General features: G+C 70.8%; 122 protein-coding genes and 7 tRNA genes. 55 read left to right on the plus strand and 74 right to left on the minus strand.

Annotated features, from left to right (window positions below; all coding sequences use genetic code 11):
* Positions 1–1,927 precede the first annotated feature (1,927 nt).
* From OG764_RS37690 to OG764_RS37705, 4 genes are all read left to right on the plus strand, one after another.
* Positions 1,928–2,620 (plus strand): hypothetical protein, encoded by a 693-nt coding sequence (locus OG764_RS37690; protein WP_328973308.1) that lies wholly within the window; start codon positions 1,928–1,930, stop codon positions 2,618–2,620.
* 137 nt (positions 2,621–2,757) lie between these two features.
* On the plus strand, positions 2,758–3,342 hold the full coding sequence (locus OG764_RS37695) for a hypothetical protein (protein ID WP_328973309.1): 585 nt from the start codon (positions 2,758–2,760) through the stop codon (positions 3,340–3,342).
* Positions 3,343–3,508: 166 nt separating this feature from the next.
* Complete coding sequence (locus OG764_RS37700) at positions 3,509–3,754, plus strand: hypothetical protein (RefSeq protein ID WP_328973310.1); 246 nt, start codon at positions 3,509–3,511, stop codon at positions 3,752–3,754.
* 286 nt (positions 3,755–4,040) lie between these two features.
* Positions 4,041–4,313 (plus strand): hypothetical protein, encoded by a 273-nt coding sequence (locus OG764_RS37705; RefSeq protein WP_328973311.1) that lies wholly within the window; start codon positions 4,041–4,043, stop codon positions 4,311–4,313.
* Positions 4,314–4,450: 137 nt separating this feature from the next.
* Here OG764_RS37705 and OG764_RS37710 read toward each other — a convergent pair whose 3' ends face one another.
* Positions 4,451–5,851 (minus strand): hypothetical protein, encoded by a 1,401-nt coding sequence (locus tag OG764_RS37710; RefSeq protein ID WP_328973312.1) that lies wholly within the window; start codon positions 5,849–5,851, stop codon positions 4,451–4,453.
* Positions 5,852–7,150: 1,299 nt separating this feature from the next.
* On the opposite strand from OG764_RS37710, the gene OG764_RS37715 reads away from it, so the two are divergent.
* The 3 genes from OG764_RS37715 to OG764_RS37725 all read left to right on the plus strand — a co-directional run bounded on the left by OG764_RS37715 (position 7,151) and on the right by OG764_RS37725 (position 9,934).
* A complete protein-coding gene (locus OG764_RS37715; protein WP_328973313.1) occupies positions 7,151–7,678 on the plus strand; it encodes a hypothetical protein in 528 nt (175 codons plus the stop codon).
* A gap of 12 nt (positions 7,679–7,690) precedes the next feature.
* Positions 7,691–9,118: a hypothetical protein gene (locus OG764_RS37720; protein ID WP_328973314.1), complete on the plus strand. Its 1,428-nt coding sequence runs from the start codon at positions 7,691–7,693 to the stop codon at positions 9,116–9,118.
* Between the two features lie 252 nt (positions 9,119–9,370).
* Entirely contained in the window at positions 9,371–9,934 is a 564-nt protein-coding gene (locus tag OG764_RS37725) for a hypothetical protein (RefSeq protein WP_328973315.1), read from the plus strand.
* Positions 9,935–10,429: 495 nt separating this feature from the next.
* On the opposite strand, the gene OG764_RS41870 is transcribed toward OG764_RS37725, so the two are convergent.
* From OG764_RS41870 to OG764_RS37765, 9 genes are all read right to left on the minus strand, one after another.
* Positions 10,430–11,194: a GntR family transcriptional regulator gene (locus tag OG764_RS41870; RefSeq protein ID WP_443056275.1), complete on the minus strand. Its 765-nt coding sequence runs from the start codon at positions 11,192–11,194 to the stop codon at positions 10,430–10,432.
* A 130-nt stretch (positions 11,195–11,324) separates the two neighbouring features.
* Positions 11,325–11,678 carry a hypothetical protein gene (locus tag OG764_RS37730; RefSeq protein ID WP_328973316.1) on the minus strand — a complete coding sequence of 118 codons (354 nt, stop codon included), beginning with the start codon at positions 11,676–11,678 and terminating at the stop codon, positions 11,325–11,327.
* A 53-nt stretch (positions 11,679–11,731) separates the two neighbouring features.
* Positions 11,732–12,097, minus strand: coding sequence for a hypothetical protein (locus OG764_RS37735; protein ID WP_328973317.1), 366 nt, complete (start codon positions 12,095–12,097; stop codon positions 11,732–11,734).
* Positions 12,098–12,164: 67 nt separating this feature from the next.
* Positions 12,165–12,509 carry a hypothetical protein gene (locus tag OG764_RS37740; RefSeq protein ID WP_328973318.1) on the minus strand — a complete coding sequence of 115 codons (345 nt, stop codon included), beginning with the start codon at positions 12,507–12,509 and terminating at the stop codon, positions 12,165–12,167.
* A gap of 35 nt (positions 12,510–12,544) precedes the next feature.
* Positions 12,545–12,615, minus strand: a tRNA-Glu gene (locus OG764_RS37745).
* 55 nt (positions 12,616–12,670) lie between these two features.
* Positions 12,671–13,090, minus strand: a complete 420-nt coding sequence (locus OG764_RS37750) for a hypothetical protein (RefSeq protein WP_328973319.1) — start codon at positions 13,088–13,090, stop codon at positions 12,671–12,673.
* Positions 13,091–13,378: 288 nt separating this feature from the next.
* Positions 13,379–13,449, minus strand: a tRNA-Asp gene (locus OG764_RS37755).
* A gap of 18 nt (positions 13,450–13,467) precedes the next feature.
* Positions 13,468–13,543 (minus strand) — tRNA-Glu (locus OG764_RS37760).
* Between the two features lie 610 nt (positions 13,544–14,153).
* On the minus strand, positions 14,154–14,483 hold the full coding sequence (locus tag OG764_RS37765) for a hypothetical protein (protein WP_328973320.1): 330 nt from the start codon (positions 14,481–14,483) through the stop codon (positions 14,154–14,156).
* 421 nt (positions 14,484–14,904) lie between these two features.
* Between OG764_RS37765 and OG764_RS37770 the strand changes: the two genes are divergently transcribed.
* Complete coding sequence (locus OG764_RS37770) at positions 14,905–15,609, plus strand: hypothetical protein (RefSeq protein ID WP_328973321.1); 705 nt, start codon at positions 14,905–14,907, stop codon at positions 15,607–15,609.
* Between the two features lie 239 nt (positions 15,610–15,848).
* Here OG764_RS37770 and OG764_RS37775 read toward each other — a convergent pair whose 3' ends face one another.
* A complete protein-coding gene (locus tag OG764_RS37775; RefSeq protein ID WP_328973322.1) occupies positions 15,849–16,553 on the minus strand; it encodes a SpoIIE family protein phosphatase in 705 nt (234 codons plus the stop codon).
* A gap of 397 nt (positions 16,554–16,950) precedes the next feature.
* The gene (locus OG764_RS37780) at positions 16,951–17,130 is read right to left on the minus strand and encodes a hypothetical protein (RefSeq protein WP_328973323.1); all 180 of its coding nucleotides are present in this window, start codon (positions 17,128–17,130) and stop codon (positions 16,951–16,953) included.
* A 392-nt stretch (positions 17,131–17,522) separates the two neighbouring features.
* On the opposite strand from OG764_RS37780, the gene OG764_RS37785 reads away from it, so the two are divergent.
* From OG764_RS37785 to OG764_RS37830, 10 genes are all read left to right on the plus strand, one after another.
* Positions 17,523–17,596 (plus strand) — tRNA-Ala (locus tag OG764_RS37785).
* A 172-nt stretch (positions 17,597–17,768) separates the two neighbouring features.
* Entirely contained in the window at positions 17,769–18,422 is a 654-nt protein-coding gene (locus OG764_RS37790; RefSeq protein WP_328973324.1) for a hypothetical protein, read from the plus strand.
* Positions 18,422–18,628: a hypothetical protein gene (locus OG764_RS37795; protein ID WP_328973325.1), complete on the plus strand. Its 207-nt coding sequence runs from the start codon at positions 18,422–18,424 to the stop codon at positions 18,626–18,628. The genes OG764_RS37790 and OG764_RS37795 overlap by 1 nt, the downstream gene beginning before the upstream one ends.
* 85 nt (positions 18,629–18,713) lie before the next feature.
* Positions 18,714–19,049, plus strand: coding sequence for a hypothetical protein (locus OG764_RS37800; RefSeq protein ID WP_328973326.1), 336 nt, complete (start codon positions 18,714–18,716; stop codon positions 19,047–19,049).
* 590 nt (positions 19,050–19,639) lie between these two features.
* Positions 19,640–19,708 (plus strand) — tRNA-Glu (locus OG764_RS37805).
* 22 nt (positions 19,709–19,730) lie between these two features.
* Positions 19,731–19,802 (plus strand) — tRNA-Arg (locus tag OG764_RS37810).
* Positions 19,803–19,880: 78 nt separating this feature from the next.
* Positions 19,881–19,951 (plus strand) — tRNA-Trp (locus OG764_RS37815).
* 157 nt (positions 19,952–20,108) lie between these two features.
* Entirely contained in the window at positions 20,109–20,690 is a 582-nt protein-coding gene (locus OG764_RS37820; RefSeq protein ID WP_328973327.1) for a hypothetical protein, read from the plus strand.
* The gene (locus OG764_RS37825; protein ID WP_328973328.1) at positions 20,687–20,917 is read left to right on the plus strand and encodes a hypothetical protein; all 231 of its coding nucleotides are present in this window, start codon (positions 20,687–20,689) and stop codon (positions 20,915–20,917) included. The genes OG764_RS37820 and OG764_RS37825 overlap by 4 nt, the downstream gene beginning before the upstream one ends.
* A gap of 122 nt (positions 20,918–21,039) precedes the next feature.
* Positions 21,040–22,305 (plus strand): hypothetical protein, encoded by a 1,266-nt coding sequence (locus tag OG764_RS37830; protein ID WP_328973329.1) that lies wholly within the window; start codon positions 21,040–21,042, stop codon positions 22,303–22,305.
* Positions 22,306–22,407: 102 nt separating this feature from the next.
* Here the strand turns inward: OG764_RS37830 and OG764_RS37835 are convergent, their stop codons facing one another.
* The 3 genes from OG764_RS37835 to OG764_RS37845 form a co-directional block, all read right to left on the minus strand.
* A complete protein-coding gene (locus tag OG764_RS37835) occupies positions 22,408–23,418 on the minus strand; it encodes a hypothetical protein (RefSeq protein ID WP_328973330.1) in 1,011 nt (336 codons plus the stop codon).
* A gap of 445 nt (positions 23,419–23,863) precedes the next feature.
* Entirely contained in the window at positions 23,864–24,793 is a 930-nt protein-coding gene (locus OG764_RS37840) for a hypothetical protein (RefSeq protein WP_328973331.1), read from the minus strand.
* Positions 24,794–24,860: 67 nt separating this feature from the next.
* Positions 24,861–25,259, minus strand: coding sequence for a hypothetical protein (locus OG764_RS37845; RefSeq protein ID WP_328973332.1), 399 nt, complete (start codon positions 25,257–25,259; stop codon positions 24,861–24,863).
* Positions 25,260–25,410: 151 nt separating this feature from the next.
* Between OG764_RS37845 and OG764_RS37850 the strand changes: the two genes are divergently transcribed.
* The 4 genes from OG764_RS37850 (at position 25,411) to OG764_RS37865 (ending at position 27,701) form a co-directional block, all read left to right on the plus strand.
* Positions 25,411–25,737: a hypothetical protein gene (locus tag OG764_RS37850; protein ID WP_328973333.1), complete on the plus strand. Its 327-nt coding sequence runs from the start codon at positions 25,411–25,413 to the stop codon at positions 25,735–25,737.
* Between the two features lie 39 nt (positions 25,738–25,776).
* Positions 25,777–26,346: a hypothetical protein gene (locus OG764_RS37855; protein ID WP_328973334.1), complete on the plus strand. Its 570-nt coding sequence runs from the start codon at positions 25,777–25,779 to the stop codon at positions 26,344–26,346.
* Positions 26,343–26,582: a hypothetical protein gene (locus OG764_RS37860; protein WP_328973335.1), complete on the plus strand. Its 240-nt coding sequence runs from the start codon at positions 26,343–26,345 to the stop codon at positions 26,580–26,582. Before OG764_RS37855 ends, OG764_RS37860 begins: the two co-directional genes overlap by 4 nt.
* Positions 26,583–26,978: 396 nt before the next feature.
* Entirely contained in the window at positions 26,979–27,701 is a 723-nt protein-coding gene (locus tag OG764_RS37865; protein WP_328973336.1) for a hypothetical protein, read from the plus strand.
* A 126-nt stretch (positions 27,702–27,827) separates the two neighbouring features.
* On the opposite strand, the gene OG764_RS37870 is transcribed toward OG764_RS37865, so the two are convergent.
* Positions 27,828–28,208 carry a hypothetical protein gene (locus tag OG764_RS37870; protein WP_328973337.1) on the minus strand — a complete coding sequence of 127 codons (381 nt, stop codon included), beginning with the start codon at positions 28,206–28,208 and terminating at the stop codon, positions 27,828–27,830.
* Positions 28,205–28,408, minus strand: a complete 204-nt coding sequence (locus tag OG764_RS37875; protein ID WP_328973338.1) for a hypothetical protein — start codon at positions 28,406–28,408, stop codon at positions 28,205–28,207. Before OG764_RS37875 ends, OG764_RS37870 begins: the two co-directional genes overlap by 4 nt.
* Before the next feature lie 352 nt (positions 28,409–28,760).
* Here OG764_RS37875 and OG764_RS37880 point away from each other — a divergent pair, with 352 nt between their 5' ends.
* Both OG764_RS37880 and OG764_RS37885 read left to right on the plus strand, forming a co-directional pair.
* Positions 28,761–29,372: a DUF262 domain-containing protein gene (locus OG764_RS37880; RefSeq protein WP_328973339.1), complete on the plus strand. Its 612-nt coding sequence runs from the start codon at positions 28,761–28,763 to the stop codon at positions 29,370–29,372.
* Positions 29,369–29,908, plus strand: a complete 540-nt coding sequence (locus OG764_RS37885) for a DUF6248 family natural product biosynthesis protein (RefSeq protein WP_328973340.1) — start codon at positions 29,369–29,371, stop codon at positions 29,906–29,908. The genes OG764_RS37880 and OG764_RS37885 overlap by 4 nt, the downstream gene beginning before the upstream one ends.
* A 52-nt stretch (positions 29,909–29,960) precedes the next feature.
* Here OG764_RS37885 and OG764_RS37890 read toward each other — a convergent pair whose 3' ends face one another.
* On the minus strand, positions 29,961–30,596 hold the full coding sequence (locus tag OG764_RS37890; protein ID WP_328973341.1) for a hypothetical protein: 636 nt from the start codon (positions 30,594–30,596) through the stop codon (positions 29,961–29,963).
* Positions 30,597–30,780: 184 nt separating this feature from the next.
* Positions 30,781–31,977, minus strand: a complete 1,197-nt coding sequence (locus OG764_RS37895; RefSeq protein ID WP_328973342.1) for a methyltransferase domain-containing protein — start codon at positions 31,975–31,977, stop codon at positions 30,781–30,783.
* 384 nt (positions 31,978–32,361) lie between these two features.
* Between OG764_RS37895 and OG764_RS37900 the strand changes: the two genes are divergently transcribed.
* Entirely contained in the window at positions 32,362–33,018 is a 657-nt protein-coding gene (locus OG764_RS37900) for a hypothetical protein (protein WP_328973343.1), read from the plus strand.
* Positions 33,019–33,062: 44 nt separating this feature from the next.
* On the opposite strand, the gene OG764_RS37905 is transcribed toward OG764_RS37900, so the two are convergent.
* Entirely contained in the window at positions 33,063–33,605 is a 543-nt protein-coding gene (locus OG764_RS37905; RefSeq protein ID WP_328973344.1) for a hypothetical protein, read from the minus strand.
* Positions 33,606–33,808: 203 nt separating this feature from the next.
* Between OG764_RS37905 and OG764_RS37910 the strand changes: the two genes are divergently transcribed.
* Positions 33,809–34,522 (plus strand): WhiB family transcriptional regulator, encoded by a 714-nt coding sequence (locus OG764_RS37910; protein ID WP_328973345.1) that lies wholly within the window; start codon positions 33,809–33,811, stop codon positions 34,520–34,522.
* Between the two features lie 100 nt (positions 34,523–34,622).
* Here the strand turns inward: OG764_RS37910 and OG764_RS37915 are convergent, their stop codons facing one another.
* From OG764_RS37915 to OG764_RS37930, 4 genes are all read right to left on the minus strand, one after another.
* A complete protein-coding gene (locus OG764_RS37915) occupies positions 34,623–35,051 on the minus strand; it encodes a hypothetical protein (RefSeq protein ID WP_328973346.1) in 429 nt (142 codons plus the stop codon).
* Positions 35,052–35,114: 63 nt separating this feature from the next.
* Positions 35,115–35,327, minus strand: coding sequence for a hypothetical protein (locus OG764_RS37920; protein WP_328973347.1), 213 nt, complete (start codon positions 35,325–35,327; stop codon positions 35,115–35,117).
* A gap of 75 nt (positions 35,328–35,402) precedes the next feature.
* On the minus strand, positions 35,403–36,008 hold the full coding sequence (locus tag OG764_RS37925; RefSeq protein ID WP_328973348.1) for a hypothetical protein: 606 nt from the start codon (positions 36,006–36,008) through the stop codon (positions 35,403–35,405).
* Positions 36,005–36,169, minus strand: coding sequence for a hypothetical protein (locus tag OG764_RS37930; protein ID WP_328973349.1), 165 nt, complete (start codon positions 36,167–36,169; stop codon positions 36,005–36,007). The genes OG764_RS37925 and OG764_RS37930 overlap by 4 nt, the downstream gene beginning before the upstream one ends.
* Positions 36,170–36,382: 213 nt before the next feature.
* Here OG764_RS37930 and OG764_RS37935 point away from each other — a divergent pair, with 213 nt between their 5' ends.
* From OG764_RS37935 to OG764_RS37960, 6 genes are all read left to right on the plus strand, one after another.
* Positions 36,383–37,144, plus strand: a complete 762-nt coding sequence (locus tag OG764_RS37935; protein ID WP_443056278.1) for an RNA ligase family protein — start codon at positions 36,383–36,385, stop codon at positions 37,142–37,144.
* A gap of 143 nt (positions 37,145–37,287) precedes the next feature.
* Positions 37,288–37,677 (plus strand): hypothetical protein, encoded by a 390-nt coding sequence (locus OG764_RS37940; RefSeq protein WP_328973350.1) that lies wholly within the window; start codon positions 37,288–37,290, stop codon positions 37,675–37,677.
* A gap of 179 nt (positions 37,678–37,856) precedes the next feature.
* Positions 37,857–38,333 carry a hypothetical protein gene (locus OG764_RS37945; RefSeq protein ID WP_328973351.1) on the plus strand — a complete coding sequence of 159 codons (477 nt, stop codon included), beginning with the start codon at positions 37,857–37,859 and terminating at the stop codon, positions 38,331–38,333.
* Positions 38,334–38,479: 146 nt separating this feature from the next.
* A complete protein-coding gene (locus tag OG764_RS37950) occupies positions 38,480–39,295 on the plus strand; it encodes a DNA methylase (protein WP_328973352.1) in 816 nt (271 codons plus the stop codon).
* Positions 39,292–39,732 (plus strand): hypothetical protein, encoded by a 441-nt coding sequence (locus tag OG764_RS37955; protein WP_328973353.1) that lies wholly within the window; start codon positions 39,292–39,294, stop codon positions 39,730–39,732. Before OG764_RS37950 ends, OG764_RS37955 begins: the two co-directional genes overlap by 4 nt.
* A 43-nt stretch (positions 39,733–39,775) precedes the next feature.
* Positions 39,776–40,213 (plus strand): hypothetical protein, encoded by a 438-nt coding sequence (locus OG764_RS37960; RefSeq protein ID WP_328973354.1) that lies wholly within the window; start codon positions 39,776–39,778, stop codon positions 40,211–40,213.
* 133 nt (positions 40,214–40,346) lie between these two features.
* Here the strand turns inward: OG764_RS37960 and OG764_RS37965 are convergent, their stop codons facing one another.
* The 3 genes from OG764_RS37965 to OG764_RS37975 form a co-directional block, all read right to left on the minus strand.
* Complete coding sequence (locus OG764_RS37965; protein ID WP_328973355.1) at positions 40,347–40,517, minus strand: hypothetical protein; 171 nt, start codon at positions 40,515–40,517, stop codon at positions 40,347–40,349.
* A gap of 95 nt (positions 40,518–40,612) precedes the next feature.
* Entirely contained in the window at positions 40,613–41,179 is a 567-nt protein-coding gene (locus OG764_RS37970; protein ID WP_328973356.1) for a hypothetical protein, read from the minus strand.
* 14 nt (positions 41,180–41,193) lie between these two features.
* Positions 41,194–41,508, minus strand: coding sequence for a helix-turn-helix domain-containing protein (locus OG764_RS37975; RefSeq protein ID WP_328973357.1), 315 nt, complete (start codon positions 41,506–41,508; stop codon positions 41,194–41,196).
* A 332-nt stretch (positions 41,509–41,840) separates the two neighbouring features.
* On the opposite strand from OG764_RS37975, the gene OG764_RS37980 reads away from it, so the two are divergent.
* The 7 genes from OG764_RS37980 (at position 41,841) to OG764_RS38010 (ending at position 49,248) form a co-directional block, all read left to right on the plus strand.
* On the plus strand, positions 41,841–42,239 hold the full coding sequence (locus OG764_RS37980) for a WGR domain-containing protein (protein WP_328973358.1): 399 nt from the start codon (positions 41,841–41,843) through the stop codon (positions 42,237–42,239).
* Positions 42,240–42,282: 43 nt separating this feature from the next.
* A complete protein-coding gene (locus OG764_RS37985) occupies positions 42,283–43,251 on the plus strand; it encodes an AAA family ATPase (RefSeq protein ID WP_328973359.1) in 969 nt (322 codons plus the stop codon).
* A complete protein-coding gene (locus OG764_RS37990; RefSeq protein ID WP_328973360.1) occupies positions 43,248–45,041 on the plus strand; it encodes a VWA domain-containing protein in 1,794 nt (597 codons plus the stop codon). Before OG764_RS37985 ends, OG764_RS37990 begins: the two co-directional genes overlap by 4 nt.
* A gap of 91 nt (positions 45,042–45,132) precedes the next feature.
* Positions 45,133–45,765: a hypothetical protein gene (locus tag OG764_RS37995; RefSeq protein WP_328973361.1), complete on the plus strand. Its 633-nt coding sequence runs from the start codon at positions 45,133–45,135 to the stop codon at positions 45,763–45,765.
* A 133-nt stretch (positions 45,766–45,898) separates the two neighbouring features.
* Positions 45,899–48,340: an RNB domain-containing ribonuclease gene (locus OG764_RS38000; protein ID WP_328973362.1), complete on the plus strand. Its 2,442-nt coding sequence runs from the start codon at positions 45,899–45,901 to the stop codon at positions 48,338–48,340.
* Between the two features lie 219 nt (positions 48,341–48,559).
* Positions 48,560–48,868 carry a hypothetical protein gene (locus tag OG764_RS38005; protein ID WP_328973363.1) on the plus strand — a complete coding sequence of 103 codons (309 nt, stop codon included), beginning with the start codon at positions 48,560–48,562 and terminating at the stop codon, positions 48,866–48,868.
* A 128-nt stretch (positions 48,869–48,996) separates the two neighbouring features.
* Positions 48,997–49,248 (plus strand): hypothetical protein, encoded by a 252-nt coding sequence (locus OG764_RS38010; RefSeq protein ID WP_328973364.1) that lies wholly within the window; start codon positions 48,997–48,999, stop codon positions 49,246–49,248.
* A gap of 97 nt (positions 49,249–49,345) precedes the next feature.
* Here OG764_RS38010 and OG764_RS38015 read toward each other — a convergent pair whose 3' ends face one another.
* On the minus strand, positions 49,346–51,958 hold the full coding sequence (locus OG764_RS38015; RefSeq protein WP_328973365.1) for an MXAN_6230/SCO0854 family RING domain-containing protein: 2,613 nt from the start codon (positions 51,956–51,958) through the stop codon (positions 49,346–49,348).
* Between the two features lie 609 nt (positions 51,959–52,567).
* On the opposite strand from OG764_RS38015, the gene OG764_RS38020 reads away from it, so the two are divergent.
* The 3 genes from OG764_RS38020 (at position 52,568) to OG764_RS38030 (ending at position 54,342) form a co-directional block, all read left to right on the plus strand.
* On the plus strand, positions 52,568–53,014 hold the full coding sequence (locus tag OG764_RS38020) for a hypothetical protein (protein WP_328973366.1): 447 nt from the start codon (positions 52,568–52,570) through the stop codon (positions 53,012–53,014).
* Positions 53,015–53,056: 42 nt separating this feature from the next.
* Complete coding sequence (locus OG764_RS38025; protein ID WP_328973367.1) at positions 53,057–53,377, plus strand: hypothetical protein; 321 nt, start codon at positions 53,057–53,059, stop codon at positions 53,375–53,377.
* 350 nt (positions 53,378–53,727) lie between these two features.
* Complete coding sequence (locus tag OG764_RS38030) at positions 53,728–54,342, plus strand: hypothetical protein (RefSeq protein WP_328973368.1); 615 nt, start codon at positions 53,728–53,730, stop codon at positions 54,340–54,342.
* A 116-nt stretch (positions 54,343–54,458) separates the two neighbouring features.
* Here OG764_RS38030 and OG764_RS38035 read toward each other — a convergent pair whose 3' ends face one another.
* From OG764_RS38035 to OG764_RS38055, 5 genes are all read right to left on the minus strand, one after another.
* Entirely contained in the window at positions 54,459–54,854 is a 396-nt protein-coding gene (locus OG764_RS38035; protein WP_328973369.1) for a hypothetical protein, read from the minus strand.
* A gap of 76 nt (positions 54,855–54,930) precedes the next feature.
* A complete protein-coding gene (locus OG764_RS38040) occupies positions 54,931–55,533 on the minus strand; it encodes a hypothetical protein (protein WP_328973370.1) in 603 nt (200 codons plus the stop codon).
* Between the two features lie 10 nt (positions 55,534–55,543).
* Positions 55,544–57,670 (minus strand): hypothetical protein, encoded by a 2,127-nt coding sequence (locus OG764_RS38045; protein ID WP_328973371.1) that lies wholly within the window; start codon positions 57,668–57,670, stop codon positions 55,544–55,546.
* A gap of 37 nt (positions 57,671–57,707) precedes the next feature.
* Positions 57,708–58,481, minus strand: coding sequence for a hypothetical protein (locus OG764_RS38050; protein ID WP_328973372.1), 774 nt, complete (start codon positions 58,479–58,481; stop codon positions 57,708–57,710).
* A 176-nt stretch (positions 58,482–58,657) separates the two neighbouring features.
* Positions 58,658–58,936, minus strand: coding sequence for an HU family DNA-binding protein (locus tag OG764_RS38055; RefSeq protein WP_328973373.1), 279 nt, complete (start codon positions 58,934–58,936; stop codon positions 58,658–58,660).
* Positions 58,937–59,246: 310 nt separating this feature from the next.
* Here OG764_RS38055 and OG764_RS38060 point away from each other — a divergent pair, with 310 nt between their 5' ends.
* From OG764_RS38060 to OG764_RS38085, 6 genes are all read left to right on the plus strand, one after another.
* Positions 59,247–59,735, plus strand: coding sequence for a hypothetical protein (locus OG764_RS38060; protein ID WP_328973374.1), 489 nt, complete (start codon positions 59,247–59,249; stop codon positions 59,733–59,735).
* Between the two features lie 35 nt (positions 59,736–59,770).
* Entirely contained in the window at positions 59,771–60,331 is a 561-nt protein-coding gene (locus tag OG764_RS38065; protein ID WP_328973375.1) for a hypothetical protein, read from the plus strand.
* 367 nt (positions 60,332–60,698) lie between these two features.
* On the plus strand, positions 60,699–61,154 hold the full coding sequence (locus OG764_RS38070) for a hypothetical protein (protein WP_328973376.1): 456 nt from the start codon (positions 60,699–60,701) through the stop codon (positions 61,152–61,154).
* A 68-nt stretch (positions 61,155–61,222) separates the two neighbouring features.
* Entirely contained in the window at positions 61,223–61,429 is a 207-nt protein-coding gene (locus OG764_RS38075; protein WP_328973377.1) for a hypothetical protein, read from the plus strand.
* Positions 61,430–61,582: 153 nt separating this feature from the next.
* Positions 61,583–62,074 (plus strand): hypothetical protein, encoded by a 492-nt coding sequence (locus tag OG764_RS38080; protein WP_328973378.1) that lies wholly within the window; start codon positions 61,583–61,585, stop codon positions 62,072–62,074.
* 71 nt (positions 62,075–62,145) lie between these two features.
* Positions 62,146–62,625, plus strand: coding sequence for a hypothetical protein (locus tag OG764_RS38085; RefSeq protein WP_328973379.1), 480 nt, complete (start codon positions 62,146–62,148; stop codon positions 62,623–62,625).
* Positions 62,626–62,899: 274 nt separating this feature from the next.
* On the opposite strand, the gene OG764_RS38090 is transcribed toward OG764_RS38085, so the two are convergent.
* The 6 genes from OG764_RS38090 to OG764_RS38115 form a co-directional block, all read right to left on the minus strand.
* Positions 62,900–63,649 (minus strand): nuclease-related domain-containing protein, encoded by a 750-nt coding sequence (locus OG764_RS38090; RefSeq protein WP_328973380.1) that lies wholly within the window; start codon positions 63,647–63,649, stop codon positions 62,900–62,902.
* Between the two features lie 214 nt (positions 63,650–63,863).
* The gene (locus OG764_RS38095; RefSeq protein WP_328973381.1) at positions 63,864–65,378 is read right to left on the minus strand and encodes a TniQ family protein; all 1,515 of its coding nucleotides are present in this window, start codon (positions 65,376–65,378) and stop codon (positions 63,864–63,866) included.
* Positions 65,379–65,631: 253 nt separating this feature from the next.
* Positions 65,632–66,579 (minus strand): Mom family adenine methylcarbamoylation protein, encoded by a 948-nt coding sequence (locus tag OG764_RS38100; protein ID WP_328973382.1) that lies wholly within the window; start codon positions 66,577–66,579, stop codon positions 65,632–65,634.
* A complete protein-coding gene (locus OG764_RS38105; protein WP_328973383.1) occupies positions 66,576–66,797 on the minus strand; it encodes a hypothetical protein in 222 nt (73 codons plus the stop codon). The genes OG764_RS38100 and OG764_RS38105 overlap by 4 nt, the downstream gene beginning before the upstream one ends.
* A 60-nt stretch (positions 66,798–66,857) precedes the next feature.
* Positions 66,858–67,388 carry a hypothetical protein gene (locus tag OG764_RS38110; RefSeq protein ID WP_328973384.1) on the minus strand — a complete coding sequence of 177 codons (531 nt, stop codon included), beginning with the start codon at positions 67,386–67,388 and terminating at the stop codon, positions 66,858–66,860.
* Positions 67,389–67,726: 338 nt separating this feature from the next.
* The gene (locus OG764_RS38115) at positions 67,727–68,434 is read right to left on the minus strand and encodes a hypothetical protein (protein ID WP_328973385.1); all 708 of its coding nucleotides are present in this window, start codon (positions 68,432–68,434) and stop codon (positions 67,727–67,729) included.
* Positions 68,435–68,672: 238 nt separating this feature from the next.
* Between OG764_RS38115 and OG764_RS38120 the strand changes: the two genes are divergently transcribed.
* The gene (locus tag OG764_RS38120; protein WP_328973386.1) at positions 68,673–69,455 is read left to right on the plus strand and encodes a hypothetical protein; all 783 of its coding nucleotides are present in this window, start codon (positions 68,673–68,675) and stop codon (positions 69,453–69,455) included.
* A gap of 245 nt (positions 69,456–69,700) precedes the next feature.
* On the plus strand, positions 69,701–70,327 hold the full coding sequence (locus OG764_RS38125) for a hypothetical protein (protein ID WP_328973387.1): 627 nt from the start codon (positions 69,701–69,703) through the stop codon (positions 70,325–70,327).
* A 175-nt stretch (positions 70,328–70,502) separates the two neighbouring features.
* On the opposite strand, the gene OG764_RS38130 is transcribed toward OG764_RS38125, so the two are convergent.
* Together OG764_RS38130 and OG764_RS38135 are read right to left on the minus strand one after the other, a co-directional pair.
* Positions 70,503–70,874: a hypothetical protein gene (locus OG764_RS38130; RefSeq protein WP_328973388.1), complete on the minus strand. Its 372-nt coding sequence runs from the start codon at positions 70,872–70,874 to the stop codon at positions 70,503–70,505.
* A 489-nt stretch (positions 70,875–71,363) separates the two neighbouring features.
* A complete protein-coding gene (locus OG764_RS38135) occupies positions 71,364–72,131 on the minus strand; it encodes a glycosyltransferase family 2 protein (protein WP_328973389.1) in 768 nt (255 codons plus the stop codon).
* A gap of 834 nt (positions 72,132–72,965) precedes the next feature.
* On the opposite strand from OG764_RS38135, the gene OG764_RS38140 reads away from it, so the two are divergent.
* Positions 72,966–74,438 (plus strand): MFS transporter, encoded by a 1,473-nt coding sequence (locus OG764_RS38140; protein WP_328973390.1) that lies wholly within the window; start codon positions 72,966–72,968, stop codon positions 74,436–74,438.
* Positions 74,439–74,523: 85 nt separating this feature from the next.
* On the opposite strand, the gene OG764_RS38145 is transcribed toward OG764_RS38140, so the two are convergent.
* The 10 genes from OG764_RS38145 to OG764_RS38190 all read right to left on the minus strand — a co-directional run bounded on the left by OG764_RS38145 (position 74,524) and on the right by OG764_RS38190 (position 85,795).
* Entirely contained in the window at positions 74,524–75,021 is a 498-nt protein-coding gene (locus tag OG764_RS38145) for a hypothetical protein (protein WP_328973391.1), read from the minus strand.
* Between the two features lie 12 nt (positions 75,022–75,033).
* Complete coding sequence (locus tag OG764_RS38150; protein ID WP_328973392.1) at positions 75,034–77,205, minus strand: integrase; 2,172 nt, start codon at positions 77,203–77,205, stop codon at positions 75,034–75,036.
* On the minus strand, positions 77,202–78,944 hold the full coding sequence (locus tag OG764_RS38155) for a hypothetical protein (RefSeq protein ID WP_328973393.1): 1,743 nt from the start codon (positions 78,942–78,944) through the stop codon (positions 77,202–77,204). The genes OG764_RS38150 and OG764_RS38155 overlap by 4 nt, the downstream gene beginning before the upstream one ends.
* Positions 78,944–80,398, minus strand: a complete 1,455-nt coding sequence (locus tag OG764_RS38160; RefSeq protein WP_328973394.1) for a site-specific integrase — start codon at positions 80,396–80,398, stop codon at positions 78,944–78,946. Before OG764_RS38160 ends, OG764_RS38155 begins: the two co-directional genes overlap by 1 nt.
* An 89-nt stretch (positions 80,399–80,487) precedes the next feature.
* The gene (locus OG764_RS38165; protein ID WP_328973395.1) at positions 80,488–80,796 is read right to left on the minus strand and encodes a glycosyltransferase; all 309 of its coding nucleotides are present in this window, start codon (positions 80,794–80,796) and stop codon (positions 80,488–80,490) included.
* A gap of 32 nt (positions 80,797–80,828) precedes the next feature.
* A complete protein-coding gene (locus OG764_RS38170) occupies positions 80,829–81,203 on the minus strand; it encodes a hypothetical protein (protein WP_328973396.1) in 375 nt (124 codons plus the stop codon).
* A gap of 1 nt (position 81,204) precedes the next feature.
* Entirely contained in the window at positions 81,205–82,524 is a 1,320-nt protein-coding gene (locus tag OG764_RS38175; RefSeq protein WP_328973397.1) for a PTS transporter subunit EIIC, read from the minus strand.
* A 106-nt stretch (positions 82,525–82,630) separates the two neighbouring features.
* On the minus strand, positions 82,631–83,893 hold the full coding sequence (locus OG764_RS38180; RefSeq protein ID WP_328973398.1) for an ATP-grasp domain-containing protein: 1,263 nt from the start codon (positions 83,891–83,893) through the stop codon (positions 82,631–82,633).
* A gap of 15 nt (positions 83,894–83,908) precedes the next feature.
* Complete coding sequence (locus OG764_RS38185) at positions 83,909–85,159, minus strand: MFS transporter (RefSeq protein ID WP_328973399.1); 1,251 nt, start codon at positions 85,157–85,159, stop codon at positions 83,909–83,911.
* 258 nt (positions 85,160–85,417) lie between these two features.
* Positions 85,418–85,795, minus strand: coding sequence for an SH3 domain-containing protein (locus tag OG764_RS38190; protein ID WP_328973400.1), 378 nt, complete (start codon positions 85,793–85,795; stop codon positions 85,418–85,420).
* 506 nt (positions 85,796–86,301) lie between these two features.
* Between OG764_RS38190 and OG764_RS38195 the strand changes: the two genes are divergently transcribed.
* Positions 86,302–86,544, plus strand: a complete 243-nt coding sequence (locus OG764_RS38195) for a hypothetical protein (protein WP_328973401.1) — start codon at positions 86,302–86,304, stop codon at positions 86,542–86,544.
* Here the strand turns inward: OG764_RS38195 and OG764_RS38200 are convergent.
* The 11 genes from OG764_RS38200 to OG764_RS38250 all read right to left on the minus strand — a co-directional run bounded on the left by OG764_RS38200 (position 86,496) and on the right by OG764_RS38250 (position 98,740).
* Complete coding sequence (locus OG764_RS38200) at positions 86,496–86,903, minus strand: hypothetical protein (RefSeq protein ID WP_328973402.1); 408 nt, start codon at positions 86,901–86,903, stop codon at positions 86,496–86,498. The genes OG764_RS38195 and OG764_RS38200 overlap by 49 nt on opposite strands.
* Before the next feature lie 251 nt (positions 86,904–87,154).
* A complete protein-coding gene (locus OG764_RS38205) occupies positions 87,155–87,766 on the minus strand; it encodes a hypothetical protein (protein ID WP_328973403.1) in 612 nt (203 codons plus the stop codon).
* Positions 87,767–87,830: 64 nt separating this feature from the next.
* Positions 87,831–88,772 (minus strand): hypothetical protein, encoded by a 942-nt coding sequence (locus OG764_RS38210; protein WP_328973404.1) that lies wholly within the window; start codon positions 88,770–88,772, stop codon positions 87,831–87,833.
* 153 nt (positions 88,773–88,925) lie between these two features.
* The gene (gene lexA / locus OG764_RS38215; protein WP_328973405.1) at positions 88,926–89,615 is read right to left on the minus strand and encodes a transcriptional repressor LexA; all 690 of its coding nucleotides are present in this window, start codon (positions 89,613–89,615) and stop codon (positions 88,926–88,928) included.
* Positions 89,616–90,021: 406 nt separating this feature from the next.
* On the minus strand, positions 90,022–90,480 hold the full coding sequence (locus tag OG764_RS38220) for a hypothetical protein (protein WP_328973406.1): 459 nt from the start codon (positions 90,478–90,480) through the stop codon (positions 90,022–90,024).
* A 39-nt stretch (positions 90,481–90,519) separates the two neighbouring features.
* Positions 90,520–91,554 carry a DNA polymerase Y family protein gene (locus OG764_RS38225; RefSeq protein WP_443056280.1) on the minus strand — a complete coding sequence of 345 codons (1,035 nt, stop codon included), beginning with the start codon at positions 91,552–91,554 and terminating at the stop codon, positions 90,520–90,522.
* On the minus strand, positions 91,551–94,973 hold the full coding sequence (locus OG764_RS38230; RefSeq protein ID WP_328973636.1) for a DNA polymerase III subunit alpha: 3,423 nt from the start codon (positions 94,971–94,973) through the stop codon (positions 91,551–91,553). The genes OG764_RS38225 and OG764_RS38230 overlap by 4 nt, the downstream gene beginning before the upstream one ends.
* Before the next feature lie 292 nt (positions 94,974–95,265).
* The gene (locus OG764_RS38235) at positions 95,266–96,624 is read right to left on the minus strand and encodes a hypothetical protein (RefSeq protein WP_328973408.1); all 1,359 of its coding nucleotides are present in this window, start codon (positions 96,622–96,624) and stop codon (positions 95,266–95,268) included.
* A 340-nt stretch (positions 96,625–96,964) separates the two neighbouring features.
* On the minus strand, positions 96,965–97,630 hold the full coding sequence (locus OG764_RS38240) for a lysophospholipid acyltransferase family protein (protein ID WP_328973409.1): 666 nt from the start codon (positions 97,628–97,630) through the stop codon (positions 96,965–96,967).
* A gap of 175 nt (positions 97,631–97,805) precedes the next feature.
* Positions 97,806–98,267 carry a hypothetical protein gene (locus tag OG764_RS38245; protein ID WP_328973410.1) on the minus strand — a complete coding sequence of 154 codons (462 nt, stop codon included), beginning with the start codon at positions 98,265–98,267 and terminating at the stop codon, positions 97,806–97,808.
* Positions 98,268–98,365: 98 nt separating this feature from the next.
* Positions 98,366–98,740, minus strand: a complete 375-nt coding sequence (locus tag OG764_RS38250) for a DUF6573 family protein (protein WP_328973411.1) — start codon at positions 98,738–98,740, stop codon at positions 98,366–98,368.
* A 195-nt stretch (positions 98,741–98,935) separates the two neighbouring features.
* Here OG764_RS38250 and OG764_RS38255 point away from each other — a divergent pair, with 195 nt between their 5' ends.
* Positions 98,936–99,595, plus strand: a complete 660-nt coding sequence (locus tag OG764_RS38255; protein ID WP_328973412.1) for a 3'-5' exonuclease — start codon at positions 98,936–98,938, stop codon at positions 99,593–99,595.
* Between the two features lie 142 nt (positions 99,596–99,737).
* The gene (locus OG764_RS38260) at positions 99,738–100,565 is read left to right on the plus strand and encodes an ATP-dependent DNA ligase (RefSeq protein WP_328973637.1); all 828 of its coding nucleotides are present in this window, start codon (positions 99,738–99,740) and stop codon (positions 100,563–100,565) included.
* Positions 100,566–100,622: 57 nt separating this feature from the next.
* Here OG764_RS38260 and OG764_RS38265 read toward each other — a convergent pair whose 3' ends face one another.
* Both OG764_RS38265 and OG764_RS38270 read right to left on the minus strand, forming a co-directional pair.
* Complete coding sequence (locus OG764_RS38265) at positions 100,623–101,423, minus strand: GNAT family N-acetyltransferase (RefSeq protein WP_328973413.1); 801 nt, start codon at positions 101,421–101,423, stop codon at positions 100,623–100,625.
* Between the two features lie 71 nt (positions 101,424–101,494).
* Positions 101,495–101,836: a hypothetical protein gene (locus tag OG764_RS38270; protein ID WP_328973414.1), complete on the minus strand. Its 342-nt coding sequence runs from the start codon at positions 101,834–101,836 to the stop codon at positions 101,495–101,497.
* A gap of 280 nt (positions 101,837–102,116) precedes the next feature.
* Between OG764_RS38270 and OG764_RS38275 the strand changes: the two genes are divergently transcribed.
* Positions 102,117–103,838, plus strand: a complete 1,722-nt coding sequence (locus OG764_RS38275; protein WP_328973415.1) for a hypothetical protein — start codon at positions 102,117–102,119, stop codon at positions 103,836–103,838.
* 33 nt (positions 103,839–103,871) lie between these two features.
* Here OG764_RS38275 and OG764_RS38280 read toward each other — a convergent pair whose 3' ends face one another.
* The 10 genes from OG764_RS38280 to OG764_RS38325 form a co-directional block, all read right to left on the minus strand.
* The gene (locus tag OG764_RS38280; RefSeq protein WP_328973416.1) at positions 103,872–104,498 is read right to left on the minus strand and encodes a hypothetical protein; all 627 of its coding nucleotides are present in this window, start codon (positions 104,496–104,498) and stop codon (positions 103,872–103,874) included.
* A gap of 62 nt (positions 104,499–104,560) precedes the next feature.
* Positions 104,561–105,487 carry an alpha/beta fold hydrolase gene (locus tag OG764_RS38285; RefSeq protein ID WP_328973417.1) on the minus strand — a complete coding sequence of 309 codons (927 nt, stop codon included), beginning with the start codon at positions 105,485–105,487 and terminating at the stop codon, positions 104,561–104,563.
* 2 nt (positions 105,488–105,489) lie between these two features.
* Positions 105,490–106,032, minus strand: coding sequence for a GNAT family N-acetyltransferase (locus OG764_RS38290; protein WP_328973418.1), 543 nt, complete (start codon positions 106,030–106,032; stop codon positions 105,490–105,492).
* Positions 106,033–106,147: 115 nt separating this feature from the next.
* The gene (locus OG764_RS38295) at positions 106,148–106,342 is read right to left on the minus strand and encodes a hypothetical protein (protein ID WP_328973419.1); all 195 of its coding nucleotides are present in this window, start codon (positions 106,340–106,342) and stop codon (positions 106,148–106,150) included.
* Positions 106,339–106,749: a WhiB family transcriptional regulator gene (locus tag OG764_RS38300; protein ID WP_328973420.1), complete on the minus strand. Its 411-nt coding sequence runs from the start codon at positions 106,747–106,749 to the stop codon at positions 106,339–106,341. Before OG764_RS38300 ends, OG764_RS38295 begins: the two co-directional genes overlap by 4 nt.
* Entirely contained in the window at positions 106,746–106,919 is a 174-nt protein-coding gene (locus OG764_RS38305) for a hypothetical protein (protein ID WP_328973421.1), read from the minus strand. The genes OG764_RS38300 and OG764_RS38305 overlap by 4 nt, the downstream gene beginning before the upstream one ends.
* Before the next feature lie 59 nt (positions 106,920–106,978).
* A complete protein-coding gene (locus tag OG764_RS38310; RefSeq protein ID WP_328973422.1) occupies positions 106,979–107,842 on the minus strand; it encodes a DUF721 domain-containing protein in 864 nt (287 codons plus the stop codon).
* Positions 107,839–109,230: a helix-turn-helix domain-containing protein gene (locus OG764_RS38315; RefSeq protein ID WP_328973423.1), complete on the minus strand. Its 1,392-nt coding sequence runs from the start codon at positions 109,228–109,230 to the stop codon at positions 107,839–107,841. Before OG764_RS38315 ends, OG764_RS38310 begins: the two co-directional genes overlap by 4 nt.
* 88 nt (positions 109,231–109,318) lie before the next feature.
* The gene (locus OG764_RS38320; RefSeq protein ID WP_328973424.1) at positions 109,319–109,723 is read right to left on the minus strand and encodes a hypothetical protein; all 405 of its coding nucleotides are present in this window, start codon (positions 109,721–109,723) and stop codon (positions 109,319–109,321) included.
* A complete protein-coding gene (locus tag OG764_RS38325; RefSeq protein WP_328973425.1) occupies positions 109,724–110,542 on the minus strand; it encodes a sortase in 819 nt (272 codons plus the stop codon).
* Positions 110,543–110,634 lie beyond the last annotated feature (92 nt).

The raw sequence follows: 110,634 nt of genomic DNA on the forward strand, positions 1-110,634 counted from the left end.
GTAACCACCGGCCTTCGGCCGGGGTTGCTCGGGCCTTCGGCCCTTCGCGGGTGCGTACGGTTAACTCCCGGGCTTCGCCTGGGAGTTGGCGGGGCCTCCGGCCCCGCGCCCGGCCTCCGGCCGGGTGGCGCGGGCTGCGCCCGCGCTGGTGGGTGGGGTGGGGCGCTCCGCGCCCCACTGGTTGGTGAGGGTGGGTCAACTCCTGCGCTGCGCTCCGGAGTTGGGCGTTCCGGCCGGATGCTTCGCATTCCGGCCTTGGTTGGGTGGTGCCGGAGCGCTCCGCGCTCCGGTTACGTTGAGTGATGGGTTCGGGAGGGTCGTTTTGATCTTGGGTGGAGCGCTCCGCGCTCTTCGGTGTGCTCGTCGGGTGCGGGTGCTCGGGGGTTCAGGGAGGGCTCGCTTCGCTCGGCGGCGAGGGAGTGGGGGGTGTGCGTTGTCGGGTGCCGGCCGGAGGTTGAGCGGTGTGAATAGGGCTCTGTTTGTGGTGTTTTGAGTTAGTGTCACCCGTCTTGCCTGTGTGTTAGACATCACATTTTCGGCGTCCTCGGTCCTACTTTGCAAAGTACAAAGCCCGGCTCGGGGCCCGTCGGCACGTGGACACCGACGTGGGCAGACGGACACCGAGCGGACGCAGCCCACGAGGTGCCTGCGGTCGGGTCGCAGCGACGGTGCGGGAACGTAGGGGTGGGGGGCAGGGCGGCGCCGGATGCCACCGAACAACGCCGAACAACCGCGAACAACTCGCTCACGAGCGGCACCCGGTGGCGGGGCGCAGCGTCCTTCGTCGCGTCGGCTGGACGTTTCTGGACGTTCTTGGACGGCGTCGGACGGCGCGGGACGGCCTCGCGGCGGGGATGCCGGGCGGCGGCTTCGGCGGTGGTGTTGCCGGGGGTGCAACACCGGCTCCAGGCCGTCGTCTTGGGGGCCCGGCCTGCGCGGCGGGGAGGGGCCGCGACGTCGTACGGCTTGCTGTTGCCCGGGGGCACGAGGAGACGGCCGGGGCCTGGGCGGCCGGCCGAGCGGCGAAGGGGTGTTGCGGGGCTCGCAACACCACCCGGCCGCACCGCCGGCCGCGGGGCGCAGCAGCCCGGTTGGGCGCCGGCTGCCGTCCGTCCAAGGCGCCCGGGGTGACGGCCTCCGGCCGTACGGCGTCTGTCGTGTCACGCCCGCCGACGTCGAAAAGTGCAGGTCACCAGGGGGACACCACGGGGTGACACCGAGCAGGCCCGACGGGGTTCTGCGGGCCCCGTTCCTGGATGCGGTTGGACAGAATTGGACAGTTCTGGACGCCGGCGGACGCCTGCCTCCACAACCCCGGCGGGCGGCGAGGGGGCGGGGCGCAGCGGGGCCGGCCGAGCTCGGCGAGGCGGGCGCCGGCGCCGCGGGCGGGGTCGCGGGCGCGACGGCCCGTCGCGGTCAGGTGGTGGGGCGTAGGGGCGGGGCGGCGGAGGTGCCACAGCTCCAGGACGACGGCCAGGCCCCTGTCGTGGTGTTGCCGGGCACGGGCAACACCACGGCCGCGGGTGCCGCGTACAGGCGCGGGATCGTTGCCGGCCTCGCAACACCCGACGCCGGACAGCCCCAGGGCGACGAGCGCATGGCGCCCGCGCGGGTGCGGCCGCCAGTGACTCGCCGCGGCGGCCGGGGCGCCGAAGGCCGAGTGCCGGCGAACAATGCCGAACAACGCTGAACAACCCGTCCGCCAGCGGGAACGCAGCCCGCCCGCAACCAGCGGGATGGCGCCGGCGGCGCACCAGCCCCCCGGCGCCTGTGGCCGGTGCGCAGCTCGGCGGCTCGGCGCCCCGGGCAGTCAGCGCGCGCCGGAGCAGAACAAGCGCGACCCCTTTGTTTTGATCTCCCCCCCCTGATGGGGTACATTAATGAGCACATCGGGGTGAGCGCCCCGCCCCGAAGCCAGGAGGAAGCCATGAACAACAACGTGATCGACTGGAAGACCGGCGCCACCTACGCGTGCCCCCGCTGCAACCACGACTCGGTGGGCAACCCCAACAGCTGGGAGGTGTACACCTGCTGCAACTGCGGCACCCGCTTCGCCCGCTTCCCGCGCCTCCAGCGCTTCCTGCGCCACGTCGGCATCACCTGCGAGTTCTGCACCGAGCGCCACCCCGTCGTCGTCGACGGCAAGCCCTTCGGCTTCCTGCGCAAGCGCCACAACGGCGTCGGCACCCACGCCCGCCACCAGGTCGAGGCATGGCAGTACGACACCGACGAGATCCCCGACCACAGGGACCGCGTCCTCTACCGCGACACCTGCGCCACCCGCGCGGACGCGCTGGCCTCTCTCGCCCGCGCCCGTAGCTGGAACGGCGTCGAGGACGACTTCAGCCCCGTGCTCGCCGTCGTCACCGACGAGGAGTTCGACAAGTACTACAACGTCGACCACCTCACCAAGGAGCAGCAGGAAGGCCTCCACGACGGCACTCTGGAGGTCTACGGCGTCGGCGTCATCCGCACCCACGACGCCCCCAGCCGGATGCGCGGCTGGTTCTACCCCGAGACCGGCACCTTCAGCTGGGGCCTGATCGCACCCGCCGGACTCGAAGGCCTCTACACCCAGCACCTCCCCGAGGCCCTGGCGCCCCACGCCCCGCAGCTCTGACACACACCGGCCCGCCGCCCCAAGGGAGACGGCGGGCCAGTCGGCCCGCACCGCCCGGCGGCCGGCCGCCCGCACCGAGCACAAAGGCGCAGCAGGCGCCCCGCCTCCGGGCCCCGACACGACAGGAAGCACCCCCCATGAGCACGCACTACGCCAGCCCGACGCACATCCTCGCCCTGGTCAAGGGCGCCGCCGAGGGCGACGCGATCAAGCACATCACCCCGATGGGCCTGGGCACCCACCTCGACGACGCCGTGGCCTGCGGCCTGCTCACCATCGGCAGCGACGACTACGACCTGCACCCGACCGATACGGGGCGCGCCCTGTACGAGGCGCACCTCACCGGCCTCCCGGACGGCCGGGCCAACCACTGGGGCAGCGCCGTCCCCCGCGCCGCCGTCGACCAGGTGCACCGGCTCCACCTGAAGGCCACCGGCCGCGCCGTCGTCGTCGAGGCCGAGCTCACCGGGCCGGGCCACGGCACCGTCACCGTCACCCACGGCACCCGCCACGCCACACCGCCCCGGGCCGCCCTCGGCCGCACCCGCAACGCCCCGGGCCGCGCCACCGGCTGGTACATCGACCCCACCCCGGACGGCACCGCCCCGGCCCGTGCCACTGGGCGCACCAAGGACGACGTCATCCGCCGCTACCTGCGCACCCTCGGCGTCTGGCCCGAAGCCATCACCTACGCCCGCATCCGCTACACACCCCCGCGCTGAACACCCGCCCGCACCACGCCACGACAGGCCCCCCGGGCGAGAACGGCAGGCGGCGCAGCACACACCCAAAGACCCTGCACATTTGACATCTACCCCCCTTTTGAAGTACATTAGTAACTGACGGTGAGGGGAACACCCCGCCCTCACCCCTTCGGGAAAGGACCCCATGAACCAGTCCGAGGCAGACCAGGCCCGCACCCTCGCCGGTGAAGTCACCAAGCTCATCGGGACGTTCGAAACCGACAGCACCCTGACCGACCCCCAGCAGGCGATCGACTTCCTGACGCTGATGCACACGGAACTGCTCGAATTCGCCGACAACCCGGCCGACGACCGCCTGCGCCGTGGAATCGAAAGCCGCGTCACGAACTTCATCGACCTCACCCGCAAGGCCAGCCACCAGGCCGCATAGCACCGCGCGAGCCCTCCCCAGGACCCCAGCAGCCGCAACAGCCCCAGCACGGACGAGACAACGCGCACAGGGGCCCCGGCCCCTCCCCGGCCGGACGACCACGGTGTTGCCGCGCCCGGCAACACCCGCCCAGCACAGCCCCGGGCCCCGGGCCGCGATCGAGGTGGTCACCGCCCGGGGCAGCCAATGGCTCGCCCTCGTCCCCCACCCCGCCCTCGCCCGCCGCGCCCTGGCCGGGCCACGGCGGGCCCCGGCGCCACCTCGTACAGAACCGGAGCACCATCCGATGGACACCACCACCGCGAAGCCCGACACCGCCACCCTCTGGCAGAACCTCGCGGACGCCCTGAACGCCCTCGTCGGCGCCGAACTCCACCCCGATTTCCACGACCGCTACGGCAGCGGCAACAACTGGCAGCACCAGCCCTACGCCTCCGGCAACCACGGCAACAGCCCGTGGGTGGTCTTCGACCTGCGCGAACGCGCGTACACGGTCACGACCCGCGAACGCACCCTCGCCGGGGAGCACTCCCGGCCCCGCCGCCGCAAGCGCCGCTGACCCCCACCGCGAACGCGGGACGCGGCGCGGCGACCGGCGGCGGCGTCCGAGATACGGGGCGCGGCCAGGACGGCCGGGCCCGGACGGAGAACGCGCCCGAGGTCCCGCGCGGTGCGCCCGGGGCCCTGCGCGGTGGTTCAGCCGGCGCCGGCCTCCTCGGCGGCGGGCTCCCCAGCGGCGGGCTCCTCCTGGTCCTGGGTGAGCGGCGGGTACTCGGCCAGGATCTGCTCGAGCACCTTGTAGAGCGCGCCCGCCCGTGCGCTGCCCGAACTCCCGAAGGCCTCCCGCTCGGCGGTCAGCAGCAGCAGCCAGTGCGCGCCCGTCATCCGCATCCGCTGGGCCGCCCGTACCGCGGACAGCACACGGCGCTGCTCCTTCGCCCCCAACGGCCCCCGCACCGGCGTCACCAGCTGGTGCGCGGGACCCCGCAGCGCCTGCCGCAGATGCAGCGGCACCTCGTCCCACGCCGGGTCGTCCTCCCCGGGCAGCAGCCGGCCCCGGCCCGCTCCCGTCTCCACCCGCACCACCCGCACCACCGACACCGCCGACACCGCCGAGGCGGACGAGGCGGAGGCCAACGTCGAGGCGGCCGGCTCGGACGAGGCATCATCGGCCGCCTGCAGCTCTGCCTCCCTCGGCCCCGGCACAGCCGCGGACCCTTCCACCACCGTGCCCTCCGGCGCCGCCGCCCCCTCCCCGGCACCAGGCCCGGCCCCGGAGACCAGGACGGACCCGTCGACGGACCCGGCCGCACGGCCGGGCTCCGGGGCGGCCCCGGCAGAACCGGGCGCGGACCCCGCGCTCCCGGAGCTCCCCGCGACGGCCGGCGCCACGAAGTCGGCCACCACCTGCTCCAGGACCTCGAACACCCGCCGCGCCCGCTCACTGCGCGCACTGCCGAACGACTCCCTCGGCGCCCCCAGCAACGCCAGCCAGTGCTTCCCGCCCATCCGCCGGCCATCAGCCGCCCGCAGCGCGTACCGCACCCCCGAATTCCCCTTCTCCCGCAACACCGCCGGCTCCTGCGACACCAGCCGGTGCGCGGCCACCTCCAGGTGCTGACGCAGATGCAGCGGCACCTCCCGCCACAACCCGTCATCCGGCCCCGGCAACACCAGCCCCCGAGCCACACCCGCCTCCACCCGCACCGGCCCAGCGTCCCCACCACCCGAACCGCCAGACCCGCCCGTACGGCCCGTACGGGCCTCGGCGGCGCGCCCCGGCGCAGCAGCAGCGGACAGCTCCCCGGCGGCCGCCTCGGCCGCCGGGACGCCGCCCGCCGGCACCCCCGCCCCGTCCGGCCCCGGCTCGGCCCGCCCGGCGCCCCCGCACCCGCCCCCGCGCACATGAGCAGCCAGCCCCGCCGGCGCCCCCGCGTACGCACACCCCCCACAACGCGCCCAGCCCGCCCGGTCGACCGCCTCCTGGACCACCGAACGCTCCGGCCCGAACCCCGACTCGACCAGACGCTCCGGCAACGTCACCCCGCCCTGCACCGCACGCAACGCCGCAGCGGCCGTGATGTCGTGCCCGAGCATGAACCAGCGCCCGATCCCCGCCTCCCCACCACACCCGCAGAAGCAATCACCCGTCGGCACCAACCGCTTTTCCCTCGTCACCGTCACAGTCCCGGGACCCTAGCGGCACCACAACCCCCACCTCAGCCCAACCGACCACCCCGACCGGAACCGACCGAAACAGACCAGACCACGCGCACGAATGACCACCACGCACACCACCCACGCCACCACCCCGAGCCCTACCAACACGCAGCAGCACCACACAAAGCCACCACACAAGACCAGCACCCCGGACCAACACGCCCCAACAGCGCGCTACAACAGCGCGTCCCAACAGCGCGCTACAAGAACGCGATACAGAGCCACGCCACATGACGCGCTGCAACAGCACGAGGCAACAGCGCGACACGACAGCACCCCCTCCCCCACACCCCAACCACCGGCAGACCGGGGCGGCGACGCGGCCGGGCCGGGCGCGGCGGGGCCAGCGGGCGCGGCGCGGCGACGGGCGGACGGGACGGCACGGCCGGAGGCCACGGACACAGCAGAACCCGGCGGCCCGCCGACGGACGGACGGGCCGGGGGCCAGGCGCGGTGGCCGGGCGGACGGGCCGGCGCGGCGCGGCGCGGCGCGGCCGGGGGCGGAGCCGGGGGGCGGGCGGGCCGACGGGGCGGACGGCGCGGCGCGGGCGCCGGAAGCCCGACGGCGCCGGGCCAGGGCGGCGGGGGCGACCGACGGCGGGAAGGACGCCCGGCGGCCGACGGCAGGCCGGACGGCCGGGGCGGCGACGGCGCGACGGGAGACCGGAACGGGGAGGCGCCCCGGCGCGGCGGGCCGGGCGGTGCCGAGCAGCGGAGCAGCAGACGAGGCAGCGCGGAGCAGCGGGCAGCGCCGGGCGGACGTACGACGACAAACGCGGTCCGGCGTACAGGCCGACCAGCGCAGCACGGCCAGCAGCAACGGGGACACCGGACGGACTGCCGGGTGCGGACGGGCGCGGCAGGGCGGTGGGCGTCCGGACGGGCGGCCGGGCGCGGACGGGCCGACGGGGTGGCGGGCGCGGCGGAGCGGGGCCGGGCCCGGGGCGGCGGCGCCGGGCGCCGGACGCGGCCGGACGGGCGGCCCGGGGCGGCGGCCGGGCGGGGTGGCGGGCGGCCGGACACAGAGGCGGCGGCGTCAGGCGGTGGTGTCCGGCCGGGGCGCGGCGGGTGGCGGCGGCGGGCCGGGCGAGTTCGCCCGGGACCGTTATCGGTGGGCCGGCTCGTCGTTGAGGATGCGGAGCCCTGCCCGTTTACTCGCTGCTGCTGGAGTTGCCCGTGCCCGTCCTCACGGCCCCGCCCGCGTCCGCGCGGCCCGTTCTCGCGCCCATCGGGAGCCGCGGCCCGGTCGAACAAGCCGTGGTCGAGGGCGCGCTCGCCTCGGCCGGGCCCGAGACGCTGGTGCGCATCGACGTACCCCAGCCCGACGGCTCGGTGCGCCTGTACGCGGCTTGGACCGACGGCGGCGGCCCGCTGGCCGATCACATCGACCGCGTCGCGCTCGCGCGCGGGCTGGACGCCTGGTCCTGGGTCGAGATCCTCACGCACAGCGCCCGCACCACCCACCGTGGCCGGATCGAGGTGCGCGCCCACCCGCTGCGGCAGGTCCTCGCCGACGTCGAACGCGGGCACCGGGGCAGCGAGGAGTACCGGGCCGGCTTCGCCCGGATGCTTGCCGACGACGCCGCGCGAGCCGACCGCCCGCCGCTGCCCGGGATCCCCGCCTGGCCGGGCGTCGGCCCCCGGCTGTGGCACCGTTACGCGGGAGACAGCTTCACCGTCGAGCGGCACTGGCTCGGCCGCTGAGAGGACCGCACGATGCCCGCCACGTTCAGCACCATGACGCCCGGGAACCCGGTGAGCGAGGCCTACGCCCGCCTCATGCACGGCGCCGACCTGGTCGATGCCGCCCGGCTCACGCCCGAGGAAGAGCAGCGCTGCCAGCGGGAGCTCTCCCGGATCTGGGAACGGCTGCTGCACAACGCCGAGGTGACGAAGTGGCTGGCGCCGGGGCAGGACCTGAGCTGGCGCAGCGGGATGCCGCGCCGCCGTGTACTGCGCACGAAGGACGGGCGCACCACCGATCTGGTCCGGCTCATCCCCTGGGTGCTGCGCGAGAAGCTCGCCGGCGACGTGCTCTACGAGGACACCGTCCGGCGCGAGGAGCAGGTCGTCCTCGGGCACGGCCTAGAGCCCGGCGACGCCGCCAGCGTCCGCTTCAGGAGCACGAACCCGGTGGCCGTCGAAGGGGAATTGCTCCAGCCCGGCCGGGAGCGCGAGGTCGAGCGGTTCGTCGACCTGCAGATGATGCTCGCTGCCTACACCGCGCAGCCGTACTTCGTGCCGGCCTCCGAGGCGTTCGACGCCGTCACCGGCTTGCCGCCCGAACCCGAGGCGCAGCTGCGGCTGACGGGCGAGGCCGTCATGGTCTTCCACGACGGCGTTCCGCTGCCTGCCGTCACCGCCGACGACGAGGACCTCCACGCCCACGTCGCCGCGCACTTCGGCGCCGGGCCCGACGCGTTCTTCGGCGGCAGTCCGCTCGTCATGGGCGGTGTGCTCCTGGCCCACCCGGACGACGGCACCGACGCCGCGCTGATGTTCAACCCGCTGCTCGGCTGGCTGATCATCGCCAAGATCATGTACGACGGCCGCTACGCCTGGTCGATGCACCCGGTCCACCGGCTCGACACCAACCCCGGCCCGGCCGCCCGCGTACTGCGTAACTACGCCGCCCTGAACGCGCTGGAGGACTGGGACACACCCCCGCCGATCCCGGGCCAGGCCCGCACCAGCGGCAAGGGTAAGAAGAACCGGCTGCCTGCGGCGCAGCGGCGCCAGCAGCAGCTGGAACAGGCCGCCCGTACCCCGCAGGCCCGTCTCGGCGCGCTCCTCGGCGTCCGCGTGCTCCGCTTCACCGCACCGCCCCACCAGGCCGCCACTGTCCCGCCGCCGAGCACGCCAAGCTCGTCGGGCAGGGCGCCCGCGCAGTACCGCGACTGGCGCCGCGCCCACTGGACCCGCAACACCCGAGTCCACCTCCTCGACGAACACGGCCGGCCCTCCGGCCCCGTCTACGGCCCCGACGCCATCGAGGGCGAGACGTTCACCCGGCGCCGGACCCGGGTGAAGGGAACCTGGATCAACGAGCACCTCCCTTCGCGCCCCGGTCAGCCGGCCGTCTACGCGGTGGACCCGCAGCTGGCCCGGACCAGCACGGAACCCTCCGACCGCAACCGCACCTGACCGACCCGGAAGAGAGGAGACTCCGACCGCAGCGCGTGCGGGAAAGGGCCCTCCTGGGCAGAACGCATCTGGCATCCTGGGGGCAGCCGGGCAGCCCCGGCCTTCTGCCCCGCGCACGCGGGGATGGCTCCCGCTAGGAGCATTGCTCTTCTGCTTCCCGCGCGAGTGGGGATGGCGTCACCAGGCGAACGCACCGGCCACGGTGTGCGGCCTGGACGCGTACCCATCCCCTCACAGCCAGGAAGGCCCGCCGTGCCCGAAGACACCGCCCCGTCCAGTTCGCCCAGCCCTCTCGACCAGACTGTGGCCGCGCTCGCCGCGGCATACCCCGGCCTGCGGCAGACAGAACCGTCGAAGTTCGGCGCGCCCCTCGCCGACGTACGGCTCACCCCGCAGCGCACCGCCCGCTTCGCATGGGCCGGCTACGAGGTGCAGGTGGCCGTCGGCCACGAGGACCACCTCGACCGCGACGACCCGGACAGCACCACGCTGTACCGAGAGGTCCGCGCTCACGCCACCCTCCTCGTCCCCCAGACCGTCCAGGTAGACGGCATCGGGCACGTCGAATGGGAGATGACCAACTCCCGGTCGGAGATGGGGTTCCCCGCCGCGTTCGCCGTGGCGGCCGCGGACCAGCACGACCCGCGGTTCGCCGCCGCCGTCCTGTCGACCGTGGCCAAGGCCCTCGCGTACGCCCGCCTGGCCAGCAAGCACGCGGTCGTCCAGGCGGAGAAGGCCGCCGACGAGGTCCGGTGGGAGAGCGAACGCCCGGCGGGGGTCAGCCCGCGCAAGTGGCTCCGGGACAAGCGGGCGTAGCGGGACGCGGCAACGTCTTAATCCTCCGGATGCCGCCGTCCTCCGTGGGCCCGGACAACGAGAAGTCCTCGGCGACCGCTCTGGGCGGTTGCCGAGGACTTCCTGAGTTGTCGTCCCCTGGTACAGGGGCATTGCTGGCATCTGCCGATGTTTCTGGCATTGACCTGCGATGGAGCATCCCCTGATACAGGGGTTCACGTGGGAACGCTGATGCGGAGCACCTTCGGCCCACCCCGGGAGCGGGCGGCGGCTGCGTCCCAAGGCCACAGCAAGGACCGTAGCGCGGTGGAAGCACCGCGGTCCAACTTCGTCACTCGCAAGGGTGAGTGCCAGTCTGCGGGCCCGCGCCGTGAGACGGCGCTTCTTGATTTCGCAGGCTGAAGTGCCGTCTGCGACCCACATCGAAGGTTCTCGCACAGGCGCTGAATCTCAGACCGGCACAACAGCGAGCGCGCGCGGCGGCGGGAACCGGGCGACTCGGGGCGGGGCGGGAGCCTACTCCGGCCGATGGAGGGAGGCCAGGGGGAGCAGCCCACGCCGCAGCGCCTCCCGACTGAGGATCTCCACCTCGGCACCAGCGGCACGGAGTGCGTCAGCAGCTCGGGCTAGGCGACGCTCGGCAGCAGCGAGTTCGGCGACTACGGACTCATTGCTCGGTCCGCATCCAGTTGGCGCGGGTTCACAGGGTCCGTCCAGCAGTTCCATGGACGCCTCCGGCCCGTCGGAGGGTTCCTCCCGCAAGGCGCTGCGAACGAACACTCCCTTCCCCTGAACCGCGTAAACCAGACCTTCTCGCTTGAGCACACGCACCGCGTGCTGCGCAGTCGAATTGGCGATCTTAAAACGTTCCTGGAGCACCCGCGCAGAAGGAATCTGATCGCCGGGTTCAAGCGCGCCCGACAGTATCTCTTCCCGGAGGAATTCCGCCGTCCTGACGTACGGGGGCCTAGGGTCATGCTCCGGATCGCCTACCGCGCCCACAGCGCCGAGACGCCCCATTTGGCCTGCCAACCGTGCGGCAGGGAGTACGCCGCAAACGTAACTTCCGCGCCCGACAACGGAGTAGACCAACCCCTCCCGCTTTAGCACCTTCAGCGCGTTCTGCACAGTCGAACTGGAGACGCCGAAGCGCGCTTGAAGCACCCGCGCCGACGGCAGACGGCTTCCGGGGGCATATTGCCCGACCTCAATGGAGGTGCGCAGCATCTCTGCGGCCTGCAGGTAGGGCGGCCTCGAGTCCTCTTCCAACGGCAACGTCATGCGCCAACCCTGGCAGCGCAAGCCTGTGGACAGAGGGCGGCACGGAGCAGCTCACCAGCGGCGGCCGGGGCACGGGCGGCGCGGCGACGGGCACTTTGCAAAGTACAGAACCAGGCACGACGACGCGTTCTCAGGCGGTCATGCGCAACCTCTCGTCCCAGCAGCAGGTGCCCACCCACCCGCTGTCGTGCCGGTGCGCGGTGGCCACAAGGATCTCCTTCCGGCACATCTTGCACGTCTCCAGCTCTGCGTCGAGGCCGTGTTGTTCGAGCACCGCAGCGATCTGCGCGTCGGTGGGGTGGAAGTCGAACGACTGGTCTTCGGTCAGCACCTGGTCGTCACTGCGGCGCACCAGATCATAGGAACGGCCGTCGATGCCGTTCCAGACCAACTCCCGGACGACGTACTGCTCCCCGTCTACCGCGAACGGGTCGTGGTCGATCTCGCGGACGACGACGGTTCCGGGCCTCGATGCGTTTCCCATGCGGCTGCCCACTTCCTTGGAGTGTCAGGGGGTGAAGGTGGAGAAGCTCGTACTTACGGCTGCTGCGCGCGGTGCTTGTGGTCGATCTGCTCCACGCGGGCGCTCAGGCGGGCGACGGTGTGGCGGACGTCGTCAACGGCGTCACGCAGAACCTCCTCCAGGGCCTGCCGCATGCTATGGGCGTCACGCTCGTTCGCGATGGCGTAGGCCGTGCCCACATCTACGCCTTCCAACGACACGGTGCCTGCAATCAGGACATCGTGGCTGTCCAGCGGGTCGTAGTAGCACCAGGCGTCCTCAGCCGTGGGGCGGCGCCCCTGGACCGTAACGGTGTAGCCCTCGTGGAGGAAGCGGGCGGTGCCGTCGAGGTCGAGGCGGAAGCCCGGGTCGGCGGGGGCGCTGAGCTGGCGCAGTTCCATACGGGGTCTCCGGGGTTTTGTGGTGTCGCCGGTCGGGGTGGGGAGGGCGCGCCGGCCCGGCAGAGGGTCAGTTGTCCAGAAGCGGGCCGTAGTGGTGCTGGTGGAGGTCGATGGCCTCGTGGATGTCGGTTTCGGCGAAGCCGCACGTCACGGGTGTGAGCGTGCCGTGGGAGAAGTCGATGGAGATGTCGAGCAGGACGGCCAGCAGGTCCTGGAGGTCGCGCGGGGACAGGGTCAGGGTGTGGCGGGCGCTGCCGGGGAAGAGCTGGGCGGTGACCAGGTGGGCCAGGCTGTGCCAGGCCGGATCCGGCCGGCTCAGGAGGTCGGCGCACAGGTGGCGGGCGATCGCGGTGGGCAGGGTGACGATCGGCGCGGCGAGCATGGCGTTCGGCCGGCAGCGGTAACGGGCCACGGGGCGCTCCTTACGTGGACGGCGGTACGGGTGGGTGCTCCTGCGGGGGCTCGAACCCCGTTTCCCGGCTTGAAAGACCGGTGTCTTACCCATGGACGACAGGAGCCGGGAAGGGCCAAGCCCGCCGCGCGAAGACGGTCGGCCCTGGCCCACGTTGTGTGTCAGCCCTCCGGGGCAGTCCGCGGGGCCGGAGAGTTGGCACTTACGAACTGGAGGAACCAGTCGGGAACCTGGCCCAGCTCGGCGTGGTAGCGCGTCCAGATCTCCCGGACGGGAAGGCGCCGCAGGTTCTCGTCCGGCAGGACTTCGTGGCCGGTTACCTCGATGCTGTTCCAGCGGGGCGTGGCGTCGCCGTCCTGGAACCAGCGGACGCGCAGCCGGACGGGCCGGACGCGGTAGCTGTCCTCGCCGTCCTCGACGGTGAAGTCCGGGCCGCACTGCCCCTGCCATACCTTCTCGTACGTCCGCTGTGGCGGCCTGGCCGTCATCGCGTTGTCGTACTGCACCACCTCGTCGAACCGCTCCACGCGCAGCGAGGGCGTGAACTGCGCGGGTTCGGACGGGCCGTCGGCAATCTCCATGTCCTGCTTCCTTTCATCCCAGCACGGTCGGTTCACCCAGAAGGCCGCCGCCGGGACGGTTCGGGTGGCGCGGCCGCGGCCCCTGCGGGTGCGGCCGGCTCAGGTCCGGGTGATGCCCCCTGGCTCGCGCACTGTGCGGGACGCGGGCACGGCAGGTCAGGTCCTGGGCCTGGCGGGCTGCCGGGACGGGAAGCGAGTCGGTGCACGGCGTGGGGGATCCGTACGGGTCGCATGTCCCGTCCCGGCAGGGCCGGGGGCACCGCTCCTCGGGGTGAGGCGAGCGGTGAGCGCTCCTGCGGGGACTCGAACCCCGTTTCCCGGGTCGACAACCCGGTGCCCTACCTATGGACGACAAGAGCCTGCGTGAACGTTCTGCGTACCCTCGGCGGGATTTGAACCCGCGGTCTCCCCATTGAGAGTGGGGTGAGTTGAGCCGGACTACTCCACGAGGGCGTGGATTTCCCGCCGTCGGCCGGGGATCGGATCAGGTAGGGCCCGTGAGGGCTTGCTCGTCACCTTCCCCGGCCGGGGCGGGGCCGCCGTCGGCTCCTCCCCAGGAGCCTCGGGCGACGCGTGCCAGCGGACCGGATCCGCCGGGGGAAGCATCACCTTCCGCTGGCACGTCGTGGACTCTGCGGGTACTGCTCCCGCTCTTCCCCCACACGGGGGCGTGCTGCTGACACCACGAGTCCCGGAGGGCGCGCTTTCCCTCCTTCAACCCGCGCCGGGGATCAACCGGGCGGGTTCGTTCTGCTGTGCCGGTGCGCACCCTCTCAACGGGGACGTCGCCTCTGGAGGGGCACACACCAGCACATCGCGATCCGAGGGGAGTTGAACCCCTGCCCTCGATGCCTCAAGGGCCAGCTCCTGTAGCTGCGGACCTGCCGGACGGCCCGATGCGGCCGCTCCTGACTGTCCGGCGTCCTGCGGGGTCGATCACCCCCGTTGACCCTTTTACATTAACGCATGAGGGGGGGTGCGTCAACTTTTAAGGGTCAGTCGAGGGGGTGGCGACCCTGCGCGGCAGGTACGGCGCCGCGCTCCGCCCATCCGCGCGCGGACGCTAGCGAACGGGCTCGGACATCCGCCTCATTGACGCCCAGAACCGCTCCGGGGAGTTGGCGAGGACGCCCCGTGGATGCCCGAGAAGCTCCTCTGCGTGGCTTGCCACGCGGAGGCGCAGGTCCTCGTCGGTCCAGTGCTCCGCGAACTGGAGGCAGTCGGCACGCATCAGCTCCAAGGACTCCACGATCTGGTCCAGGTCCTGCGCATTCAGCCCGGAAGCCTCCCTGCGCTCCGCCACGAAAGACTCGATCGACGCCTCGATTTCGCGAACGACGGAACGAGCGCACTCGCTCTCGGAGAACGCGACCATGCGGGACTCTCGATTCATCAAGCTCCTTAAAGAGGGCGGGCGGCGTGCTTGCACACCCACGTTCATTAATGTACCCCACAATGAGGCCATGCGACAACTTTTCAGGGTCGCCATTGAGAGGTTCCGCCAGTCCAGAGGCCCACGTCCCGGCCGCGAAGCCTCGGCGGCAACCACGGACATCGCAGCCCCCGCCGGCTCGGGAGCGGCAGCCGGGGCGAGCCTCGGGCTTCGGCAACCTGCATTCACGGGGTCGGCCGGGCCGTTACGATGGCGTGTGTTCCAAGGGCAACCGCGCCGCGCCCGGTCCACCACCACCTCGACGCCCACACCGCCGCAGGGGACCGCAGACGTCTGAGACTCGCGCGAGCGATCTCGTCATGCCCTCCTCCTGGACGGCCGACGCGTGTGGGGCAGCAGGCCGGACAAGGACGCGAGACGCATGACCAACCCCCGCAACCGGCAACTCGACCGCACCGTGCGTGCGTACAAGCGTGCACACCCCGGCATCACCCTGGACCAGGCCCGAGCTGCTGTCGCCGCCCGATCCGGCAGTCAGCCCCGCCTCCCGGCCCGGATCCCCGCCGCCCCCCTGCCCCGCCCCGCCGAGCGGCTGGAGGGCTACATTCAGCGCGTCGCCGCGGCGGCCGGCGTCCAGCGACACCGGGCCATGGAACTCCTCGGCCTCGAGCCCGGCAACTCCGCCACCGACCGTCTCGACGAACTCGCTGCGGGCCCACTGCCCGACCACTCCGTACGCGGCCTCGTCGCGGCCACCGGCATGACCTCTGACCAGGCCCGCGCCCTGACCGCCCCGCGCAGCGCCGTCGGCCGGATCCCGGACCTGGAGAACTTGGCGCGGCAGCTCCTGAGCGAGAAGCACATCCGGCCCGGAGGCGCCGGCAAGACCCGTACGGACGCCGGCGACCTCGCCCGGCTCCTCGCCGAAACGAGCGGGCAGCACACTCTCCTGTTCGACCTGCCCGCCACCGAACCGCGCTCGACCACTTACACCCCGATCCTCGTCGACCTGGACTGGCCGGCCGATGGCGCCCGGCCGCCCATCGATCCCGAGGTCTTCGACGAAGTCGCCGAGGCTCTCGGGATCGGGCAGGACACCGAGACGGATCCCCCGCCGCGCAAGTAACCCGCCTCCCGGTCCGTCGTGAAAGGGAGTGCCGTGAATCAGTACGACCCGGCGCGTCGGGGGTCCGGCGACACTCCGATCTACGCATCTCTCGTCCGCGAGCGCGGAGACGTCCCGCTGAGGCCAAGCGGGGCGCGGCGCAGCTGCTCGCCGAGACCGGCCGGGCCGTTGACTTCCGCTCGGTGCGCGTGATCTGAGCAGGAGGGACCGGCCGCCCGAGGAGGCCAGTCGGGTCGGTGTCAGGCGGTGCGGTGGCGCATGGCGATCACAGTGCAGTCGTCGCGGTAGCCCTCGGCGTCCTGTTCGGCGGCTGCGGCCAGGGCGCTGGCCAGGGCCTGCGGATCGGCGGCGTGCGTACGGCACAGGGCCGTCATGGTCGCCGCATCCACGTGGTCGGGGATGCCGTCCGAGACGAGCAGGACGAGGTGGTCTTCCGGGATCTCCGCGACGCTGCACGTTCCCCAGCCGGCCTGCGCGAGGCCCAGCCGGGAGCAGTCGTCGTACACCGCGGTGAGGTCGGGGGCGAAGCCGTGCCGGGCCCGCAGGTAGTTGCCCATGGTCATGTCGGTGGTCACCAGGGTGACCTCGCCGTCCTTGACGGAGTAGACGCGCGCGTCGCCGATCCAGTACACCGCGGTGGCACAGCCCGGCTCCATGCTCACGTAGACGGCGCTCGTGTGCGGCACCGTGTCGTGGGCCTGCGCCATCATCCCGGCGGTGGTCAGTGCGGCCAGGCCGCCCTGGACCATCCCCATCTGCGTGATGGCCGTGGGCACCGTCGCGGCGTAGCGCACGGCCTCCTTGCCGTGGCCCGCGCTGTCGACGACGGCGGCCGTCACGCGGTCGCTGCGCCGCTGGAAGTCCGCCCCGTCCGCGTACGGCGGCTCGGTGCCCGGACGCCGCGCCATTCCCACGAGCACGGCCTCGGTGGTCGTCTTCGTCATGGTTGTGCCTCCTTCGCCTCGCTGGCCCCGGAGCAGGCCCGCACTGAGTACCGCTGGGAGCACTGGAGGGGCAAAGAACGTGCTACTTCACGAAACTGGGGCTGGTGTGCCGGGTGAGGTCCGCGCGGGGTTCACTCCCCCCTCCTCCCGGTGGATGAAGACGTAGCGGCCGGTCGGCCGCCAGGACCAGCGTGCAGCCAGGGCGCGCGGCCGGGCCTCGGACGTGGTCAGGCTGTCGCGCCCCAGGGCTCGGGTCGGGGATCAGCAGGTTCTCGGCCTGTCGGGAGTCGCCGGCGGCGAGGTGCCGCGCAAATGCCGCGAGATCGGCACGATTGAGGATCAGAGGCCCTTCGTGCTGCCGGTGTTCAGTTGTCCCGACGCCGAGGGACTCATCGTCCTAGCCGCCGAACTGCGCGACGCGGTCAGAGGTGCCGGTACGGTCCGCACGGTCCAGGGCATCCGGCCGATGACCCGAGGCGAGGAACTCGGCACGGGTGCCGACCCTGGTGCACGCGTCCGAGGACCACTCCAGGTAGAGGTCTTCGCCGAGTGTCGCCTTGATGATGCAGAGTCCCATGCGGTTCCTCCCGTTGCAGGGCGTAGCTGAACGGGCGAGCAGCTGCTCGCTTCCGGTGCGGGTGGGGCCGGAGGTCATTGTCGCCCGCCCTGGACGGCCGCGAGGCCTTCTCCTGGTCTCGGGTGGGTCTGGCAGAACCCAGGTAGCACAAGGCCGAGCGGCCGGCAGTGACGAACTCCCTCGACGGTAGCCGCAGTTCACTCACAGTCGAGGCCATCCCGCCCTGCTTCCCCGCGGATTGGCGGCCGCCAAGAAGGGGGCTCACAACGCCACGTGCGACCCTTTTAGATTGACACATGATCCCGTTGTGGGTAAAATAATAAGCGTCAAGAGGGGTGATCGACCTTCTGGACGCCGGACAGTGAAGGGCGGCCGACCCGACCTGCCCGGCAGGCCCGTAGCTCAGTCAGTAGAGCGGCCCCCAAGCCGGGGGACGGTCAGGGGTGCAATCCCCCTCGGGCCACCATGCGGCTGCCGCACCCATGCGGCGGTCGCACACCGCGAGGACGCCGAGCCCGTCCCCAAACGACGAGGTGGTCGCGCCTGCGACCCGAGCCGCGCCCACGCGCCCGCGACCGCGGCAGGCACCCCGCGTCGACATTCACCCAGTTCGCTAGAGACCGTGAGGACCTCGCACCATGCCCAACCTCAAGCCCGCAGACGCTGCCTACGCATGGATGAGCGCCCAGGACGGGCCTGTGACGTACGAGGACATCGCCCACGCCATCGCCGACGACACCAACACCGAGGAGTGGAACGCCGCTCACAAGGCCATCGTGCACCTCGAGTTCGAGGGTCGCCTGGTCAACTTGTCCGCCCGCGAGTGGGGCAAGGTCGGCGTCACGGCCCGTAGCCCCCGCAAGGGCCGCCACCGGTACCTCGCCACCGACGCCCAGTTCAAGGCGTGGAACCGGCCCGTGTACTCCGTGATGTGGGTGTCCTCGGACTTCATCGGCGAGACCGACGCCGATGCCTGGACGCGCGGCTACGCGCTCAAGGGCGTGAAGATCACCGGCGACGAGTACGACATCAACGGCATCCGCTCTGATGACTGGTCGCGCTACTTCTGGACCGGACATGCCCGCAACGCGGCCGACGCGTACGCGCAGGGGTTCCTCGGGTGCGCCTACGACGTATGGGACCGGTCCGACTTCGAGGCGGACGTCGAGGAGATCGCCGAGATGGTCGCCCGCGTGCACGCCGAGTTCGTCGACGACGACACCAGCGACCCCGAGTACATCGCCGCCGTCGTGCGTGACCTGCAGGCCCGCCGTGCCGCCGAGGCGGCTTGATGCTGTACCGCGAGGGAGAAGTCAACTGCGGCCACTGCCGCGAGCCGCAGGGCACCGCCGTCGACGACTACAACGGCGAGACGCACGAGGACGGCGAGGTCACGTTCACCCGCGAGCCGTGCATGCGCTGCCGCGTCCACAGCCTCGGCGTCCAGGAGCGCTGCGACGACGACTGCCCCGACTGCGAAGACCGCGGTGATGGGTGACGGCCACGCCGCAGACGAGCCCCCTGGCGGCGGCACCCGCCCACCGCTCCGCACCCGGCGGAACCGGGAGATCGGAGGAACCACGATGAGCCTGGACCACTCGTTCTTTGCCGTGTACGGCGCTGAGCTGCCCGGGGCGGACTGGGAGCACGTCTATGACCGCCTGGAGGACCTGCGCCGCACTCAGGGCCCGGCCGGTGACACCGAGGACGTGCAGCTCTTCACCGTTTCTGGCGACCGGGACCCCTCCCGGGTGGTGATCGGGGCCGATGTCGTGAGCTTCGCGCCCGGCAGCTGCAAGCCCGTACGCGACTTCATCCCGTCACCCAAGCGGGACAAGGCCCTGCGGCGGGCCGCCGCGTTCGTGGGGCACGCAGAACCTGTCGAGCCCGGTTGGCTGTTCGTGTACGACCTGAGCTAGCCGGGCGCCGCTCGGCGGCCGCTGGCCTCATCGGCGGAGTGGCACCTCTCACCCCCCGACGACCCTTTTACTTTGACACATGAGTGCCGGTGTCGTAAATTAGAAGAGTCAGCGGGGGTGATCAACCCCGCAGGCGCCGTACGGCGACGCGGACGCGGCCGATCCGCACCGTACGGCAGGCTCGCAGCTACCGGAGCTGGCCTTGAAGGCATTCGAGGCGGGGTTCAACTCCCCACGAGTCACGACGTGTTGGCGCACTCCACCCACCGGCGCTCCGGCAGGGCACACGCCAGCACATCAATCGGACCAGACCGACTGATCCTCGGTCCGGTTGAAGGGGGGAGGACGCTTCCCCTGGAGCGGTAGCTCAGTGGCAGAGACCCCGTTTGGGGTGGTCGCGGGTTCGAGTCCCGTCCGCTCACAAAGTGTCAGCAGGGAGGTGAAGTTCCCCGCGGATCCGGCCTAGCTGACACGCATCCGTTTGCAGCACCTGGGGAGGTCCGCAAACGGACCGGCCGTCGGCCGGGGAAGGTGATGGACGGGTCCTCGCGGACCCAACCTGATCTGCTCCCCGCGCCGATGCCGGACACGCCCTCGTGGAGTAGTGGATATCTCGCCCGGCTCTCAACCGGGAGATCGCGGGTTTTCCGCCGAGGGTACGCAAGTTGCGCAGTGCGCGCCGCTCCTGTCGTTCAACGGAAAGGACGCCGGCCTACGGAGCCGGAAATCGGGGTTCGAGTCCCTGCAGGAGCACCGCCTGACCGCTGTCGCGCCGTCCAACGGTGCCCAGAGGCGATGGCCCCGGCCTCCGGGGCGCGATCGCCAACCCCCGGGGGTGTAGCTCAGAGGCAGAGCGACGGTCTCCAAAGCCGGCAGCGCAGGTTCGATCCCTGCCACCCCCGCCCTGTCTTCTTCTCGCAATGCGTCGCGCCGCTGGACGTCTTCCTCGGCCGTCCCGGTCGAGGAAGATCGCCGGCCGTCTCACCCGACGGGTTCGCCCGGCTGTCCTGCTGCTCTGTAAGGGAGTCCGCCATCGCCACGCAGTACCCCCTCTCCGGAGTGTCGAGGGTCATCCACCCCGACGGCACCGTCGATCGCGTGGAGTTCCACGACCGACCGCAGACAGCCGACGAGACGCGAGTGTTCGCCAAGTACCGCGACCTGTCGCCGCTGGAGCTGATGCGGCGGCTGCGCGCCGCCGAGTGGAATGCGGACGTCGCCCAGTCCGAACGCGATGGATGGAAGACGAGCGCGCAGAGGCTTGAGATGGAACTGGCCCAGGCGGAGCGGAATCTGGCCGCGATCACACCGGACGGGTGGGAACTGCCCAAGACCGTCCGGGAGCTGCTCGCGCACGCCGAAGCACACGGCTGGCGCTCTGCGCGGACCTGGACGCCGCGGGGCACGGACGAGATGCTCCTGAAGATCGTCATCGGCCGGGACACCCTTCCCTCCGACGCCCCCTCGCGGGGAACTCAGTGGCGCTTCGATTTGACCTGGAGCTGTGTACCGGGCTCGGCCCGCCGGGCCCGTGCGGGCCTTGCTCGCACGCCTGACCGCCCGCAGTGGCATGACGCTCCGTCGGTGCGCAAGATCCGCGAAGTGATCAGTGAGCACCCGTACGCGAAGGGCGCAGCGTGATCGCCTTCGCAGTCCTCGCCCTGCTCGTTTTCGGCTACGCCACGGGTCGGCTCCGGCCCTGGGAGCGCTTGGGGATGTGGGTGGAGGACCTGCTCCTGCCGCACAACCACAAGCGCTGGCTCGGCAATCGCGTGCGCGAGTGGGCCCTCTTCACCGCTCTGGCAGTCACGCGGCCCTGGGCCGCACTCGACGTCTGGCGGACGCGCAAGCCCCCTCAGACTCCCTGAACTCCGTCCCCCGTCACCCTGCCGTCCTCAGCCGAGGTCGCTCAGCCCTGGGAGGGGGGCGAGCGCCTGCAGTGATCTGGCGCCGCCCCGAACCGAAGTCGCCCTTACCGCAGAGGAGTTCCTTGACCGTCCGTCATCTCACCGAGCGCGTGGAACTGCCGCTGCCCGGCATCGGCTCCGCTTCAGCGCGCGTCACCGTCCTGGAGCGCGGCCGCGTCCGCTACGTCGTGCGTGCTCCGCACGTCCACGGGACCTTCGTGGTCGTGCCGGAACACATCGCGAACGGTCCGATTCTGCCGGCCACCGTCGCGGTGCAGTTCGGTGACGGCATTGAGCCGCTCGGCAGCTTCTACCGCGAGCACCGGCCCGACGAGCCGGTGGTGCACGGCGTCCGGGTCCATGGCTGGACCGGGCACCTGCACCCGGATGACCTGCCGACCGGCTGGTTCCTGGGCCGCTACGCCGCTGGCCTGCGCAACGGCATTCACCATGAGCTCACCCGCGGCACGGAGCGCCGCACCGAGGCCGTGATCCTCGCCATCCTCACGCACTGGCGCAGCCTGCCCGATCGGCGTGCCCGCATCAGGACGGCGGCGCGGGAGAAGGCAGCTGAGTACGCCGAGCACGAGGGCAACTGCGCGACTGCGGCGGAGGCCCAGGCTGCCGAGCTTGAGCAGGATCGCCGGGCCATACGTCAGCGGCTCTGTGCGCTGGCCGGCATTCTGCGCCGCCGCCCGCGTGCCGTGCAGGTGCCGGATCCCGAGCCGGTGCAGCTGCAGATCGAAGATCCCCGCCGGGGCCCGCTCGGGCAGATCACGGTGCGCGAGGTTGCGGTGAACGCCGAGGTCGCGGGCAGCATCGTCTACGAGGTGACGGGCGCCCGGGTTTCCGGGCGGTTCACGGTCGGACCGAACCGGTACCGGCCGGAGCCGATCCCGCAGGGCATCTGGGTCGCCTACGGCCACGCCAGCGACCGCTACTTCGAGGACGAGCGGGCGCACGCGCCCGTGGTCAACGGAGTGCGTCTGTGCGGCCAGTGGGACCGCGACACGAGCGACGACATCACTCCCACCGCCCCGGACACGATCGGCGCCCGGGTGCCGTCCCGGGGCTCGGCGCCGTACGCCACCGAGCGCCGCACCGCAGCTGTCGTCCGCGCGCTGGCGCTGCACTACCTGCGCCGGAAGGACCTGCCCGCACTGCGCCTGGCCGCCGCGCAGGCCAACGTCCCGAGCCTGCGCGCAGACGCACGGCGGTCGCTGAACGAGGTCAAGCAGCAGCTGGCCATCGAAGAGCGCAATGCGCGCCGCCATCGGGCCCGCGAGCGCGAGCTGCTCTCCCTGGTCCCCGGCAGCACTCGCGAACACCTGTCGGCCGAGGCCGCTTGATGGCCCCAAGCCCGCCGCCGTACCCCGCCCATGGAGAAGCAGCAGCACCCGACGAGCGGAAGCCGCTCCGACGGTGCGCTGCGTGACATGGCCGAACCCACTTCAGGCAATCTCGCCGGGCTGCGCGATGCCCGCGGCGGCGCGGACTTCCCTCAGCAGGACGCCGGCCTGCTGCTCGTCGACGGGGTCGAGGTAGAGCAGTCGCATCAGGATCATCTCCGCGCAGTTCCACCGCTTCTCCCCGTGTGCGACTCGCGCCAGCCCGTACAACCCGCGCAGCAGCGGCCGGTTGGACTCCTCGCGCCACAGGAGCACACCGCCGTTGTATATCGGGAAGGCCAGCGGTACCTCGGCGACGGCGACCGCGCATTCGTACCACCGGCGTGCTGCGTCCAGCACATCGTGGTCCCGCTCCAGGCCGGCCTCGCGTGCGGCGGCGAGATGGAGTTCGGCCCTCACCACGTACGCCTCGGCCGCCGCGGGCTGCTCCGCGTGCAACTGCTCAAGGCGGGCGCGGGCCTCATCCGGTGCGAGGCGGAGGAGCTCCTCGCGGACGGCGGGCAGGAGGCTGTGGGCGTCCGGTAGCCGGTAGACGGGCCGGACGCCCTGGGTGAGCACGTGGCGCCGCCACCGGTCCGGCTCGTCGACCGGCTCCAGCAGCGCCTGGTCGACCTCCTCGGCTTCGTCGTCCCAGTCCTCGTCTTCCTCGGGGGCGCCGTAGTCCAGGGGCTCCACCCCGGCTGCGGCAAGGTAGGACGGGTCGAAGTTGCTTCCGCACGGCTGCGGCTGGTCCTGGTCGCGCGCCCGGTCGGCAGCCTTCATCGCCTCCATGCACAGGCCGGAGTGCAGCAGCTCCATCGAGACCGCGTGGTACTGCTGGGGCCACATGTGCGCACCGATCCCCGGCCCCCAGAACTCGAGGTCCTGCTGTAGCAGGAGCCGCAACGCCATGTCGCAGCCGGCGGCGTCGAGCCGCGGGCCCTGCTGCATGATCCGGTCGGCGTTCTCCTGCACGGTCGTCAGGGCCTTCTGGTAGCCCATGCCCGTTTCGCGGCTGAGCCGGCGGGCGATCCGCGAGAAGTGGGTGGGTGACGTGCGGGGAGTGGTCGTCATGGCGCTCTCCTGAACACGGTCCCGCAGATCGCACCGCCCACCTCGATGCGCCGACAGGACCGACAGGCTGGGCGCGAAGCTGCACTTGCTCTCCGGGGCCGAGCACCGGCTCGGTTCACTCAGGACGGCCAACGGTGGGTCAAGCCGACGAGCGCGCGTCCCCTGGGACGCACCGCGCCCAGAGTAGCGGCCTGCTCGACGCCGATGCTGGCCCTTCGAAGGTTCTCACCCCGTCGAGGGACTGCTGCACCGGTCGAGCAGTGCCCTGAGCAGCGCAACTGCGGTGTCGGCACGGTCTGTCAGCATGGGCACGCCGCTCAGGAAGCGCCAGACCAGACAGTGACGCCTCGGCCCCGTGGCCGTCCCCCGCCATCACCGCACGGCCAGGGCCCAGGTGACCACCTCCGTCGGCCGGCCGTCGCGTGATCGCGACGGCCGTGGCGCTCTACCAGGTGGCGACGCGGGCGATGTGTGCGAGCAGCGCGGCGGTGGCGTCGGGTGAGGGCGGAACCTCGGCGTTGACGGTCATGGTCGAGGCGTCGAAGTCGCGGCTGGCCGTGTGCGTGATCGTGGCGGTGCCTCCGGCGGGGGCCAACGAGAAGGACGGCACTCCAGGCAAACCCTCGGGCAGGGCGGGTGCCGTGGCGGGCCCGTGGGCGGGCGCCGCTCCGTCGAGGTCGGCCAGGTCGGCGGCGAAGTGGCGCAGGTGCCAGTCCTCGTGTGCGCACGCCCCGTGGCACTTCAGCGCCGCGAGACGCCGGGCGTCTGCCGCGTACAACACATGCCGAGTGTGATCCCGGTACTTCTTCGTGTGCACGACCGTCTTCTCGGCGGCCGGGTTGAGCCGGACGATCCAGAAGGCGTCGCCGTCCTGGTCCTGGAACTGCCATGTCATGCGGATCTCGGCGGCGATGGCGAGGTCCGGCCAGTCGACGGCGACACCGGTGTCCTGCCCCTGCCAGGTGTGCAGGTGCACGCTGCTGCGGCCGGCAGCCGGGTCGGCGAGCCACATTCCGGGGGTACGCGGCCAGTCCCGTACGCGGCCGAGCAACAGCACCGACCGGTCGGGCCAGTTCGGCACCAGCGGGTGCTCGCGGGCGTTCTGGTAGACGGGGCAGGACCCGCACAGGACACGCGGGGTGTCCGGCGAGGCGTTCGGAACCGGCCGTGGAGTGAGCTTCGCGCCCATGCACCGCTCGAAGCCGCCCCAGCGCTGACGGCCGGTGCGGGCCTCGAAGAGCGAGGCGAACCGAATCGGCCGGAGCCCACAGTGGGCGGGGGTGTCGAAGTGAGCATTGAGGGAGAGCCTGTTCCACCCGTGACCGTCCGGCCCGCGCGGGCTGTACTCGTGGGGGTTGTCGAGGTAGACGGGCACAGGATCTCCATTCAGAGGGAGCGATTGGCATGCCGGAGACAGGCGGCAGAGCCGGAGAAGGGTTTGATCAGACGCGGGAGCCGGAGGCCCCACGGGCGGGCCGGTCGCCGGCAGTGGAACGGTCGGGCAACGGCACGGGGTTGAGCATCGGGTCGTTGGTTTGGACGTGCCAGTCCTCCTCGTTGGCGAAGACGGTGTCGCATCCGGCGGTACAGATCAGCTCGCCAGGCTTGAGGAGTTTCTGCACTTCGTGCACTGGCGGGCGGCGGTAGCCGATAGCGGATCCGTGGTTGCAGAACCCTCGGTCGCGTACCGCGTGCCAGGCATCGGCCTCGGCGTTTATCTGCGCCATCTCCAGATCTACGTCCAGGCGGTGAGTGATAACGGCTTCCAACTCGTCGGCGCTGCTCTCGTCGGCGTACAGCAGGTTGGCTCCTTCATCGGGGGGACCCGGCGCGATGAACACCGGCAGCCCTAATGTACGCAGGTCGGTGATTTAGGTCAAGTTTAAAGGGTCGATACGTCGACCCTTTAAACTTGACTCATCCCCACCAGAGAAGTACGTTGATGCCTGTCGGGGCGGAGTGCCGCCGCACTTGGACGACGAGGAGAGCGTGATGGAGCAGTTGCCGGTCGAGATCACCGTCCACCGGGTCTACGAGGACGGAATCGTGGAAGACCTGACCTGCCCGCCGGGTCATGACCTGTGGCGGGCCCTCGACTTCGTCCAGCGGGTGATCGCGAAGGGGCACTGGGTCCTCATCGTCCCGGACCAGGGGTGCGGCCTCATCGCCGAGGTCTCCGCCCCGATCGCGCCAGGCCAGCTGTCGGAGATCGTGTCCAAGGCGATCGACGCAGGCCAGAGCACGCTCGTCCTGCCCCAGACCCTCGACCGGTCGGCCATCCTGCCGGTTCTGCGGAGCCTCTCCGCCGATCCGTCCTAACGAGGACGCAACGAAGTACACCCAACAGAAGGAGACTGCGTGACCGACCTGACCTCTCTGCCGCTGACCGGCCTCGAAGTACCGCACACCCGCTACCGGATCACCAGCCTTCAGCAGGTGACCATGAGCTGCGGTGTTGCGTTCAGCGCGAATGTGCGGGAGGGCCGCGCTCTTGTGGGGGTGATCGAGAACCACGGTCGCGGCGGCGGCACTTGGTTCACCCCGGCAGACCGCACCGGCCGCCAGGCTATGGCGGAGTTCACGCGGGCCTGCCGCTGGAAGGGCGAGCCGATCCGCGAGGAGGAGGTGTATGACCACCTCATCGACGAGTACGACCTGGCCCGTACGGCCAAGCAGTACGCGCGGAAGCGGACGAGCCTGGTGCGCGGGCTCGACGCCGACGGGTACGCCGAGCACATCATCGAGGCGAAGATCCCCGCCGTCTGGCTCGCCAGGGGCGACTATCCGTACATGGGCCAGCTGGCCCGCGGGCTCTCCCGGCACCAGCCCGCGCCCGAGGTCTGGCAGGTGTGGGACGGCGAGCGGTGGCAGGAGATCGTGCTCCCCGACGTCGCTAACAGCCCTTCCACGACGATGAGTTCGGCGTGACGGTCATCTGGTACCGGGCGAGCGACGACCGCCGCATCATCGTCCACCTGGAAGATCCGTCCTACGGCATCGACAGCGCGCGCTTCGCCCGGTGCGGAGCCCTGCTCGCCGAGATCGCACCCCCGCTCGGCGAAGGCGACACCCGGCGCCTCTGCCGTACGTGCGGCCTGAGCGACGACGAGCTCGGCACGACTCGCTCCGATTTCCACCGCATCCAGCCGATCGCAGGGGCATAGCCCGCTGCCGCCGGTGCGGGCGCGTGGCCGAGGTCGACCCCACTGCCCTGCGGTACCTCCGTGCTAACGGGTCGCGATCCGAACCAAGGCCCGTGTACGCCCCCGTATGCCGGGCCGCGAGCCGTAGGAGTGTGGTCTGCACGGAGCGTCGTTCGCGGCAGGTTCACCAACGGACACGACTGCCTGCCCCGTACCACGCGCGTAGAGATCGGCCGGCGGGCCCCGCTCGCCGAACTCCCCGCGGGGGTGATGCGAGGTTCGCATCACCCCCGCGGGGAGTTCGGCGCCGGCCGCTGAAGGGAGCATCGGGCGGCCGTCGCCGAATCAGGTGTGACGCCCGGCGTGCCCTGACCCGGTTCTCTGTACTGCCCTTGACACCCTTTTAGGCGTTCTGTCATGTTCTGGCCGCAGATGTGCGGCGATCGAGAGGAGACTCCCATGGCGCGACGAAGTGAGTACGACGACGGCCAGGCGGCAAAGCGGCTGACGGTCCCGGTGGCGGCCTTCCGGTGGGCGCGGCACTGCGGGCTGGTTCCGGAGCCGGATTTGCCTGCTCAGCGGTGGTCTCGGAGCGCCGTGGAGGTGATGGATCGAGACGCGATCCGCGGAGCGCTCTCGCGCACACCGATCTCCGGTGGCGCTGCGGCGGACCGGATTGCCGAGGCGCTCGGCACGCCGAATGTGATCGGCGAGAAGGCATCGGTCACTTCGTTCGTCGTCCGCAGGCTGATCGACCTGCGTCTGCTCACCGATCTCAGCACCAACCCTGACGGGTCCCTGGTCAACCCCGAGCAGGTGGACGTCGTCTGCGCCCGCGATGACCTCGCCGAGCTGGTGGCTGCCAACACCCCGCTCGGGCCCGAGCAGGCCGCGCGGCGACTGTCCGTCCGCAGGACCGACTTCGACCACATGCTGCGTCTGGGGTGGATCAGGCCGGCCGACTCCGTCGAGGTCCGGTTCGGCACCTCGCGTGCCGGGGCCGTCGACGTCGCCCTGTTCCGCACGAGCGATGTCGATGGTCTTCCGGCCGCTCACCCGGAGATCGGCTGGGAGACCCTCCGCGCCGTCCAGAAGGGACAGCGTTCACCGCTCGCCGCCCTCGCTGCAGCCTCCGCCTGACGAGCTCGAGCTCAGCGGACGGCGGCGGTCCTCGTCTTGGCCTACCGTCGCCCGCGACGAGGGAGCGCTGCCCCGCCGGGAGGGCCCAGGCCACGCGGGCCCCCTCCGGTGCACGGAAGGCGGAAGTCAGGCCGTCCAGGACTGAAGGGATCGTGCGACTCCGCGAAGATCCTCTTCGCCGGCGCGGACCGCTCCGGCGAGCGCCCAGAGGGCGTCCGGCTTGACCGTGACGGTGTGCCCGGACATCTGGAGGTAGGCGTCGGCGGCCGCGTAGCCGACGACCAGGTTGTAGTCGACGAAGGGGCGCAGCACCAGGGCATGGTGCAGGAATGTGGCCGCCCGGGAGACGGCATCCTCGTAGTACGGCTGCCCGGCGATCTGCTCGTACCGGTGCGCGCTCCCTGTCCATTGCAGCGCCCCCCAGTCGGCGATGCCGATGTTCCGGGGGGCGACCTCCTCCTGGATGTCGAGGAGCCATCCAGGGTCGACGTAGACGATCGGGCTCACCGCATGCCCTCGGGCGCGTCCTTCACGGCCTCCAGTGCTGTGGGCACGGCGGTGCGCGCAGCGGTGAGGAAGCGGGCTTTGTTGGCGGAGTCGACCAGCGTCCGCTTGGCCCAGGAGCGGGTGGACACGCCCAGGAGCTGAGCGTGCTCGTTCACCCTGGACAGCTCCTCTTCACTGAGATCCACAGAGATTTTCGGCATACACCCACCGTACCGCGCGATGCCTCCACGGGTAGAGGCATTGGTGGAGGCATTCGGCTTTCCTGCACCGCATCTGCCGGATTGGCGCCGGGATCGCGCGCTCCATCTCGACAGGCCGAGCCCCGCCGCCACCGACAACAGGGCGGGGCCGCTCACGCCCCATTGACCCTGATGGATTGACGCAAACCCCATTGTAGGGGTACATTGAATGCATTGCTGGTGCTCCTCCTCGCACCGCCTCGTGCCCATCTCGCGTCACCGAGTCCTCACGCGTTCCCCGGCTAGCTGCGGGACGTCCGACTCGGGCCACCGCCAGGGCCATCGCCCGCCTCACCGTCCCGGAGAGCCGTTCATGACACGTCAGACCGCCCGCCCGCTCGAGCACCACAACCTGCGCACCTCGGATCGCTCGCCACGCGAAATCGTGACGAGCTTCCGCCTCACCTTCGGGCTCGACCTCGATCCGGACTACCAGCGCGGCGACGTGTGGACCGACGACCAGCGCGTCGCGCTCATCCGGTCGTGGCTGACGGGCACGCCGACCGGCGTGGTGATCCTGAACGACCGCACGACGCCTGAGTGGAAGGAAGCCAACGGCTACGACCCGACCGACCGCGGCGAGGCCATGTACGTGTGCATCGACGGCAAGCAGCGCATCACCACCGCCTACCGCTGGTACGACGATGAACTGGCCGTACCCGCAACCTGGTTCCCACAGGACGACGTAACGGCCACCGAGGAGACCGACGACGGCCCGTATGTGCGCCTCTCGGGCCTGGCCAAGCCGGCCCGGCTGAAGTTCGCCAACCGCGCCCACCTGTCGGTGGCGATGGCCAAGGTCGCCACCGCAGCCGAGGAGGCCGAGATCTACCTCCTGGTCAACGGCGGCGGCACCCCGCAGAGCGAGGCCGACATGGACAACGCGACCCGCATCGCGGCGGCCTCGCCCCGGGCCGAGCGGTGACCGGCGTGCTGCGGCGGCCGCAGCGCATCCTCACCGCGGCCGAACGCAAGGTCGTCCGCGGCGTACAGAGCCTCCCCTTCCACCGCATGCTCCACCTCGGCCTGGTCGACCCGGTACCCAACCCGTCCCCGATGAGCGAAGACGAGGCCACCTGGGTCCGCGCAAACGTCTGGCCCAAGCACCTCCGCCTGATCGACGACGGGTACGCCTTCGGGTTCTGGCGTTGGGCGATGTGCGAGCGGGGCACCTGCTGGAACTGTCTGAACGGACGGTGCGAGTGGTGCATGCATCGGCAGAAGGGCGGCCCCGACGTCTGCGACAACGCCGAGACCGTGTTCAGCCACCGTGGCCGGCGGGCGGCCACCCTCATCCTGCGCCCCGGCGGCGAGCCGTGTGTGTGGTGGTGCCGGTGCCCCTGCGCGAAGGACGACGCCGAGCCCGCGGCCACGCCCTCGCCCGCCGTGGCACCGCCCCAGGCCACCTCGACCGCGCCCGGATCTGCGCGCTGCGGCCAGGACCCACTCCCTGGCCTGTAGTCCCGGGCAGCGCGCCCCGCGCCCGCCGCACGCCGGCTGCCGGGCGCTACTGCTACTTCTTGGCCTGGTCCGCGGCAGTGGCCGTGGGGCGCTCGCCGTCCTGTACCTGCTGCAGTCGCTTGAGCGTGGCGGCCAGAACATCCTGCGCGCCGGTGCTGTCGCCCCCGGTGCCTTCAACCTTCACCCTGATGTTGACGTTGCCCGATCGGCTGAATGCGTAGACGCTGTCCTTGCTCAGGCCGGGGTTGGTGACGAGCACGGACTCCTCCCCAACCTTCTTCTTGAGGCCCTGCTCCTTGCTCGACTCCTTGCCCCGCCACGCCGCGTAGGCGGCCTTGGAGTTCTCCGCCGAGTCGTACAGGCAGATCCCGACATCCATCATGTTGTCCGTGGAGCCGTTGTAGTCGAACCATGCGGAGCCGCCACGGACCCAGCCCTTCGGTGCGGTGCCGCCCGAGGCCGTGCAGTACGTCGCCTCCGACGTCACCCTCTTGCCCTTGTAGGGCTCCCATCCCGAGATCACCTCTCCGGCACCCGGAAGGGCCTGCGATATCTCGCCCTGGGCGAGCTGCTTGGTGATGGGCTTGTCCGACTCCTGGCCGGATTTGTCCGAGCTGTCCGACGAGCAGGAGGTGAGAGCGGCGATGCCCAGGAGGGCGACGAGGACTGCGGTACCTGTGCGTGACATGCGCACACCCTAATCCGCGGCCTTCGTAGATCGAATGCGATCGGCGATCCTGCGGCGGCTCGGCGAATCAGCCGCCACGCACCTTGGGGCCGAACTCCTCCCGCAGGTCGCCCCCAAGGTGGCCCTGGCTCGGTACATGCTCGCTTCGGCAGCAGCTCGGCGCAGCGGTGCGCGAGCCTCCGCCTCACCGTGGTCCTGTGGCCGAGTTGGACCGGCCGGAGGGGAGCGGCGTCGCAGGACGGGAGTGCGCCGTGGAGTCGAGAGCCCCGGGGAGCGTGAACCGTGGGCTGTCGAGCCAGGCACGGCACGAGCCGCCGCGGTCAGCGCTCACGCCGAAGCGGTTCCGGCCGGGTCGTCCCTTCCCGTCCCACCAGGACCATGCCTCGCATGCCTCGTCCCATAGGTGCCGCGGTCCGGACTGCGCGACGCCGTCCGGCTTGTTCCATCTGTCCACGGCCACGGTGGCCCAGGAGCCGTCGGTGCACCAAAGGCGCAGCAGCCGGTCCCCATCGGCGGCCACGGGGTCCCAGGTGACGCCGGGCACTTGCAGTCCGACCGCCCATCGAGAGGCGCCTGTGGCGAGCAGGGTGCGCGGATCGAGTGCGGAGGCGGCCCGCTCAGGGTCGTCGGTGACGGCCTGTGCCCAGCTCGGCCGTTGCCCGCGCTCCCACATGAACATCGCGCCACCGTGGAATCGGCCTTCGGCAACCTGACCGTCTTCGCGGACGGTCAGGCGCAGGAGGCCGGTGTTGGAGAACAGGGTGCCGAACGGCATTACGAGCCGGCCGCCGGGCCGTACCTGTCCGATCCACGTCCCGGGGATTTCACGAACGGAGAAGCCGACGTGTACCGCGTCGTACGGAGCTGCGTCCGGGTGCCCGAGCGTCGCATCCCCGTGCAGCGCGGTGACGGGCGGCTGGCAGTCGATCACGCGTGCGCGGACCTGCGCGGCCAGTTCCGGGTCGGATTCCATCGTCACCACGAGGGTGCCGAAGCGAGCCAGGAGAGCGGCCGTCCAGCCGGTACCGCTGCCCAGGTCCAGGACTCGCGCGCCGGGGGCGGGATCGAGCAGGGCGAGCATGCGGGCGACAGCCTCGGGGGCGGAGGAGGACGACGACGGTGTCGGTGCCCCGTCGAACGGCGACGGAGTGAGTTGGGTGACGACCTGGGCCTTCGAGCAGACCAGCGCTGCCCACTCCTCGGGCTCGGTATGCCGGGCCACGGTCCGATAGGCGCGCGGGGTGCCCGGCTCCGGCACGAAGACGTCGTCGGGCACGTAGCGGGCCCGTGGAACGTCTTCGAATGCGCTCCGCCAGGGCTGCGACAGCTCTGTTGCCGTCGCGACCTCGTCGACCAGTTCCTTCCAGGCGCCGCCGGTCACCGCCTCTACTCCTCGTCCCCATCGTCGCTGGGGTCCTCGATCGGCATGCCGCCGAGGTCCTCTTGCTCCTCGTCGGTCAGTGCCCCGTCACTCGCGGCATCTTCGCGCGCCATCCCAACTCCCTTAGCTCTACTCATCTGTTCTACTCCGGCGGCGTCGCACGGTCAGGCGTTTCGTCCCCCGACCTCCGCCTCTGGCCGCAGGTCGCCGGGGTCGGCTCTGAAGTCGGGTTGGACGGAGGCCGCTGAGTGGGCGCCGGTGCCTGGCCTCTGTCCACAGGGACCTCGTTCGAGCATCGGTTCGCGGCGGTGAGGAGCCGCGTTCTGATGCACTCCGCGCCGCCTTGCGGTCAGCGGGGCGCCCCTAAATGAGCAGGAGGCCCTCGTGGGCAGGTTCAAGCAGAAGAAGCAGCGTCGCAGCCGGTTCCAGGTCGATGGCCACCCGGTGGGCCGGTCCGACTTGATGTCCCACATATCGGCGGTGGCGGACACCGTCGACGACCACGGGCGGGTGACGTTCTGGGATGATCCCGCTCTTCAACTCGGCCAGGTCGCCCGTGGCTTCGATCTCGAGTCCGGGACGGTGACGGTCGAACCGGGCGGGACCGAGCAGCTGCCGGCGGCTCTGTTCGAGCCGGAGCGTGCGCTGATGATGGGGATGCCGGGCCAGGCTCCGCGGGAGCAGCAGGCGGAGGTCGCGGTTGAGTTGGGTCTGGGGCGGTTCGGTCGCGGGTTCGCCGCGCTGCGCTCCGCGCCTGGCTGGACGTTGCACCGGCTGGCGGATGAGCGGCTGGAGCTTCGCAGCCCCAATGGAGAGGCGTTCTCGCGGATCGCGGTCCCGCTCAATCCCGCCTGGATCTCCGCTGCCGTGTCCACCGGGTTCGTGCTGTGCCTGTATGGGATCCAGCTCGGGGTGCGTACGCCGCCGGGGATGCCGGCCGAGCGGTACACGGACCAGGAGCGGTTGGAGGAGTTCCGTAGGGGCCGGGGGCTGGGCTACACGGCCGCCGGTCTTGTCCCCTACGTGAACAACCGCGGATGAGTCGTCTCGCCGCCCGTCGGCAGGCCCGGCGGGCGGCGAGCGCTCTACGAGTTGGTCATGGCGAGTTCGCCGGCCCAGTGCGCGAGGGCCTCGAAGTCGTCCAGCGTGAGGCCGACCTCGGGGTCGACGCCGTAGAGCAGCGCGGGTCCGGGGTGATGGCGGCGGACGTAGTCGCGGTCCGCCTGGAGGATCTGATCATCGACCCATGCGAAGGGGCGGCCTGCGGCGTACCGCACTACGTCGGCCGTCTTGAAATAGGTGCCGTCCGACGGGAACTGCTCGGGGCTGGTCCAGTTGATGACGGGCAGCGTGGGCAGCCCGATGACCGGACTGATGTGCCGGTTCGCGTCGTCTTCCCAGGTCGTCGCCCAGGCGAGTTCGAACGGAAGGTCGAGGAGCTCGGCCCCGTGTTCGGGGTGGAGGCGCACCTTCAGATCGGGGACGTCGTCCGCCAGGAGGTGGGGATGCTGAGCGATCCAGGACTGGGGGCGCATGTGGTGGAGGCGGTAGCCGGCCGGGCCGGGAAGCGGGGCCTCGAAGGGGTTGAGAACTCCGTCGATATCGAGGAGCAGAAGGGGGTTAGTCAAGGGCTCTCCAGGCTCGTGGGCGCGCTCCGGGGCAGCACCAACTCATCCCACTAATTTACCCTACGAGGGTAGTTACATCAAGTTTTCAGGGTCAGTCGTGTATGGTTGAGCACCCTCGCAGGCTCGGCGGCGGCTCAGGGCCGGCAGGCAGGTCCTCGACGAGGTGCCGCCACCAGTGACGGCCGGATCCTTCTCCGCGCCCCGTGAGGTTCACCCGCAGCACCAGGAGGCTGATCGACTTGCCACGCCCCGGAACCACGGCCGGGAAGCAGCCCGCCCCGCATCCCTACTGGGAGCAGCACGCTGCTTGCCGCGGGACGGACCCTGAGCTGTTCTATCCGGAGGGCCCGCTGAGCAACGCCCTCATCGAGCAGACCGAGCGCGCCCGCTCGGTCTGCTCACCGTGCCCGGTACGCCAGCAGTGCCTTGATGCTGCCCTGCTGGCCGAACGCAGGCTCGCGGCGTCGGAACGCTCGGGGATCCGCGGCGGCCTGGACGGGCGGGAGCGTTACGCACTCGCCCGCGGGCGCCGGCTGCCGAAGCGGCCTCAGCCGATTCCCGACGATGGCCAGGAGCATGGTGTCCGCCGCACGTACAGGAAGGGGTGCCGGTGCTTCGCCTGCACGGCCGCGGAGACCGGGAAGAGGCCGGATCCCCGGCCTGCAGCGCCTTGTGCGACGCCGGTCTCCTCTCGCGGCCGCTCGCCCCGGCGTGGAGAGCTGGTCATGGGTGCCCCCATCGGGCGCACCGGTCAGAGCTCTCTCACCGAGGAGCGGCCCGAGTGCGGAACGCGCAGCGGGTACCAGTGGCACGTCAGCAGCGGCCACGTTGCGTGCGAGGCGTGCACGGCTGCCGACCTTGCCGTGGCCTGGCTCCTCCGTGAGGGCGGGTGTGCCGCCTCCTTGGCGTCGTCGTAGGGCGATCGCCATACCGACGCGGCTCCGTCCAGGCGGTGGCGAAGCGGGGCGATCGCCCTCTCGAGCTCGCCTGCGGCTCTGTCGGACCGACGGGCTCGGGTCAGGGCGAGCGGAGTGTGTTCAGGACCGAACTTGCCGTCTTCACGGGCAGCTTCAGCCGCACGTCGGCGGTGTCCGTGCGGACGGTCAGGTGCTGGCGGGCGTGGCGGGCGCGCTCCGTGTACTTCCCCGGAGTCGGAGTGCGGCCGAGGGAGGTCTCGACCGTGAAGGGGGCGAAGTAGACCTGTGCGGCGAGACAGATGCGCCGCATGTCGTCATGTGGCAGGCCGGTCACCTCCAGGTGGACGTTCCCGCCGTCGACGGCGGCCGTGATGTCGGCCCCGGCCGGGCTCGTCGACCGGAGGTGGCGGTAGGGCTCGGGCTTGTCGTGGTCGGGGCGCAGGGTGGGCAGGGCGGCACACAGCAGGGCGGCGGTGCTGAGGTAGCAGCCGTCGCGGGCCGCGTGCCAGGCGAGCTCGGCGGTTCCCATGGCCCCGGGGCCATAGATCATCCATTGCCTCTCGTGGTCGTCAGCAGGGGGCTTGGCGGGGTCTCAGATCTTCTCGACCTCGTCGGCGTCGTCGGTGAGCGTGAGCATCAGGCGCCGGTGAGCGTGTGGCGCGTCCCAGGTCACGCGGAGCTGGCGCAGCCCCGGGTGCGGGTCCCAGGCGCGGACGGATCCGGTGGCGCCGGCGGGCAGTGGGTCGAACTCGTCGGTGCACCGCAGTACGCGGATGCGGTCGCCCGCACTGAACTCGGGTTCCACGGTTGCTCCTTGATCGTCCGCAGGGTGGTCAATTCGGCGCGGCATGTTGTCCGCCGGTGGGTGTGCCGGCTGCGTTCAGCGGCCTGAGTCGGACCGAGGGCGTGAGCACGCCCAGGCCTCCGCCAGTCGTCGGATGCTGGTCAGGGTGTCCTTCAGTGCGGCGGGTGAGGTGCCGCCGGGGCCGGTGCTCTCGAGCAGCACCTCCCGCAGGGCGCGTTCGAACCTCTCGTCGGCCTGGTTGCGGGAGGGGCGCTGTGTGACGGTCCCCGGGCGCGGCCGGTGACACCCGTTGGAGCGGTCCGTGAGTGCTTCGCGCACCAGGGCGTCGGCCACGTTGAGTCCGTGCTGGGCGACGAGACGGTCCCAGATGTTGGGGAACGGGGCCCCGACGCCCTGCTCGTCGTCGTCCATCAGCGTCCGGACCGTCTCGACCTCGGCTTCCAGGAGGGGCAGGTGAGGCACCGCCGAGCTGAACGGGGCGATGACAGCGGATGCGGCGGCCTTCTCCGGGATGGTGGTGAGGCGAGTCAGCGAGGCGTGGATCGCACCGGCTGCCCCCGGGGCGGTGATGGGACCGATGCGGGTGACGCCACCGTCCGCCCTCGTGACGATCACTGCGAGCGGTGCGGTGGAGGCAGCCATCACGTCCTCTGCGGTGCGGGTTGCGTCGGGAACGGTCACGCGGCGGCCGAGTAGCGGATGGCGGCCTTCTTGGCCGCGTTCCGGTTGCGCTGCCGCTTCGGGCCACTGGCGTGAGTGCCGCTGGCTCCGGAGCGGCGCAGGTTCTGCGTGGCGATCGCGTGGGCGCGGTTGCGGGTGTAGTCGCTCAGACGGGGGTTCAACGTCTTCCTTCCTGGTCAGCACCTTGACTCCAACAAGCTCTAATGTACCCGCCTCATCACTTCGAATCAAATTAATAGGGTCATCAGCGCAAGCACCTGACACACTGACTGACCCTTTTAAATTGACAGACACCCCCTGTTGACGTACTTTTAAGGCACGTGAGGCGCTGACTCGCCTTCCCACGCCAGGACGCCCGGCCTTTGGAGGATTCTGTGATCAATCTCGATGCGCTCGATCTCAATGCCCTGAACTCGGCGACGAAGTACCCGTCGATCCCAACGTTCCACGAGATCGACCGCGGCACGTTGCTCGACATCACGGTGCCCTTCAGCGGCGAAGTGGTGCTCACCGAGAAGGTGGACGGCACTAACGCGCGGGTCGCGGTCCTGCCGGACGGCGACTACGTGATCGGCAGCCGGGAGGACCTGCTCCACGCCCGCGGTGACCGTGTCATCAGCCCGAAGGACAGCATCGTGCCCGCCCTGCGCCCCCTGGCCGACCGTCTGACGCCTCCCGCGACGGGTATCCGCGTCTACTTCTTCGAGGTCTACGGCGCCAAGCTCACCAAGGCCAGCAAGCAGTACACCGGCAGCCAGGCGGTGGGCTTCCGCCTCTTCGACGTCGCCGCCGTGGACGCGTCAGTCCTGGAGCGGCCGCGCGCCGAGATCAGCTCATGGCGTGAGAACGGCGGCCAGCAGTTCCTCGCCGAGGGGGATCTCGCCCTCGCTGCCACGGAGAACCAGATCGAGCTGACGCCGCGTCTGGGCAGCCTTGCGGCGGACCAGGTTCCGAGCGATCTCGCCGGGATGCAGGACTTCCTCGCCACCCGGCTGCCCCGCACGCGGGTCGCGCTGGACGGTGGCGCCGGTGGCCGTCCGGAAGGGCTCGTGCTGCGCACCACCGACCGGTCCGTGATCGCCAAGGCCCGCGTCGAGGACTACGCCCGCACCATGCAGCGCCTCGCCGCTCGCTGACCCCGGTCCGGGGCGCGGCCGCGCCCCGGCGCCGTACGCCCACTGCGTGTGGCTCCCCGTGCCCATCGACGTCGTGGCCTTCCCACCCACTACCGCCTCGGCAAACCGAAATGAACAGCACCCGATCACCGAACGAGGAATCCGTGACCGAGACCGCCGCACCTGAGATCAAGGCCCGCAGGGGAGACCTGGTGATCGTGGAACTGCGCCCGTCGTACACAACGGCGTCGTACACCCGCGAGGAGCAGCCCCTGGCGTACCGGCTTATGGAGGTGACGAACCTCTTCCGAGACGGGCGGATCAAGATGGTGCGCGACGCCCGGAACGAGGGCGGCGGATACGCCCAGCGGCTGGACGGGCTGCTGCACTCCACTGGCCGCCGCTGGCTGCTCCCGGTCGCCGGCTGGAACGTCCCGGAGGCGCGGGCCCTCGCGGCGCAGCACGTGTACCCCAACAGCACTACGCCCCGCGACTTCCTGTCGCTGGAGGACGCGCGCGAGGCTCTGGCCCCGGCCCGTCACAGCAAGCCCTGATCCGGTTCACCGCATCACGCCCGCGGAATCTGCAGCGGGCCCTGGCCCGTCCACGCCGTACCGCACGGTGCTGCGGACGCGGTCCGCTCCGCCCGTGCGACCCCCGCGCTCCGCCGAAAATTCGTTTCTCCCACTACCCCAACCGACTCAAGGAGTTTGCTCTGTCCGGTGATTCGCAGTTGCAGGTCATCATCTACAGCGTCGACGACGCCGAGGTCGATGCGGTTCTGGCCGCCTTCCACGGCGCAGCGGTGGCGAGCGACTACGGCCTGGGGCGTGTACCCCGACAGCTGGAGCTCGGTTTCGTCTACGGCGCCGGCGAGGTGGCTGCAGGCTCCGCCCGCATCCTGGCCGATGCCCTCATGAGTAACGCCCCTTCCGCTGCGTTCGTCGTCTGGCAGGACCCCAGCTATCCCGCCAACGGGGCCTACATCGCCCGCGTTCCGGACGTCGGGGATCTTGAGACCGAGTGCGACGTGCACGGCACGCCAGTGATCTCCCTGCGCAAGGTCATCCCGTTCTTCACCACCTCCCGGCGTGTGGGCTGGACCCGGACCGAGGACAACGAGGCCGGCCAGATCCGGGAGGCGGCCGACGTGCTCGACGCCCTGGCCGTGTTGGCAAGGCGCCTGCCGGGTGCCGCGAGGGCCGAGTGAGCGGGCCCCTCGCCGTGCTCCCCGCTCCGTCGGCGCGGTGGCGGCCCGGCCGCATGGGCCTGTCCTGCTGCAGCACGGGTACCTGTCGGCCCCCGAAACGTCTTCGCCTGCCGAAGCGGCCGTCCTTCCGCGGGCGTCGACCTCGGGTGCTGGATCTGTTTTGCTGCGCCGGCGGCGCCGGGATGGGGTACTACCGGGCGGGGTTCGACGTCGTGGGCGTCGACATCAGCCCGCGGCCCCACTATCCCTTTGAGTTCCATCAGGCCGATGCCCTGGAGTTCGCCCACGAGTACGTCCAGGACTTCGACTTGGTCCACGCCTCGCCTCCGTGTCAGCACTCGTGCACGCTCACCAAGGGCACGAACAGGGGCCGCGAGTACGTCGACTTGATCCCGGCGACGCGCGCGCTGCTCGCCTGGTACGGGGTGCCCTCCGTCATGGAGAACGTCCAGGGCTCCGAGCTGCGGCGGGACCTGGTCCTTTGCGGCGAGATGTTCGGGCTCGGCGTCTTGCGACACCGCATATTCGAGGTCGACTACTGGCGCGGAAACCGACGCCCGCACCAGCCCCACCGCGGCTACGTCCGCGGCCTGCGGCACGGCGTGTGGCGGGACGGTCCGTACATCGCGGCCTACGGCAAGGGCGGCGGCAAGGGCACCGTGCGCGAGATGCAGCAGGCCATGGACATCCACTGGACCGACGTCCATGAGGAGCTCACCGAGGCGATCCCGCCCGCGTACACCGAGTACATCGGCAACGAGTTCCTCACCACGGGCGAGTGGGGCGCCATCGCCCGCGGGATCCCGGACACCGCCCCCATTCCGGAGATCATGCGCCCGTATCTGCGGCTCAACTCTGCGGGCCGGCTCGTCTCGACGGGGAAGCGCCCTCAGACTCCCGCCCCCTCGCTGCAGCCCCTCCTCCCGCCGTTCTCTGTTCCCCTCATGAAGGAGGCCAGTTGACTACGCCCCCGCATCTCACCGATGTGCCCCAACGGTTCCTGGGCATCCCTGTCCCCGACGAGATCCGGCGCCAGTGGCACACCTGGGGCGCCGCGGCCTGGCGCCGCAGCCGGCATATGGACACCAACAACCTCTTCCCGCCCGACCAGCGCTACACGGTCCGCGCGCCCGCCGCGATGTGCCCGCGCCACCGGGAGTCGTGGCTGGGCTACCGGAACATGAACTTCGACCCGGTCAGCGGGAACCGGTGGCCCGGACACCCCGGCTCCCCGTTCATACCCGTCGGCCGGAACCTGGCCAGGGTCTCCGAGGAGCGTCGGTGCGAGTGGGACGAGAAGGCGTCCGCCCAGATGCGCCTGATCGAGGAGATATGTCTGTCCGGCCGCTCCCCGCAGTGCGACCGGCCGAGCCCTGCGGGCGAGAGTTCGCCGGTGTGAGCCGAGGGCCATCTGCGGTGTTCGGGACTCGGGGTGCTGGTCCGTGGGGACGGCCGGCTCGCAGGTGACGGAGATCGGCTGGCGTCGTTCTCTGATCATGATGGAGACGACGGCCGGGAAACCGGTGGCCGAGCTGAGCGCGTACCTGCAGGACCTGGTCCGAAACGATCCAGCGCGGGCACTGCCCGCGGTGGGCGAGGTGGTGATGGTGCTTCACGCGGTGGCGCTGGCCTCGGTCAACGTGGCGCCATCCCCGGACTTCTTCGACGTTGGCAAGAACCTCGCGCGCATCGACGACGCGGGCACCGAGATCATGTTGGCCACGGGGGATCTCCTCCGTCCCGCGTGCCAGGAACAGAGCGCCGTCAAGTTCTCCCGGATGGAGGCGCTGATCGCCTCCCTGCCCGCACCCCGCACGCAACAGGACTGGCGGCAGCCGTCGACCGGCCTCTCGCCGCTGACCTCGGGCGGCGGTGTGTAGCGGGGACGGGCCGGCTCCGTCGGTCATCTCCGCCGGCCTTCGGGGCGCTCCGCAGGGTCCCGGGGGCGCGCACCGGGCCGTTGGCGGGGCGGGGCGGCTGAGCGAGCTGCTGGTGACGCCGGTGTCCGGCTGGTCAGGCAGCGTCGGCCGGGATGAGGCCGAAGTCGAGGGCCTTCTGCGACTCCCGCAGCGTCTGCTGCGCAGTACGGCGCGCCTCGGTCAGGACGTCGCCGAGCTCCTCGACGAGGCTGGTGTAGATCGGTGCGTCGCCGGCAGGGGTGCTGCTGGTCTGCGGTGTGGTCACGGTGTTGTTCTCCCCCGGGGCGTGGACAGCAGGTGCCGAGTGTACGGCGACGGTGAGGTCGGCCTCCGGCCCCGTGCATCTGCCGGTGTGGGCCATTACGCCGGCACGGGCCGTCCGAGGCCGCCTTGCGGGTCGGGGGCGGGCTCCAGGTCGTCGCCCCCTCGCCCGTCATCGCGGCAGAACGGGCACCAGGGCTGGAACCGGTTGTGCGTGCGCATCACCAGGGTGCTGCATGCACACGCTGCCAGGGCGAGGCTCAGGGCGGTGCGGGGCACTTCGGGCGGGAGCTGTGCGCCGACGGCGAGGTAGAGCGGCTCGCATCCTGCCACTGTCAGAAGAAGGGTGAGGATTCCGGTTGCCTGGGTCCGGCGGCCGGTGCCGTAGGCGCTGTGGAAGAGGGCCAACTGCCGGTGCGTGCGGGGCTTGTTCTGGGCCTCGTCGGCTGCGTCAAGGGGCATTTCCTTGATGCATTCGTCGCACAGGGGGCCCTTTCGGTGCCGGACCCGAAGCACGATGCCGGTGGCCATCACCGCGATCGCGACGCCTGTGGCCGCTGCGCCGATGACGCTGCCGGCGGGCACGAGCCAGGAGGCAGCGATCACGCCGATGACGGCTGAGACGTATACGGCATCGCCATAGTGCCGGTGCCGGAACTCCTTCAATCGCCGTCTGAAAATCACGAGTTCACACCTTCCTCGGCAACCTCAGTTGAGACGGCTGACGCTCCGGACTCGGCCCGCGTACGCGGCTGCAGCGTGACAACCAGGTCGGCGTCGAGAGAGTCGGCCACCCGAAGGAGGAGATCCAGCTTGGGCAGGGCGCCCGCTCCTTCGAGCCGAGACACGTGCGGCTGTCTCATGCCGGCCCGTTCGGCGAGTTCCCGCTGTGACCATCCCAGGGCGGTACGCCGGTCGTGCACGGCTTGCGCGATGGCGTAGAGCAGCTCTCGCAGCGCGAGTTCATGGGCGGCCCGCCCATCGTTCCCCGTCATACCACTGACGGTATAGATACCGTCAGTGGTATGTCAAAGTAGCGACCGCCCGCCTGCCCTTCCGAAGTCGCCGCCAAGTGGCGAGCGGCGCCGCCGAGTCGGGCGACGGGGGCGCCCCGAGCCCGCCCGAACACCTGACGCGCCAACGCCCGGCCGAATGGCCACGAGCAACGGAAGAAGCATCGCACATGACCCTATTAACTTGATTCATAGTGGGGGTTCGCGTACGATTGGAGCATGTCGGCGGGTGCTTCCGCCTCCACGGACGGCCATTGCGCCGCGCACCCTCAGACACCCAGCGACCCAAATAATTTTACCGATGGGGGTACTACTTGGCTTCCAGTGACAGCGTCGTCAGCTTCGGCTGGGAACTGCACTTCGAGGACGGGCGCAGCGACAAGTTCTACCGCTTCATCGTCGTCACCGGAGACGAGGCCATCGTGCTCGGACTCCACGGCAAGCGCGGCGACAAGGGACAGATCGGCCTCGTCCACACGCAGATCACCGCCGCTGAGGCGCTGCGCCACGCGGTGCAGCGGTCCCGCGACAAGGAAAAGAAGGGCTACGCGCAGAGTCGGGACTTCACCCTCTTCGACCTGCCCACGGATCTCTCCGATCCTGCCTCCGCCAGCGGCAACGCCCACCGGATCGCTCAGCACTTCGGTAAGCACGCCCGCGAGGCGGGCACGGAACTCGATCTCGCCTCGCACATTCCGGGCTCGAACTTCTAGCAGCCCGCTCCGCCCCTGCACCTCTCTCGCCACCAGGAGTCTCTTGCCCACCTTTACGGATCAGATGGACCAGCGCGGCCGCGCGGTACTGGAGGACCTCGAGCGCGAGCGCACTCAGCAGAACGCGCCCATGCCGTCCCCGCCCGCCCTGTCGTCCGCACTCGCGCCGGTCGGCCCGCAGGTCCGCCCGAGCGGCCATCTCTACCAGCCCCGCATGGTCGGCCCGTTGGAAGACCTCGCGTTCCTTCGGGACGCCCGCGCCCACCACGAGCACGTACTGCTCGTCGGGCCGCCCGGCACTGGCAAGACCGCTCTGAGCGAGGCGGCGTTCGTCCAGGACGCCGTCGACGGCCTGCACACGGGTCTGGAGACGATCGTTGGCACCGCCGACACCGACGTGCCGGACTTCGTTGGCACCTTCGTCCAGGACCCGGACACGGAGCTCTACGAGTGGGTCCCGGGCCCGCTCATCCGCAGCATCGAGAACGACGTCCCGCTCCTGGTCGACGAGATCGCCCTGATCGACCCCCGGGTCCTGACCGTGCTGTACCCGCTTATGGACGGCCGCGGCGAGCTGCACGTCACGATGAACCCGAAGCTGCCCCCGCTCAAGGTCGGCCCCAACTGGTTCGTCATCGGCGCCTGCAACCCCGACGTTCCCGGGGCGAACCTGAGTGACGCACTGCGCAGCCGGTTCCACCACCACGTCGAAGTCGCCACCGACTGGGATCTGGCCGCCGACCTCGGCGTGCCGGTGGACCTGATCACCGTGGCCAAGAACCTGGAGAGCCGCAAGGCCCAGGAGACGTACGAGGGCTGGATCCCGCAGCTGCGTGACGCGCTGTCCTTCGCCGAGGCGACCGGCCGCTACGGACAGGGATTCGCCGTCTCCGGTCTGCTGCGCAAGTGTCCCTCGCAGGACCGCGATGAGTTCGCTGCGGCCATGGCGGAGAAGTTCGGTGAGACCCCGGCGCTCTCGCTGGGCACCCGGGTCCCCGCGGGGCGCCGGTGACGGCCGCCGTGGCGGGCACGGAACCCGCTCCGCTGGAGGACGTCGACGCGGACCTGCTGGACGCCCGGCGTGCGCTCGCCCGGCGCCTGGGCTCCATCATCAACACCCTTGCCGACCGTGACGACGTGCTGCTCACCATGGTGTGGGACGGCGCTCCCACGGCGGACGCGGCCTGGTTCGACCCGGCGCTGATCAAGGTCACGGTCAACGGGGCGATCGCGCTGAAGGACGGCGTGCACCCGGACCAGATCGACCCGCTCAGTGTCTCGGGCCGGCTGCGGCACCCGGTGATCGTCGGCATGTCCGCGCACGAGGCCGGGCACGCCCGCAGCACCCGCTGGGAGAACTGGCCCGAGTCTGCGGGACGTGCGGTGATCCGCGCGGCCGTCCTGCTTGAGGAGCCCCGGATCGAGGCGCGTCACCTCCAGGAGCGCCCGGCGGACCGCGTCTTCCTGCGCGCCTGCGCGAGCACCATCGTGCTGCCCGCGCAGCGCACCGCTTCACCGACGTACGACCGGTGGCGCGCCGCGGCCGGTGCCGCTCTCATCCTGGGCCGGGCGGACGCCGGTGTGCTCACCGAGACCGAGGTCGAGCCGGTTCGCTCGGCGTCCGAGTCCGTCCTGGGTTCCGGTGATCTCTCCCGGCTTCGGGCCCTGTGGCAGGAGGTCCTGGCCCTCGCCGACGGTGACCAGACCGGGCTGCTGGATGTCGCCCGCCGCTGGGTGGAGGTCGTCGGCGCTGATCTTGACGACGACCTGCCCGGCATCGGGTGCGCCGCGGGCGAGCCCCACGAGTCCTCGGATGCGAGTGCGGACGGGGACCCGCTCGGCGCGGCCGTGGCCAGTGTCACCGTCGCGGCCTCGGTTCACGCCCAGATCTCCACGGGCGCAATGCCCGACCCCGAGCAGGAGCGTCGTCTCCAGGAGGCGGCTGCCCGGCGGCAGAAGGAACGCCGGGCCGAGGACGCCGCACAGCAGGCCGCACGGCAGGCTGCACAGCGCGTGTTCCCGCCCGCCCCCGCGCCGTCCTCACGCCGCTCGCGGCCTAGGAACCCGGTCCGCGGCCACCGTGCACCCACTCCGCTGGAGCGGGCGGCCGCCCGGCGTCTGGGTGCCGCGCTCGCCAGGGCTCGGTTCCGCGACACCGCCCGGGTCCGCGTCGCCTCCGCGCTCCCGCCGGGCCGCCTGTCCGGCCGCGACGCGATGCTCGGTGCGGCGCAGAGCGCCCTGGGCGTGCCGGTCACCGCCCGGCCGTTTCGCACCGTGAAGCGCAAGCGCACGGACGACCCGCCGGTCGCAGTCGGCGTGGCCGTCGACGTCTCCGGATCGATGAGCGCCTACACCTCGATCGTCGCTTCGACGGCCTGGATGTTCGCGCACGGAACCCGTGAGGTCGCGGGAAAGGCGGCGACCGTGGCCTTCGGCACGGCCGTCACCCCGATCGTCTCCCCCGGCCAGCCGCCGTCCCAGGTCACCGAGTTTCACGCGAACGACGGCAACCACCGCTTCACTGAAGCCGCCAACGCCCTCGACGGCGCGCTGGGGCTCTCCCGCCAGCACGGTGCCCGCGTCCTGGTCGTCGTGTCCGACGGCCACTGGGAGCCGGAGGAGCGCATCGGCGGCGAACGGCTCGTACGGCGCCTGACCAAGGCGGGCGTCCACGTTCTGTGGTTCTGTCTCGACCCCGGCTCCAACGTCCTGCCCGACGCCCGCCGCCTGGACGTTGCCCAGGTCGCCGACATTCCGGCCGCCTTGAGCGCCGCGCTGGTCTCCGCGCTTCGTCACGCCTGACCCATCCTCCCCCGCGGGCGGGCCCTCCACGGACCCGCCCGCCTCTCCCGGGCGCCGACGAAAAGCGGCGCCCCCTCACCGAGGAGCCTGCGTGCCCATCACCACCCTTCGGGACGCCCGGCAGGCCGCGAAGGCTCTGTCCGAGGGCGGCCCGATCGCCGCCTTCGCCGCCGGCCGCGGCACTCCGGAATGCTTCGCCCGTCTGCGCCTGGCGCTGTCCGGCATGCGCCACGAGAGCCTGGTCACCGAAGCGGCCCTGAACATGACGGACGGCCCCGATGACCCCTACATGGAGCGGGGAAAGCAGGAGATGGCCGAGATCACCTCCGCCATCAGTGACCTGCTGGCCTGGACCGAGCAGCAGCTCTGCCAGGTCGAGAAGTGCGACTGCCGCGCCGACCGTCTGCTGCGCCAGCTCCTCGAGGAAGCCCACATACCCGAACAGACCGGCCACTCCGCCTCGTTGGGACGCAACAACTGCGTCATCGCCGGCCACTTCGAGCCCGAGCCCGACAAGCGGACCGCGTACGTCCTCATCGAGCACCGCAACCACATCGAGCACGCCGTCCGGATGCACCACGGATGGCGCGCCCGCCTCGTCACGGCCGCCGGCGTCATCACGCTGTACGCATCACCGGGCTACCCGCAGACCCCGGTCGCCGAATACCGCGACGACACCCACGCCTGCGTCCGCGCGGTCGTAGGCGCACTGCACCACGACTGACGACCGAATCCCCACCGCTGCCACGCCGGGTTCCTGACAACGCGGCAAACCCTGCCCGAGATGTTGGACATGATGAAGCCCGCGCCGTGGCCGTCCGCCGTACGGCCACGGCGCGTCACGGAAGGAAGACGTGTTGCCCGCCCACGAATCCCCCGCCCAGTCCCCCGCCTCCCGGCTCGTCCCCCTCATGATCGACCGCAAGGAGAGCGTCGACCGGGATGACGCCATCACCGTCCGCTCACACGCCGACGGCTGGGAACTCACCGTGTACGTCGCGGACGTCGCCTCCGGTGTGGTCCCCGGAAGCGCAGCCGACCGTGAGGCGTTCAGGCGCCGGGAGTCCGCGTACGGCGGCTACCGCGGCACCGCCAAGATGCTGCCGCGTCCGGTCGAGGAACGGCTCACCCTCGCGGAGGGCCGTACGTGCGCCACGCTGCGGGTGCAGGTCACCTTCGATCGCGCCGGCGCCGTGCTCGGCGTGCAGGTCGACCGGGCACGGTTGCAGGGGGCCCTCGCCATGGACCATTCCGAGGTGGCGCAGGCGGTCGGCGACCCCGCCCATCGGCTCCATCACCAGCTGCGTGACGCCGCCGAATTGAGCGAGACCCTGCTCGCTCGTCGGCGCAGCCAGGGCGCCCTGGCCTTGTACGACCTGCTGAAGGGGTGGGCCACCGACGAGGACGGACGCCTGGTCCGGCTGGCCGCAGCGGAGCGGAACATCGCCTACAAGATCGTCCAGGAGTGCATGATCGCCGCGAACACGGCGATCGCCGGGTGGGCGGCCGCGCGGGACCTGCTGGTCCTGTTCCGCAATCACTCCGCCGCGAAGGTCGCGCCGCCGCGCGCGGAGTTCCTCGACGACCTCGACCTCGCGCTGTCCGACGGCTCGGGTGCCCGCCTTCAGGCCCTGCAGGAGCGGACCCTGATGGTGCTGCGCCCCGCCGAGTACGCGCCGTTCATGCGCGGCCACTGGGGGCTGAACCTTCCCGGGTACGTGCACGCCACCTCACCCCTGCGCCGCTACGCCGACCTCGTCGTGCAGCGCGTTCTTTTCAGCCATATCGACGCCGCCCCCAGCCCGTACTCGGACGCCGAGTTGCAGGCCGTGGCCGAGTCCCTGACCGAGGGGGCCCGCGCCGATCGTGACGCGCACCAGGCCGCCTTCAAATCGTCGGCGCACGCTCGCGCGCGGCGGGCAGCATCGGCGTCAGTCGACTACTCCCGGCTTGACGCGCGTGAGTTCCACGCTCTGCTCAAGCGCGGTTGCAAGGAGACCATCGGCAGCGTCTCCCTGGCGCAGGAGGCCGTACGGCGTGCCGAGCAGCAGCAGCTCACCTCGCTTGAACTCCAGATGATCCTGCTGGTGGCGAGCGGCGACACCTGGGAGGCGGCTCGCTCCGGCTGTCTGAAGGCCATCGCCGCCGCGCCGGAGACGGCCGTGAGCGTGCTGACGACCCACGCGCACATCAACGGCGTCGCCAATCCGGCCTTCACGGACGAGAGCAGCGGCCCGACCCACAGCGCCGCGTTCACTTCACGGGCCGAACTCACCGTCGGTGGGGCTCCGGTGTACGGCGAGGAGCGCACCGCCTCGGTGAAGAAGTCAGCGCGTCACCAGGCCGCGCTCAGCCTCCTCGCCCGGCTCGCCGGCCTTCCGGATCCCTCCCAGGATCGACTGCCGGTCGCGAGCGGCACGACGGGTGAGGGGGAGACGGAGGTTCGGCCCACGGCCCCCCAGGGGCGCCAACCCGTCGCAGCGCATCCCCTCGCGCAACGGGCCGCCTCGGACGAGGGCGACTGCTCCCAGCTGGAGGCGCGTGAGTTCCACGCTCTGCTCAAGCGCGGCTGTAAGGAAGGCATCGGCACGGACGCCCTGACACGGGAGGCGGTCCGGCGTGCTGAGCAGCAGCAGCTCACCTCGCTTGAACTCCAGATGATCCTGCTGGTGGCGAGCGGCGACTCGTGGATGGCAGCCCGCGCCGGCTGTCTGAAGGCCATCGCCGCCGCGCCGGAGACGGCCGTGAGCGTGCTGACGACCCACGCACAGATCAACGGCGTCGCCAATCCGGCCTTCGCAGACGAAAGCAGCGGCCCGACCCACGACGCCGAGTTCCGATCCCGGGCCGAACTCACGATCGGCGGCGGTCCGGTGTACGGCGAGGAGCGCACCGCCTCGGTGAAGAAGTCAGCGCGTCACCAGGCCGCGCTCAGCCTCCTCGCCCGGCTCGCCGGCCTTCCGGATCCCTCCCAGGACCAGCTGCGTGCCGAGGGCAGCACGACGGCCGCGGTGAAGAAGGTGGTCCAGCCCGCAGCCGCCGAGGGGCGTCAGCCCGTCATGGTGCTCAACGAGTACGCCCAGTCCTTGGTCATCAGCAATCTGCGTTTCGACTTCTCTTCGGAGGGGCCTGGGCACCAGATCACCTTCACCTGCACCGCGCACGCGCTCCATGCGGGTGATGCCCTGCGCAGCACGGGGAAGGCGGCGGTGAAGTCAGCGTCGAAGACCGCCGCGGCAGAGAGCCTCCTCGAGCAGATCCACGCGCGCCTGCGCGCCAGCGAGTCCGACGCCGCGTAGCCGCAGCGCGGGCACCCGGCCTGGACCCGAAGGCCTTGGGTGCCCGTTCGCCTGCCTGTCGGCGGTGTCGGGCACGACGCCCTCGCGCACAGGAACGTCCGAGAGCGGGCCGACCTCGTGATCGAGCGGCGGAGGACTCTGTCCACAGGGTTTGGCGTGCAGGGTCGGTGGCATCGGAGGCGAAGCAGAGTGCCGCCCCGCTGTTGAAGGAGACCGCCCGTGGTGATCGCTGTCCTCGACGTGTTGCTGACCGTTCTGTTGCCGCTGGTGATGGGCGCAGCGATCACCTACACCAACCCGAGCGGCGCCGTGTTCCTGCGTGCGTCGGCGGAAAGCCACCTGGTGCGCGGTGAGTTGCACCCGCTCCGTGTGCTTCCTCTGCTGCTGCCCGTGGTGTGGCAGCCGGTAGCAGGCACGTATCTGCTGGTGGAGCGGCTTTTCGGGGTTTTTGTCGTCGGCGTCATCGGGATGGCTCTGGGCCGCATCATCCGCGCGGTGTTCACCCGCCTGCTGCGGAGCGAGAGTTGACCGCCACACCCGCCCGGCGCCACGCGGCGGAGTCGGCTGCCGACCGCGGTGATCACCTAGCCTGCCGGACGGATGAGTCGGATCGTTCTGCGGCTGCGGCCGGCCGCCGGGATCGGCCGGGGCGGGCCTTGATGGTCATCTGGGGCGGCCTCGTTGCCGCCTTGCTCGTGTGCGGCGCGGTCCAGCGGATTGCCCCGCATCTGGTCGCCGCGACCGCCGACGGCACGGTGCCCGTCCTCCTCGCACCGGCCTTGGTGCTGCTCTTCGCGCTGGGCCAGTTGGCCGGCCTGGCCGGGGTGTGCTTCTACGGCTGGCACGCGCTGTTCACCACGCCGGTCTGCATCGCCGTGGCGATCCGCCACCGGCGCGAGCCCCGCTGACCCCGAGGCCTCGACGACCAGATACGTGAGAAGGGCCTTGGGGCGGCACGCGTTCGCGTGCCGCCCCAAGGCCCTTTGTGCTGCTGCGGGTTGATGCCTACTGCGGAGTCAGCGTGGCGACGAGATCGGAAGCGCCCAGCAGGTGCACGTTCCGGGCATCAAGACCTGCCGGGTAGAGCGCGTACGCCTCACCGCCGTCGGCCAGGGCCAGGTCGCCGCGCACCAGGTAGGCGAGGTGTACGTCGGTGGCGTCCAGGTTGAGGGCGTCGTCGGCGTTCGGGGTGCCGATGCGGGTGGCGAAGGTCTCGGTGGTCTCCTGCGGGCGGCGCCGGTAGGTGGTGGTGGAGCCGTCCAGGTGGCGGACGACGACGGTGCGGGCGCGGCCTGCCGCCTGCCAGGTGGCCAGTTCGCCAAGTCCGACGCGGGCGCCGGAGGTGAACAGGCCGGTCAGGCCCTCGCCGAGGGTGGCGAGGTCGTTCGCGTGCCGGTGGACGGCGTGGTTGGTGCCGGTGACGCCCTTGACGACGTCGAGCCACCGCATGGTCCGCCCCTTCACGTCGATCAGCAGGGGAACGCTCGCGCGGGACTGGCCGGTCAGGTCAAAGCGCTGCTCGACCTGGCGCGGGTCGAAGACCGCTCCGGTGTTGCCGTCTTCGTCACGGGCCATGAATCCTGCGAAGGCGTCGGCGAGGTCGTCGAAGGCGACGTTGTTGAAGGAGAAGACGACGGCGACCAGGTAGCGGACGCCTGCGGCGGCCAGCTTGTCCAGGTCGAGGTCGACGAACTCGCTGGCGCCCTGCGGCGCCGGGGCACTGGTCAGGTCGCCCGAGTGCACGGCGGCCGTCCCCGCGAAGCGGAGCCGGGTGTAGTCGCAGGTGCCGACGTGCTCCCAGGAGTCGTTGAACATCGCCGCCGACAGATCCAGGTCGGTGCGGCCGGAGCCGGTGCTCTCCATCCAGTGGAGGAAGAGACGGACCGTGCGGCCATCGGGCAGGGGCAGCTCGCTGCCGCGCGGCAGGGTGACCAGGGCGCGCGAGGCGGTCCGCTCGGCGAACGGGACCATCAGTCCGTCCAGCCCCGCGTCGAGAACTGCGGTGTCCACCGGGGCGAGGCGGCCCGCGCGGCGCAGGATCTCACCGGTCAGGATGGCCACGGCCCGGTCGACGACCGTGCCCGCCAGTGGAGCCCGCTGGTCCGAGATGATGTGGGCCTTCGCGTTGCCGCCCTTGGGGAAGAAGACCCGCTCGGCACCCTTGCGGCTCCGGGTGCGGATCTCGCCGAGCGCCGAGAGGATCACTCCCGGGGCGACCTGGGGAACCGCCTGCTCCAGTGCGTCCAGGACACGCGCAGCGTGGTCGCTGTCCGCCAGGCGCAGCATGTGGTCGAGGCGGCGCAGCAGCTCGCCGGGGCGCTGCGCCAGCAGCGGCAGGGCGCGGCGTACGTCGGCTTCGGCGAGGGCCGTCTCGACCTGGGTGGACCAGAGCGCGAGGGCGACCTTCGGCCGGTTGGTGCTGGCGGTCGGCACGCGGCGCGCCGTCGTCCGCAGGGTGTGGGAGAGGGCGTCGTCGGTGAGCGTGGTCTTGCGCAGCGCGGCGAAGGTGAGGGCCGCGTTCGGGTAGCGGGTGGCGTGCTCGAAGGGGTGCAGGCGCTCTGCCAGGTGCTTCCATGCCTGCTCGTGGCGGCGCATGTCTTCCGCGGCCAGGGTCACGTCGAGGCCGTCGAGGGCCTGCAGCATGGCGCGGCGCAGCGGGCGCGAGAGGGCGGTGAAGCGGGTCGGGGTGAGGAGTCCGGCGTCGCCGCCGGAGCGGACGGCCGCCAGGCGCAGCACGTCGGTGGCCGTGGTGATGCGGGAGATGACGGCCGGGAGTACGACCTGGTGGTGGTCCGGCTCCTCGAGGAGCCAGGCCAGGACGAGGGCCTTGGTCGCGCGGCCGGGGATGGACTCCGGGAGCCACGCGAGGTCGCTGCGGTCGCCTGCCGCGTCGAGGAGGGTCGACAGGTCGTCGGTGTCCTGCGGGCTGAGCGCGCCGGTGCGCGCCAGCAGTCCAGTCAGCTCGGTCTTGGCGTCCGTGGTGCGGTCCGTGAGCGCGCCGCCGTAGGTGAGGACGCGCAGCCGGTCGGGCAGCGCGCGCCGGGTGCCGGCGGTGGGCCGGTAGTTCTGCGGGCGCAGGAACGGGTCGTCGACGTCGATGCGGCGGTGACAGATCGGGCAGGCCGAGAAGTCGGCACCGTCGAAGCAGGACGTGCAGACCAGGTGGGCGCACGGGGCGACCGGGTGCACGGTGTCGTTCGAGCCGCACAGTACGCACGGCTGCTCGGCCTTCTGGAGGAGCACGGTCAGTACCCGGTCGACGTAGAAGGCGAGGGTGTCGGCCGGGGTGCTGTCGGGGAAGCGGCGGAAGAGCGGCGTGTGGTCGCGGTCCGCGCCGAGGGCCGCGTCGATGTCGGCCAGCAGGTCGTGTCCGGCGGTGACGAGCTGGTCTTCGGTGCGGCCGGAGAGGGCCTGGCGCAGGTCTGCCGACAGGAGGAAGCCGCGCTCGATGAGGTCGGCTTCCAGCAGGCTGATGCCGGCGAGGGAGTCGACGGTCGGGGTCGAGGTGTGCGCCGCGGGCGACGGGGAGTTCAGGTAGACGGATCCACGACGGGAAAGGAGCACTGCGGCCAGGCCGCGGCGGGCTCCGGTGGTGGTCGTGATGGTCGTGGTCGTCATTGCGTCCTCCCCCTGCCCCGGCGCTCGCCGGGCCTGCAGGGCCCTGTCGTGCAGGGCGTCGTCTTCATGAGCCGCAGCGTTCGGGCCGGTGTCCGTCCCCGTGGGAGGAAGGGCCCTGAGAACCGCTCGGCGTCGCCGATAGTTTCAACCTGTTCTTGGTCAACGGGCGTAAGCCGGGCGCCTGTTGCTCGTGCATCGGGCGGGCGGCGGGCTGAAGCTCTCGGATGCGGGGCGGGAAGTGATCGCGCTGAGTCTTTTCCAAAGAGAGAGAAGGAAGCACGTATCGGAGCCGCCCCGCAGCCGGGACACTACCAATCGCAAGATTGCCGCTGCACGGGGTTTTCACGGCCGGAGAGGTATCGAACCCCTCCCGATCCGGGTGGACGGTCGTTCCGCAGAGTTGCGGGTCGGCCGTCGCGGGCCGGAGCAACCGCTTCAACAAACACCACAGTACTCCTAGCAGGGGGAGACGTCAACTTTCCAGGGTCGCCCGCGAATGCGCACAGCCGCCACCTTTCCCCGCAATGACCCTTTTAATTTGACACATAACCGCCGTGAGCGTACATTAGATGTGTTGATTCGGTCCCGTTTCCGACCAGGAAGGCTCCCGTGACTGCCGCTCCCCGCTCCTCCAGTGACCGCCCTTTCGTCTCCGGCCCGGTTCCCGTGGAGCTCCTGCCGTTCCTCCCGGAGGACTTCCACGACGGGGGTGACGCCGACGACTGGCTGGCCCACCTTGCGCCCTGGGGATGGACCGGCATCCGGGATTGGGGCACCGAGGGCTGGGACCTGAGTAACTGGCCGTACCAGGCGGTTGCCCTCTACGACTCGCCCTTCGAGCTGTGCTACGCCTTCGCCGTCTACACGGAGGGGGACGTGAGCGTCGAGGCCTGGGCCACCCGCGAGGAGCGCGACGCCTCCGTCGACGTCCTCGCCCTGCACTACTGGAGCCACTCGGAGCGCGGCCCTGTCGATGCGCCCCACCCCAGCACCCCGCCCAGCGGGATTCCGGTGCGGTTCCGCGGCCCGTACTGCCCTGCCGACACGCGGACCTGATCGACCCTGCCCGACTTCTGCCCCCGAGACAACTGGAGCTCCATGCCCTCGACCGACGACCTGAGCGACACCGAGCGCACGACCGAGGAACTGGCCGAAGTCATGTTCAGCGGCAACGTCATCGAGGTGCACTTCGCCACCCTGCTCACCTTCCTGGTCTCCCTCAGCGGCGTTGACGTCTTCGTCCGCCACTCCCTGACCAATGACCAGATCGCCGACCTGGCCGCCAGCTTCGGGGACGGTGAAGTGCGGATCACCATGCCGCCTGCCATCCACGCCAGCGGCCCGATGCCGGTCGATTCCGGCGAGGCGGCCCTGCTGAGCCGGGCCCTCGACGCCCGCCGCATGCTCTTGAGCAGCTAGCCCCCGGTCGCGCGCCAACTGATGTCACGGCGGCACGCGTGGCTTCTCGCTGCGCATTTGCGCAGGTGGCCGGGTGTCACGCTTGGCTGCGTGACAGTGACCGTGACACCCGGCGTGACACCGAACTCGCCCCGACGGCTTCGCGGTGGTCCTGGGTCGGCGGCGCGTGTCCGGCGCTGTCCGGTCGGACACTTCCGGACAGACCGGCACGTGCCGGCGGCGCCGACGGCCTGGTGCGCGACTAGCCTGACCAACTGTCCTTTGCAAAGTACGAGGTTGGCGGGTGAGCGTCGGTGGCGCAAGGAACGACGGCGGCGACGGCTTGGGTGGTCGCGGGCACGCGGGCCCGGATGACGGACGCCCTGGAGATGGAGAAGCGGCGCCGCATCATCTTGTCGTCGCATTCCTCCTGGCAGACGCGAGGTCTGTCGCGTGAGGGCGCTGCCGCAGTGCGTGACCGGTGGCGGCTGGAGGTGGAACGTCTTCGCGGGACTGCTCAGTTGCTCGACACGATCGACACCCTCACCGCCAGTGGCATCGGACGGGAGCTTGAGGAGCGGGGGTGGTCCAAGGAGTGGCCCGCGGTGCCTTCGGAGGCGCGCGCTCTCGGCGGCCGGTGGCCGGGATCGCGCACCGGCGGGTTCCCGGAGAGCGTTCCCATGCGTCTGCCCAGCGAACTCGCCGAGCAGGTACTGGCCGCGTGCTGGCACACCTCGGCCGAATCCATCCGAAAGATCCGAAGGTGGCGCGACCTGTACCCGGACATGGTCCCGCCGGCATCTGCGCCCGCCGCGGATGAACTGGACGGGCTTCCCGATCCATTGGCGGAGTACGAGCGGCTCGCGGCGAAGGTCACCACCGTCGGGGTCATCTACCGGGCCGGGATCAAGCGGGGCATCAAGGCGGCGGAGTTGCTCACCGCGACGCACTTCCCGAACCTCGATGCCGGCGAGGGCGCTTCCTGATGGTGCCCCTGCCAGGGTGGAATGGGCGCCGCTCCGGTCCCCCGCCGTGGGGCGACGGTTCGACGTGGGCGGGACTGCGGGCTCGGTGACGTGGACGTCTGCTTCAGAACCTTTGTCTAGAAGAGGACGTTGTCGTCCGTCTGCGGAACGGCTTGGTAGTAGATCTCCACCCAGCCGCTGCACCGGTAGACCCTCATCTCGTCGCACTGCGGACAGCGCACCGCGTAGTGGGTCTTGCACCAGTACGGCTTGCCCTGCGCCTGGACCCACTCGGACGGCTGGCCGGGGCGCGACCGCTCGACGCGGACCGCGGTGGGTTCGGGGGTGTACCAGGTCTGGCCGAAGGCGGTCGACAACGGGCCGGGGAAGGCGCAGGTGGGGCAGCGCGGGTCGATGTGCGAGGCGTCGAGGGCCGGCTCCCATCGCTCCCAGCGAATCTCGCCGGCCTCGTGGTCGTGGTCCGGCAGCGCGGGAAGGACTCGTGCGGGCTCCGGCTGGGCCGATGTCACCATGGCGTCCAGTGTGCCCGTAGGCACCGACAGCGGCCCCGGTCGGCGCCCGCCGAGGGGCCGGTCCCGATGGTCTCGCTCACTCAGCGTTCCGGCCGGCGCCGGTCATCAGCGGCACGTTGAAGACGAGGGAACCAGCGTCGTACCCGAAGTCCCCGGGGTGGAAGTTGCCCGCTGCGCCGCCGTTGAAGTACGCGGCGATCCCTTCCTGGATGACGTCGTCGACCTGGCTTTCGTTCTCCGCCAGCGCCAGTGCGGCAAGTTGCCGGCCGCTGAGGCTGATGGAGATGTCCCGCGGCCTCACCGCGTCTGAGCCGCGGACAGTGAAGTTGTTCACCCGTGGCACCAGGACGTCGCCCCGGTGCTGTTCTGCCTGCCGGGCACGCCGCTCCCGCCCGCGCTTGGTTGTCTGCGCGGCCGTGGCGTCGCGGAGGAGCCGCGCGGCGTTCGCGCCTTGCGGCGTGCGGCTGCCGTCGAGCCACCGCCGGATGGTGCGCGGGGACATGTTGTAGGCGGCGGCCATGGCCGCTGTCTGGCCGCCGTAGAGCCGGTCGAGGACGTGCTCGGCCTGGGTGGTGGTGCGTACCGGTGCGTGCTTGGACGTGTAGAAGAGCTGGTTGACCCGGGAGTACATCTCGGTCAGCTCGGTCTGCTTGGCGACCTCTGCTTGGTTCGTGCTCACAGGACGTTCCTTACGCCTCTACGGCGGTGCCGTCGGTCGTGTAGTCGTGGGTGAGGCGCGAGGGGTGCTCGTCGGTGTTCATGAGCTCCAGGACCTGGTCCATCGGGATGCTCGACTCGTGCTTGAACTGGCCGGGGCCGATGCCCAGGCGAAGGACGCCGAGGACGGGCTTGCCGTTTTCCGGCGGGGTGAGCAGTTCGAGCGGTGACGGATGTTCGGTCGCGTACAAGTAGGAGTCGACGTTGATCGCGAACGGGGCACGCCCGGTCTTGTTGTACGTCTTGCGCATGCGGCGGTGGTTGGCGATGCGGGCGGCCGAAATGATGTGGAAGCGGACTTCGGGCCGGTAGGACCAGTTGGCCACGATGTCCTTCAGCCACGTCTCGTCGTCGAGGTGTGCTGCTCCCTCGGTCCACTTCCCGATGCCGCCCTTGTAGACCTCCTTGTAGAGGCCGGCCAGCACCAGGGCGTCGGTGCGCTCGGCGTCCTGCGGGTCGAGGTCCTTGTGGCGGGCGTAGGCGGCGAGGAACTCTTCCGGCTCCTGCCCGTCCTTCAGCCCGAGCAACGCGTAGACACGCTTGTACGCCTCGCGCAGCCGGACCGTCCACTCCTTGAGGAACGGCACCGTCAGGGGCGACAGGTACGCCTCGGTGATGGTGGTGGGGTCGAAGCCGAACTCGGTGACCATGTAGGCGACCGTCGGGGTGGCGTACCAGCCGGGTCCGGTGGGGGGTTTGCCGTGGAAGGTGGCCGGGTGTGGCAGCTCCGTGTCCACCTGGACGGCGGTGAAATCGCACCACCACAGCCCGGCGGGCGCCGACTTGGTGTCCCACACCGGGTCGGTGCGGTGCTCCAGCGGGCCGACGGGCAGCCGCAGCGACATGGTCACCGACAGGTACGAGGCGCACACGTCGCAGGCGACTGCGTACGGCATGGCCGCCTCGGCTTCCGTGAGCGGCCGGGACCACCACTTGAAGTCCTCTTCCTCGCACAGGATTTCGTCGCGCTCCACCAGCTCGCGGGTGAGGGGATGCCGAGCACCGGCGGCGGGCGGAACGACGGTGTCACCAGAGGGCAGCGCCCCGTCGCGGAGCCGGGAGTGCCACTCCCCCTGCTCGTCCTGGAACGGCTCGTTGCGGGGACGGACCGCGTCCAGGAGCAGCTTGCTGGTAGTGGCCGGGGTGATGCCGGGTGCGACGCCGATGTCGGTGACGTAGGTGCGGATGCGGCGGGCAAGGGTCAGCGCGTCGGGGTCGCCCGCGGGGGTGGCCGCGAGACGGGCCAGCATCGCGCCGGTCACCTGCTGCTTCTCGCTGCCCTGCCCGAGCCACGGAGTGACTACGACGCGCAGGGACGACTTGGGGCCGCCCGCGGCGCCCGCGCGGCGGAACGCGTGGAAGATGGGGCCGATCTCCTGGGAGAGCTCCATTCCAACGCTGGCCGCTGCTTTGGTCAGCTTCGTCGTGAGGGCGGCCAGGGCCTTGTCGGTGGTGGGGAACGCCGCGGGCAGGCCCAGGGCCTTGAGCGCGGTGGCCGACAGGCAGACCATTCCGTCGCCGGTGCGGCCCGCGTCGTGCACGCGATCGATGCGCAGCGGCAGTCCGGTGCCGAGCCAGGCGAACCAGTCAGTGAACTTCGTTCCGGCCGGCGGCGGGACCTGTTCGATGTCCAGGTTCCAGCCCTCGGCGTCGTGGTCGAGTGCGACGGCCGGCCACCGGCGCGGCTTGCTCGCCACTGGCGCGGTGCCGGGTGCGTTGCGCGCCGGAGTACGGCGGCCGCCCGACCGTGCTGCGACCTCGGGGCCACGTGCGCGCTCTCCGCCGGCCGGGCGGGGGCTGGCGGGGCGGTGCGCTGGCTGCTGCCGCACGGGCTCGGCGCGGGCGGGTTCGGGGGCGGCTTCCGGCCGGGTGGGCGACGCGGGTGCGGCGGCGGCCTGGCGGGCGGCGGCCTCGGCCTCCTCGGCACGACGCTGCTGGTGACGCGCGATCGTGGCGGCCCGGGATTCAGGGGTGCACCGGTCGGGGCAGCGCTTCCACTCCCACAGCATCTTCCCGCTGTCGACGTTCCATACGACGACGTAGCCAGGGCGGTCGCTGCCGATGCAGCCGGCGCACCCGGCAAGGCGTACCTCGGTCATCGCCTGCCCTGTCCTTCCGGTCGTTCTGCGGTGGTCATCAGGTGTTCTGCGGAACTGGAACGCCGAACAGGCGCTCGGCGGCTTCGAGTTGGGCGGCGGCGCGGGCTGCCCTGTCGCGCGCCTCCTGGTCGGCGGGGAGCAGGTGCTCGAGCTCTCGTTGCGCGACAGTTCGTATCCGCGCGGCGCTGACAGGCTGCCCGCTGCTGAGGCCGGGGATGTTGAGCGCGAGGCCTTGGAGCAGGTCGTGGATCGCGTCGGCGTCTGCGTACGCCTCCCCGGCAGTGCGCTCTGCGGCCTCGGCCAGATTCACGGCCATGGTCAGGTAGTTGACCCGGCTGGATCCGGAGGCGAGAAGCCGCTGGGACAGGGGCCAGTCGGACGAGGCGAGCATGGACCGGACGGGCCGCAAGGTATCGGCGGCCAACGCGGGGCACACGTGGGTGCGCGGGCCGCTGCGGCTGCGGAAGCTGCGCTCCTCGTCCCGCCTCAGAGTAACCAGGCTCGTGGTGGCGAGCGACGTACCGAAGAAGGCGTGGTGGACGCTGCGGATGGTCTTCTGCGCCGCCGGGGCACCGATCAGGGTCAGGGTTTCCAGCACCTGCTCGCGTGTGGATTTCATGGACCGCCGAAGGACAGGCGCCGCGGTGGGGGCGGGTGCTCCGGGGAGCAGTGCATCCCACCCGTTCTGTGCCGCGCGCAACTGGGCGCGGAGTTCCGTGACCCGATCGCCGTCGGACGCCTCGGCGGCGGACCGGATCTCGGTCCGGAGCCGGTCCATCTCCCGCTCGATCGCGTCCAATGCCTCATCCATACGCCAGAGCTTACCAGATATTCCCAATATTTACCTTCGTTTTCCTATGTTTGATGCCACGGCTTCGGGCCCAAGATTTTGGGGCGGCCCGGGGTGGTCCCGGGCCGCCCCATAGGCGACTTCACGGCGAGCCGGTCGACCCGGCACGCCCTCTGGTCACCGCACGCGCCGGATCGCTACCCCTTGGCAGCTTCCTTGAGCTTGGACCCCGCGGAGACCTTCACGCTGTAGCCGGCCGCGATGGTCATGGCCGCCCCCGTCGCGGGGTTGCGGCCTTCACGGGCGGCGCGGTGGGTGCGCTCGAAGGTGAGGAAGCCAGGGACGGTGACCTTCTCTTCGCCCTTGGCAACGACCTCGCCGGTCACCTCCGCGAAGGCGGCCAGCACGGCGTCGGCGTCCTTGCGGGTCACCTCGGCGCGGTCGGCCAGCGCGGCCACCAACTCACTGCGGTTCATATATGGGTCTCCATGTTCGTTCTGCCTGTTCGGCTGCTGCGCCTTCATGCTGCCAGCACCCAGTGACAATCCCCGTCGCGCACCACGGCACCCGAGGGGACGGCGGTGCCTCTGTTCGGCGAAGGTTCCCTCACCATACACGGCGACCCTAGTAATTTGACATACATTTGAGGCGTGGCTTAATTTTCCAGGGTCGTGATCGTTCTTCATGCCTGCACCTGGGCGCCGCCCCGGCCCTCCGCGCCGGCTCCGCATCCCGACGCTTCCGCCCGGCTGCCGATGCCGGCCGCCTTCCGAAAGGACTTCGACGATGAGCTCGTTCGCCATACCGCTCTTCCTGCCCCGGCTTCGGTTCCGACTGGGGAACTCCGGCCTTCCGGGCGGCACCAACCATGCACTCCTGCAGGACGACGCCTGGAAGGCGATCGCCGGCGCCGTCGACCGCGCCACCGCCGACGTACTGCCGCTGAGCGCGTCCGGCACGGGAAGCGTGGTCGCCGGCAACCGGGCGCTGGCGTCCCTGGTGGGGGGCCGATTCCTGCTCGAGCGCATCTACGAGCGCAGTGAGCGCTTCATCGATGAGCCCAGGAGCCGCCGCGACCGGCGTCTGCGACGACGTGCGGCCGAGGACCTCCTCCCGTACCTCACCGCCTTCCAGAAGGCCATCAGCTACGCCCGCCGAATCGCCGACGGCGAGCCCGCGCCCGCCAAACTGCCGGCGCTCCTTCAGCCCGGTGCCCGCCTTCCGATGATCCAGCGGTTCCGCCAGGACCGGCAGGTCCTGGCGGACGTCCGCTGACGTCGCACGCTGCCGCCCCTCCAGAAAGGTGCGAGATGAACCGCGTTGATCCTCACGTGCTGCCCGAGACCTCGGCCATGGCCCTGCGCGCCGCGCTCGACGGTGTCCGCCACGCCATCGACACCGCCCGCACGGTGGCACTGGCGACACTGGCCGACGCCGCGCAGGGGCGCATCCGCCAGCACAGCAGGATGCCCGGCACGGCCAACGCCGTGATGACCTCGGGTCTGGGTACGGCCGTGATCGTCCCGGAGTCCCGGGGCGAGCGCACCACCCTGAAGATCCACGTCAGTCCCGCGGCCTACGAGCGGATCCGGAAGCACCTGGAGGAGGAGTGCTTCCACGACCACGCCTGCGACTGCGAGCAGGATCCGTGGCCCGCGCTCGATGCGCTGCCCCGTGAGGAGCAGGTGGTGATCTGCCACCTGGATGGAGGAGAGCATGGGTCCGCGGCCCGCTCGCCGTTCGGCCGCGGCGACGTCGCGCTCGAACTGGCCGACGAGAGCGTCTTCGCGGCCGCTGAGGTCCTGCGCATCGCGCTCGCGCTCGCGCCGCATGCACGGGCAGACGAGACTCGCGAGACTCCCCCGGCCTAGACGACCGCCCCGCCGACCGCAAACTGGGCACCCCCCGCCTCGTGAGCCGCTCGCGCAACCGTGACCGTTACATGCGTGGCCCGGACCCCCTTTCTTCGCGACCCTACTAATTTGATTCATTCGGAAGTATGGGTTAAGCTATATGCGTCACAAGGGTTGAGGGGCTCTTCCAGAGCCCTTCCCGGTGCACTCACCAACCCGCCGTCCGGCGCTCCCCTACGCCCGCCGGACGGCTTCCTCCGACGGACCCGCCCAACCCCCCGGGCGGGTCCGTCGCCCCCCCCCAGATCTACCGACAACGCGCCGCCCTGCCAGGCCGCACCAGCAGGTACTGCGCCCGCGCCCCGCCTGAGAGAACGGACTCTTCATGCCTACGCCCTCACAGGCCGACCCTGCCCTCTCGGCCGTCCGCGCCGCGCTCGACAGCGCTGGACACGAGCTGGCCGAGATCCTCATCGCCCGCCCCGATCCCGGGGCGGATCACATCATCGTTCGCTACAACCCGCTCAGCTCCGACACCTGGGATCTCGAGGAGGAGCAGAACACCGCTTTCGCCGAGACCTTGCGTCGCGCCGGGTGGGAGAGGGCCCTCGACCTCGGCGCCCTGGTGCTCCTCCCGGAGGTGCCCTCGCCCGCTACCGCCCCCGAGGCCTTTGTGGCGACCTGGCGCATTGAGATCGACGACGTCAATGACGCTCAGCAGGCGGCCGAGGAGGCCCGGGGGCGTCAGCTCAACACGGACGTCACCGAGTCCCTGTGGACGGTCACCGACGCCGTGGGACGCACGAGGACGGTCCACTGCACCGATCCCGGCCTGGTGTGACGCACGAGCAGGACACACGCGACGGCCGCTTCAGCCGCTTCATGACCAACGAGAATTGAGCGCCCCCCGTGATTTCGTACCTTGCCTCCGACGCCGATCTCTCCAGCATCGACAAGCTCCCCTGGTGGCTCCAACTCATCATCGGCATCGCGATGTTGCTCGCCGCGGGCGGACTCCACGAACTCGACAAGCGCATCGACTCCGACTTCCTGGGGTTCGGCGCGTTCTTCGTCGGCTTCGGCGGCTTCGTCGTCGTCATGTCTGCGCTGCTGTGACACCGGGCCACTCCCCGCCGAGGCGGACCGCAGCGGCCGCACCCACCTCCACCTGGCACCGCTGAGCCGGGGCCGACCGCGACGCTGGCCACCCGGCCTGCGCGCGAGGTCCAAGGACGGTGACGCCCATCCATTCCCCTCGAAGGAGGCTTCTTGCATCTCAAGCCCGAGGCGCAGCGCCAGGCCACGACCCGCGAAGTCGAATACCTCAAGGCCGCATCGGTCCACCCGGACGGACACCTCCCGTCGAAGGTGTCCTCCCGCCTGCTCAAGGCCATGCTCGATGCGAAGTTCATCTACCGCGAAGACTCCGACGGGTACCGGCTGAGCGACGACGAAGCGCTCGTCTACGCGGGCGACACGACCTGGCGGATCACCTTGGCCGGCCGCCGCGCGGCGCTGAGTGCAGCCCAGTGGCGCGACCTGACCGAACGGGTCGACGACAGCGGGGCCTTCACCAGCAAGGTCCACTGGGTCACCAAGAACGGACTGGCCTGGCTGGGCCTCGCGGAGTACCGCGACGACCACGGCAATGTCCAGCCGGACGACGGAGGCACCGGCGAACACGGACCTCTGTTCCGGGCCTTCCGCACCGAGCTCGGCCAGCGCGTCGCGCAGCTGGCCGAAGCCGACACCTTCAAGTGACCTCCCTGGGGGCCGTGGCCATGGGCCACGGCCCCCAGGCGTTCCACGCCCCGCCCCTTGCGAGGAGATCGTTGAAGACCCGTACCTTCACCATCGAAGAGATCCGCGCCCTCGGCGTTCCGCACGACCTGCCGCAACACCGCGCCGTTGCCGACTTCCATGTCTCCAACGGCCGTTGGGCCGAGACACGGCGGTGCATCTTCCAGCACGCCGACGCCTTCTGGGCCGTCGACTACGACAGGCCGCTCACCGAGCAGCAGGACGTCGTGGACCACGGATGGGGCCGGTGCGTGGTGGCCATCCGTGTTGTGCCCGCACGCGTACCGATCACAATGTGGGTGCCGGCCGACGCCGGAGTTGAAGCCGACCCTGCCGTAGACGCCTGGATCGTCGAAGTCCGGCACCCGGCCGGCCGGTTCCGGTTCAGCTACCGCGACGACGAGTACGACCTGGCCCAGGAGCGACTGGGTGATCGGCAGCGGCGCCACCCCGACGCCGAGGTACGACTCGTGCGGATGACCATCACGTACACCGTGGTCAGCGCGGACTAACCTGCATGCCCCAAGCTCGTTGGCTTCGAAAAAGGCTGTGCCCCGGGCCGCTTACTCCTAGGAGCAGAGGCGGACACCGGGGCTTACCAAGCTGTGCCCCGGACAGTGTGCGGGGGGGGGATCGCAGTGACTGCGACCCGGGGCTCACATACGGCACAGTAGCCCCAACTGATGCCCAATGCACGTGAATTACGTCGTGGCGGACGCGAGTAGACATCCGCATGGCCATCGAGGACGGCATGGGCTCCGGCCGTCCCCTCCCCCTCGGCGTCTGTCAGCCTGCGGGCCGCAGCTGCGTTTTGGCGAGCTGGTAGGCCCCGGCGATGCGCCTGCGGTCCCAGCCGGGCTCTTTGGGCAGCGCCCGCAGAAACCGCCGGAGCTCGCTGGACTGGATGATGGTCACCCCCTGGCTGATCAGCCCGCCAGGAGGAACGGCGGCGTAGTGGACGGCGACGACGGCCTGGACGGGGCAGCCGAGCGCTTCAGCGACGCGGCTGGCCTCCCACAACACGGTGTCGAGGGAGTCCTTCTGGGGGTGGTTGCCGTACCAGAGCTTCCCGCTTCGCAGGTGGACCTTGGCCTTGCGTGACTTCCATGTCTTGGTGTCCACGTAGACGGGGCCGCACTTGCCCAGGACGATGTGGTCGAGGTTGGCGCGGGACCGGGGTATTTGGCGGTCGTGGAGGACTGCCCACCGTCCGAGTCCGCACCAGACGAGTGGGGCGAGGATCCAGCGAGTGCGCCGTTCGCCGGCGGCGCCGGTGGCCCAGGTGCTGCCCTTGCTCCGGTAGATGCGGCGCAGGGCGAGTACCGCCGTCACCACGGCGACCGCGAGACCTGCGTGCCAACTGGTCACGGCCGCGACAAGGAAGCCGATGCCGAGCGCCATCGGCGCCACCAGCAACGGGATCGCCCAGGCCGCGGTGCGGTGCTGCTTGCGGCGTTCGGCCGCTCGGATGGTGTCGGCCATGGCCTGGGCGCTCGCTCCGGCGCCGGGGCGGCGCCTCGATCGCGTCTTGGGCATGCGGTCTCCTTCAAGATCACACAGGTGTGGAGACGGCGATGGTGCGCGAGGCGGGCTGTGGACAGAGTCCGGGGAGATCCTTGGCCGGCTGCCGCGGAGGGGGCCGGCGCGTTCGGCGGCTATGCCTGAGCACGTCCGTGGTGCGCTCGCACTGGGACGGGCTCAGGCGCCCGGCACCCCGGGGTGCTGCGGGTGCCGCGCGGCCTGCAGATTGTTACGGGCGTTCGCGCGGCTCGTCGGGAACGATCCCCGTGGCGCGGTCGTGGGCGTCGAAGATCCGCAGAACGCCGGGAGACTCCAGCGCGCCGAACACCTTGCTCAGCAGTTCCTGGGCCCGTTCTTCATCCTCGTTGACCTCGTCCTCGGCCGTGGTGTCCGGTTCGTGATCCATGCGCTGAGACCAGCGTTCGTGCACCGCGAGGTAGTGGGCGCACTGCTCTGCGCTGGTGAAGCGGCGGACCGAGTATCCGCCGCAGGAGGTGCACCAACGCTCCTCAAGATCCCGGTCGCGTCGCGCGGCGCCGGGGCCGATCAGGCTGCTCAGCCCCATGCGCTGACCGCTGTGGTGGAGGGGGCGCAACGTCTCGACGAGGTCGGCCAGCGAGAGGATCTCGTGGCGCTCCGAGGGCATGGGGCCGAAGCCGCGGCCCTCACGGGTGTCGGCGTGCTGACACACCGCACCGTGCGAGCGACCGCGGTAGTGGCCGCGGGCGTTCGTTGCGTACACCTGGACGTCGGCGAGGGGGCCGAGCTCGGCTCCTTCGAGGAACGGGGTGAGGTCCAGGATGGAGTCACGGAAGTCGCGGTGCTTGAGCTGCGCGAACAGCACGTCGATGGCGAAGGTGGTGCGGTCTTCCTCGGGCAGGGTCCGCAGGTCGGTGTCAGGCCGGATCGAGTCCCAGATCTGCTCAGGCCATCGCTCCGGGCCGAAGCCGGTGTCGGTGCCGCTGAGGCAGTAGCCACGGCCGCAGTCACACTGCGGGCCTCGGCGGTGCAACGGGGCGATCTCGAACGGAACGGACACCAGGGTGTCTACCGGATCGCGCTTGACGGTCTTGTACGGGCCCTGGTTGTTGACCGTGATGAGTTGCTCCGGGTGTCCCTCGGGGCGGTAGACGGTGACACGGACGCTCATCCGCAGGCGACGCGCGGCCTTCTTGGCTGCCGTGCGCAGCGCAGCAGCTCCACCGAGGCGCGTGATCTGCGGCTCGATGAACTGCAGGTTCCAGGACGACGAGGCAGGCAGGCCTTCGGCTTCCGCTTTCGAGCGTGCCTCGGCCAGCAGATGGTGGAGGCGATCGGCCGCCTGGTCCGCGGTCAGCGGCCCTTCCGGGGCACTTCGGTTCGGCCTCGGAGGGACAGCTGCCATCGCATGGGCCAGTTCGACGTCGATCCCGGTGGCAGCGTGCAGCTGGCGCGCGGTGTGGTCCGGCATGTGCTGGGCCAGGTCGCGGAGCCGCTCGTTGGCCGAGCGCCCAGGCTCCAGACCGAGGCGTTCCATCATCTGGTGCCGGCGGGCTCCATTGGCCTCGGCCAGCCGGTCGATCCAGTCCACGAGCGACTCGCCGGCCCGCGGCAGCACGACGTGCGGGAGCCGGGAGGGCGCCGGGCCGGGTTGTTCTGCGCTGCGCGCAACGGCGCGGCGCGCATCCGAGAGGGAGGTCCCGGGATGGCCCTGCTGGTACTGGCGGACCGCGCGGTCGATCTCGCGTCGGTTCTTGTTCGTCATCGGTGTCGCACCTTGTCCACGGTCGGCTGTCCCACGCTCTGCGACCGTCGATGAAGGACATCGCGGCAGGCCAATCACCTCGCGCGAGTCTCAGACTCTTGGCCTCGGTGCCTGATGCGGCGTGGTCGCGGTCGGGCGGGACTCGGGCGCGGCGCGGTTGCCCTGCCCTGATCGTACCCAGCAGGCCCAGGCGTCCGAGCCGGTATCGGCAACCCGGAGGGCAGCGGAGCAGCTAGTAGTCCGAAGCAGGTACTCAGGTCGACCGCTGTCCCATCGGGGTGGACGCTCCGGTCCGCCCATGGCGGGGCCGTTGATAGGCCGTGGCGATGATGGGAGTGCGGCGGGGACCGATCGCACGGGCGTACCGGTGATTGCCACCGTGGTGGACAACGGTCGCAGAGATCTCCTCGAGGGCCTGGACAAGCCAGTCGCGGCCGGACTGTCCGGACCGGCGCGGCGATGCTCCGAATTCGACGAGGCGGCGCTCAGCACCACGATGTCCGACTTCATCACCTTTGATCTTGGCAACAGTGCGATCGGAGAGCACCGTGGCGTCGGGCAGGACCGTGAGTTTGCGGGGACGCGTACGTCCCAGGTACACGAAGTCCTGGGCGGCATACACGTGCCCGATGTGGCCGGGGCTCAGGAGCTCGGTGCCGCCTTCGGGCGTGCGCCGGACACGCGGCTGCGGGTCGGAATGCGCTATTACGCCACGTATACCCTGCCGCGCGGCTGCGGTGAACGCCCGTGCGCAGAACCAGGATTCGGCGTTGGACTCGGCTCGGTCGAGCAGGACAAGCCGGTTGAGTTCGAGGGTCTCGGTGTACCTGCGGGTCCCCTCGAACACGTCGAGGACGGCGCCATTCATCGGGATGCCAAGGCAGAGGACGCCCAGGAGCCGGCCCCCGGCGGGTTCGCCGGGGCCGGGTGGCTCGTCGATGCGCTGCAAACCAAAGACGAAGCGGACGGCGGGCCAGGAGCCGCTGTAGTGGTGGATCTCGACGAAGCGACGTGCGGGCCCTTCCGCTATGGCAACGACACGGTGCAGGCCGGGGTCGAACCCGCCCTCGCTCGTGCGGCGCCAGGTCGGTGTGCGCTCGTGCCACCGCTGGCACAGGTCTTCGGCACCGGGAAGCTGGAGGGCCTGCTGCTGGGGCGCGGTCAGGTGGAGCTGGCGGGGCTCGGTCTGCAGCGGGGTCACGCTCCCTCCTCGTCGCGTGTGGCTCCCGCTGACAGGCCCTCGAGGTAGCCGACCTCGGCGCCGTGGCGGTACCCGATGCTCTCCGCCGTGGTCAGAATGCGGCGTGCATGCTCCTCGGCCTGCTCAGGGTCCACACGTACGTCACCGCGGAGCAGCGCGGCGAGATTGTTGATCGCGGGCTGCCCGATGCGGGTGGGGAAGTCGGTGCGGTCAGGCATAGGTCTCGATCGCCTCCTCCGGCAGCTCGGCCGGCGGAAGTGTCTTCTGCGCTGTCACGTTCAGGCCCCGATTGCCGGGGAGTTCGCGGCCGGCACCGGCGCCCACCAGATCGTCGTTGCGAGGCGGCACTGGAAGTGGGTCATTCCCCCGGTGTCCGGGATGCTCAGGATGTACAGGCCCTCGGTGTTGTAGGTGACGTCCACGAGGGTCTCCTCGGTCGGCTCGTCCGATCCGCGAAGGGCCTTGCCGCCGAACACGATCTGCAGATTCCTGGTGCGCGCGCTCGCCCCGGTCTGCGTGAGCGGGGTCTTGCGCCACCGACTCATGTCCGGCTCGGGGGTGCGCGCGATGCGTCCGTTGCCCGGGTAGAGCATGACCCGGTTGGAGCGCTCGGGTACGGCTTCGCGCGCGCCGACGTGAACGAGCCAGCCCTCCTCGCTGCCGTTGTCGTGCTGCCCGGTCTTGCGTTGGGGCGCGGCGAGCAGGTATCCGGCGCGGGTCACCTGGTGGCCGCGGGTGTCCACGCCGTACGCGAGGACGTGTTCGTCCCCAGACAGGCCGGCGACTGCGCTTTCCAGATCGTGGTGCATGGCAGAACTCCTTGGTGGTGATGGGCGTTTGAGATCGCGTGCCGGGATCTCGCCACGCTCTGGGCGTGACGGTCGGGCGGGTGGTGGCGGGCGCGCGCAGGCCGGTCGGCGGCCGGATCGTCGTAGCGCGCGCCGCCGACCGGTGCGGTGCGGCTGGTGGGGTTTCGAGGGCGAGGCCGCTGAGGCGCGCTGTCCCTCTGAACTGCGTGCCTTCGCGTGCGCGGCGGGCCGGGCGCGCCGGGGCGTCGTCGCCGCGGAGCGGCCAGGTCTTGCGCCGGGTGCCGCCGGGGCGGCCGCCCCGGCGGTGCTGGTCAGCACCGCCGGGCGCGGGGGCGGCGTTAGGGCTGGGGAAGGCTGAAGACCACGATCGTCGGGGTCTTCGACTGGGCCGCTGCGGCGATCGCCGCGGTCACTGCCTCATTCAGGGTGGTCGGCTCGGTTGCCCTGCCCTGGTCGATCTGGGCCGCCGTGACGGGGGCGGGCACCGCGGCGGAGACGTCTGGCTGAGCGTCATGGATGACGCGCAGGAGACTGCGGACAAGGAGCTCGGAGTGGGTCCCGAGCTGAGTGGCCGCCCGACCGGCCGGGTTGATCCGGCGTGCGATGGACGTCATCTGGCGGGGGGTGAGGTTGTCGATGAGGTCGGCGGTCAGATGGCCGTCGAACTTGTTCCAGAACGCGTCGAAGGCGATCGGGATCGCCTGGTGGAGGTCCTTGGTGAAGTCCGCAACCCACGCGGGCTGGTGGATGCTGCGGCCGCGGCCGGAGGGCTGAGCCGAGTGGAGGACGAGCAGGACCTCGATGATCAGGTCGGCGGTCGGGCTGCCGTCGGGCCGCACCGTCGGGGGCTTTTCGCTGATCCGGCGTGCCGCGAGCGCCATGTGCTCGTGCGTGAGGGTGCTCACCTCGCGCGGCGTGATGACGCCGCCGAAGTGGCTGGTCCGCAGTTCCGCGGCGGTGAGGAGGGCCTTGCGTACCCGGTTGTGGAACTCGTGCGGGTTGTAGATCTCCTTGTCGAGATCCTGGGCAAGGGGCAGGTGAATCATGAAACTCCCTGGTTCGGGGAGCGAGGGAACCCCCCTCGCGTGACCCATATAGCTTAAGCTACAATGCGATCTTCAGTCAAGTTAATTGGGTCATGTGAAGGGGTCGGCCGCTCGCGTCGCGGACGTCAGCCGACCGCAACAGCGCTTGATCCAGGCCGCAGTTCGACCGCACCACGCTCTGCAGTACCCGCCCGCCGGCAGATGACCGGCCCGCCCCACGGGGGATTCGATGACCTACATGACACAGCACCCGCCCAGGAGAACGCGTCCGGCATTCCTGATGCTGCCGTTCGCCCTCGCGGCCCGCGTCTTCCGCCCGGCCCGGCCCGGCCGGCTAACCGACGGAACGATCGAAGCCGTTCAGCTGGCGCGGACGGTCATCGGGATCGCCGCGACAATATGGATGATCTACGCGTACCCGATGCAGCAGTCGATGTCCGCCTTCGCCAAGGAAAAGCTCGCGGAGGTCCTCATCAGCACCGGCGTGCTGGTCGTCGCCGGCCCCTTGGCGCTCGTGCTCTTCGTGGCCGCAGCGCGTGCCCCGGGCCGCGCCGTGTACGTACGCCGGCTATCGGGACCGATGGCGGGTTTCGCGGCGCTGTTCGCGTCCGTGCTCATCCTGTTTCTCCTGCTGCAGAACAGCGGCGGGGCCCGCCTGGCTCCGCAGTTCGGCGCGTTCCAGATCGTCTTCCTCCTTGCCGCCCTGGCCGCGGTGCTCTTCGCCGTACCCTTCGGCCTCGCGGCGGCAGTGCTGTGCGTCCACTACGTCTTCCGCACCGGCGACGTTCACGAGGTTCTCCCCCCGTTGCTCTCACCGCTGCTGGTCTGGGTGATGTTCGGCTTCCAGCTCACCGGCGGGTCCCCCGTGGTCGCGCCGCCAGCGGTCCAGCTGCTCTTCCTGATCGGTCCGCCGGTGTCCGTCAGCCTGCTCTCGCTGTGGGAACTGCGGCGCCTGCGCAACAAGTTCGGCGTCACCCTCCTCGGGGCCCTACACCGAGGGCGCCGACCGGCGCACTGGTAGCCCCCATCGTGCACGGCCAGCCTCGCGCCGTCGCGTCGTACAGAACGCGGTGTCCGCGAGCGGGGACCTGGTCACGTGCCCTGTGGCGTCGTGTCCGGATGGTGGAGACGAGCGTCGCGTAGCGGCTGGTGCTGCGCGGCCGGACTCTGTCCACAGGGCGACGGCTGGAGGGTCAGGGACGTCACTGACCGTTGTTCCCGCGCGGCGCCTCGGCGTTCCGGGAACACCTCCAGGTAGGAGTTCCTGTGCCGTTCCGAAAGACCGTCCTGCGCGCTGCCGCACCGATCGCCGTTCTCGCCCTGGGGCTGACCGCGTGCGGCGGAGGCGACAGCTCCGAGTCCGACTCCGGCAAGTCAAGCGACAGGTCGGCGGCAGCGGGGAAGGGCGAGGCGAGCGTCTCACCGCGCGATCCGGCCGGCGGCGAACTCGCGCCGGGCAAGGCCGCTACGGGGGAAGTGAAGGAGGGCAGCCAGAGGGTCACCTATGACGTGGTCGCAGAGAAGGTCGACGTGGGCACCGAGGCCGAGGCGCAGAAGCTCGTCACCGACAAGGAAGCGGCGAAGGGGCTGGTCCTGGCGGTGGCCCATGTGAAGTTCACGCATAAGGGCGGCCCCGCACTCGCCGAGCGTTCCGAGGCGAACAAGGGCACCAGGATCTATGCCGACGGCCAGCGGGGCGCACTTCTGATCGGCGCCGCGGACACGGGCGCCGGCTGCGAGGACCCGTACGACATCGAGGGATGGAAGGCCGGCGAAAGCCACACGCTCTGCGAGTCGTATCTGGTCCCGGCAAACGCCAAGTCGATCGAGGTGCATTGGTCCGCGAACGATGAGGGCGACCCGAGCATCTGGAAGTTCGCGAACAAGGGCTGACCGGGACGCATCTCGGTCCGCTGCCTGTCCGGATGACTGGCCCCCGCAGCCGATCGGCGCGGGGGCCTCGCCTTCGGTGCCCCGGCGGCCCTTCATCGCTCATCTCTACCGGCCGTTGCCAGTGCTCATGACCGCCCGGATGTGCTGGACGGTGCTCATGAGCCGCCGGCACTGCTCACGCAGCGGCGGATTCCACAGGGAGGGTGAGGGCGTGCAGCTCCCGCTCGGCTCTCCCCTTGAGCCAGGCGTGCTGTCGCGCGTCGTACTCCGCCTGATCACGGTAGGTGTCTTCGGCGGTCCACTGGCCGGGGTGTATGCGCCGGTGATACACGACCTCGGGAATCAGCTCTCCAGCAGCACGGCTGGTGACGCCGAGGACGTAGGCGTAGTCCTCGCCCTTGTGGAGTCCGCCATGCCCGACAGCCTGTGCGAGGCGAGTGTCGGTGAGCAGCATGCAGTGACCCATGGGGGGCTTGGTGTTTTGCGGGTCGGGCCAGTGCGTCCAGACGTCGCCGGCCGCGTGCCGGCCGGTGGGCGTGGGGCACATCCAAGTCGACAGGGTGTCAGCTGTGGCGTCCCAGTCGGCCGAGTATCCGGCGATCCAACTCAGCCCCGTCTCCTCGGCGCGCTGGTTGCGGACGGCCAGGGAGTACGGGGGAAGAACATCATCGTTAGTCGCGGCAAACCCTGTGTCCCACACAGGCCGTGTCGCTTTACGACGGGGCGGTCGCTCGATTCCGCTCGGATGCCAGGTGGACCACGGTGTCGCTTTCTGGAGGCCAACTTCTCCTGGAATTGTGGCAGACGTCACGCGCGGACGGGTGATGTCCTCGCGTCGGAGAGGGGTGCGCCCGTACGAGACCGCGGCCTGCGAACGGACAGCGCTCGATCTGGGAGGTCTGCCGGGGCGGCGTATGAGTGAGGGGATGCGGGTCTCCATTCGGTGGGACGGTGGGGATGGGTGCGGGTGTCGGCGTACGGGCGCGCCGGCCATCGCGGACGGCGCGCCCGTCAAGTCACCCTGGGTGCAGTCCAGTTACGCCGACATCTGTTGCGTAATTCCTGCGCGGAGGGACGTCAGGTGTTTGCCATGGCGCCACGCGAATTGGCGAGCGCGGGATTCCATTGCCGGATATGAAGGCTGGGCGGTCATCTGTTCCGGGTGCTTTCTGTAGTGGTAGACAACGGTGGGCAGAAGAGCCCCGGAAGCGGTGCCGGTAATGCCGACCAGGTAGGCGTAATCCTCCCCCTGGGGCAGGGCCGCGTATCCGCCGCTTCCGCGGATAAGGTCGGTGCGGGCGAGGAGGGTGGTAGGACCAATCGGGATGGTTGCCTCGGGATTTGGCCAGTAACTCCACACGTCGCCGGCTTCATGGAACCCGGGAGGTGTCGGACAGCGCCACGTCGATACGGCGCCGTCCGCGTGAAGGTCTGCGGACCAGCCGGCGCACCAGCCGAGACCGTGCTCGCGGGCGTGCCGGAGGCGCACAGACAAGGATCCTTCTGGCAGGAGGTCGTCGTCATCGGCTGTGGTGCACCAATCCGCGGAGACCTCGTTCACGGCGAAGTTCCGGGCTGCGCCTGCTCCGACGGCTCGGGGTAGAGGGACCGTCTGGACGCGGGGGTCGTCGCGCAGGCGCGTGGGCAGCTGCGAGATCGGCACGCCGTCGAGCGCGAGAACCCACTGCCATTCCACGTCCTGCTGGTGCAGGCTGGCGTGCAGCTCCAGCAGGTACGGGATGCGGTCCGAGCGCAGCCGGGTCGGGGTTATGACGGCGACTTCGGCGTGGTCAGAGACGGTCACAGCGGCGACTTCCTTGCTAGGTCGGAGATAGCGTTAATAGTCCGGAGGATCCCCGGTTTCGGAAACCGGGGACCCCCTGCTATAGATGCCTGCATCGGTTTCGAGAGTGCCAACGAAACCGGACACAAGGCAGATCTTGCGAGGGCATTCAGATTCGAGCGATCCGGACAGTCCCGATCCGGCCCGCCCGGAAGAATTGTTCAACGGGTCGGCTGTGGATATTTTCCAACGCCTTGCAGTGGATTCGCGGGTCAGCCGGGGGCCTGCAGTGCCAGCTATGCAAGGGTGGAGATCCGTCATACCGGGACGGTAAAACGCGAGGCGCGGGCGGCCGGTGAATGTGCGTCGGCGTCCCGGCGGACGACACCGCGGTCGCGGCGGACGGCCCGCACTGCGGAACGACGGCACTAGGCCGTCCGCTACGAGGCGACCGTCCTCGTCGATGCTGTCAACGAGTGGCTGTGAACCCCTGGCCACGTGCTCGACGAGCGGCGCCCGAGGTATCTGAGGTGCGCGGGACCTGACGGTTGTCGTACCGTGGTGAGGTTCCTGCTGCTTGGTGACCTCGGTGGCAGGGCCCGGACTCTTCGTTTCACGATCTTGAGGTGAGCTTGTACCCCCAGGCCAAGTAGCCGTCCGTCGTTTCCCCGCGTTCTGATGTGTCGAACGTGTCCGGGGGCGGACGTCGCGCTGGTCTGAGTTGCGTCACCCACCCCCGCCTTTCTCCTTGTTGTTCCCGGGTGCAGCTCTGCCGTCTGCCCTGGGCTCTGTGCTGTGCTGACCCGTTGCGGCTGACGGCGGGCTCCCCGATTCTTCTGGATCAGGAGCTTTTCCGTGGTTTCCCCCGCGCTCGGCAACGAGCCGCAATCCTCCTCCGAGCCCTCGGCTCAGCCAGGTACGTCCAAGGTGGCCCTGGCCGCGAAGATCTCCCTGGTGGTGGTCCTGGTCGCCGAGCTCATGAACGTCCTGGACCACTCGGTCGTCCTCAACGCCATCCCCACCCTCCAAGCCTCGCTCGGCGCCACCCCGGCCCAGGTCCAGTGGCTCACCGCCGGCTACGGCCTCGCCCTCGCCCTCGGCCTGGTCACCGGCGGCCGACTCGGCGACACCTACGGCAGGCGCAGGGTCTTCCTGATGGGCACCACCGTCTTCACCACGGCTTCCCTGCTGTGCGGCCTCGCCATGGGGCCCGGGATGCTCATCGGCGCCCGCGTGCTCCAGGGCGCCGGGGCCGCCGTGATGATCCCTCAGGTCCTGGCCACCCTCCACGTCACCTTCGACGGCGAACACCGCAGCCGCGCCTTCAGCCTCTACGGAGCCGTCCTGACCGTCGGCTCGGTCCTGGGACCGGTCCTGGGCGGTGTGCTCACCGGCGCCGACCTGTTCGGGCTGGGCTGGCGGACGATCTTCCTGATCAACCTCCCCATCGGCCTCGCCGTACTCCTCGGAGGCTGGAAGTTCATCACCGAGTCGACCGCGCCGAAGGCGGAGCGCCTGGACCTCACGGGTGTGCTGCTCTCCGCGCTCGCCGTGGTCCTGATCGTCTTCCCGCTCACCGAAGGCCACGCCCACCGGTGGCCGCTGTGGTGCTTCGCCATGCTCGCCGCAGGACTCGTCGTGCTCGGTATCTTCCTGCGTCAGCAGCAGCGCAGGCAGCACGATGCCCCGCTCGTGGTGCTGGCCCTGTTCCGGGACAAGGCGTTCTCCGGCGGGCTGTCCGCGCAGATGACGTTCGGCCTGCTGTCGGGGATGTTCTTCATCACCTGGACACTGTTCCTCCAGCGTGGCCTGGGCATGAGCCCGCTCCACGCGTCCCTGGCCTTCGTGCTGCTCACCGTCGGCGAGATGGCCGGCGTCCTGATCACCATGAAGACCGCGGGACGCTACGGGCGCCGCCTGCCCCAGGCCGGAGCACTGATCGCCCTCGTCGCGACGGCGGCCTACGGGCTCCAGATCAGCAGCGGCCAGGCGGACCTGGCCCTCCTTGAGATGGCGCTGCCGTTGCTGCTGCTCGGCCTCGCCTTCGGCACCATTGGAGGACCGCTCGCCGACCTGTCGCTCAGCAAGGTCGCGCACGAGAACGCCGGCTCGGCCTCGGGGCTGTTCAACACCTCGATCCACCTGGGCATGGCCCTGGGAACCGCCCTGACCGCCCTGGTGTTCTTCTCCGCCACCGGCGGCTCGTCCGACGCCGCGGTCAACCGCGACGCCTTCACCCACGTCCTGTGGTGGGTCGGCGCTGCCTTCGCCGCCATGTGGGCACTCATGTTCCTCCTGCCCGCACGAACGAGCAGCCAGACCGGCTGAACCACGGCCCGCTGCGGCGGCACACGGAAGAACGTGCCACCGCAGCGGGTAACCCAGAGCGCTTCCGACATACGGCCTAGATCGGTCAACTGCACGATCCATACGGCGCGGTGCGGTCCGCGGCGGCCGGCAGCGTCCGGACGTTGGCGCCGTCGGTGATCTGACGGCGGAGGCGTTCGATCTCCTCGTGCTGGGCGGCCAGCCGGGAGATCGCCAGCGTCCTGAATCCGATGAGCTTCTCCAGGCGCTGGTCACGGTCCGCGACGCGGCCCTTCAGTTCCTCTCGCTCGGCCTTCAGCCGCTTGATCTGTGCGTCCCGCGGGTCGACGATCTTCCCGGCCTGCTGGAGTTCGCGCACCCGGCGCTCGAACTCTTCGGCCAGGTGCTGGTAGGTGCCGGGTCTGTGGGTGCCGTCGCGGTTCTTCTTCGGGTAGAAGCCGGTGCGGGTCACCCCGGCGACCGCCGCGAGCGTCTTGAGGTCGGTCTTGCCGCCCGGCGGCAGGTTGCCGCGCAGGATCCGCTCCATCGCGGCCCGGATGGCGGCCTCGTTGCGGGCCTTGTCCTCCTCGGTGAGCCGAGCCATCACATTCCTCTCTCACGCCGCCGTAGAAGCTGCGTCGATCTCGGCGACCACGCGCAGGGCACGGTCGCGTTCGGGCAGGAGCCGCTTCTTCTCGCCCTTGGCCACCCGAGGGCTCTCGACGAAGGTGTCGATCACGGTGACCTGTCCGAGCCACACAGGCCGGTGACTGCGATGGTGGGTGGCCTGCGGGCAGCGGGCCGAGTCGCACATCCCCACCAGCGGCTTCTTGGCGTTCGGGGTGCCCGCCAGCTTGAGGCACAGCGCCTTGGACGGGTCGCGGAACCAGCAGAAGTTCGCCGCTCCGACGTGAAGCACCTTCGACAGCTTGCTGAGAAGGTTCTCCAAGTGCCGGTCATCCTCCAGAACCTTCGGATCGTGGCGGGCGGCCTCGTTGAGCTGTGCATCCACATGCTGGAGTGCCTCGATCAGCCCGCGGGCACCGGGACCGGCGGGCTCGCGGCCCTCCTTGAGGTCGTGGAACGCCTCCACGGTGAGCTCCATGTGCTTCTCCTGCTCGGCCTCCTCGACCTCAGTGAGGAACAGCCGCTGGGATCCGCCGGGGCGCGCGGCGTACCCCTCTGTCGTGGCGACGGAGATGTGCTTCAGCGCAATCTTCGCGGCGAGCAGCCCGCCGGGCCGCGCGGCGATCGACAGAGCGAGCGTCCGGCGCAGCATCCGGGCGCTGATGGGACCGGCCGGGATGACCGGCAGACCCCAGCGTTCACGGTTCCCCGACTCCTCCAGCCACTTCCTCATGCGGTCGAGGCCGAACGACAGGGCGACGGTGTTGAACAACGCGGCGCCGGGCGGCGCCCCCAACAGGCGCTCAGCCAGGGCGACGGCGCGGTGCACGTCTTCGACCACGACCCACTCGTCGGGCACCCCGCCGAGCTTCTGTCCCTTGATCAAACGGCCGGCGAGCCGGTACCGGGTGCCGCCCGACTTCGTCACCGTCTGGCGCCGGCAGCTGACGTTCAGCTCGACCAACTCGCTGTTGCGCATGCCGCTGAGCGCGGTGGTCACCACCAGACACGCCACAAGGACGTTGGCGACCATCGACTGGACCCCGGTGTCGGACAGCGGGGCTGTCCACGGCACCAGTGCACCGTCCTCTTCGCGGGCGATCGTGGGTGCTGTGCGCGCCCAGTAGTTCTCGAAACCAACATCCTTGGCGAGCGCCAGCAGCTCGGGCGCGATCTTCTCGCGCAGGTACGCTCCGGCGATGGTGCTGGTGCAGACCTGGTACGCGAGGCGATACCACGCGAGGTCCTTCAGGGGCGCGAGGTCATCGGTCCTGATACGCCGGGCCTCGGTCCGGCCATCGGTCAGCGGCAGCGGCACGCGATCGGCGTGCATCTGGGCGATCAGGCGCTTCACGTCCGGGATGTGGGCCAGCGTGGCACGCGGGAAGTCCACCGTCGTCGCCGCGTCCTCGCGGACCTTCTCGACGAGATCGGCCAGGTGCGGCCCGACGGTGTTGACCAGGTAGAGGCAGGTGGCCAGCACAGGCTGGAGGAGGTGATCGGGTACCGACGGAGTGCGGTTGGCCCGCAGCCACGTACCGCCGACGACCTTGATCGTGCTCCGGCCGTCCCACGGGACGAAACCCGCCCGGTAACTGTCCGTGGATAGCAAGTCGCCGTACAACGTGATTAGTTGGACGACGCGCACGCTCTCGGCCAGGGTCTCGGGCTCCGCCTGGACCGGTGGTGCATCCGGCTTGGGGACGTACCACTGTGCCTCGGCTGCGAACCTGTCGCAGTGCTCCTGAGTCACCTCCTCCAGGGAGGTGACCCCGTTCGCCGTGAGCCAGTTGAACCACGCGGTGAACTGCCGCAGGAAGCGATTACAGGTACGGGGACTGCGGTTCTTGCGCAGTGCCAGAGCGCACTCCAGCACGCTGTCGTGCTGCGGGGCGAGCAGCGCGATCAGGATCTCCTTGGCGACCACACGCCAATTCGGGTTCACGATCTTGAAGAAGTTCCAGGTCAGCTCGTGCCGTTTGATGGACCGCGGCTTGTCGGCCAGGCCCCACAAGTCCCACAGGTCATCCTCGAACCGTGAGCGTACGGAGCCGGGCAGCAGCGCCAGCCCGGTGGCCTCATGGACGTAGCAGCCGGAGAAAGCGGAGACGGGCCGGCGGGTGATCGTGACCGGGGCGCGCAGAGGGCGGGGGAGCTTCATCGGGTGGCCTCCTCGGGCCGCAGGGGGATCTCGCTGTCGTCGCCGGCCACATCCAGTTCGCCCTTCGCCTTCGCCTCCGAGGAGAACTTCGGCAGGATGTCGTGGGAGAGCCGGTGCGCGTACGGGCCGAACACCCGCAGGTAGTGGTCGGTCGTCATCTGCTGGAACTGGCGGCCGAAGAAGGCGTCGAGCCGCAGCAGGTTCGACGCATGCCGCGGCAAGAACACCGCCAGCGGGCACAGCAGGCACACCCACGGGCGGGCCGGGCACGGCTTCCCGGCCGGACCATGGACACCGGCCAGCTGGTCGGTGCAGGCCGCGGTGAACACATCGCGCTCGCCGCCGACGAGTTCGGCGATGGCGGCCGTATCCAGCCCCAAGCGCCGCACCTCGTCGGGGAAGTCAGCCGCGAACTGCGCGGCCCTCTCGCTGGTCAGAACGACGGGCGGAAGTGCCTTGCGCAGGATCTCGGCCTGCCCGTCGTTGATGATCGAATCGATTTCGTCGAGCTGGTCGGGGTCCGTGGGAGTGGCGTAGTGATCCCCCTCGGTGCGCGCACTGTGGTTCGGATCGATCAACGCGCGCCCGGTCCAGCCACGCCGGGCCAGCCGCTCGTCGTAGGTGTGCCGGATGCGTCCGCCATGGATGGAGAACTTTCGGCCCTGGTCATCGACGAGCCCGTTCAGTTCCACGAACTTGCGCCGATGCGCCCCTTTCACGTGATCGCGGGCGGCGTCACCACTGTCGGTGGCGCCGATCCACAGCTCCTCCTGGAGGTCGTCGACGGCAAAGCGCCGCAGCGTGGAGGAATGATCCAGCCACTGCTCCAGCAGGCGCACCGCGGGACCCGTCAGAACCGAACTCTCGCGGGCCGTACGGCCTTTCACGTAGGACAGCAGAATCGTCGCGTCGCCCGCCCACTCCACATCGCCGACGCCTAGGTCGGCGATGCCGTCGGGCACGACGCCGCAGTACACGCCGAGCAACGCCTTGTAGGCGGCCATGATCGGGCGGTTCGGGAAGAGGTCGTCCCGCACCTGCTGCGCGGCTGCGCAGCCAGTGATGGAGAACGTCTTGCGCATTCCGCGCTTTTCACCGGTGCGGGCCCGAAAGTAGTCGAGGTATGCGTTGTACGTCAGCGGGCCGCGCCGGAGCATGAGCCACGCGATGTCCTCCTCCGCGTTCTCCCGGTCAGTGAGAAGCGGATCTGAACCCCATTTGTCGCTCTGGACTGCCAGTTTGTAGCGGGCATAGCTCTCGTCCACCGCGCGCCGGCACGTCGTCTCCAACCGCTCCCACTCGTCGTCGGTGTACGCCTTGTACGTGCTTAGCACTGGCCGGGCCTGGACAGGTTCGCCGTCGAGGTACGCGCGGACATCCGGGCGCAAGCACCCGGTGGTCAAGTCGAGGTCCTTGAGGAGTTGACGGGTGTTTCGCTCCCGGGTGGGGTTGCTGGCCATCCAGAACCGCATCAGCACGCCGCGGGTCAGCTCGGAGGCGGGCCCGTCGAAACCGTTCTTCGACAGCGCGTGGACCATCCTCCGCGCGGCGATCCCGTAACCATTGGCCGTGCCCCGCCTCTTGATGCCTCCATGGGGATGGGCGTTGGCCGCGAGACCTACCGCCAGGTCACGTGCCAGTTGCGGGTTGGGCAACCCGGCGAGCCTGACGGTCCAGTCGGTGCCGTCGACGAAGATGAAGTGGACACCCAGCGGCTCGTCCACGATGGTGGCGGGCATCAGGCGTTCACCTCGCCGTCGAACTCGGCCTCGGCCTCAGCTGCGGCGGCCCTGTCGATCCGGGCGAGCGCACTCTGGTAGAGGTCTTTGTAGATCCGGGTGATGTCCAGACGCGCGATATAAAGCTCCGTGGACGTCACGCTCCAGTGACCGAGCAGGTCACGCAGGATGAGCATCGGCTCGTGCTTGCGCAGGTAGAGCGCGAGCGCCGCATCGGGATCGGTGTCCTCTATCAGGTCGGCAAGCCGTGCGTAGTAGCCCTTGATCAGCTGTTCCAAGGTCCGCATTGCCATCGAGTGGCGCAGCCGGTGGGGCGCCACGGTCGGGAACCGAGGCTCGTATCTCTGTCGAATTCGTGCCGAGGTGCGCCGAAAGACGGTCGCCCAGTCGACGAACGGCGCGCCCGTGGACCGCAGGCCCACCAGCGGGGATTGCCCCTCGGGTGTGACCAGGCACAGGCGCTCGGCCGGCCGCAGACTCCTCCACGAGCGACGTACCCCATTGAGGCGCGCCCCCTCCCAGTCGGGCTCCTCGACGTACAGCGGCTCACCGAGCTTCGACGGGGGCCGCCACCTGAAGCCCTCTGCCGAGGCTGCCCTGTCCAGATCGATGTACTGGTGCATCGTGGCCAGCGGCTCGTAGTGGACCCACGTCGTACGGTCCTTCTCGCCCTTGGTGATCGCGTACGCGAGCGGGAAGAGCACGGGAAGCGTCGTCGGGCGGGCTGGGAGCGGCGGGATCTCGTAGGTCGTCAGGTGGGTGAACTCCTTACTCCTCAACCCGCTGGACAGTACGAAGCCGCCCATAGCGGAGTTCCGGGCGCCTTCCCGGGGGCGGCGGTAGCGGAGGTCAGGTTCACCGAGCGGGTCGAGACCAGCGAGTGCCCGCGCGAAAAGCTCGGCGAAGTCCCACTCCAGATGCTTGATCGTCGTGTGAGGCCGAGGGCGCCCCAGCTTGGCCATGTTCTTCCTGACCTTCTCCAGCACGCCGTGGGACATCCTGTGCCCCACGCGGTAGGTGAAGGGCACGACGCTGAGCACGCCCTCGTCCTTCGCCCAGTCGTAGAAGGCGGACAGGATGCTCACGTGCAGGTTCCACGTGGTGTGGTCCCAGCGCACCTTCAGGGGGCCGGCCAGTCGGTACTCGGCGTACATGCTCAGCGCAGCACGCAACTCCCGGCGGTCATTGAAGGGGTGAACCCCGCGCTCCTGGAGGAACGAGAGCCACGCAGAGAGGCAGCCGGCGCTGTTCTCCCATGTCCGCACCGCCGGCGCGCCGTTGATCGGCAGATCCCCGAGGTACCTGTTCGCCACCGTCGTCGGTCGCGGGGACCCGGGGGCGTCCTCCAAGAGCAAATCATCATCGATGAGAACCGGCATCTGCTCGCGGATCAGCGGCTGACGCGCCACATCCCAGGTCTCCCACCCCGAAGCCGAAAAGCTGATCTTCTGCATGGCCGCAGACCATAGGTTTCCGACACGGCAGAGTGCAACAGACTGCAACAGGCCCTATCTGACGAGGGCTTGGCAATGCGACACAGCTGTTAAGCAGCAACTACGTCATCGTCTACGAAGACGCAGCGCGGCTCTTCGACAAAGTTGAGCGAGGTGTTACGCGCCGGGGCAGGACCAGGGTCGGGCCTGGCCACCACCTTGACCCGGGGGTCCTTGGTGATGGCCCTCGGGACGAGGTCGGGCTGGGCCGTCGCCCCGTTGGGGGCGAGGATCCACCTCCAGAGGATCTCCTCCTGAGCACGAAGGCTCTCGTACAGCTCCTCAAGGAACGGCAGGCGGGCGGGGTTCAGCGCGGTCGGGGTGATGACGGCGACCTGCGCGTGGGGGCGTCGGGACACGGGAGCCTTCCAGGAGGTAGGGCGAGCGGGTGCTATGCGGCGTGCGGCGGTGGGGTGGACCGGGTGGCTCCGGGGCGCTGTGCCCACGGGCCGATGACGTACTTGTCGGGCAGGTCGATCAGGCGGAGCCCCGGTGGCAGCGACGTCTGGAACGCCTCCAGTTCGGCGCCGGTGGGCGGGGCGGCGGGGGCTCGGGCCGCTGCGGCTTCGAGGAGCGCCGGGGCGTGGATGTCCTCGCCCGGTGGTCCGGTCCAGCGCAGGACGAGCATGCCGGTGCCGTAGTCGGGGTGCTGCTCGGGCAGGCCGGGGTGGACGGGCCGGTGCCACCGGTGGACCGGATCGAGGATGGCGATCGGGTAGATCGCTCCGATGCCGTAGCAGGCTGCCTGTACTGGGTGCCGAGTCAACTCACAGCTCCTTCAATCGTGCTGGTGGGGTTCGGGTGTGCGGTGCCGCGGGGCAGGGAGAGGGGAGCTCGGGGCCCTGCGGGCTGTCGGGACGCGCTGTGTCGGGTGGGGCGGGTGTGCGGCCGGGAGTGCGCAGGTTGAAGCGGGTGATCGCGAACCGGAAGATGACGTAATAGAGGGCGCCGTAGGCCAGGGCGAGTGGCAGCAGCAGCAACGGCCGTTGCGATATGGGGTAGTTGAGGACGTAGTCGATCGCTCCGGCGCTGAAGACGAAGCCCGTATGGATGTCGAGGAAGTTGACGATCGCGAGGCTGAGTCCGGTCAGGACTGCGTGCACGAGGTAGAGGGGGAAGGCTACGAAGGCGAAGGTCAGCTCGATCGGCTCGGTGACCCCGGCCAGGGAGCAGATCGCTGCTGCGGGCAGCAGCAGGGATCCGACGCGGCGGCGGTGCTCGGGCAGCGCGCTGCGCCACATCGCGAGAGCGGCGGCGGGTAGGCCGGCCATATAGACGGGGAAGAAGCCGCCCATGAACACGCCGGCGTCCGGGTCGTGTTGCTGGATGAAGCAGGGCACATCGCCCTTGATGCCGTTGCCGCAGTCGCCGGTCAGGTACCAGACAACGGCGTTGAGGGGCTGGTGGAGTCCGATGGGGCCAAGGAGACGATTGAGGAACCCGAAGATGCCTCCGCCGACGACCGCGTTGTCCGACACGGCGGCCGCGGAAGCGGTGAGCACCCGCTCGACGGAGGGGTAGGCGAGCCCGAGCAGGGAGCCAGCAGCGATGGCGGCGAGGGCGACGATCCCGTACGCGGCGAACGGGGGGATACGGCGCCGACCGGTGGTGACACGCTTCCAGATGGCCATGGCAAGTAGGGCGCCGACGATCCCGGCGAGCGCGCCGTAGGGCCAGCGGCCGGGCGGAGCGTCGAGATGGTCGGCAGGCAGCGGGTTGAGGACCAGGACCACCTTGGCCAGGATCAGGTAGGAGATGAGGCAGGCCAGGACCGGTCCGGCGGCGTCCTTGGCGCGGTTCAGGCCCAGGGCGATGCCGACGGCGAACAGCGCCGGGAGGTAGTCGAGGACGGCGGAGCCCGCTCCGGAGATGACCGCGGCCGTGGTGTGCAGAGCCGGGTAGCGGCCCAGGAGGTCGTCTTGTCCCAGGCGCAGGAGCAGGCCGGCGGCGGGCATCGCGGCGATCGGCAGCGCGATGCCCTGGCCCATGCGGCGCAGCCGTGCCGTGAGCGTGGTCGGGTCCGCCGCTGCCGCGCCGTCGTCGGCCGGGGCGGCGGTCTTTGACCGGGTGAACGGCAGGGTCACCACGTGTTCGGCCTCCGGTCGGCGTACGGCGGGCGGAGGCGCCGTGGTGCGGTGGCGGCCAGGGCGCGGGACATGTCGGGGCTCCTGTGACGACGGGTCGGGGGTTGGGTCAGCGCACGCAGGCGGTGGTGCGGACGGGTTCGGCGATGTACACGGTGAGGCTCTGCAGTACTTGGTCGAGGCGCGCCTGGCAGGCGTCGGCGGTGGGGGCGCAGACCACGGCGTGGGCGAGGCGGTCGTTGATGGTGCTGTGCGGGCCGGCGGTGACGATGTCGCCCGACTGTCGTGTCCAGACCAGGCGTTCGAGCCAGTCGGCGGTGAACGCGCGGGCGTGGGCGGTCTGGACGGGCCCGGTGACGGTTGGGTAGCGGAACTCGACGGCTGCGCTCTGTGCCATGGAGGCGTTCAGGTCCGGGGTGTCTCCGGCGGCCATGGCGGCCTGGGCCTGCGGGAGGGAGATGCCGGTTGCGAGGTGGACCAGGCGCGGGATGAGGTCTCCGCCGAGGCGGGCGTTGATCTCGATGATGCGCGGGCCTTGGCGGGTGAGGCGTACCTCGACGTGCAGGATCCCGGTGGTGATGCCCACGGCCTTGATGGCCGAGGTGACGACGTGGTGGAGGGCCGGGTCGTCGAGGAGCGGGTCGGTGGCGTCGACGAGGTGGCCGGTCTCCAGGAAGGCCGGCTCGGCGCCGAGCCGTTTGCGGGTGATCGCGGCGATGTGTACGTCACCGCGGCCGCGGACGGCGCACTCGACGCTGATCTCGGGCCCGTGCAGGTACTCCTCGACCAGGACGCCGGCGGCGGCGCTCGCCTCCAGGCCGATCAGGGTCGCGGCGGCCGCGCTGTCGTAGTGGGCGGCGACGTGCTCGCGGTAGTCGGCGCGGTGTACGCCGGCGCTGCCGCCGAGGCCGCGCGGCTTGATGACGACGGGGTAGCCGATGGCGTCGGCGGCCGCGGTTGCCTCTTCGGCACTGTTGACGAGGACGGAGCGGGCGGAGGGGACGCCGTGTTCGGCGAGGAGTTGGCGGGTGCGGGCCTTGTCCCGGCAAGCCTCGACGGCGTCCGGATCGGCGCCGGGCAGGCCGAGCTCCTTGGCCAGGTGCGCGACGAGCTCGACGTGGTGCTCGAGGTAGGTGGTGACGCCGGAGATCGGGTGACGCAGGGCGATCTCGGTGACCGCTCGGTGGACGGCTTGGTGGTCGTGCAGGTCGACGGTGACCGCGTCGCTGACGTAGGGCCGGGTCCAGGCGGGCGGCTGGTTGTCGAGGAGGACAAGGTGGTGGCGGGCGCCGAACTCCTGCAGGAGAAAGGAGCGGTAGGCGCGGTCGCCGGCGCCCAGGACGAGCAGGACGGGCTGGTTGTGGCGGGACATGGTGGCGGCTCCTGGTCAGTGAAGGGCGGGAACGGGGCGGGAACGGTGGATGAGCGCGGCCAGGGGCCAGGCCAGTGCGGCGCCGACGGCGCCGACGGTGAAGGTGGCGGCGGCGGCTAGTTCGTCGCCGCCGTGGGTGAGCGCCCATCCCGCGAGGGAGGGGGCGATGATGACCGCGCCGGCCAGCGTCGTTCCCCAGATCCCCGCGTACAGGCCGCGGGCGGTGGGCGGCGAGATGCGGTTGAGGAGGTCGGACGCGGCGACGAAGACGACGATCTCGCCCGGCACGGCGAGCGCGGCGGTGGCGGAGTAGCCGAGGGTGGTGGAGGCGAAGCCGGCGGCGCCCATGCTCGCGCCCAGGGCGAGGGAGCTCGCGGCGAAGAGGCCGGTCATCGGTTTGGGCTGATCGGCTTGGCGGCTGAGCCAGCGGTTCAGCAGCGGGGAGAGCAGCAGGACCGCGGCAGCGTTCGCGGTCTGGGTCCAGCCGTAGGCCGCGGCGTCGAGTCCGTCTTTGGCCATGAGCATCGGGAGGGAGGAGAACAGGCTCGCGCAGCAGGTCAGGGCGCACAGACTGGCCAGGAGCAGCAGCCACAGGCCCCGGTCGCCGAGCGCGGCGCGGTAGTTGGCGGACGGGCGGCCGTCGGGGTGACGGTGAGGGTCGGCGGGAGGCAGAAAGCGCCAGACCAGGAGCGCGAAGAGCGTGCAGGCGGCGGCGTTGACCCAGATCAGGGCCTGGATACCGAGGGGGCCTGCGAGCATGCCGCCGGCGGTTCCGGCGACGGCCGCACCGACGTTGACGGCGAAGTGCCGCCAGGCGTTCACGCCTGCGCGGACGCCGTCCTCGGGGAAGGCGTCGGCGATCGCGGCGGTGAACACGGGCCGCGAGGCGTCGTAGACGATGCCGGCGGTGAAGGTCGCTGCGAACAGCGCGGGTACGGCGTGAGCCTGGGCGAGCAGGGGCAGGGCGGCCGCGGCGAGCAGCATCGTGGTGATGAGGGTGGCGCGGTGGCCGATGCGGTCGGCGAGCCAGCCGCACAGGATGGAGCCCAGCAGCCAGCCGGCGCCGAACACGGCGAGGATGGTGCTGACGGTCCCGGTGGTCAGGTGCAAGTCGCTCAGGCGGTACGGCAGGAACGGGTACGTGAACCCGAAGCCCCGGACGAGGAAGGTGCCGGCCATCAGCGTCCAGATCGCCGCCGGCCATCGGCGTGTGGTTCCGTTCCCGGCCCGGTCCGGTCGGCCGACCGGCGTGGCAGTGGTGGACACACAGACTCCAGCTGGGTTGCGGCGCGGATGGGCGGCGCCGTGAAGCGAAGGAAGGGGGCGGGGGTGCCGCCGGCGCGGGTGGCGGCACCCCCTGGTTGGCCGGGACGGGTCTGCTCTCGGAGGACGGGGAGCAGAACCTGGCGCCACTTCGGGGGCTGAAGGGCGGTCCTCGGCCGGGCCCGGCCGGGCAAGGGGTAATGCCCGGCCGGGAGTTCAGGGCGCTGCGGCGTCAGCCGCGCGTCAGGACCCTGTGGCTGGTCAGTCGAGCTGCATGTAGACGCACTGCTCGAGGTACTTCTTGTGGACCCAGCCGGTGGTGCCCTTCGTGATCCCGGTCTTGGACTTGTGGTCGAGCTTGATCTTGATCCACGAGCCGCTGCTGGAGACCTTCGTGCCGGAGTCGCTCCAGCGGTAGAGCAGGCCGATCGACCGGTAGTTCGTGCTCGGCCCGCTCCGGAAGTTCACTGCCTTCCCGGTCACCGACCAGGTGGGGCAGGTGTTCTTCGCCGCGAGGGTGGCCGGGGCCTGCGCGGGGGTGCTCGCAAGGGCGGATGGGGCGGCCGCCAGGGTGACCGCGGCCCCCATGGTGAGGGTGGCGACCGCAACTCCGGCGCGGCCTATGAACTTGGTCTGCATGCGTCGTCTCCTGAGCCGTTGACTGCGTTTCTCAATGAGCCGTCCGAATTCGCGGGCAGGACGAGTTACGACGTCCCGCGTGTGAAGCGGAAAGCACACGCCAGAAATCTAGGAGAGGTGCCCTGTGGATAAGTTCCGGCGATTTCCGACCCCCTCGCGCACCATCACGGCGAGCACGGTTTGTACGGAAATTCCGCTGGATGATTCATCTCAACTGTGCGATTCCAGGCCCCAGATCGGATAGTCCACGAGGGATCAGCGGACTCCTTCCGGGCCTGTTCTGGGGGAGGTTTTCCGTGCCGCCTGGATCACTCTGCGGCTCGGATGGGAATTCAGGGTTGAGGCGGCACACGAGTGCGGTGGAATCAGCGCTGCCTCTGGAAAAGGCGGGGTGCCTCTCATCACATAGGCATGGAGCCCGTCGCTCGCCCGGTGCGCGGCCGCCATGGGAGATCGGTCGAAAGCCGAGCTCCTGAAGGGCAGTTGGTTCTCGCTATCGTGGGCGGATGCCAGCCCAGGACTACGTCGGGTTCTCGACGATGTTCGCTCTGGTGGGTATCGGGCATCTCTTCACCGCCGCGAACCGGTGGACGGGCGCACGACGGCAGGCCGCCCACGACCGAGCCCCGGAGAGCACCGCTCCCTTCGCCACCCGGCGCGCCAGGAGGACGTTCCACTTCCTGCTGGCCGCGGGCGTCTTCTATACCCTCGCGGGCATCTGGCTGGGTTGGAGCGCATCGAGCGGCTGACCGCCCTCGGAGTCCCGGGGTGCGGCCCGGTACGCGGCGATCAGTTCCGCCACGGGTTCGCTGGTGAAGCCGTCGGCTTCCTCAAGGGCCGCGAGTGGCAGCGGGTCGTGCGCGGCGTAGCCGAGGGCCGGCCGCCCGGTGAGGTGCCCGCACAGGGCGTCCAGGTGCTCCAGGAGGGCGGCTCGACGCTGTTGTTCGCCGGTCATGCCCTGCCACCAGTGCCACCGCTCCGCAGCATCATCTGGCCGGGCGGGCAGTGCACGGCGCAGTGCCTCAGCTCGGTCGGCGAGCGCCTTCCAGACGGGCAGGCGCAGCGCGGAGGTCAGGCTGTCCGATGCGGTCTCCACGGTGGCGGTCATGCCGTTTACGGTCGCACTCGGCACTGACAACGCGAGGTACCCGAGCAGCGGATGATCCGTTTGCGCTCTGAGGTGCGCCCGGTCGGGTCAGCCGACGCCGTTCGTCTGCACCTGCTGCTGGGCGAGCCGGACGGACCTGGACAGGCTCCGATCCCTGGTGGTCGGCGCAGCGGGGTTCCGGTCTCCGGGGGCTGTGCCGGCAAGGGAGGGGCGGGTGGCTCGGCGGTCTCGGCGGAGGCGGCCGGGGCAAGTTAGCGGGCGCGTGCGGTGGCGTAGTTCGTGTACCGGGGCGCGTGCGGCGAGCGCTGGAGCGTGGCATCGGCGATCTTCTCGAACTCGCCGCCGTACTGCGTGACGACGTCGCCGAGGATGTTGGCAAGGTTCTCGGCGACCTCGACGAAGGGGTCGCCCGTCACCCACTCGGTGAGGACGTCGTCGAGGACCTCCAGGGCGGCGGTGTGTACGCGGGCGGCGGCGACGTCGGGGCCGACGTCCCAGGCGAGGCTGCGGACGACCTGGGATTCCGAGGATCCCGGCCGGCCCGCGAGGAGAGCGCCGGGGTGTCCGGTGTGCTGCTCTGCGGCCTGGAAGCCGTGCATGAGGGCGACGGCGAGCGTGGTCATGGCCTGCTGGCCGGCCATCATCAGTGCTCCGCGGACGAGACGTACGTCCTGCGACGGTGGCGGTCCGATGTGCCGCACGGGGCCGCGAGTGGCGGTGAGTTCGCCGTGGGTGAGGCGTTCGGGAGGGAAGTCGTTGGCGGCCGCGTAGCGGTCCTCGGCGTCACCGGCCATGCGGCGCCAGGAGAATCCCTGGGCATCGACGAGCCGGGTGGGCAGCTGTGTGAGGGTGGGTTGGTCCATGGCGCCGAGTGTGGCACTGGGCCGGGCCAGTTCTCACGGCTTCCTTCCGGCTCGTCGGCGGTGGTCAGGGCGCGGGTGGTCCCTCGGCTTCTCGGCGCAGGGCCTCGCTCACCCGTGTGTGCAGGGTGTCCAGGAGCTCGCGTTCGGCCTGCTCGGCTCGGGCGAGGGTGTTCCACGCGGCCACGTCGTCGATGAGGGCCTCGATCGCGTCGCTGAGCCGGCCGCGCAGCAGGCCGGGGTCGAGTGCTTCGACCTCGACCGCGCTCGTGGGGTCGAGCCCTTCGGCGCGGCATTCCTGCTGGTAGCGCTTGAAGTTGACGTCCGCGGTGTTCACGTAGTGGGTGGTGAACTGGCCGGAGCGGACGTCGGCGGCGGTGACCGCGATCTGCTGGAAGTCGAGGTCGAGCTGGCCGTTGCCGTAGCGCTCCATCCGTTCGAGGACCGACCGGGGCACCGAGCGGCCACTTGGGTCCCAGTCACCGACGAAGCAGGTGGTCAGCGGCTTGGGCTGGCGGAGGTAGTCGTCGACGGCTTCCCGTACGTACGTCTTGGAGGACTGTCCGCGGCAGGAGTAGAGGCCCACGCCCCAGGCTGTGGTGATCGGCAGCAGGACGCCGGCCGCAGAGTCGCTCTCGCACCAGACTTCGACGCGTCGGAACTGTGAGGCCCAGAGGTTGCGCCGGAAGGACTGGGCGGTGTGGGCGAGGGCGTCCTCCACGCTGTCGTACTGGTCGTCCAGGCGGACTGTCCGGGTTCCATCCGTGATCCAGTCCCAGGGCATCAGCGCGTGCTCGCGCATGTAGCCGAGTTCGCGGACGACCACGGAGTAGTTCCGGCGAGAGCGGCCGGTGTCCTTGTCCCACAGGTGGCCGATGCCGAGGTAGTAGATGTGCCGAGCGCTGCACGGTTGGGCGCCCTCCGCGATGGCGTACAGGGCGGCGCGGAGTTCCTCGATCTGGGCCTTCGTGCGGCGCGGACGCTTTATGGGGCTAGCGCTGTAACCCATGGGTTCAGTCAACGCCTGTCCGGCGCCCGCTGTCATCCCCCGCCGTCCGGTGCCCCGCCCCGAACCGGGGTGGGCGCCGGACGGCGGGCCGGGGCGGGACCGTCACGGTTCATTTCCTCCCGCCCCGGAGTCCGGTCCGTCGCGCCGGGAGGGCTACACGCGGCGCATTACGGCGGTGACCCTGCCGAGGATGGTGGCTTCATCGGCGCAGATCGGCTGGTAGTCCTTATTCTCGGGCATCAGCCAGACACCGGTGGTGTTTCGCTTGAACCGCTTCACGGTGGCCTCCCCGTCGATCATCGCGGCGACGATGTCCCCGTTCTCGGCGGCCGGCTGCGAACGGACGACAACCTGGTCTCCGTCGGTGATCGCGGCGTCGATCATGGAGTTGCCGGCGACGGTGAGGATGAAGAGGTCTCCACCGCGGACGATCTGCCGGGGCAAGGCGTACCAGTCGTCAATCTGCTGTTCAGCGGTGATCGGCGTACCCGCGGCGATGCGGCCGACCAGCGGGGCGTGCACGACGTCCGGATGCGGCACCGCGGCAGAGTCGTCGGCGGGTGAAGTCGCTGCCCCGGCGGCGATGACGTAGGCGCGGGGGCGTTGCGGGTCCTTCCGGACGACGCCCTTCTTCTCCAGTGCACCCAGCTGATGCGCGACCGACGAGGTGCTGTTCAGACCGACCGCCTGGCCGATCTCGCGCATCGACGGCGGGTAGCCCCTGGTCTCGACCGACTCCGCAATGCAGTCGCGGATGCGCCGCTGACGGTCGGTCAGTCCGTCACTGCCGGCCCGGATGCCCGGCGGACGCCCGCTGCGGCTCGATGTGGTGACAGCCTCCATGGCGCCCCTCCCCTAAAGATCTACACATGTCGACCGTATCTGCCCCCACCGACATATGCGCACTGGTATTCGAAGTCGCGCCCGCCACTGTGCAAAGTGCGATGCCGTCCGGTGTCCAGCCCTCTGCCGTAACCGTCGTCGGTCGCGCGCCTGGTCAGCCCGGGAGGTCTGCCTGCTGCTGGTCGGGGGCATCCGGTGCGGCGCCGGCATCGTCCTCGGCTGCGGGGGCATCGCCGTACGGTCCGAAAGGGCCGCTCTGTCCAGGCGCGCTCGCCCCGAGCATCGGGGCACCGCCTTTGCGTCGGTGGAAGTCGTGAATCACCGGGACACGGTACGACGGCCCACCGACATCGTGTCCGCCACCCTTCAGCACTTTGCAAAGTGCGACCACCCCTGTCCTGCCTGGTCAGAAGACGGAGTCGATGGTGAACGGCCGCGTGGCCGGCTTCTTGCCGTGCGCAGCGGTGTAGATGAACGGCAGGAAGGCGCGGCCCCCTCCGACCAGGTGCAGCCCTACTCCGGGGTGACGTGCCGACGAGGTGGTGGAGTAGCCGTACACGCTGGTGATCTGCGGGGCGTGCGCGGCCATGAGGACCGCGGCGAGGTAGTGCTCGGCGCGGGCCGCCGTGATCTTCCCCGCGCTGTCGAAGAGCGCGGGCAGCGGCGGCGCGGGAGCGGGTTCGTCCTGGGGGTCGGCGCCGGTGGCCCCCGCAGTGGTGATCCCGGCCCACAGCCGGGCACCGCTGCTGAAGGTGATCACGAGTCCGCTGGGGCGGCCGGGGTCGGTCCACCGGTCCACGGCGGTGATGTCGGGGCCCTTGGCCAGGATCTCCGTGCACAGCTCCTGTACCTCGTCGGGGCCCACTGCCGCCGCCTCTCCGGTTGTCGTATGCGTGTGATCAGCCTAGGCAGGGGGTCTGACATCGCGCCTTCGCGCGGCCGCGGGGCGGGCGAGGGCCGCGGGGCGTACGGCCGCTGCGCCGAATCGGTGGCGTGCCTGGTCAGCGGCGGCTTCGAGCAGGCGGGCCTTGTGGTCGGCGGGGTCGAAGGTGAGCTGGTGGTGTGCTCCGTCGGCGGGGGTGAGAGCTTCGGCGCGGAGCGCGAAGCCGCGCACCCGGGCCCGCTGGAGGGCGAGTGTCTCGTAGAGGTCGTAGGCGGTGCGGGCGAGCTGCACGGTGTGGGAGGTGGCCTCGGGCAGGGTGCGGGTGCGGTGGGTGCTGGTGTGGTCGGCGTAGCGGACGGTCAGCGCGAGGCGGCGGGCGACCTGTGCTTCGCCGCGCATGCGGAAGCCGAGCTGTTCAGCGAGGTGCAGGACGGCCTGGCGGTGGCGGTCGGGGTCGAGTTCGTCGCTCGGGAAATCGACGCCGGCCGAGCAGGACTGCTCGGGCTGTTGGCGCAGGACGGGGCGCGGGTCGATGCCGTGGGCGCGTTCGTGCAGGAGGCGGCCGGTGGCGGTGCCGAGGATCTTCTGGACGGTCAGGAGCGGGGTTTCGGCGAGTTGGCCGATGGTGGTGATGCCGTAGCGGATGAGGGTCTGGGCGGTGGCGGGGCCTGCGCCGTAGAGGGCGGCGACGGGGCGGGGCCGCAGGAAGGCACTGGTGGCGGTGTCACTGGGGTCGATGCAGGTAAGGGCGCCGGGGGCGGTGGCGTCGGCGGCCATGGCGGCAATCATGCGGGAGCGGCCGCCGCCGATCGTGAGGTTGAGGCCGAGCAGGGCGAGGGCTCGCAGTCGTACGAGCTGGGCGAGTTCGTGGGGGGTGCGGCCGAAGAACCGCAGGGCGCTGCCGATCTCGATGTCGGCGGCGTCGGGCTGCAGGGCCTGGACGGTGGGCGTGATGGTTTCCAGCAGGTCGAGGAGCTGGGGGTAGAGCTCCGCGCCGGCACGGTCGGGCAGGTGCGCGTGGACGCGCAGGACGTAAGGCTGGCTCAAGGTCCTCACCCGGCCGATCCGGGGCTGGCGTACGCCTTGAGGTTCGCGGTGCGGTCGCCCGCGGGCACCAGGTCGGCCCATGCCTGGAGCTGCGCACCGTTGGGCAGGTGGAGGACTCGCGCGGGCGGGGAGCCGGCGGCGGGTGCGGCCGGTGCGCCGAGGAGTTGGTGGACGGCGTCGGGCCCGTGGTCGCGGCGGGCGGCCGCGAGGGCTTCGAGGTCCCACGCCCTGTCTCCGACAACGGTCGCGCGGGTGCCGCGCCGCTGGACCTTGCCGCGCACCAGAACCATGGAGCTGTGGAACACGGTGTGAGCGACCGTGTCGTGGGCGGATTCGAAGAACGCGACATCGACCAGGCCGCTGCCGTCGTCGAGGGACGCGAAGATCACTCGCTTTCCGCTGGCGATCGGGGGAGTTTGGGTAGCGCCTCGCACCCCGGCTACGAGAACGGGCTGGCCGGGGCGCAGGGTGGGCAGGCGGCGGGCGCTGGTGACGGCGAGCTCGCGAAGGAGCTGGTGGTGGTGCTCCATGAGGTGGGTGGAGACGTCGATACCCAGGACGCTGAGCTCAGCGGCGAGGCGCTCGCGGGAGGTCATCTCGGGCAGGCCGGACGGCGGGGCGGTCAGGGAGGTGCCGTCGTCGAGAGGGAGCTGGCCGTCGTCGAGGTGCCGGTTGCGGGTCTGGCGGTGCAACTCGGCGATCTGCAGCAGCAGGTCGCGACGGCTGGCGGTGCCGCGCAGGCTGTCCAGGGCGCCGATGTTGACCAGGTTCTCGGCGACCGGGCGGGCGGGGCGGGCGCGCTGCCACAGGTCCTGGACGCTCGCGTACGGCTGGCCGTCGACGATGCGCCGGGTCTGTTCGTCGGTGATGCCGCGGACCTCGGCGAGGGAGAGGCGTACCGCGAAGCTGCCGTCGTCGGCGGGTTCGACGCGGTGTGTGGAGGCCGAGCGGTTGACGTCGACGCCGTGCACCTGGATGCCGTGGCGGCGGGCGTCAGCGACGATGATCCGTTTGGGCCACATGCCCGGGTCGTGCTGGAGGACGCCGGCGTAGAGCGCGGCCGGGAAGTGCGCCTTCAAATAGGCGGATTGCAGGGCAGGCACGGCCAGCGCGACAGCATGCGCGCGGGCGAATCCATAGGCGCCGAACGCCTTGAGCTTTTCCCAGATCTCCGTCACCACAGGCTCGTCGTAGCCGTGGGCCAGGGCCCGGCCGCGGAACCACTCCCCCACCTTCGGCAGCCGGTCGGCGTCGCCGAGGGCCCGGCGGGCGAGCTCGGCGAGCGCGTCGTCGACACCGCACATGACCGCGACGATCCGGATGATCTGCTCGTGCCAGATCAGCACGCCGTAGGTGTCGGCGAGGATCGGCTCCAGGTCGGGGTGCGGGTAGGCCGGCGGCTCTCCATGCCGGGCGGCGATGTACTCGGCGGGCATGCCGCCGGCGACCGGACCCGGACGGAAAAGACTGATATCAGCAATGACGTCCTGTACATCGCGCGGTTGCAAACGGGACAGAAGATCCATTTGCCCAGGACTGGCGAGGGTGCTGACGGCGACCGTCCGCGCGTCCTGGATGAGTTTGAAGGCGAAGTAGTCGTCGAGCGGAACCTGGTCGAGGTCGAGGTCCTGGCCGGTGGCGCGCTTGATCTCGGCGACGGCATGAGCCATCGCGGACTGCGTCCGGCTCCCGAGGACGTCGAGTTTGATCAAGCCGAGATCCTCGATATCGGCCTTGTCGGCCATCAGCATCTCGTAGTTGCCGCCCGGGGTGGGCTGTACGGGCAGACGGGTGCGCAGCGTCGCGTCGGAGATCACAACGCCGCAGGGGTGCATGGCGATCCCGCGCGGCAGTGCGTCGAGTCCTTCGGCGAGTTCGAACAGCGGCCCGTAGCGGTGCGCCTGGGCGGCGAGGCTCTTGAGCTCGGGCAGTTCGGCAAGGGCGGCACGGATGTCGCGGGCGCGGATGTGGGGGAAGGACTTGGCGATGCGGCCGACCTCGCCGGGGGCGATGCCGAGGGCGAGTCCGGTATCGCGCAGGGCGTGCCGGGCCCGGTAGGTCTCGGGCATGGCGGTGACGCCGACGCGGTCGGTGCCATACCGGGCGAAGATCGCGTCATAGACCTCGAGCCGCCGGTCTGCTTCGACGTCGAGGTCGATGTCGGGCAGGTCGGTGCGGCGCATCGAGAGATAGCGGGCGAAGACGAGGTTGTGGTCGAGCGGGTTGGCCGCGGCGATGCCCAGCAGGTGGTTGGTCATCGAGCCGGCGCCCGAGCCGCGGGCCGCGACCCGGATGCCCAGCTGGCGTACGTCGTCGACGACTTGGGCCACGGTGAGGTGGTACGTGTCGTACTGGAGACGGCCGATGATGTCGAGCTCGTGGTCCAGTCTGGCGCGCACTTCCGGGGAGCGGTCGAGGCCGCGGCGGATCATGCCGGCCTCGCAGCGTTGGCGCAGCAGCCGGGCGGCGTCCGCCGCGTCGGCGGCGCCGACGGCTTCGGGTTCGGGCAGATGCGGGCGGCCCAGGCCGAGGTCGGCGCGCGGGTCGAGGGCGCACCGCTGCGCGGTGGCCGCGGTGTCGGCGAGCAGCTGGCGGGCGCGGCGGGGGTCCGCTCCGGCGGCGAGCGTGATGCGGTCGGCGGCCTCGGTCATCTGCCGGGTGTTCTTGAGCCAGCGCTGGCCGGAGTCGAGGCGGCGGCGGTCGATGGGGCGCAGCAGGCGCGCGCTGTCGAGGACGTCGGCGAGCCGGTGCTGGGCGGGATGTGCGTATCGGACGGCGTTGGTGAGGACGGCCGGGATACCGAGGTTGTCGGCGAGGCCCAGGGTGCGGGCGGCCAGCCTGAGCGAGCCCGGCCCGGTCCCCTGCAGTCCGTGCCAGACGGCGGCCAGCCGCAGGTCGGGACCGAAGAGCTCGCGCCACGGGCGCAGCAGCTGCTCGGCGAGGTCGGGGCGGCCGGCGGACAGGGCGTGGGCCGGTTCGGAGGCGGGGCCGAGCAGGGCGGTCAGGCCGTCGCCGGCGTGTTCGCGCAGCAGGTCCCAGGTTGCCACCGGGTAGCTGTCGGTCGGTGCGGCGTGCGCGGCGGACAGCAGTCGGCACAGCCGCGTCCAGCCGGCGCGGCTGTGCGCGAGGAACTGGACGCGCAGGAGCGGCTCGCGGACGTGGGCGCCGCCGCGGACTGGAGTGCGGTGGCGCTCGGCGCGGGCCTCGGTCAGCGGGGCGACGGCCAGGTCGACGCCGAGGACGGGCCGGACGGCGTTCTTCTCGCAGGCCTTGGCGAAGCGGACGAACCCGGTGACGGTGTCACGGTCGGTCAGCGCGAGGACCTGCATGCCGCGCTCGGCGGCGGCCTGGACGAGGGCGGCCGGGGACGAGGCGCCGTAGCGGGGTGAATAACCGGAGGCGACGTGCAGATGGGCGAAGCCCTCCATGGCGTCCTCCGATCGTGCCTTGTCCCACTGGTGTGCTCGCACCCCTCCCGGTTATCGAACATTCGTACGATGACTGTAACGCGAGAGTCCGCGTGGCGGAAAAGGGGAAGCCGAGTCTTCACCCGTAAGTGGGCGGCCCGAGATCGCGCTGGCCGTTGCCGGCAGCACGCAGATCGCGCAGCCGGCGGGTGCTCCTTGGCGGCGGCAGAGGCCCGACCCTGCCGGAGGACGGCAGGGCCGGGCGGGTTCCGGCTGGCTGTGAGCTGGGCGGCGGAGCCGGGACGGGGCCTTCTTAGCGGTGCGCCGGTGCCGGGTAGGCCAGCACGGCCGTGTATGGGTCGAGATGCGGCGGCCGGCTGCCCGGGGGCGCCTCTTCTACCGTGGCGGGCGCCATCAGTGCCTGCGCGACGGCACGGGGTTCCGGGACCAGCTCAGCCGGCAGCAGCCGCCGGACCGCCCCGAACCCGGTGACTGACCATCCCCGGTCGCTGAACCAGATCATCAGCACGGAGTCCGTCGCGAAGGTGCGGAGCGTGGCTTCGCCTCCGACGGCGAAGTGCGCTCCCAAGACGCCTTGCTCGTCGAAGTCGAGCTCGTAGCCATCGGGGGCGTCTGTCCCGATGACGGCGAAGCCGGCATCAGCCAGGGCGGCGACGACGTGCTGCACGTAGGCGTCCTGTGGCCCCTCGGCGCACCTGGCCGGGGAGGTCGGCTGGGCGGGCGCGTGAGCGGCGGCCCACTCCAGGATCTGGCTGCGGGACACCCCCGGGCCGGTCCGCGCCTGGAGTCGGCGAAGGAATGCCGCGGCGAACAGCTCCGTGGGAAGCGGGCGCAGGCCCGTGCCCCGGCATCCGCCGCAGACGCACACATGGCCGCCGTCCGGCCGGTAGGCAGGAACATGTGCGTCGTGCTGCGGATCCAGCGCGGTCAGCCAGCCGTTGCCGTGGCACGCTCCGCAGGAGGCGCGGCTGGTCGGCGCGGCGCCGCCGAGTGCGTGTGCGAGGACTGCGCGGGCCAGGTCCTCGCGGCCGTGGGGTGTCTCGCAGGTGAAGTACCCGGTGGTGGTCGGTGTGCTCCAGGGGCGAGGGAACGGGACGTCCTCGATGTGCAGTCCGTCGACGGTGTGGACGGTCACCTGCCGGAGCGACGGGGACTTCGGTGCCTTTCGCGCCTGGTAGGTCACGTCGTCCTGCCGCGGGCGTGATCCGTACGGACGCCGGAGCAGGTGACGGAGCGGGCCCGTGAGCGCGGCGACCACGGCGCAGAGGTAGTCGGGGGCGCTCCCCGTCTTCAGCGCGTCACGGAGGTGGTCAAGCGGGAAGTACCGGAGCGCCGGGGGGATGTCCGGCAGGACCTCCTCCGGGGCGGGGACGCCGGTCAGGCGGTAGAGGTCCTCACACAGTGAGATCGCGTCACCCATGGTGGGCCAGTCGGCGTGGTCTGCGGCGGCCAGATGTCCGCGGAGGCAGTCGCGCCAGGAGACCGCGATGTCGTGTGCGTCGGCGAGCGCCCGGAGTGTCTTGCGCACCTGGTCCGGGTGAAGTTGACGGCTGCGGGCGGCTTCTAGCGCCTGCCCGTACGGGAGACGGGTTCCGGGAGCGTGCTGGATCTGTCGGGCCCGCTGCTGGGCGGTGGTGCGGTTCTTCGGCATGGCTTGTTCCTCGGCCTCAGCGCGCTGGGCGCCCACATCGTGCTGCGGCTGGGAGTGCGAAGGATGGCCGGCACCAGGACGCAGCACGGGGTCCGGAAACCCTTGCCGTCAGCGAAGCCGCGCGGATGTGGACGAGCGGCGGACGACCGTGGCGGTACGTGCCTAGCCAGGCTGCCCATCGTAGAAGCCTCGCGTCCTGCGTGAGACCCACTACGCCGTATTCACCTCCGTGCGCCCCGCCGATCCACCGCCACATCCGCCCGCCCAGCACGACACCGAGGGACTCCGTCCCGGTCCGGGGCGTGGAGAGGCGGAACTGGGCTGCGGGGCGCCGGCGTCGCTACGCGGCGAGCGCGGCGGGCTCTCCCAGGTGGGCGGCCGCCGTCCGCCACGCCGCGGTCACGGCGGCCCGGGCCCGCGCCGTCCGTACGGCACGCTCGCCGGTCAGCTCCAGGGGCGCACCCACATGGACGTGCAGATGCGGGCGGCGCACGGGTGCGGTGATGAGTCCCGCGAGTTGCTTCACGGTGCTGCCCGAGGTGATCCGGCGGGCGCCAGCCTGTCCGACGGGCACCACGGGGGCGCCGGTGCGCTCGGCGAGCCGGGCCAGGCCGCTGCGGAAGTTCCCGGGGGCGGTCTCCGCGGCGTCCCGGCGCCGTGGGAGCCCACCCTCGGCGTAGATGAGGATCATCCGTCCCTGCGCCAGGGCCTCGGCCGCCGCATCCAGCGCGTCCGCGGCGCGGCGGTCTCCACGGATGACGGGGATGTGCCCTTCCCTAGCCAGGGCGCGGCCGAGCAGCGGGACGCGCCAGAGCCCGGCGGCCGCCATGATGACCGGCTCGGCGCCGCCGAGGCGGCGGACGGCGGCGATCACGATGGCGGGGTCCGCGAGGGAGGAGTGGTTCGCGGCGATGATGCTGCCCGGCCTGAGTTCCGCGTTGGCGTCGGTGGTAACCGAGAGGCGGCCCACGGCGGGCACCAAGATGTCGGCGATGCGGCTGAGCATGAGCGGTCTCCCGGTTCGACGATGTTGATCTTCATCGTCGGCGGTCAGGGCTGACCGGTCCTGAGTCGGCGTACTCATCTTCTGGCCGCAGGCCTACCCGGCACGGTGGTGCGCGGGTTCGTGGAGCAAGACGATGGCGGCTTCCTCGGCGCCTGCTGGTTCCTACTGGCTAGGGCTATGGAGTGTGGGTGAACTCCGCCCACTCGGGGAGCTGCGTCGGCGCGTGGAGGGCGGCGTCGATCAGGAGCGGGTTCCCGAACGAGACGCGCACCGCCCGGAGGGCCATCTTGTACCGACCCGCGATGACATCCCCCACCCATGAGGCAAGGCCGGGTTCAGTGACGCCCTCGTCCACCGGAACGTGGTCCGTGCCGCCCTCTTCGGGCAGAGGTTCCAGCACCACGCACACCCGGACCTGGGCACCGTAGTTCCCTGTCGGCGCGGCCGCCGTAATCCAGGCGTCCGAGACCCGCAGCGGAGCGCCGAGCATCTGCCCGTGCGGAGCGAAGCACCCCAGCTCGTTGCCTTGGACGTGCAGCGCCACCGGCAACGGCAGGTTCGCGATGTCGTCCTCGATGTCGGCCGCGAAGATCAGGACCGCGTTATCGGTGTCCGCGCCGGAACGTTCCGCTGGCACGACAGCAGTCGTGAAGTGCATCCCCATGCGGTGGACCCTATCGACAGCCGCTGACAGGCGAAGGTCCCTGCTGCCTCTTCCCGGCCCCCGTTAGGAGTTCACATTTCGTGGGGAAGCATCAGGGTCATGACGGGCTCGCCCGTATCACCGGGCTCGGTGATGGCGAGGAGTCGATCGGCGCCGGTGGATGCCTGGGTAGCGGGCAGGTCCTCAGCAGGCACCACGAAACACACTTCGCTCTCGGGAGCCCTCGCCACGGCCCTCGCGACCGCCGACAGCACCGTGTGCAGTCGCTCGTCCTCACCGCCGTCGGGGCCGGCCACGAACTCCCCTTGAGCGCCGGCAGTGATGAGTAGCCGAACCTCGAAGCCGGCGTCGGTGGCTATCTTGGGCGCGATTTCGATGAGGTCGCCGCTCTGGATGAACTCTGCCCTCGTGTAGGAAGCGACCACCGGTCCGTACTGGTCATCCATGTCCCACGTCCCTGGTCTCGGCTGCGTCATGTCCTTTGAGCTTGCCGTCTTCGGGCTCGTGATCGCTGTCCCTCGAATGGGTGGTCGGTGTTTCCGATGCCCTGATGTCCGGCAGCGGCACGGCTAGGGTCTGCGGCACAAACGGCCCACCGCAGGAGGCTCGATCGGGCAGGATGCCGCTCGATGACAGCGCTGATGGAGAACCTGCGCGGCACGACCTTCGTGGTGATCGACTTCGAGGCGCTCACCCCTGCGGGCCGGCCAGCGGAGCCGACCGAGGTCGCAGCCCTGGCTCTGGTCGTCCGAGACGGACATCTTGTCGAGGACGGCCGCTTCGAGTCCTTGATCCAACCGCCTTCTGATGTGCCGATCACTCCCCGGGATCTGGCCCACGGGATGAGCGAAGCCGCCCTGCGGCGGGCCCCCGGACCGGCCGCGGTGCTCGCCGGGCTCGACCAGAATCTGACCGCACCGCCCTACCGGCTTGTGGCCCAGCATGCTTCGACCGAGGCCGGACTGATCGCCCGCCAGCGCCGGCACTGCCCCGTGCTCAGTTCCACCCCGTTCCTGGACACCCTCAAGATGGCCAAGCAGGTCCTCCGCGGCATGTCGTCGTACGGGCTGGACGCACTGCTGCGCTACTACGGCATCGCGCAACCGGTCGGCCGCCACCGGGCGATGCCCGATGTAGAGGTCACCGCCGACGTGTTCCGACGGCTGCTCTGCGAGGGCGCGCTCGCCGGTCACTGGTCCACGTTGCCCGACCTCGATGCCGCTGCCGGGCTCCGGCCGAAGCGGGAGACCTTCATCGACGTTTCGGTGCAGGACGGCCTCTTCGACGTCCGGAACACGTAGCCGTTGCTTCCTCACCGCCGTCTTCTTGCCCGCTGGCCAGGCGGGGCGGCGCGCAGTGCGCTCGTGTCGGCGCGCGGTGCGGCGACCGGCGGCGCAGCCTGGTGGCGTGGAGTTCCCTGTGGCGGTGGCCCTCGCCCAGGCCGTGCCGGAGCTGCCGGCTGGCCGGGGTTGGTGGTTTGAGCCGAAGCTGGATGGTCACAGAACGATCTTGTGGTGCGAGTCGGGCCGGGTACGGCTGCAGTCCCGTTCCGGGCGGGACGTGACCAGCTCCTGGACAGACCTGGCGCGCGCCGCTCGCCAGCTTCCGGCCGGGACGGTCCTGGACGGCGAAGCGGTCGTCTACATAGCGGGGCAGGTTGACTTCAGCGCGGCGCAGGCCCGCGCTGCCTCGTCCCCCGCCCGCGCCGCACAGCTGGCGGCGCGACGGCCGGCGTCGTTCGCCGCGTGGGACATCTTGGCGCACGCCGAGCTGGGGGATGTCCGGTCCCGGCCGTACGTCGAGCGCCGGGCGCTCCTGCTCGATGTCCTGGAGGATGTGGGTCCCCCGCTGCAGGTGGTGCCGGCCACGGACGACCGCGACACCGCTCTGGTCTGGTACGAGGCGCTTCGCGCCCAGGGTGTGGAGGGCCTGGTCGCCAAGCAGGCCACCTCGACGTACCGGGCGGCGAGGATCTGGCGGAAGGTACGCCATGCCGACACTCTCGACGTGGACGTCGTGGGCTTCACTGGTCCGCGGTCGCGGCCGCGGGCCCTGGCGGTGCGGCTGCCGGACGGGCGGACAGTCCTGTCCCAGACGGTGAGTGTGCCGGTCTGGCGCGAGGTCGTGGCGCGGCTGGCCGATGTGGGTCCCGGGAGGCCCGCGCGCACCGCGTCCGGGGCGACGTACGAGGCGGTGGAAACGGGGCTCGTCGCCGAGGTCCTGGCGGGGACCACGCGGCATGGGGTGGTGACGGTGACCCGGCTGCGGTGACGTCTCGCCCTCGCATCTCGTGGTGCGCGCCCGCTGGGATCCGGGGCGCGCGGGGCATCACGCTGCGAAGTTCTCCAGCCAGGCGATCCAGGCGCCGTCGGGCGCCCGGCCCAGGTGGAGGGCTGGTGTGTGGCCGGCCGCGTGGGCGCAGATCCGGCCGTAGGTCCCGTGGTGTGCGGGGCAGAGCCGAGCCGCTTCCTCGGCAGTGAGGGCCGTACGGTCCTCCGGGAGGCGCTGCCCCGCGGCGGTGGCGCGGGCCTGCGCGCCGCGTCGACGCTCGACCTCGTCCAGGTGCGAGGCGGTCAGGCGTAGCCAGCGCAGGTCGGAGTCGTCGTGGTCGCCGCCGGGGGTGTAGACGCACTGCTGGGATCCGTGCTCGTCGAGCTCGTCGATGAGGACCATGCCGAGCGACTCCAGCAGACGGCGCGAGCGGGCGTTGGCCGCCTGAGTGACAGCGACGACGGGACCGCCGTCGGGCACCGCTGCTGTCCACCAGCCGACGATGGCGCCAACCGCCTCCCGTCCCAGGCCGCCGCCCCAGGCGGAGGGGAGCAGCTGGTAGGAGACCTCTGCCCGGCCTTCGCACCGCGGGTCGGCCCCGATGCCCGCCAGTCCGACCGTCCGGCCGTCGGCGACTCGGACGATGGCCCAGACACCGGGTGTCTGCGGGTACGCGGCCTGCCGGGCGGCGACACGCTCGGGTAAGGCGGGGCCGCCCAGGTAGGTACGCACCCTCTCGTCGGTCAGCAGCTCGCGGACGACGTCGGCGTCCTCGGGGGTGACCGGTCGAAGGAGCAGCCGTTCGGTGCGCAGCTCAGTGGGCCAGATGCTGTCCAGGGCGATGCCGGCGGGCTTCATTCGCTCAGCGTCGCAGACGCGGCCGCCGCCCCTGTGGCTCCGTCGCCCCGTGCGCGGCCGGAATTGGGACGTCAGCTCCGGCCGCTCGGGTGGCGGGGCCGAGCATGGTCACGCCGTGCGCTGCGTTCACGCTGAAGAGCGAGGCGGAGGTGGTGCAGGGTGACGACGGGCAGCAGGCCGCCCAGCCGCGCCGCGGCCCGCAGGTGCTCCACAGCCGCCTCCAAATGGGTGGCGGCCTCGGCCCGGTTGACGAGGTCTTCCGGAAGGTGACCGGCCACATAGGCGAGTTGGTCGGCGAGCTCGGTGATTCCTGGGTCGTCGGGCACAGCACTGCCCCACTTCGCCGTGGCCTCCGCCAGTTCCTCGACTGCTCGGGAACGGGCGGACGAGCAGCGGGCGGTCAACGTGGTCATCGAGCCATCGTCTCCCGGCCCGCCCCATGACGTGGGAAGTTGAGCGAATTCGCTGCGAGGCCGGCCGCAGCTGGTGCTGTGGAGTACGGCAAGGTCCTGCCCTGCGTAGCCGCCCGGTGCCGTCGGCTCCTCGCTCCGAGTGGCCCCGGACGCCGGTAGCGTGGCGGCGGCACGGACCGTACGGAGCAGGGCGGGGCGGAGAATGAGTCGAGGGCGGAGCCGTCTGGCGTCGCTGGATCGAACCGAATTGCAGCGCCTGGGTGTTGATCTGCCCGCGGTCGTGGAAGCCACGACGTCGCTCGTGCGGTCCGGGACGGGCAAGTGGCACGTGCCGGTGCCGGACGGCAAGAGGTGGGGGCACTGCCAGCACGCGGTCCGGCTTTCCGGTGGAACCGCCGAGCAGGTGGTGGTCCTGGAGGCCCTGGGAGAGCTGTGCTCCGGCTGCGTCAGCGCCATGGAACTGCCGGACGGCGCCGAGGTGCTGTGGCGGGTGCTCGAGGAGATCCTGCGGGCCGATGACCGTGCGGAGAGGCTGGCCGCCGCGGCGGGTCCACACACCTGGCCGTCGTACGCCAAGGAGTTGGAGCGGGCAGCCCGGCACGACGACGACACGGTGCGCGGTCTCCTCAAGCCGGTCCTCGATCAGCCTGAGCTCGGGGCCCAGGGGTGGCGGGCGCTGCGGGTGTGGACGGCCGTGGTGCAGCGCTCAGATCAGGCGCTGGCGGCGTACCGGGCGGCCGCACCGTCCGCGACGGCCACCATCTCAGTGACCGCGGCCTGTGACGCGGTCGCGGCCGACCGCAAGGTGCACGAGGAGTCCCGCGCTCTGGGCGCCGTGCTCGGCGTCGGCTACGGATACGGGTACGGGCGGCCGTCGCTGGAACTTTGGACGATGGTCCGCGCGGCCTGGTCGATGGCGCGCGAGCAGGGACAGGACGCGGGCGGCGCCCTCGACTACGCCTCTGCCGTGGTGACCCGGGAGTGGGGCAAAGCCCGGGTGCGCGACGTGTCCGCGCTGCCGCTGCCGGCGATGACCTACTCAGCGGGGCACGCTTCGCCGGCCGCCTGGGCCGAGGCGGAGTTTCACCACCAGTGGCACTTCTTCGTGCAGCGCTGGTGCGCCCGCTTGGAGGCCGAGCTCGCCGGGGCGTCGCAGGGCTCGGACAAGCAGCAGTTGCTGCTGGTATGCGGGTGGCCGCTGACCGGCCCGCACGACCGCGATCTTGCCTTTCTGGCCCAGTACGAGCAGATCGGGCCGCGGGTGCCCTGGGGCGGCGCGGACCAGCGTTACAACCCGTACGGCGAGAGCCTGCCCGCGGACGCCGTCGTCCTGGCTGTGCCCGAGTTCGCCGCCGAGCGCGCGCTCGAGCACGCCACCGGTCAGCGGGGACGTCTGGTCTCCGGCGAGCCGCTCACCGAGGACAGCATCACGCCGGACGGGCCCGCTCCTGCGGTGCTGGGCGCGGCCCGTGCACTGCTGCGGACCGCCTTTCCCTTGCTGGCCGAGGACGTCGCCGAGGACGGACGTCGCCCCCGGCCGTCCGAGCGGGTGCGTGAAGCCCGTGCCTGGCTGCGCGGGCGGCGCGGATCCCAGCCGGCGGTGCACTGGGCGCCGCAGCGTCAGGAGGATTCCCGCTACCGGTGGAAGGAGTCGTTCGAGATGGGCCAGTGGATCTGGGTCCCGGACGACACCGCCGGCGGCCCGGCCGGCCAGGAGCTGCGGGAACTGACCGAGCCGTACCCGCCGCACGGTGTCATGCGGCTCATCGTCGAAACCGGCGTCCGCAGCGAGGCGGCGTTGCACGTCGTGTACGGGATCGTCGGCGGCTGGGATCTGCGGCGCCGCGTGCTGACCTTCACGGGGCGCGACACCGAGCACCGGCTGAGTGTGCCCGTGCACCGGATCGTGGGCCTCACCGGCGACCGGGACCGACGCTCGCACGACGGTCCGCTGTGGGAGGAGTACACCCCACCGGCCGCTCACCAGTACCGCTACTGGTGAGCGGTGATCTGCTGATCTGACCGGTGGGTGCCGTCAGCAGCCGTACTGATTCAGGATCTTGCGGGCGGCAGCGTCGGCGGGTGTCAGGTGCTTGAGGCCGCCGTCGACGGCGTGGTTCAGGCGCAGGACGGGCAGGCCCTCGGCGATGGGGTCGATGACCATCCGGCCGGGGTGATCATCCGCGAAGGTGGTCTGGGCGCGGCTGAGGTTGTACGGCGTGGTGTGCAGGCAGTGTCCTGGGCCGCCGAGTTCGCGCTCGTAGCGGTCGTACGCCCGAGGGAACAGCGATCGTGCCCAGTCGGGCGCCGAGCTCATGACGGCCAGCAGGACGATGCTGGCGAGGATGCTTTGCCACAGGTACAGGCCGAACCGGGCGAGCAGCCGGTGGACGATCGCGTAGAGCGCGATCGAGAGCAGGGCGGCGCCGGCAAAGACCGCGGCCAGGGCGAGGTGCTGGTGGCGGTGCCACAGCTTGGAGTACAGGGCCAGGTAGAAGCCGGTGAAGACGAGGACGAACGCGGCGCCGGCCGCGAGGAACGCGGCGGGCGGGCGGTAGTCGGGCCGTCCGTCCCAGGTGCGGGGCGGGTCGAGCCGGCGTAGGAACGCAGGTATCTGGCTGCGCTCCCGGCGCGGCCCGGCGGCGTCCGCGGGGTGGTTCAACGTGCTGGTCCTGTCGATCGTTGGGTGCGTGGCCGCCGGCCGGGCGGCCTCGCTCATGGCGTTCAGCTGGCTCGTGAGTCTGCCGTACCGGCTCGGCCCGGCGGGATGAGCATCGCCGCGCGGTCGCGGCGGGAAAGGCGGCGGTGCCAGCGGATGGTGGGCGGGAGGGCGTCGGCGCAGGCCCGTTCGAGGGCGGTGAGGAAGTCCTCGGGGTGCTGGGTGGGCAGCCGGTGGCTGCCGCCGGGGATGACGTGGAGGCGGGAGGTGGGGATCTGGGCGGCAAGTCGCAGGGCATGGATGGGCGGGATGGTCTGGTCGTTCTCACCGACGAGGATGTGCACCGGGATGCGGGCGAGGGCGTCGAGCTGCTCGGCGACGTCGTGTCGCATGAGGGCCTTGAACCAGCGGGCGGCGTGGTCGATCGGGGGTTGGGGGTAGGGGCGGGGCCGGACGAGTTCGCGGATGCGGTGTGCCGGCACCGGGGCGTGGATGCAGACGGCGGCCATGGCGTGGCGGGTCATCCCGATCACACGTTTCAGCGGCGGGTTGGGGGCGGTGGCGAGGTCGAGGCCGCCGGCGGTGGTCGCGGCGAGGAGGGCGGCGGTGACTTTGTCGCCGACGAGGTGCGGGTGCTGGGCGGCGAGCGCGAGGACGGCCATGCCGCCCATGGAGTGCCCGGCCAGCAGGACGGGCAGCGGTCCAGGGGCGGTGGCGGCGATGACGGCCTTGAGATCGTCGGCGAGGAGCGGGATGGACGGGAGGGCTCGGCCGCCGGTGGAGTTGCCGTGCCCGCGCTGGTCGTAGCGGACGATGCGGGTGCGTGGGCGCGGGAGGTGGCGCACGTGCTCGTTGAAGACGGAGGCCGCCGCCTGCCATCCGTGGACCAGGACGAGCGCGAGGTCGGGGTCACTGGGCCCGTCGACGTAGAGGGCGAGACGTGCACCGTCCGGTCGTTGGAGCTCGGCGGTGGGGGTGGGCAGCTTTGCCATGGTCAACTCCGTTCGGGCAGCGGGAGGGTGATGTCGATGACGCCGCCGCTGGCGGCGGGGATGGTGAGGTTGCGGCGGTGCAGGATGCGCAGGGCGCGACGGTTGGAGGCGCCGAACATCGCGGTGACGGTGCGGCAGTCGGGGTTGGCGGCGGCCGCGGCGAGCGCGTGGTCGGTGAGCCAGGTCCCCAGGCCCCGGCCTTGCCAGGCATCGCCGATCAGGACGGCGAGTTCGTAGACGCCGGCGGTGCGGGTCTTGAGCAGGTGGGTGACGGCGGCCGCGGTCTCGGGGGCCTCGGGGCGGTCGTGCAGGGTGGTGAGCCAGCTGTCGCCCGCGGCGGGGTGGACGAGCCGGGCGAACTCCGCTTCCTTCAATTCCCGGCGTGGCGAGGCGTATCGGGCGTACCGGCTGTCGAGGGAGCAGGCGTGGTGCAGGGCGTTCACCAGGTCGAGGTCGCCCAGGTGGGCGCGGCGGGTGGTGAACGGTGAGCCGGGTTTCGTGGTGGGTTCGCTGGGGGCTGGCGTGATGGTGCTCGGCGTGGACAATCCGCTGCTCCTTCGTCTCGTCGGGGGCGCGCCGGGACGGAGGCGGGCCGAAGCAGGGAAAGGGTGCGGTGCGGGTCCTGTGGACAGAGCCCGTCCGCCGCTACTGGCGGGTTACCTACCTCTGGCCGGAGTTGGGCTTTCCGCGCTGTTTGCGCGCTATGGCGCGGCGGGTCGCCCGGCTCGGCTTCGGGGGTTGCTCGTCCCAGGTGTCGTCGGGCACGACGGTCTCCGTGGAGGTCAGGACGGTCTCCCAGCGGATGCCGCGGGTGCCGGGGCGTTCACCCCGCGGGGTGCTGCTCGGTCCGGTCATGTCTGGCTCCTCGTCCTGGTCGCAGGTCGCGAGTGGCTCGGGCGGGCTCGGCGCTCGGCGCGGCGGAGGTATTCGGCGGACTTGCAGGGCCGGCAGGGTTTCTGACCGGCCCGCAGGTGACGGCGGTAGGCGGCGGTGGTTCCACAGGGCTTGAGCGCGATCTTGTGTCCGCGGCCGCGCCAGCCGGCGGGCGGGTGGCCGGCGGCGGCGCGCTCGGCGCTGGTCTCGCCGCCCCAAGTGCCCCACTCCCGGTTGTTGCGGGCCTGCGTACGGCAGTGAGCGGCGAGCGGACAGCCGGCGCACAGCTTCCGGGCCGCGGCGGCCTGGGCGTCGTCGTGGAAGATCTCCGGGTCGGCGCTGGCGCAGGGTGTGGCCGCCTCGGGGTGGGCGAGGGCGGGGCTGCTCATGCGGTTGCTCCGGCGGCGAGGGCGCCGGCCAGCAGGCGCAGCAGTGCATCGCGCTGCGCGTAGAGCACGTCGAGTTCGGGGTCGGTGATGGTCGAAGCGGTCTTGCGGGCGGGCCGGCTCCAGGTGGGCGGGGGTGCCGGTAGCGGGTGCTCGGCGTGGGTGGAGGTCATGGGCGGGGCTGCTCTCGTTCGTACGCGTCGGGCCGATAGCGGGGGCGGGGGCGGGGTGGTCAGGGAGGTCCGGCGCGGGTGTGGCTCCGGCCGTCCAGGAGCGCGCGGCGGGTGAGCTTGTATCCGGAGGAGGCGTTCTCCCGGGTGATGACCGGCGCCTCGTTGGTGCGCAGTGCCGGGGTGGGGACGCCGACCTGGGCGAGCGCCTGCTGGTAGCCGTCGCACCCGTCCTGCCGTGTCCGGGCCGGCGCCTGGTCGGCGGCGGGTGCGGCGGGCGGGCTCTTGAGCAGGGCTCGGACCTGCTGGTAGCCGTCGCTTCCGTCTTCTCGGGTGCGGACCCGGCCCCTGGGCGTTCCGGCGGGGGCGGGCGCGAGCGCGGCCCGCGCGCGGTGGTAACCGGGCGAGGCGTTCTCGCGGGTGCGGATCTCTCCGCGCGGCGTGGGGGCGGCCGGTTCGAGTGCCGGGGCGGGGGAGGTCATGGAGGTGCGACCGCCGACCGGGAGGACCCGGATCTGCCGTACGGCTTCGGTGCCGACCGCGGTGTTGGCCTGCCGGATGAGCTGCGCGCTGATCAGGCGGGCCTGGGTGGCCCAGGCGCTGGTGGCGGGGACGAGGTCGAGCCGGCCGGTGCGCGGGTCGAAGGCCGCCGGCCGCAGGTTGTCGGCGATCTCCGGAGTGACGATCGTGGGCCACTGGTCCATCACGGACCCGCCGGCCGCGGGGGTCTCCCAGCCGCGCTCGGTGACGAGCTGGGCCAGGGCGCCGCCGAGGCCCAGGGGGTCGCGGCCGTTGCGGCGGGCGACCGGGCGCCGCTTGGGGGCCCGCTTCGCCGAGGTGGTGGCGCCGCGTTCCTTGGCGGCCTTCTTCGCGGCGGCCAGGGCGACGCGCGCCAGGTCCACGCCGGTGGGCTCGTCGGTGCTCATGCGGGCCTCCAGCTGTGCACGACGGTGCGGCCGAGGCGGGCAAGGCGCTGGACCTGGTCGACCAGGGCCGAGCTGTACAGGCGGCGGGTGTAGGTCTCGCCGCAGGCGGTCAGGGTGGCGCGGACGAGGGCGGGGTCCTTGAGTGCGGCGGCGCGCAGTTCGATGACCTCGTCGCGGGTGAGCTGTTCGAGGGCGACCAGGCCGTCGTCGCCGACGGCGAGTTCGCGCTCGTCGGCCGCCGGGGTGGCAGGCTGCTGCAGCTGGGCGAAGGCCGCGTCGACCTCGCGGGCCACGGCGCGGCTGGCGGGCCTGCGGCAGTCGTCCTGCCACCACTCGGCGTGCCGGTCGTGTTCGGCGGGGCGTGAGTCGCGCCAGTGGTCGACGATCGCGGTGCGCTTGGCGGGGGTGTCGTACAGCAGGTGCGCGCCCTTGAGGCGGCTGGCGAGGAAGCCGGAGGGGCGGTGGACACGGCGGGCGGGGGCTGCGAGTCCGACGACGGCGATGACCTCGGCCGTGCTCCATCCGGCGTCGGCGACGTGCCGCACGATCCAGGCGATCCGTGGGACGGCGGCGCGGTGGAGCCAGCCGACCTGCTGGATGAGCTCGGCGGCGAGCTGGTAGCGGCGGCCGGTGGTGTTGAGCTTCCGGCGGGTGGGCTTCTTGGGGGCGGGGGACTTGTGCTGCCCGCTGGCGAGCTTGCTCTCAGAGGGAGAGTTGAGATCACCCGCAGTAGAAGAACTAGAAGTACTACCCACCATTGGGGTGCAAGACGGGGTTCCCGAAGTCGCCTTCAGCGTGCGGCGGTTAGCCCCCTTTGTCCGCTTCTTGCGGCGCGACGGGCGGGCGGCGGCGTGGAGCTCCTTGAGCAGCGGGATCTTGTCCTGGGCGAAGCCGCGCACGGAGCGGATGAGGGTGTCCGAGGGGCCGGTGCGCAGCCCTGCGGCGTCGTCGAAAGCCTGCGGGATGGTGCGCTCGAACTCGCTGGCCCGTCCGCCGCAGCCGGCTACGCGGGTGCCCCTGGCGCGGTAGGTGAGCAGGCCGCTCTCCCGCAGCATGGCGAGGTGGTATTTGACGGTGCGCTCGGAGAGCTTCAGCCACTGGACCAGGTTGCCGACGCTGGGGCGGCACTCGGTGAGGTGGGCGATCGCCTTGGCCATGCGCCAGGTGGTGATGCCGAACTTCTTCGGCCCGTGGGAGCCGGAGGAGGCGAACGGGCTGTACTTGTAGAACCAGTACACGGCTTCGAGCCATGCCTCGCCGCTCGGCGCGATGCGGCCGCCGGTCGTGGACATCCACTGACCGGCGGAGGGCACGCGGTGGCCGGCGACGTCGTGCTCCGCGGCAGGCGGCAGGGGCGCCGGCCGGGGTGGTGCAACGGTCGTGGGCACAGGGGTTCCTGGGATTTCGGGTGCGCGAAGTAGGCCCGCGGCAGTTCGGGCCTGAAGGACAGGTGGGGCGCGCGGCGGCGCGCCGGGTTCAGCAGTCGAGTGAGAACGTCATCTGGACGGGATCGGCCGTCTCGTCCGGTTCAGTGGACCGGGCAGGTTCTGCGGGCTGTGCGGGGGCGGGCGTGCCGGGGGCAGCGGAGTTGCGGACCCGGATCCGGGCCGGGGTGCGGCACACGATGCGCGGGGCGGCCGGGTTCGCGGCCTCCTCCGCGACCAGGTTCTGCAGTCGCTTGACGTTTCGGGGGGACAGGCCGGTGGCGTGGCGGACCTTGAGGTACGACGCGCCGCGGGTGAGCATCTCGATGGCGATGAGCTCGGCGCGGGCGCGGTCGACGTTGTAGACCGGCCAGGGCCGCGCCGGCAGCACGGTGACCTTCTCGGTCGCCTCCGCCGTTGCTGCCACTTCTTCCTGCGGGTCGGCGTCCTCGGCCACTTAGGCACCGCCCTTGGCCGAGACGAGGTCCGCCTCGACGACGACCCGCTTGGTGTGGCCGGTGGCCGGCCAGCAGGTCACGAGGGTCAACTTCGCCTTGGTGGGGGTGGAGTCCGGGTGGCCGGGCACCTGGGCGATGACGTCCACGTCGGTCGGCGCGACGGTGTGTACACGGGTGACGGTGTAGACGTAGGTGATGCGGTGCGCGGTGGTCACCTGGATCTCAGCGCCGGTGGTGATGCGGTCGATGTCACGGAAGGCGGGGTCGGCGACGCCGGAACGGTGGCCGGCCAGCGCGAAGTTCCCGGTCTGGCCCGGCTGTTCGGTGTCCGGGAAGTGGCCGACACCCGCGCGCAGCTGCATCTCGCCGACCCCGTCGTAGACGGGCTGGGCCCAGTCCTTGCCGAGGGCGGGGATGCGCAGGACTTCGGCGATGCGGCCGCCGGGTCCCGTTCCGTTCGTGCCGCCCACCGCGTGGGCGCCCTGGGCGGCCGGGTTGGCGGCGCTCCAGTCGGACAGGGTGCGGCTCGCGGCGTCGCGGGAGGCCCCGGTGCTGTCCGCGACCTTCGCCTTCCCGTTGGCGGGTGCGGCGGAGGAGGTCAGCGGGTCCGGCGTCTGCACGGCGCTGGACTTCGCGGCGGCCGGGGTGCGGTCGCCGGAGTCGTGGCCGGTCTGCGTCCACAGCAGAGCGGCGACGCCCAGACCCGCGGCCGCCGCGGCCGCGGCGAGCACGAGACGGCGTCGGCCGAAACGGGCGGGGCCGGACTCGCGGGAGTTGATGGCGTCGTCGGACTCGGAGGTGCTGTTCGTGCGGGGCATGAGTGTTTCCTGCGAGTGAGAGCGGCGCGGGCCGGGCGGTGGGGTGGTGCTCAGCTGGGGCTGGTCACCACCCCACCGCCGCCGGGTCCGCA

This window comes from Streptomyces sp. NBC_00239, from assembly GCF_036194065.1.
Lineage (GTDB): Bacteria > Actinomycetota > Actinomycetes > Streptomycetales > Streptomycetaceae > Streptomyces.

What these genes read in the sequence shown, in the direction of transcription:
- OG764_RS37690 (WP_328973308.1), top strand. Translation starts at nt 1,928, where the DNA reads ATGAACAACAACGTGATCGACTGGAAGACCGGCGCCACCTACGCGTGC.
- OG764_RS37695 (WP_328973309.1), top strand. Translation starts at nt 2,758, where the DNA reads ATGAGCACGCACTACGCCAGCCCGACGCACATCCTCGCCCTGGTCAAG.
- OG764_RS37700 (WP_328973310.1), top strand. Translation starts at nt 3,509, where the DNA reads ATGAACCAGTCCGAGGCAGACCAGGCCCGCACCCTCGCCGGTGAAGTC.
- OG764_RS37705 (WP_328973311.1), top strand. Translation starts at nt 4,041, where the DNA reads ATGGACACCACCACCGCGAAGCCCGACACCGCCACCCTCTGGCAGAAC.
- OG764_RS37710 (WP_328973312.1), bottom strand. Translation starts at nt 5,851, where the DNA reads ATGCTCGGGCACGACATCACGGCCGCTGCGGCGTTGCGTGCGGTGCAG.
- OG764_RS37720 (WP_328973314.1), top strand. Translation starts at nt 7,691, where the DNA reads ATGCCCGCCACGTTCAGCACCATGACGCCCGGGAACCCGGTGAGCGAG.
- OG764_RS41870 (WP_443056275.1), bottom strand. Translation starts at nt 11,194, where the DNA reads ATGACGTTGCCGTTGGAAGAGGACTCGAGGCCGCCCTACCTGCAGGCC.
- OG764_RS37730 (WP_328973316.1), bottom strand. Translation starts at nt 11,678, where the DNA reads ATGGGAAACGCATCGAGGCCCGGAACCGTCGTCGTCCGCGAGATCGAC.
- OG764_RS37735 (WP_328973317.1), bottom strand. Translation starts at nt 12,097, where the DNA reads ATGGAACTGCGCCAGCTCAGCGCCCCCGCCGACCCGGGCTTCCGCCTC.
- OG764_RS37750 (WP_328973319.1), bottom strand. Translation starts at nt 13,090, where the DNA reads ATGGAGATTGCCGACGGCCCGTCCGAACCCGCGCAGTTCACGCCCTCG.
- OG764_RS37765 (WP_328973320.1), bottom strand. Translation starts at nt 14,483, where the DNA reads ATGAATCGAGAGTCCCGCATGGTCGCGTTCTCCGAGAGCGAGTGCGCT.
- OG764_RS37770 (WP_328973321.1), top strand. Translation starts at nt 14,905, where the DNA reads ATGACCAACCCCCGCAACCGGCAACTCGACCGCACCGTGCGTGCGTAC.
- OG764_RS37775 (WP_328973322.1), bottom strand. Translation starts at nt 16,553, where the DNA reads ATGACGAAGACGACCACCGAGGCCGTGCTCGTGGGAATGGCGCGGCGT.
- OG764_RS37780 (WP_328973323.1), bottom strand. Translation starts at nt 17,130, where the DNA reads ATGGGACTCTGCATCATCAAGGCGACACTCGGCGAAGACCTCTACCTG.
- OG764_RS37790 (WP_328973324.1), top strand. Translation starts at nt 17,769, where the DNA reads ATGCCCAACCTCAAGCCCGCAGACGCTGCCTACGCATGGATGAGCGCC.
- OG764_RS37795 (WP_328973325.1), top strand. Translation starts at nt 18,422, where the DNA reads ATGCTGTACCGCGAGGGAGAAGTCAACTGCGGCCACTGCCGCGAGCCG.
- OG764_RS37800 (WP_328973326.1), top strand. Translation starts at nt 18,714, where the DNA reads ATGAGCCTGGACCACTCGTTCTTTGCCGTGTACGGCGCTGAGCTGCCC.
- OG764_RS37835 (WP_328973330.1), bottom strand. Translation starts at nt 23,418, where the DNA reads ATGACGACCACTCCCCGCACGTCACCCACCCACTTCTCGCGGATCGCC.
- OG764_RS37850 (WP_328973333.1), top strand. Translation starts at nt 25,411, where the DNA reads ATGGAGCAGTTGCCGGTCGAGATCACCGTCCACCGGGTCTACGAGGAC.
- OG764_RS37865 (WP_328973336.1), top strand. Translation starts at nt 26,979, where the DNA reads ATGTTCTGGCCGCAGATGTGCGGCGATCGAGAGGAGACTCCCATGGCG.
- OG764_RS37875 (WP_328973338.1), bottom strand. Translation starts at nt 28,408, where the DNA reads ATGCCGAAAATCTCTGTGGATCTCAGTGAAGAGGAGCTGTCCAGGGTG.
- OG764_RS37880 (WP_328973339.1), top strand. Translation starts at nt 28,761, where the DNA reads ATGACACGTCAGACCGCCCGCCCGCTCGAGCACCACAACCTGCGCACC.
- OG764_RS37890 (WP_328973341.1), bottom strand. Translation starts at nt 30,596, where the DNA reads ATGTCACGCACAGGTACCGCAGTCCTCGTCGCCCTCCTGGGCATCGCC.
- OG764_RS37915 (WP_328973346.1), bottom strand. Translation starts at nt 35,051, where the DNA reads ATGGGAACCGCCGAGCTCGCCTGGCACGCGGCCCGCGACGGCTGCTAC.
- OG764_RS37975 (WP_328973357.1), bottom strand. Translation starts at nt 41,508, where the DNA reads ATGACGGGGAACGATGGGCGGGCCGCCCATGAACTCGCGCTGCGAGAG.
- OG764_RS38015 (WP_328973365.1), bottom strand. Translation starts at nt 51,958, where the DNA reads ATGACGACCACGACCATCACGACCACCACCGGAGCCCGCCGCGGCCTG.
- OG764_RS38025 (WP_328973367.1), top strand. Translation starts at nt 53,057, where the DNA reads ATGCCCTCGACCGACGACCTGAGCGACACCGAGCGCACGACCGAGGAA.
- OG764_RS38030 (WP_328973368.1), top strand. Translation starts at nt 53,728, where the DNA reads ATGACGGACGCCCTGGAGATGGAGAAGCGGCGCCGCATCATCTTGTCG.
- OG764_RS38035 (WP_328973369.1), bottom strand. Translation starts at nt 54,854, where the DNA reads ATGGTGACATCGGCCCAGCCGGAGCCCGCACGAGTCCTTCCCGCGCTG.
- OG764_RS38045 (WP_328973371.1), bottom strand. Translation starts at nt 57,670, where the DNA reads ATGACCGAGGTACGCCTTGCCGGGTGCGCCGGCTGCATCGGCAGCGAC.
- OG764_RS38050 (WP_328973372.1), bottom strand. Translation starts at nt 58,481, where the DNA reads ATGGATGAGGCATTGGACGCGATCGAGCGGGAGATGGACCGGCTCCGG.
- OG764_RS38055 (WP_328973373.1), bottom strand. Translation starts at nt 58,936, where the DNA reads ATGAACCGCAGTGAGTTGGTGGCCGCGCTGGCCGACCGCGCCGAGGTG.
- OG764_RS38060 (WP_328973374.1), top strand. Translation starts at nt 59,247, where the DNA reads ATGAGCTCGTTCGCCATACCGCTCTTCCTGCCCCGGCTTCGGTTCCGA.
- OG764_RS38065 (WP_328973375.1), top strand. Translation starts at nt 59,771, where the DNA reads ATGAACCGCGTTGATCCTCACGTGCTGCCCGAGACCTCGGCCATGGCC.
- OG764_RS38070 (WP_328973376.1), top strand. Translation starts at nt 60,699, where the DNA reads ATGCCTACGCCCTCACAGGCCGACCCTGCCCTCTCGGCCGTCCGCGCC.
- OG764_RS38090 (WP_328973380.1), bottom strand. Translation starts at nt 63,649, where the DNA reads ATGCCCAAGACGCGATCGAGGCGCCGCCCCGGCGCCGGAGCGAGCGCC.
- OG764_RS38095 (WP_328973381.1), bottom strand. Translation starts at nt 65,378, where the DNA reads ATGACGAACAAGAACCGACGCGAGATCGACCGCGCGGTCCGCCAGTAC.
- OG764_RS38105 (WP_328973383.1), bottom strand. Translation starts at nt 66,797, where the DNA reads ATGCCTGACCGCACCGACTTCCCCACCCGCATCGGGCAGCCCGCGATC.
- OG764_RS38110 (WP_328973384.1), bottom strand. Translation starts at nt 67,388, where the DNA reads ATGCACCACGATCTGGAAAGCGCAGTCGCCGGCCTGTCTGGGGACGAA.
- OG764_RS38115 (WP_328973385.1), bottom strand. Translation starts at nt 68,434, where the DNA reads ATGATTCACCTGCCCCTTGCCCAGGATCTCGACAAGGAGATCTACAAC.
- OG764_RS38120 (WP_328973386.1), top strand. Translation starts at nt 68,673, where the DNA reads ATGACACAGCACCCGCCCAGGAGAACGCGTCCGGCATTCCTGATGCTG.
- OG764_RS38130 (WP_328973388.1), bottom strand. Translation starts at nt 70,874, where the DNA reads ATGTGCCCCACGCCCACCGGCCGGCACGCGGCCGGCGACGTCTGGACG.
- OG764_RS38145 (WP_328973391.1), bottom strand. Translation starts at nt 75,021, where the DNA reads ATGGCTCGGCTCACCGAGGAGGACAAGGCCCGCAACGAGGCCGCCATC.
- OG764_RS38150 (WP_328973392.1), bottom strand. Translation starts at nt 77,205, where the DNA reads ATGAAGCTCCCCCGCCCTCTGCGCGCCCCGGTCACGATCACCCGCCGG.
- OG764_RS38155 (WP_328973393.1), bottom strand. Translation starts at nt 78,944, where the DNA reads ATGCCCGCCACCATCGTGGACGAGCCGCTGGGTGTCCACTTCATCTTC.
- OG764_RS38160 (WP_328973394.1), bottom strand. Translation starts at nt 80,398, where the DNA reads ATGCAGAAGATCAGCTTTTCGGCTTCGGGGTGGGAGACCTGGGATGTG.
- OG764_RS38180 (WP_328973398.1), bottom strand. Translation starts at nt 83,893, where the DNA reads ATGTCCCGCCACAACCAGCCCGTCCTGCTCGTCCTGGGCGCCGGCGAC.
- OG764_RS38190 (WP_328973400.1), bottom strand. Translation starts at nt 85,795, where the DNA reads ATGCAGACCAAGTTCATAGGCCGCGCCGGAGTTGCGGTCGCCACCCTC.
- OG764_RS38195 (WP_328973401.1), top strand. Translation starts at nt 86,302, where the DNA reads ATGCCAGCCCAGGACTACGTCGGGTTCTCGACGATGTTCGCTCTGGTG.
- OG764_RS38200 (WP_328973402.1), bottom strand. Translation starts at nt 86,903, where the DNA reads ATGACCGCCACCGTGGAGACCGCATCGGACAGCCTGACCTCCGCGCTG.
- OG764_RS38205 (WP_328973403.1), bottom strand. Translation starts at nt 87,766, where the DNA reads ATGGACCAACCCACCCTCACACAGCTGCCCACCCGGCTCGTCGATGCC.
- OG764_RS38210 (WP_328973404.1), bottom strand. Translation starts at nt 88,772, where the DNA reads ATGGGTTACAGCGCTAGCCCCATAAAGCGTCCGCGCCGCACGAAGGCC.
- lexA (WP_328973405.1), bottom strand. Translation starts at nt 89,615, where the DNA reads ATGGAGGCTGTCACCACATCGAGCCGCAGCGGGCGTCCGCCGGGCATC.
- OG764_RS38230 (WP_328973636.1), bottom strand. Translation starts at nt 94,973, where the DNA reads ATGGAGGGCTTCGCCCATCTGCACGTCGCCTCCGGTTATTCACCCCGC.
- OG764_RS38235 (WP_328973408.1), bottom strand. Translation starts at nt 96,624, where the DNA reads ATGCCGAAGAACCGCACCACCGCCCAGCAGCGGGCCCGACAGATCCAG.
- OG764_RS38240 (WP_328973409.1), bottom strand. Translation starts at nt 97,630, where the DNA reads ATGCTCAGCCGCATCGCCGACATCTTGGTGCCCGCCGTGGGCCGCCTC.
- OG764_RS38250 (WP_328973411.1), bottom strand. Translation starts at nt 98,740, where the DNA reads ATGGATGACCAGTACGGACCGGTGGTCGCTTCCTACACGAGGGCAGAG.
- OG764_RS38255 (WP_328973412.1), top strand. Translation starts at nt 98,936, where the DNA reads ATGGAGAACCTGCGCGGCACGACCTTCGTGGTGATCGACTTCGAGGCG.
- OG764_RS38265 (WP_328973413.1), bottom strand. Translation starts at nt 101,423, where the DNA reads ATGAAGCCCGCCGGCATCGCCCTGGACAGCATCTGGCCCACTGAGCTG.
- OG764_RS38270 (WP_328973414.1), bottom strand. Translation starts at nt 101,836, where the DNA reads ATGACCACGTTGACCGCCCGCTGCTCGTCCGCCCGTTCCCGAGCAGTC.
- OG764_RS38285 (WP_328973417.1), bottom strand. Translation starts at nt 105,487, where the DNA reads ATGGCAAAGCTGCCCACCCCCACCGCCGAGCTCCAACGACCGGACGGT.
- OG764_RS38295 (WP_328973419.1), bottom strand. Translation starts at nt 106,342, where the DNA reads ATGACCGGACCGAGCAGCACCCCGCGGGGTGAACGCCCCGGCACCCGC.
- OG764_RS38300 (WP_328973420.1), bottom strand. Translation starts at nt 106,749, where the DNA reads ATGAGCAGCCCCGCCCTCGCCCACCCCGAGGCGGCCACACCCTGCGCC.
- OG764_RS38305 (WP_328973421.1), bottom strand. Translation starts at nt 106,919, where the DNA reads ATGACCTCCACCCACGCCGAGCACCCGCTACCGGCACCCCCGCCCACC.
- OG764_RS38310 (WP_328973422.1), bottom strand. Translation starts at nt 107,842, where the DNA reads ATGAGCACCGACGAGCCCACCGGCGTGGACCTGGCGCGCGTCGCCCTG.
- OG764_RS38325 (WP_328973425.1), bottom strand. Translation starts at nt 110,542, where the DNA reads ATGCCCCGCACGAACAGCACCTCCGAGTCCGACGACGCCATCAACTCC.